Source organism: Pseudomonas sp. C9 (genome assembly GCF_002000165.1).
GTDB lineage: Bacteria > Pseudomonadota > Gammaproteobacteria > Pseudomonadales > Pseudomonadaceae > Aquipseudomonas.
The window spans coordinates 1785231-1899204 of the sequence record NZ_MPAK01000001.1; the positions used below are offsets into that span (position 1 = coordinate 1785231).

General features: G+C 58.4%; 107 protein-coding genes and 2 tRNA genes (2 of these 109 only partly in view). 48 read left to right on the plus strand and 61 right to left on the minus strand.

All coding sequences use genetic code 11. From position 1 onward, the window contains the following. Positions 1–167: the 3' portion of a hypothetical protein gene (locus BMS17_RS08465; protein ID WP_046029331.1), read on the plus strand. 70 nt of this gene lie to the left of the window's left edge; 167 of the gene's 237 nt are visible here — the last part of the coding sequence; its start codon lies off the left edge, out of view; it ends in the stop codon at positions 165–167. 6 nt (positions 168–173) lie between these two features. Here the strand turns inward: BMS17_RS08465 and pdxH are convergent, their stop codons facing one another. The 5 genes from pdxH to dinG form a co-directional block, all read right to left on the minus strand. Beyond that, entirely contained in the window at positions 174–821 is a 648-nt protein-coding gene (gene pdxH, locus BMS17_RS08470) for a pyridoxamine 5'-phosphate oxidase (RefSeq protein ID WP_046029329.1), read from the minus strand. A 24-nt stretch (positions 822–845) separates the two neighbouring features. Next, positions 846–1940, minus strand: a complete 1095-nt coding sequence (locus BMS17_RS08475) for an OmpA family protein (protein WP_046029326.1) — start codon at positions 1938–1940, stop codon at positions 846–848. Positions 1941–2054: 114 nt separating this feature from the next. Further along, on the minus strand, positions 2055–3200 hold the full coding sequence (locus tag BMS17_RS08480) for an EstA family serine hydrolase (protein ID WP_046029641.1): 1146 nt from the start codon (positions 3198–3200) through the stop codon (positions 2055–2057). Between the two features lie 119 nt (positions 3201–3319). Then, on the minus strand, positions 3320–5821 hold the full coding sequence (locus BMS17_RS08485) for a beta-galactosidase (protein ID WP_077430773.1): 2502 nt from the start codon (positions 5819–5821) through the stop codon (positions 3320–3322). 96 nt (positions 5822–5917) lie between these two features. Next, complete coding sequence (dinG, locus tag BMS17_RS08490; RefSeq protein WP_046029323.1) at positions 5918–8062, minus strand: ATP-dependent DNA helicase DinG; 2145 nt, start codon at positions 8060–8062, stop codon at positions 5918–5920. A gap of 99 nt (positions 8063–8161) precedes the next feature. On the opposite strand from dinG, the gene BMS17_RS08495 reads away from it, so the two are divergent. Continuing rightward, entirely contained in the window at positions 8162–8626 is a 465-nt protein-coding gene (locus BMS17_RS08495) for a CopD family protein (RefSeq protein WP_077430774.1), read from the plus strand. Positions 8627–8673: 47 nt separating this feature from the next. Here the strand turns inward: BMS17_RS08495 and BMS17_RS08500 are convergent, their stop codons facing one another. From BMS17_RS08500 to BMS17_RS08515, 4 genes are all read right to left on the minus strand, one after another. Then, on the minus strand, positions 8674–9432 hold the full coding sequence (locus BMS17_RS08500) for a hypothetical protein (RefSeq protein ID WP_046029320.1): 759 nt from the start codon (positions 9430–9432) through the stop codon (positions 8674–8676). Further along, positions 9425–9703, minus strand: a complete 279-nt coding sequence (locus BMS17_RS08505; RefSeq protein WP_046029318.1) for a DUF1145 domain-containing protein — start codon at positions 9701–9703, stop codon at positions 9425–9427. The genes BMS17_RS08500 and BMS17_RS08505 overlap by 8 nt, the downstream gene beginning before the upstream one ends. 147 nt (positions 9704–9850) lie before the next feature. Further along, positions 9851–10567, minus strand: coding sequence for an OmpA family protein (locus tag BMS17_RS08510; protein WP_046029316.1), 717 nt, complete (start codon positions 10565–10567; stop codon positions 9851–9853). 90 nt (positions 10568–10657) lie between these two features. Continuing rightward, positions 10658–11347: an OmpA family protein gene (locus BMS17_RS08515; RefSeq protein ID WP_046029314.1), complete on the minus strand. Its 690-nt coding sequence runs from the start codon at positions 11345–11347 to the stop codon at positions 10658–10660. A 189-nt stretch (positions 11348–11536) separates the two neighbouring features. Between BMS17_RS08515 and BMS17_RS08520 the strand changes: the two genes are divergently transcribed. Genes BMS17_RS08520 through BMS17_RS08535 form a run of 4 tightly spaced genes read left to right on the plus strand, consistent with a single transcriptional unit; the run spans position 11537 to position 13273 of the window. Then, positions 11537–12034: a DUF6231 family protein gene (locus tag BMS17_RS08520; protein ID WP_046029312.1), complete on the plus strand. Its 498-nt coding sequence runs from the start codon at positions 11537–11539 to the stop codon at positions 12032–12034. Positions 12035–12038: 4 nt separating this feature from the next. Continuing rightward, entirely contained in the window at positions 12039–12515 is a 477-nt protein-coding gene (locus BMS17_RS08525; protein WP_046029310.1) for a YchJ family protein, read from the plus strand. 57 nt (positions 12516–12572) lie between these two features. Continuing rightward, complete coding sequence (locus tag BMS17_RS08530) at positions 12573–13067, plus strand: LEA type 2 family protein (protein ID WP_077430775.1); 495 nt, start codon at positions 12573–12575, stop codon at positions 13065–13067. Then, positions 13064–13273 (plus strand): SEC-C metal-binding domain-containing protein, encoded by a 210-nt coding sequence (locus BMS17_RS08535; protein WP_007906737.1) that lies wholly within the window; start codon positions 13064–13066, stop codon positions 13271–13273. The genes BMS17_RS08530 and BMS17_RS08535 overlap by 4 nt, the downstream gene beginning before the upstream one ends. Before the next feature lie 81 nt (positions 13274–13354). Here BMS17_RS08535 and BMS17_RS08540 read toward each other — a convergent pair whose 3' ends face one another. Then, on the minus strand, positions 13355–13906 hold the full coding sequence (locus BMS17_RS08540; RefSeq protein WP_046029639.1) for a cysteine hydrolase family protein: 552 nt from the start codon (positions 13904–13906) through the stop codon (positions 13355–13357). 193 nt (positions 13907–14099) lie between these two features. Here BMS17_RS08540 and BMS17_RS08545 point away from each other — a divergent pair, with 193 nt between their 5' ends. The 8 genes from BMS17_RS08545 (at position 14100) to BMS17_RS08580 (ending at position 23875) form a co-directional block, all read left to right on the plus strand. Further along, positions 14100–16550 (plus strand): penicillin acylase family protein, encoded by a 2451-nt coding sequence (locus tag BMS17_RS08545; RefSeq protein WP_077430776.1) that lies wholly within the window; start codon positions 14100–14102, stop codon positions 16548–16550. 204 nt (positions 16551–16754) lie between these two features. After that, positions 16755–17789, plus strand: a complete 1035-nt coding sequence (locus BMS17_RS08550; RefSeq protein WP_046029307.1) for a ligase-associated DNA damage response exonuclease — start codon at positions 16755–16757, stop codon at positions 17787–17789. Then, positions 17786–19462 carry an ATP-dependent DNA ligase gene (locus tag BMS17_RS08555; protein ID WP_077430777.1) on the plus strand — a complete coding sequence of 559 codons (1677 nt, stop codon included), beginning with the start codon at positions 17786–17788 and terminating at the stop codon, positions 19460–19462. The genes BMS17_RS08550 and BMS17_RS08555 overlap by 4 nt, the downstream gene beginning before the upstream one ends. Before the next feature lie 217 nt (positions 19463–19679). Beyond that, entirely contained in the window at positions 19680–20462 is a 783-nt protein-coding gene (locus BMS17_RS08560) for a transporter substrate-binding domain-containing protein (RefSeq protein WP_046029303.1), read from the plus strand. A gap of 56 nt (positions 20463–20518) precedes the next feature. Then, positions 20519–21247, plus strand: a complete 729-nt coding sequence (locus tag BMS17_RS08565; RefSeq protein ID WP_046029301.1) for an ABC transporter permease — start codon at positions 20519–20521, stop codon at positions 21245–21247. Continuing rightward, positions 21244–21954 carry an ABC transporter permease gene (locus BMS17_RS08570; protein WP_046029299.1) on the plus strand — a complete coding sequence of 237 codons (711 nt, stop codon included), beginning with the start codon at positions 21244–21246 and terminating at the stop codon, positions 21952–21954. Before BMS17_RS08565 ends, BMS17_RS08570 begins: the two co-directional genes overlap by 4 nt. A 24-nt stretch (positions 21955–21978) precedes the next feature. Beyond that, a complete protein-coding gene (locus BMS17_RS08575; RefSeq protein WP_046029297.1) occupies positions 21979–23097 on the plus strand; it encodes a succinylglutamate desuccinylase/aspartoacylase family protein in 1119 nt (372 codons plus the stop codon). 13 nt (positions 23098–23110) lie between these two features. Then, positions 23111–23875, plus strand: a complete 765-nt coding sequence (locus BMS17_RS08580) for an ABC transporter ATP-binding protein (RefSeq protein WP_046029295.1) — start codon at positions 23111–23113, stop codon at positions 23873–23875. A gap of 90 nt (positions 23876–23965) precedes the next feature. On the opposite strand, the gene BMS17_RS08585 is transcribed toward BMS17_RS08580, so the two are convergent. Next, complete coding sequence (locus BMS17_RS08585) at positions 23966–24175, minus strand: hypothetical protein (protein WP_007947208.1); 210 nt, start codon at positions 24173–24175, stop codon at positions 23966–23968. Positions 24176–24282: 107 nt separating this feature from the next. Further along, positions 24283–24849 (minus strand): dCTP deaminase, encoded by a 567-nt coding sequence (gene dcd, locus BMS17_RS08590; RefSeq protein ID WP_046029293.1) that lies wholly within the window; start codon positions 24847–24849, stop codon positions 24283–24285. Positions 24850–25203: 354 nt separating this feature from the next. Between dcd and BMS17_RS08595 the strand changes: the two genes are divergently transcribed. Beyond that, positions 25204–25413, plus strand: coding sequence for a cold-shock protein (locus tag BMS17_RS08595; protein WP_002554837.1), 210 nt, complete (start codon positions 25204–25206; stop codon positions 25411–25413). A gap of 109 nt (positions 25414–25522) precedes the next feature. On the opposite strand, the gene BMS17_RS08600 is transcribed toward BMS17_RS08595, so the two are convergent. Then, entirely contained in the window at positions 25523–26530 is a 1008-nt protein-coding gene (locus BMS17_RS08600; RefSeq protein ID WP_046029292.1) for a DUF481 domain-containing protein, read from the minus strand. A gap of 163 nt (positions 26531–26693) precedes the next feature. Here BMS17_RS08600 and BMS17_RS08605 point away from each other — a divergent pair, with 163 nt between their 5' ends. From BMS17_RS08605 to BMS17_RS08620, 4 genes are all read left to right on the plus strand, one after another. Next, positions 26694–27047 carry an MGMT family protein gene (locus tag BMS17_RS08605; protein WP_046029291.1) on the plus strand — a complete coding sequence of 118 codons (354 nt, stop codon included), beginning with the start codon at positions 26694–26696 and terminating at the stop codon, positions 27045–27047. Between the two features lie 44 nt (positions 27048–27091). Further along, positions 27092–28651, plus strand: coding sequence for an AmpG family muropeptide MFS transporter (locus BMS17_RS08610; RefSeq protein ID WP_046029290.1), 1560 nt, complete (start codon positions 27092–27094; stop codon positions 28649–28651). Between the two features lie 130 nt (positions 28652–28781). Continuing rightward, entirely contained in the window at positions 28782–30497 is a 1716-nt protein-coding gene (locus BMS17_RS08615) for a proline--tRNA ligase (RefSeq protein WP_046029289.1), read from the plus strand. Between the two features lie 17 nt (positions 30498–30514). Continuing rightward, positions 30515–31468, plus strand: coding sequence for a hypothetical protein (locus tag BMS17_RS08620; RefSeq protein ID WP_046029288.1), 954 nt, complete (start codon positions 30515–30517; stop codon positions 31466–31468). 54 nt (positions 31469–31522) lie between these two features. Here the strand turns inward: BMS17_RS08620 and dinB are convergent, their stop codons facing one another. After that, a complete protein-coding gene (gene dinB, locus BMS17_RS08625; RefSeq protein ID WP_046029287.1) occupies positions 31523–32584 on the minus strand; it encodes a DNA polymerase IV in 1062 nt (353 codons plus the stop codon). Between the two features lie 300 nt (positions 32585–32884). On the opposite strand from dinB, the gene BMS17_RS08630 reads away from it, so the two are divergent. From BMS17_RS08630 to BMS17_RS08645, 4 genes are all read left to right on the plus strand, one after another. After that, positions 32885–32961: transfer RNA gene (locus BMS17_RS08630), tRNA-Met, on the plus strand. A 242-nt stretch (positions 32962–33203) separates the two neighbouring features. Then, a tRNA-Met gene (locus BMS17_RS08635) sits at positions 33204–33280 on the plus strand. 277 nt (positions 33281–33557) lie between these two features. Continuing rightward, positions 33558–36200: a bifunctional lysylphosphatidylglycerol flippase/synthetase MprF gene (gene mprF / locus BMS17_RS08640; protein WP_046029286.1), complete on the plus strand. Its 2643-nt coding sequence runs from the start codon at positions 33558–33560 to the stop codon at positions 36198–36200. Then, entirely contained in the window at positions 36200–37498 is a 1299-nt protein-coding gene (locus BMS17_RS08645) for a virulence factor family protein (protein WP_077430778.1), read from the plus strand. Before mprF ends, BMS17_RS08645 begins: the two co-directional genes overlap by 1 nt. 752 nt (positions 37499–38250) lie before the next feature. On the opposite strand, the gene BMS17_RS08655 is transcribed toward BMS17_RS08645, so the two are convergent. After that, on the minus strand, positions 38251–38949 hold the full coding sequence (locus BMS17_RS08655; protein ID WP_077430780.1) for a hypothetical protein: 699 nt from the start codon (positions 38947–38949) through the stop codon (positions 38251–38253). 1 nt (position 38950) lies between these two features. Beyond that, complete coding sequence (locus BMS17_RS08660) at positions 38951–39718, minus strand: MarR family transcriptional regulator (RefSeq protein ID WP_077430781.1); 768 nt, start codon at positions 39716–39718, stop codon at positions 38951–38953. 493 nt (positions 39719–40211) lie between these two features. Between BMS17_RS08660 and BMS17_RS08665 the strand changes: the two genes are divergently transcribed. Beyond that, positions 40212–40535 (plus strand): DUF3077 domain-containing protein, encoded by a 324-nt coding sequence (locus tag BMS17_RS08665; protein ID WP_046029277.1) that lies wholly within the window; start codon positions 40212–40214, stop codon positions 40533–40535. Positions 40536–40724: 189 nt separating this feature from the next. Here the strand turns inward: BMS17_RS08665 and BMS17_RS08670 are convergent, their stop codons facing one another. Next, positions 40725–42626, minus strand: a complete 1902-nt coding sequence (locus tag BMS17_RS08670) for a potassium transporter Kup (RefSeq protein ID WP_077430782.1) — start codon at positions 42624–42626, stop codon at positions 40725–40727. A gap of 288 nt (positions 42627–42914) precedes the next feature. Here BMS17_RS08670 and rimO point away from each other — a divergent pair, with 288 nt between their 5' ends. From rimO to tsaA, 6 genes are all read left to right on the plus strand, one after another. Next, the gene (gene rimO, locus BMS17_RS08680; RefSeq protein WP_046029273.1) at positions 42915–44252 is read left to right on the plus strand and encodes a 30S ribosomal protein S12 methylthiotransferase RimO; all 1338 of its coding nucleotides are present in this window, start codon (positions 42915–42917) and stop codon (positions 44250–44252) included. 112 nt (positions 44253–44364) lie between these two features. Continuing rightward, the gene (locus tag BMS17_RS08685) at positions 44365–44838 is read left to right on the plus strand and encodes a GNAT family N-acetyltransferase (protein ID WP_046029271.1); all 474 of its coding nucleotides are present in this window, start codon (positions 44365–44367) and stop codon (positions 44836–44838) included. Between the two features lie 187 nt (positions 44839–45025). Then, positions 45026–45736, plus strand: a complete 711-nt coding sequence (locus tag BMS17_RS08690; RefSeq protein WP_077430783.1) for an rRNA pseudouridine synthase — start codon at positions 45026–45028, stop codon at positions 45734–45736. Between the two features lie 76 nt (positions 45737–45812). Next, a complete protein-coding gene (locus tag BMS17_RS08695) occupies positions 45813–46283 on the plus strand; it encodes a DUF1456 family protein (protein WP_038979193.1) in 471 nt (156 codons plus the stop codon). A gap of 191 nt (positions 46284–46474) precedes the next feature. Beyond that, positions 46475–47245, plus strand: a complete 771-nt coding sequence (locus BMS17_RS08700; RefSeq protein ID WP_077430784.1) for an SDR family oxidoreductase — start codon at positions 46475–46477, stop codon at positions 47243–47245. 184 nt (positions 47246–47429) lie between these two features. After that, positions 47430–48131 carry a tRNA (N6-threonylcarbamoyladenosine(37)-N6)-methyltransferase TrmO gene (gene tsaA / locus BMS17_RS08705; protein WP_046029264.1) on the plus strand — a complete coding sequence of 234 codons (702 nt, stop codon included), beginning with the start codon at positions 47430–47432 and terminating at the stop codon, positions 48129–48131. A 133-nt stretch (positions 48132–48264) separates the two neighbouring features. On the opposite strand, the gene fpr is transcribed toward tsaA, so the two are convergent. Next, a complete protein-coding gene (gene fpr, locus BMS17_RS08710) occupies positions 48265–49044 on the minus strand; it encodes a ferredoxin-NADP reductase (RefSeq protein ID WP_003443014.1) in 780 nt (259 codons plus the stop codon). Between the two features lie 122 nt (positions 49045–49166). Here fpr and BMS17_RS08715 point away from each other — a divergent pair, with 122 nt between their 5' ends. Then, the gene (locus BMS17_RS08715; RefSeq protein ID WP_046029261.1) at positions 49167–50093 is read left to right on the plus strand and encodes a LysR family transcriptional regulator; all 927 of its coding nucleotides are present in this window, start codon (positions 49167–49169) and stop codon (positions 50091–50093) included. Here the strand turns inward: BMS17_RS08715 and BMS17_RS08720 are convergent. From BMS17_RS08720 to BMS17_RS08730, 3 genes are all read right to left on the minus strand, one after another. Beyond that, entirely contained in the window at positions 50090–50452 is a 363-nt protein-coding gene (locus tag BMS17_RS08720; protein ID WP_046029258.1) for a diacylglycerol kinase, read from the minus strand. The two genes, BMS17_RS08715 and BMS17_RS08720, sit on opposite strands and share 4 nt — an antisense overlap. Before the next feature lie 75 nt (positions 50453–50527). Next, the gene (gene erdR, locus BMS17_RS08725; protein WP_046029256.1) at positions 50528–51178 is read right to left on the minus strand and encodes a response regulator transcription factor ErdR; all 651 of its coding nucleotides are present in this window, start codon (positions 51176–51178) and stop codon (positions 50528–50530) included. 212 nt (positions 51179–51390) lie between these two features. Then, entirely contained in the window at positions 51391–52149 is a 759-nt protein-coding gene (locus tag BMS17_RS08730; RefSeq protein WP_077430785.1) for a tRNA-uridine aminocarboxypropyltransferase, read from the minus strand. A gap of 189 nt (positions 52150–52338) precedes the next feature. Here BMS17_RS08730 and BMS17_RS08735 point away from each other — a divergent pair, with 189 nt between their 5' ends. Further along, entirely contained in the window at positions 52339–52764 is a 426-nt protein-coding gene (locus BMS17_RS08735) for a PA3611 family quorum-sensing-regulated virulence factor (protein ID WP_077430786.1), read from the plus strand. Here the strand turns inward: BMS17_RS08735 and BMS17_RS08740 are convergent, their stop codons facing one another. Then, positions 52765–52959, minus strand: coding sequence for a hypothetical protein (locus tag BMS17_RS08740; protein WP_046029250.1), 195 nt, complete (start codon positions 52957–52959; stop codon positions 52765–52767). Between the two features lie 366 nt (positions 52960–53325). On the opposite strand from BMS17_RS08740, the gene BMS17_RS08745 reads away from it, so the two are divergent. Then, positions 53326–54444: a TIGR00730 family Rossman fold protein gene (locus tag BMS17_RS08745; protein ID WP_046029248.1), complete on the plus strand. Its 1119-nt coding sequence runs from the start codon at positions 53326–53328 to the stop codon at positions 54442–54444. Positions 54445–54488: 44 nt separating this feature from the next. On the opposite strand, the gene recX is transcribed toward BMS17_RS08745, so the two are convergent. The 7 genes from recX to BMS17_RS08780 form a co-directional block, all read right to left on the minus strand. Further along, positions 54489–54956, minus strand: coding sequence for a recombination regulator RecX (gene recX, locus BMS17_RS08750; RefSeq protein ID WP_046029246.1), 468 nt, complete (start codon positions 54954–54956; stop codon positions 54489–54491). Between the two features lie 8 nt (positions 54957–54964). After that, on the minus strand, positions 54965–56017 hold the full coding sequence (gene recA, locus BMS17_RS08755) for a recombinase RecA (protein ID WP_046029245.1): 1053 nt from the start codon (positions 56015–56017) through the stop codon (positions 54965–54967). An 83-nt stretch (positions 56018–56100) separates the two neighbouring features. After that, the gene (locus tag BMS17_RS08760) at positions 56101–56601 is read right to left on the minus strand and encodes a CinA family protein (RefSeq protein ID WP_077432172.1); all 501 of its coding nucleotides are present in this window, start codon (positions 56599–56601) and stop codon (positions 56101–56103) included. Between the two features lie 162 nt (positions 56602–56763). After that, on the minus strand, positions 56764–57327 hold the full coding sequence (locus BMS17_RS08765; protein WP_046029635.1) for a glycoside hydrolase family 19 protein: 564 nt from the start codon (positions 57325–57327) through the stop codon (positions 56764–56766). A 120-nt stretch (positions 57328–57447) separates the two neighbouring features. Then, positions 57448–57798 carry a phage holin family protein gene (locus BMS17_RS08770; RefSeq protein ID WP_046029242.1) on the minus strand — a complete coding sequence of 117 codons (351 nt, stop codon included), beginning with the start codon at positions 57796–57798 and terminating at the stop codon, positions 57448–57450. Between the two features lie 157 nt (positions 57799–57955). Then, the gene (locus tag BMS17_RS08775) at positions 57956–58363 is read right to left on the minus strand and encodes a tail fiber assembly protein (protein ID WP_046029240.1); all 408 of its coding nucleotides are present in this window, start codon (positions 58361–58363) and stop codon (positions 57956–57958) included. A 493-nt stretch (positions 58364–58856) separates the two neighbouring features. Then, a complete protein-coding gene (locus BMS17_RS08780; protein WP_046029632.1) occupies positions 58857–59591 on the minus strand; it encodes an XRE family transcriptional regulator in 735 nt (244 codons plus the stop codon). A gap of 152 nt (positions 59592–59743) precedes the next feature. On the opposite strand from BMS17_RS08780, the gene BMS17_RS08785 reads away from it, so the two are divergent. The 3 genes from BMS17_RS08785 (at position 59744) to fdxA (ending at position 64136) form a co-directional block, all read left to right on the plus strand. Continuing rightward, positions 59744–60940 carry an acyltransferase gene (locus BMS17_RS08785; RefSeq protein ID WP_077430787.1) on the plus strand — a complete coding sequence of 399 codons (1197 nt, stop codon included), beginning with the start codon at positions 59744–59746 and terminating at the stop codon, positions 60938–60940. 150 nt (positions 60941–61090) lie between these two features. Then, entirely contained in the window at positions 61091–63655 is a 2565-nt protein-coding gene (mutS, locus tag BMS17_RS08790) for a DNA mismatch repair protein MutS (protein WP_175649020.1), read from the plus strand. 142 nt (positions 63656–63797) lie between these two features. After that, positions 63798–64136, plus strand: coding sequence for a ferredoxin FdxA (gene fdxA / locus BMS17_RS08795; RefSeq protein WP_077430788.1), 339 nt, complete (start codon positions 63798–63800; stop codon positions 64134–64136). A gap of 463 nt (positions 64137–64599) precedes the next feature. Here fdxA and rpoS read toward each other — a convergent pair whose 3' ends face one another. The 8 genes from rpoS to BMS17_RS08835 all read right to left on the minus strand — a co-directional run bounded on the left by rpoS (position 64600) and on the right by BMS17_RS08835 (position 71745). Continuing rightward, positions 64600–65607, minus strand: coding sequence for an RNA polymerase sigma factor RpoS (rpoS, locus tag BMS17_RS08800; RefSeq protein WP_077430789.1), 1008 nt, complete (start codon positions 65605–65607; stop codon positions 64600–64602). Positions 65608–65713: 106 nt separating this feature from the next. Beyond that, a complete protein-coding gene (locus tag BMS17_RS08805; RefSeq protein WP_046029233.1) occupies positions 65714–66571 on the minus strand; it encodes a peptidoglycan DD-metalloendopeptidase family protein in 858 nt (285 codons plus the stop codon). Positions 66572–66782: 211 nt separating this feature from the next. After that, entirely contained in the window at positions 66783–67418 is a 636-nt protein-coding gene (locus tag BMS17_RS08810) for a protein-L-isoaspartate(D-aspartate) O-methyltransferase (protein ID WP_175649021.1), read from the minus strand. 41 nt (positions 67419–67459) lie between these two features. Beyond that, complete coding sequence (gene surE, locus BMS17_RS08815; RefSeq protein WP_046029231.1) at positions 67460–68209, minus strand: 5'/3'-nucleotidase SurE; 750 nt, start codon at positions 68207–68209, stop codon at positions 67460–67462. Continuing rightward, entirely contained in the window at positions 68197–69255 is a 1059-nt protein-coding gene (gene truD, locus BMS17_RS08820) for a tRNA pseudouridine(13) synthase TruD (protein ID WP_046029229.1), read from the minus strand. Before truD ends, surE begins: the two co-directional genes overlap by 13 nt. Beyond that, positions 69252–69725, minus strand: coding sequence for a 2-C-methyl-D-erythritol 2,4-cyclodiphosphate synthase (gene ispF / locus BMS17_RS08825; RefSeq protein WP_046029226.1), 474 nt, complete (start codon positions 69723–69725; stop codon positions 69252–69254). Before ispF ends, truD begins: the two co-directional genes overlap by 4 nt. Positions 69726–69778: 53 nt before the next feature. Then, on the minus strand, positions 69779–70624 hold the full coding sequence (fghA, locus tag BMS17_RS08830; RefSeq protein WP_077430790.1) for an S-formylglutathione hydrolase: 846 nt from the start codon (positions 70622–70624) through the stop codon (positions 69779–69781). 8 nt (positions 70625–70632) lie between these two features. Further along, the gene (locus BMS17_RS08835) at positions 70633–71745 is read right to left on the minus strand and encodes an S-(hydroxymethyl)glutathione dehydrogenase/class III alcohol dehydrogenase (RefSeq protein WP_046029222.1); all 1113 of its coding nucleotides are present in this window, start codon (positions 71743–71745) and stop codon (positions 70633–70635) included. Between the two features lie 107 nt (positions 71746–71852). Here BMS17_RS08835 and BMS17_RS08840 point away from each other — a divergent pair, with 107 nt between their 5' ends. Then, positions 71853–72749: a LysR substrate-binding domain-containing protein gene (locus BMS17_RS08840; protein WP_046029220.1), complete on the plus strand. Its 897-nt coding sequence runs from the start codon at positions 71853–71855 to the stop codon at positions 72747–72749. Here BMS17_RS08840 and ispD read toward each other — a convergent pair. From ispD to rpsB, 23 genes are all read right to left on the minus strand, one after another. Further along, on the minus strand, positions 72746–73453 hold the full coding sequence (gene ispD / locus BMS17_RS08845) for a 2-C-methyl-D-erythritol 4-phosphate cytidylyltransferase (protein WP_046029218.1): 708 nt from the start codon (positions 73451–73453) through the stop codon (positions 72746–72748). The genes BMS17_RS08840 and ispD overlap by 4 nt on opposite strands. Continuing rightward, complete coding sequence (gene ftsB / locus BMS17_RS08850) at positions 73450–73728, minus strand: cell division protein FtsB (RefSeq protein WP_046029215.1); 279 nt, start codon at positions 73726–73728, stop codon at positions 73450–73452. Before ftsB ends, ispD begins: the two co-directional genes overlap by 4 nt. Before the next feature lie 171 nt (positions 73729–73899). Next, positions 73900–75189, minus strand: a complete 1290-nt coding sequence (gene eno, locus BMS17_RS08855; RefSeq protein WP_046029212.1) for a phosphopyruvate hydratase — start codon at positions 75187–75189, stop codon at positions 73900–73902. Positions 75190–75352: 163 nt separating this feature from the next. Further along, a complete protein-coding gene (gene kdsA / locus BMS17_RS08860) occupies positions 75353–76198 on the minus strand; it encodes a 3-deoxy-8-phosphooctulonate synthase (protein WP_046029210.1) in 846 nt (281 codons plus the stop codon). 5 nt (positions 76199–76203) lie between these two features. Then, positions 76204–77835 (minus strand): CTP synthase, encoded by a 1632-nt coding sequence (locus BMS17_RS08865; protein ID WP_046029209.1) that lies wholly within the window; start codon positions 77833–77835, stop codon positions 76204–76206. A 274-nt stretch (positions 77836–78109) separates the two neighbouring features. Further along, a complete protein-coding gene (tilS, locus tag BMS17_RS08870) occupies positions 78110–79423 on the minus strand; it encodes a tRNA lysidine(34) synthetase TilS (RefSeq protein ID WP_046029208.1) in 1314 nt (437 codons plus the stop codon). Between the two features lie 123 nt (positions 79424–79546). Then, positions 79547–80494, minus strand: coding sequence for an acetyl-CoA carboxylase carboxyltransferase subunit alpha (locus BMS17_RS08875; RefSeq protein ID WP_077430791.1), 948 nt, complete (start codon positions 80492–80494; stop codon positions 79547–79549). Between the two features lie 152 nt (positions 80495–80646). Beyond that, entirely contained in the window at positions 80647–84168 is a 3522-nt protein-coding gene (gene dnaE, locus BMS17_RS08880) for a DNA polymerase III subunit alpha (RefSeq protein WP_046029206.1), read from the minus strand. Positions 84169–84244: 76 nt separating this feature from the next. Further along, the gene (rnhB, locus tag BMS17_RS08885) at positions 84245–84886 is read right to left on the minus strand and encodes a ribonuclease HII (protein ID WP_046029204.1); all 642 of its coding nucleotides are present in this window, start codon (positions 84884–84886) and stop codon (positions 84245–84247) included. Then, on the minus strand, positions 84883–86013 hold the full coding sequence (lpxB, locus tag BMS17_RS08890) for a lipid-A-disaccharide synthase (protein ID WP_046029202.1): 1131 nt from the start codon (positions 86011–86013) through the stop codon (positions 84883–84885). Before lpxB ends, rnhB begins: the two co-directional genes overlap by 4 nt. A gap of 2 nt (positions 86014–86015) precedes the next feature. After that, the gene (gene lpxA, locus BMS17_RS08895) at positions 86016–86792 is read right to left on the minus strand and encodes an acyl-ACP--UDP-N-acetylglucosamine O-acyltransferase (protein ID WP_046029200.1); all 777 of its coding nucleotides are present in this window, start codon (positions 86790–86792) and stop codon (positions 86016–86018) included. Next, positions 86789–87229 (minus strand): 3-hydroxyacyl-ACP dehydratase FabZ, encoded by a 441-nt coding sequence (gene fabZ / locus BMS17_RS08900; protein WP_007907157.1) that lies wholly within the window; start codon positions 87227–87229, stop codon positions 86789–86791. The genes lpxA and fabZ overlap by 4 nt, the downstream gene beginning before the upstream one ends. 108 nt (positions 87230–87337) lie before the next feature. Beyond that, positions 87338–88393, minus strand: a complete 1056-nt coding sequence (lpxD, locus tag BMS17_RS08905; protein WP_077430792.1) for a UDP-3-O-(3-hydroxymyristoyl)glucosamine N-acyltransferase — start codon at positions 88391–88393, stop codon at positions 87338–87340. A gap of 2 nt (positions 88394–88395) precedes the next feature. Next, positions 88396–88899: an OmpH family outer membrane protein gene (locus tag BMS17_RS08910; RefSeq protein WP_008028980.1), complete on the minus strand. Its 504-nt coding sequence runs from the start codon at positions 88897–88899 to the stop codon at positions 88396–88398. A 45-nt stretch (positions 88900–88944) separates the two neighbouring features. Beyond that, complete coding sequence (bamA, locus tag BMS17_RS08915) at positions 88945–91335, minus strand: outer membrane protein assembly factor BamA (RefSeq protein ID WP_046029195.1); 2391 nt, start codon at positions 91333–91335, stop codon at positions 88945–88947. Positions 91336–91409: 74 nt separating this feature from the next. Then, a complete protein-coding gene (gene rseP / locus BMS17_RS08920) occupies positions 91410–92762 on the minus strand; it encodes a sigma E protease regulator RseP (protein ID WP_046029193.1) in 1353 nt (450 codons plus the stop codon). A gap of 53 nt (positions 92763–92815) precedes the next feature. Then, positions 92816–94006 (minus strand): 1-deoxy-D-xylulose-5-phosphate reductoisomerase, encoded by a 1191-nt coding sequence (gene ispC / locus BMS17_RS08925; protein ID WP_046029191.1) that lies wholly within the window; start codon positions 94004–94006, stop codon positions 92816–92818. Further along, the gene (locus tag BMS17_RS08930) at positions 94003–94809 is read right to left on the minus strand and encodes a phosphatidate cytidylyltransferase (RefSeq protein WP_046029190.1); all 807 of its coding nucleotides are present in this window, start codon (positions 94807–94809) and stop codon (positions 94003–94005) included. Before BMS17_RS08930 ends, ispC begins: the two co-directional genes overlap by 4 nt. Next, positions 94809–95564 (minus strand): polyprenyl diphosphate synthase, encoded by a 756-nt coding sequence (uppS, locus tag BMS17_RS08935; RefSeq protein WP_046029189.1) that lies wholly within the window; start codon positions 95562–95564, stop codon positions 94809–94811. Before uppS ends, BMS17_RS08930 begins: the two co-directional genes overlap by 1 nt. A gap of 13 nt (positions 95565–95577) precedes the next feature. After that, complete coding sequence (gene frr / locus BMS17_RS08940) at positions 95578–96135, minus strand: ribosome recycling factor (RefSeq protein ID WP_046029188.1); 558 nt, start codon at positions 96133–96135, stop codon at positions 95578–95580. Further along, the gene (gene pyrH, locus BMS17_RS08945; protein WP_003172271.1) at positions 96132–96875 is read right to left on the minus strand and encodes a UMP kinase; all 744 of its coding nucleotides are present in this window, start codon (positions 96873–96875) and stop codon (positions 96132–96134) included. The genes frr and pyrH overlap by 4 nt, the downstream gene beginning before the upstream one ends. Positions 96876–97084: 209 nt before the next feature. After that, entirely contained in the window at positions 97085–97948 is an 864-nt protein-coding gene (gene tsf / locus BMS17_RS08950) for a translation elongation factor Ts (protein WP_027604480.1), read from the minus strand. Between the two features lie 191 nt (positions 97949–98139). Further along, entirely contained in the window at positions 98140–98877 is a 738-nt protein-coding gene (gene rpsB / locus BMS17_RS08955; RefSeq protein ID WP_003219330.1) for a 30S ribosomal protein S2, read from the minus strand. A 371-nt stretch (positions 98878–99248) separates the two neighbouring features. Here rpsB and map point away from each other — a divergent pair, with 371 nt between their 5' ends. From map to BMS17_RS09000, 9 genes are all read left to right on the plus strand, one after another. Next, positions 99249–100031, plus strand: a complete 783-nt coding sequence (gene map / locus BMS17_RS08960) for a type I methionyl aminopeptidase (RefSeq protein ID WP_046029187.1) — start codon at positions 99249–99251, stop codon at positions 100029–100031. A gap of 45 nt (positions 100032–100076) precedes the next feature. Beyond that, positions 100077–102779, plus strand: coding sequence for a [protein-PII] uridylyltransferase (locus BMS17_RS08965; RefSeq protein ID WP_046029186.1), 2703 nt, complete (start codon positions 100077–100079; stop codon positions 102777–102779). A 153-nt stretch (positions 102780–102932) separates the two neighbouring features. Further along, positions 102933–104132: a succinyldiaminopimelate transaminase gene (gene dapC / locus BMS17_RS08970; RefSeq protein WP_046029185.1), complete on the plus strand. Its 1200-nt coding sequence runs from the start codon at positions 102933–102935 to the stop codon at positions 104130–104132. Between the two features lie 168 nt (positions 104133–104300). Continuing rightward, positions 104301–105032, plus strand: coding sequence for a M12 family metallopeptidase (locus tag BMS17_RS08975; RefSeq protein WP_046029184.1), 732 nt, complete (start codon positions 104301–104303; stop codon positions 105030–105032). 328 nt (positions 105033–105360) lie between these two features. Beyond that, positions 105361–105942: a M12 family metallopeptidase gene (locus tag BMS17_RS08980; RefSeq protein WP_052961878.1), complete on the plus strand. Its 582-nt coding sequence runs from the start codon at positions 105361–105363 to the stop codon at positions 105940–105942. Positions 105943–106338: 396 nt separating this feature from the next. Further along, entirely contained in the window at positions 106339–106701 is a 363-nt protein-coding gene (locus BMS17_RS08985) for an ArsC family reductase (RefSeq protein WP_046029180.1), read from the plus strand. Between the two features lie 33 nt (positions 106702–106734). After that, positions 106735–107769, plus strand: a complete 1035-nt coding sequence (gene dapD, locus BMS17_RS08990; RefSeq protein WP_046029176.1) for a 2,3,4,5-tetrahydropyridine-2,6-dicarboxylate N-succinyltransferase — start codon at positions 106735–106737, stop codon at positions 107767–107769. Positions 107770–107906: 137 nt separating this feature from the next. After that, complete coding sequence (locus BMS17_RS08995; protein WP_046029174.1) at positions 107907–109112, plus strand: aminotransferase class V-fold PLP-dependent enzyme; 1206 nt, start codon at positions 107907–107909, stop codon at positions 109110–109112. Next, positions 109109–109513 carry a SufE family protein gene (locus BMS17_RS09000; protein WP_077430793.1) on the plus strand — a complete coding sequence of 135 codons (405 nt, stop codon included), beginning with the start codon at positions 109109–109111 and terminating at the stop codon, positions 109511–109513. The genes BMS17_RS08995 and BMS17_RS09000 overlap by 4 nt, the downstream gene beginning before the upstream one ends. 131 nt (positions 109514–109644) lie before the next feature. Here the strand turns inward: BMS17_RS09000 and tcdA are convergent, their stop codons facing one another. After that, positions 109645–110463 (minus strand): tRNA cyclic N6-threonylcarbamoyladenosine(37) synthase TcdA, encoded by an 819-nt coding sequence (gene tcdA, locus BMS17_RS09005; protein WP_046029170.1) that lies wholly within the window; start codon positions 110461–110463, stop codon positions 109645–109647. Positions 110464–110675: 212 nt separating this feature from the next. Between tcdA and BMS17_RS09010 the strand changes: the two genes are divergently transcribed. Continuing rightward, complete coding sequence (locus tag BMS17_RS09010; RefSeq protein WP_046029168.1) at positions 110676–113267, plus strand: glycosyltransferase; 2592 nt, start codon at positions 110676–110678, stop codon at positions 113265–113267. A 197-nt stretch (positions 113268–113464) separates the two neighbouring features. After that, positions 113465–113974, plus strand: the start of a protein-coding gene (dapE, locus tag BMS17_RS09015; protein ID WP_077430794.1) for a succinyl-diaminopimelate desuccinylase. Its footprint extends 642 nt past the window's final position; only the first 510 of its 1152 coding nucleotides appear in the window; its start codon is at positions 113465–113467; its stop codon lies off the right edge, out of view.

Genomic DNA, 113974 nt, shown 5'->3' on the forward strand with positions numbered 1-113974 from the left:
TAAAGCGCTGGATGGACCGCGACCTGGCGTTGGCCCTGGCGGGTAAAGACGAGCAGAAAAAAGCTTTCATGCTCCAGCAACTGGCGAACGCTCAGGCGCAGAAGATCAAGCGCCGGGACCTGCCGCAGTGGCTTGAGGCCGCTGCGGAAGGCTATCACGATCGGTAGACTGTTTCAGGGTGCCAGACGTTCAAGAATCCAGTCGGCGCCCTGTAAACGGTAGTTGAGGCGGTCATGCAGACGGCTTGCGCGGCCTTGCCAGAACTCGATGCGCTCCGGCAGCAAGCGATAACCACCCCAGTGATCCGGACAATGCGGTGCCGTGTCGCTGAAACGTTGCTCGGTGTTCTTGAGCAGCGCCTCCAGTTCCGCACGATCAGCAATCACCCGACTCTGCGGTGATGCCCAGGCACCGAGCCGACTGCCCAGCGGACGAACCTGGAAATACGCATCAGACTCTTCAGGCGAAACCTTCACCACCCGACCTTCGATACGCACCTGGCGCTCCAGGGCCGGCCAGAAAAAGGTCATGGCCGCGAACGGATTCGCCGCCAGATGCTGACCCTTGGCACTTTCGTAGTTGGTGAAGAACGTAAAACCCTGCTCGTCCAGGCCTTTGAGCAACAGAATGCGGCAATGTGGCCGACCGTCCTGATCGACGGTCGCCAAGGTCATGGCGTTCGCCTCCACCGGCACCTGCTCGGTTTTCACCGCATCGGCAAACCATTGGTGGAACAGCCCGAACGGCTCTGTCGGTGCTTGAGCCTCGGTCAGGCCATCACGGGTGTAGTCACGACGCATATCAGCCAGGCGCTGGGTCATGGCGCATTCCTTTTGGTTAACGAATCACTTTTTAGTGGCGTCTGCGGTGACGGCGACTTTCTTGGTGTCGGCAGCTGCTTTGGCCGGTGTCGTTTTCTTTGCCGGCGTTGCGGTTTTAGCGGGTGCTTTCTTCGCAGTGGCTTTCTGGGCCGGAGCCTTTTTAGTGGCAGGCACAGTCGCTTTTTTCGCGGCTGGCGCAGGAGTGACCGGTGTGGCCACAGGCTTGATGTCCTTGGCCGCGATCATGGTCACCGGCGCAGGGGCCGGCATGTTGTACTTGCTCAACAGCGCCACCATGGTGTTTTGCGGGGTCACCAGCAATTCCACGCGACGATTCAAGGCACGGCCTTCGACGCTGTCGTTGGCGGCACGCGGGGCTTCACCGCCCATGCCGCGCAGCATCAAGCGATCACGCTGCAAACCGCTGAGACGGAAAATCGCGGCTACCGCTTGTGCACGCTCCTGGCTCAGTTTCACGTTGGCCGGTGCAGCACCCGACGTATCACTGTGACCGAGTACCAGCACGGCAGTTTTTGGGTCGACCTCGAGGATTTTCGCAACACGCGTGAACGGGCCGAGGGTGACCGGCAGCAGCATGGCAGGACGGTCCGGGTTAAAGGAGCCTTCTACCGGCGCGATCACCACCAACACGTTTTCACGGCGTTCAAGTTTCAGGTTGCTGTCCTTGATCGCTTCACGCAGGCGCGGCTCGTAATCGTCGAGCCAGGCCTGGGTGACTTTAGGGTCTGGCATCGGTACGGCTTTGGCGCCGCTCTGCTCCTTACCACCGAACGGCCACCACCAACTGTTACCCGTCTCAGCCTTGGCCACCTGGGTCGGTTTGGCTTCAGGTTTCACTTCCGGCTTTACAGCAGCCTTGTCGACAGCGTCATCGGAACCGAACGGCCAGTACCAAGGGCTGGTGCTTTCGGCTTTGGCAACCGGGGCCGTGGCAGCAGGTTTGAGTGGGACCGGAGCCGGAGTCGGTTCTTTAGCGGCGACTTTGTCGGAGGAGCCGAACGACCACCAGCTACCGCCATCGGAATCACTTTTTGGTGTCTGTGCACAACCGGTGATAGCAAAGCACAGGGCCAGGGCGAGGGTTTGTTTGGATGACATTGGATATCCACAAATATGAAGTAATGAAAAGTCAGACCGAACCGGCCTGCACAAACTGACGCTTTGAAGCCGAAAACACTGTCGGGTTCCGGTTGCGGAACCCTCGAGCGGGTTTTACAGACAAGTGGCCAATACTCGCGCAAGCTTTTGCGCGCGTGGATCCATCAAGACGTACGGCCCCAGGGTATTTGTCACAAAGCCGAAGGCCACATCGTATTCCGGGTCGGCAAAGCCGATGGAGCCGCCAGCGCCCGGATGCCCGAACGCGCGCGGGCCGAGGCCGTAAGTCGCGTTAGGTACGTCCGGTTGATCGAGCATGCACCCCAGACCGAAGCGGGTCCGGGTCAATAAAGTCTTGTCTTCGCCAAGGCTGTGTTCGCGGGTCAGCTCCTCGAGCATTTCGCTTTCCAGCAGACTGCCGTCGAGCAGGCCGGCGTAGAAACCTGCCAGGCTACGAGCGTTGCCGTGACCGTTGGCGGCAGGTTGCTGCATGCGCCGCCACTCGGGCTTGTTGGTGCTGGTCATGATCGACGGCGGGTTGATGAAGGCACGCGTGGTCATGGCTGTCGGCTCGCGCAGGGTCACTTGCAGCAGGCGTTGGGCAGCGGCGTCGCCGACGTTCCCCTTGCCTCGGGCGATATGCGCCACGCGGTGGAATTCTTCATCGGCCAGGCCGACATGGAAATCCAGTCCCAAAGGCTTGGCCACACGCGCCACGATGGACTCGCCCGGCCCACGACCGTCGGCACGTCGCAGCAACTCGCCGACTAGCCAGCCGTAAGTGATCGCGGCGTATCCGTGGCCTTGGCCCGGCGTCCACCAGGGGGCTTCGGCCGCCAGGGCATCGACCATGGTTTGCCAGTCGTAAAGGGCTTCCGGGGGCAGCAATTCACGTAACGCTGGCAAGCCGGCTTGATGGCAGAGCAATTGACGCAGGGTTACGGATTCTTTGCCGGCTGCAGCAAATTCAGGCCAGTAACGCGCAACCGGGGCGTCCAGTTGCAGCTTGCCTTCGGCCACCAACTGCAGGGCCGTGACGGCGGTGAAGGTCTTGGTGCAGGAGAACAGGTTGGCGATGGTGTCGCTGTGCCAGGCTTCGCTGCCATCCTTGTCGGCGGTACCGGACCAGAGGTCGAGGACGGTTTCACCGCCAACCTGGATGCACAAGGCTGCGCCACGTTCCTGAGGATCGTCGAACAGCGCCGCGAACGCTTCGCGCACTGCTTCGAACTTGAGCTCGTAATGACCCTGAATCTGCACCCGCATTGCTCCCGGATATTCGCTATACAAAGTGGCCCGCATTGTTCCAGCCATTAGCCGTTTTGGGAACAGTGTTGGGCTGGGCGGTTACCTATTGAAATGACTCCCCACAGGAAGCCTCAGTGACCTTGGCCGGAATGCCCACCGGCACCCTTGCCCGGGCCTTTGCCGGCCTCGGCCTTTCTGCCGCCTTCAGCATCGTGACTGGCTTTGTCTGCCTCGGTCGCAGCCTTCTCGGCCGCTTTGCCCAATTGATCCACCGTCGCCAGGTTGCTCTTGCGCACCGATTCGACAAAACCCTGGAACGGCAGATCGGTGATACCCACCAGCCCGAAGTGACCATTTTCGCCATCCAGCAAACGCCCGGTCACCGGTTGATCGAGGAACTGGAACCAGTGCACGCCGACAATCGACGGTTCGCTCAACGCCTGTTTCAGGAAGTTCGCGTAGGCCGGCCCACGGTCTTCTTCCTTGGCCAATGGCGTCACGCCGCCCCAGAACGGGCCGCGATCCGCCGAGCCCACGTTGAACTCGGTGATCAACACCGGTTTGTCCAGACTGCGCAGTTTGGCGAAGTCATAACCGTCCTGCGGTTGCAGGGTGTACATGTTGAAGCTCAGCACATCGCAATACTGTGCGCAGGACTCCACGGCTTCCGGGGTGCTGACGGCGAAACGACCGCCCAGCAACAGCTGGTTCGGCGCGTGCCATTTGAGCGAGTCGGAGAGGGTCTTGAAGTAGGTATCCGCAAAAACTTTCTGGAAGTATTTGAAGTCGGCCTCGATTTCCGGGTGTTCGGCGCTCGGCAGCGGTGGCACGAAGCCTGGGTCTTCCATCAATTCCCAGGCCGGCAAGTCAATGCCCCAGGCTTTGGACAGACCGGCCTGATTGCGATACTTGTCGCGCAGTTGCTTGAGAAACGCGCGTTTGGCCGGCACGTCGGTGGTCATTTTCAAGGTGCCATAGGCCAAGGCGTAACGGGCTTTTGGATCGTCACCAGGACCAGCCCAGGCCAGTTCATTGTCGGCGTAGTAGCCGATCAGCCATGGATCGTCGCGATGGTCGCGGGCAGCAATGGCCACGGCGCGCTCGGTGGCCATGGCAAAACGCGGGTCGAACGGGTCGGGCATGCCGCCCCACCAGTCGGTGCCGGTGCTGATACTGGCGTAATCGCCGACGATCGACAGCGGCAAGGTGTACGCCACGCGGTCGGCGTTGGCCAGCGCCGGGGCGCTCCAGTTGCCAACGGTGTTGAAGCCCCAGGCTTGCAGGCGATCAAGCGTGTGACTGGCCCAGCGTTGTTCATCAACCAGCGCTTTGCAGGGTTCGGCAGGTTTTTGCTCAATCGCTTTTGCGGCGGACGCATCAACAGCGTCGGCCTTGACGGCTTCGGCGACACCGGACTCGGCCGTCGAAGGCACGACGGGTTGCTCGGCAGCTCTGTCGGACGTGGCTTCTACCGCGTCAGCCTTGGCCGCTTGCGCGACACCTGCCTTGGTGTCGCTGCCCTGTGCGCAAGGTGCGCCGTACAGACGTTGCAGGTTGGCACCATAAAAGTCGTACCACTGGCCGGCGTTGTAGCCACGACCCTGATCGGCGCCGTTGCCGCCACGGTTATCGCCTTCGCCAAAGTGGCTGACCAACGGCTCGTCGGATTTTGGCAGGGACTCGAACATCCACTCCCGGCCGGCGACGTAAGTCTGGTTGACGTCCGGGGCAACGGTATTGACCCCAAGTGAATAGAACGGGTGCCCTTGCGGGGTCACCAGGTACCAGCGACCGTCACGCTTTTCGGTTCGAAAAAAACCGCTGGCCTTAAACGTCGGGCCTTTGGTCCAGCCACCAAACGTATCCAGGGAAGATTTTTCGCGCTCGGCCAGCCAGGTTTTCAGTTGTTGCTGTTCCTTGGCGGCGGCGCTTTTCAGTTGCTCATCGCTGCTGACCTTTTCTGGCCATTTGGCCCGTGTCGACTGGCCGTAAGCATCCACCAGTCCGCCATAAACGGCCCGTGTCACAGCCTCTCCGTCTTGCACACCAAAACGTTCCAGCAAGATGTTCTGCGCCACTTTCGGTTGATCCATCGACAAGGTCACCGACACCACTTGGCTGCGATCCAGGTCACCGGCGCTGCTGGCCAACAAAATGCGCTGCCCGTCGACCGTCATCGGCATCGGCGGCCCGGCTTTCATGCCCTGACTCAAGGGGGAGCTTGCCACCAGCGGCACCAGCAAGGTCTGCGCAGGGCCCGCCGGCAAATCGACACGACTGAACAGTGTCTTGCCGTCATTGCTCTGGATTTTCACGTACAGGGTCACGGCCCAGTCCATCGCGCTCTGAATCCGCAGGCTCATGACGCCCGACTGGGACCAGTCCCAGGCCCCCGTTTGCGGGGTCAAGCGCAAACTCGGCTGAGCCACCGGGTTGAACGTGACCCGGCGCAACACTTCGCCTTCGGCTGTTTGCTCCGCATTGGATTGCGGCAGGCTGGCATCCTGAGTCGCCACCTGGACCACGTCGGCAGGGCGGACAAAGTTGAACAGCGTCTGCTGGCCAGCAGGGGCCGCCAGCAAAGGGGCTGCGAACATCAGGGCAAATACAGCGGGTAACGAACGGCGAATCATAGGAACGTGGTTCTCCCTAACGACCTTCAATGGGCCAATGGAAAAGCGATGGCAGAGAGATAGACAACGCGGCGGGCAAATGTGCCCACCGGTGTATCAGGAAATTTCGCGGCGGAAGGGCGGCAACGCATTGAGGATGGCTTTGCCATAACGCTGGGTGACCAGACGCCGGTCGAGCAAGGTGATGGTGCCCCGGTCTTCCTCGGTTCGCAGCAAACGACCACAAGCCTGGACCAGTTTCAGCGAGGCATCCGGCACGGAGATTTCCATGAATGGATTGCCGCCTCGCGCTTCGATCCATTCCGCCAACGCCGCTTCGACGGGATCGTCCGGCACCGAGAATGGAATCTTCGCGATCACCACGTGTTCGCAGTAAGCACCGGGCAAGTCGACGCCTTCTGCAAAACTCGCGAGGCCGAACAGCACACTGGAATCCCCGCCATCGACACGCGCCTTGTGCTTGTTCAACGTTTCCTGCTTCGACAGGTTGCCTTGAATGAACACTTGCTTGCGCCAGTCGCGGTCGAGGCCGTCGAACACGTCCTGCATCTGTTTGCGTGAGGAGAACAGCACCAGCGTGCCTCGCGAGCCTTCAACCAGGTCCGGCAAATCGCGAATGATCGCCGCCGTGTGAGCTGGCGCATCCCGTGGATCGGCTTTCAGATCCGGCACCCGCAGCACGCCGGCATCGGCATGGTGGAACGGGCTCGGGACCACGGCGGTCACGGATTTTTTAGGCAGGCCGGCGCGCATGCGGAAACGGTCGAACGTGCCGAGCGCAGTCAAGGTTGCCGAGGTCACCAATGCGCCGTAAGCCACGTTCCACAGGTTGCGCCGGAGCATTTCCGCCGCAAGGATCGGGCTGGCATTGACCTCGATGTCGAACAGCGAACCGCTTTCGGCCAGCGTCAGCCAACGCGCCATGGGCGGATTGTCTTCCGGGTCTTCGGCGGTGAACGCGACCCACAATTCCCAATTGCCCGAGGAGCGCGACAACAGGCTGCCGAACAGTGGATACCACTCTTCGGCCTGATTACTGGCGATGCCGATGTTGACCTCGCCGTCCATGCCTTCCTTGAGCAACTCGGTGAGCCGGGTGAACAGGTCGGTCAGGCGGGCAAAGCCCTTCTTCAACTCGATGCCCATCTCGCGCATGTGCTCGGGAACCACCCCGCCGACGAAGCGGTGACGCGGCCGTTCCCGGCCTTCGACGTCTTCGCCCGGCTTGAAATCGGCAACCTGTTCACACGCGCTGAACATGAACTGCTGTTGGGTCTTGATCTCGCGGGCCAGTTCCGGCACTTGTTCGATCAGCTTGCCCAAGTCGCCCGGCAGCGGGTGCTGGGCCAGCAGTTTGGTGAGGTTTTTGGCGGTGGTTTCCAGCCAGTCGGCCGTGGAGCGCAGGCGCGTGTAATGGGCGAAGTGGCCGATGGCCTTGTCCGGCAGGTGATGACCTTCGTCGAAGACGTAGAGGGTGTCTCGTGGGTCGGGAAGCACCGCACCACCGCCCAGGGCCAGGTCAGCCAGCACCATGTCGTGGTTGGTCACGATGACGTCAACCTTGCCCATGCCTTCGCGGGCCTTGTAGAAGGCGCACTGGCCGAAGTTCGGGCAATGACGGTTGGTGCACTGGCTATGATCGGTGGTCAAACGCGCCCAGTCGGCATCTTCCAGGGCGGTGGACCAACTGTCGCGGTCGCCATCCCATTTATTGCCGGCGAGTTTTTCGATCATGCTGGTGAACAGCTTCTGACTGGCCTCGTCGACCTCGATCTTGAAGCCTTCTTCTTCGAACAACTGCGCGGTAGCGGTTTGCGCGTGACCTTCTTGCAGCAACATGTCGAGCTTGGACAGGCACATATAGCGCCCACGTCCCTTGGCCAATGCGAAGCTGAAATTCAGCCCGCTATTGCGCATCAGGTCGGGTAGATCCTTGTAGACGATCTGCTCTTGCAGGGCCACGGTGGCCGTGGCGATCACCAGGCGTTTGCCGGCAGCCTTGGCGGTAGGGATCGCCGCCAGGCTGTAGGCCACGGTTTTGCCGGTACCGGTGCCGGCTTCCACCGCGACAATCGCGGGGTCGCCACTGCGCCGGCCTTCGTCATCGGTGTCGATGTCCCCGAGAACCTTGGCAATTTCGGCGATCATCAGGCGTTGACCGTAGCGCGGCTTGAGGCTCTTGGCTTCGAGAAAACGCGAGTAGGCGCCCTGGATCGTGGTTTTGAGTTCGGTGCTGATCATGGATTGTCGGGCGCAAAAAACGCTGGATAAATTTTCAGTAGTTCGGTTCGGCCGCTATCATACCCCGCTAATGAATCCCGCGCAGAACGGAGTACCTCAATGACACCTTTTGGCATCGTTTATACCCTGCATGTCCTGTCCGCCCTGGGGTGGGTGGGCGGCATGTTTTTCGCCTGGATGGTCTTGCGTCCCGCTGCCGTGAAGGCGCTGGAAGGCCCCGCGCGGTTGAAGCTGTGGGTGGAAGTGTTCCAGGGTTTTTTCCGCTGGGTCTGGGTCGCGGTGGTGCTGTTGCCGATCAGTGGTGTCGGCATGATTCATCTGCAATTCGCCGGTTTCGAGGCCGCACCGCGCTATGTGCAGGTGATGATGGGGCTGTACGTGGTGATGACGGCGCTGTTTATCCGGATTCAGGCGTTGATGCTGCCGGAGTTGCGCACAGCGGTGACGGCACAGGATTGGCCGGCGGGTGCTGCGGTACTCGGAAGGATTCGACGGTTGGTGGGGATCAATTTGATCGTGGGTCTGTTGTTGGTGGCCATTGCCGCGGCCCGGCCGATGTTCTGAGTCGATCGTTCCCACGCTCTGCGTGGGAACGAGCAACCGGTCGTTCTTTAGAGACGCTGAATCGTCACCGAACCCGCCGCGCCGGCAGGACCAGGCTGGCCGTCCGCACCCGAACGGCCACTTTTGCCGCCATCAGTCTTGTACACGAGACAGCCTTTGGCTTTGCCACCTGCTCCAGGCTTGCCGCCAGGACCTGCCAGGCCACCGGCACCGCCAGCGACCTGCACCTTGATTTTATCCGCCGGGTAATCGCGCGGCACTTCCAGCCTTACCAGCGCACCTGCGCCCCCCGGCTGACCATCACTGCCGTTGCTGCCATCGGCGCCGTGACCGGCCTGCCCCCAGGTGCAACCCGCTGCCTGGCCATTGGCGCCATCAAGACCAAAAAAACCTGGTGCACCGGCGCCGCCACGAGCATCGACCGACAATTGCGGGGCATTCAACGCCTTGATCTGCAAGTTCAGGTTGCGTCCCGAGCGTGCAGCCTTCTGGAAACTTCCCGGTGCGCCCCTCGCGGTAATCTGGCTGCCTTCAGACATTTCGGCGCGATGGACTTTCAGCTCCAGCGCTTGCTCACTCGGCACAATGGCAATTCGCGCTTCACGCCCCAGGTGCAATTCACCCACCGTCACTTCGGTCACGTTCGAAGGGATCAACAGCGTGGCGTAATCGGCGACTTCCAGACGCTCCAACTGCAGCGTGCTGGCCGTGTTGGGCAAGCGCATCAACGAGTTGGCTTCGACACTGACAACCTGAGCGCAGGCCAATGGACTGATAAAAGCGGCGAGCAGACAGAGATTACGCATGGGAAGCCTTCGATGCGGAGGGAGCCGGGATGGTTTGCAGGTGGAACACGCCGAACAGGGCAATCTTGAGGCGATCGCGCCAAGGGTGGGCACGGCCTTTGAGGCTGCGGTTGCAGAACACCAGTTCCAGCAGATGGAGCAGTGCCAGCAGACCACCCGCCAGATTGACCAACAGGTGCAGCGGATAAATGAATGGCATGAGCAGATTGACCAGCACCATGCACCAGAACAGCAGGGTCAATAGCTTCCCCAGCCCCCAAAAAACCTTCATACGCTCCCCCGCTGATCATTATTCTTTGCGCGCACAGTAACGGCTTGTGCGAGGGGTGCGCCAGAGGGCAACGGAAAAATCTTCATGAAGTCCGCCGAATGGCCATCGGCCCGCCGCATTGACCGACCGATGGCTCTAGCTAGCGGCTTAGCGGTTGATGTGCAATTCCACGCGACGATTTTTCGCGCGGCCTTCATCAGTATCGTTATCGGCCACAGGCTCACTTTTGCCCTTGCCTTCACTGGTGATTTTGTTCGGGTCCAGGCCTTGGTCCATCAGATAGGCCGCCACGCTGGTGGCACGACGTTCCGACAAATACTGGTTGTAGACATCCGAACCGACGCCGTCAGTATGTCCAACGACCTTGATACTCACCACATCGGCACTTTGCAGTTTGGGCATCAACGCGTCCAGCTCACTCTTGGCAGCGGGAGTCAGGTCGGATTGGTTGAATGCAAACAACACGTTGCCCGCATCGCTGAGGGTGACGACTTCCGATTGTGCAGGTTCGGCAGGCGCGCTGACCGGGGTTTGCGGCAACGGACAACCGTGATGTTCAACGGGCGTGTTGGCTGGTGTATCGGGGCAACGATCACGTCGATCGAAGACGCCATCGCCATCTTCGTCGCCATCCTGTGCATAACAGATCAAGCCACCGGTCAAGATTCCGAGCGCTGCGCCTCCGGCCGCCCAACTGCCACTTTCGATAGCGCCCAAACCACCTCCGACCAGTCCGCCAATGAGACTGCAGATCGGCCAGGTACGTTGATTGAGGGGGGCGGTGCCATCACTGTGAGTAGCGCAACCGGTCAGCAGGCTGCCAAGCAGCAGAACCGGCAAGACGGTCCTTGTGAGAACGCTCATATTGAAAGCTCCTGTGTTACCGGCTTATACCGGTTACACAGGAGTAAAGACCCGCATCCGCGACTATACAAGCCGCGGAGCGGACGAGATTTAACGGTTGATTTTGATTTCCGTGCGACGGTTCTGCGCGCGGCCGTCAGCGGTTTTGTTATCGGCAACCGGCTGGCTTTCACCGGCACCGACGACAGACACGAAGCTGCTGCGTGGTACGCCTTCCTGGATGAGGTATTCAACCACCGAGTGAGCGCGTTTATCCGACAGTTTCTGGTTGTAGGTATCGCTACCCACGCTGTCAGTATGACCAGTAACGGTCAGTTGAGCGGTAGGCGCTTCCGCTTTCAGGCGAGTCGCAATCTTGTTGAGTACCTCCTTGTCCGATTCGGTGAGTGTGGCTTTATCAAACTGGAAGTGAACATCGCGGATGACGATGGTTTCTTCCTTGACCACAACGGCTTCCTCGACCACGGGTGCCGGTGGAGGGCAACCGTTGGCATCGACGGTCACGCCATGAGGTGTGCCCGGGCACTTGTCGCGGCTGTCCGGTACACCATCACCATCTTCGTCGCCATCACCGTGCACCCAGCAATAGGCTGCTGCCGTGCCGCCGACAAGCAGCGCACCATAGCCTGCCCATGCCGAGCTCTCGGTCGCGCCGAGACCCGCACCCACGACACCTCCGACCAGTGCACAGGTCGGCCAGTCGGTTTTCTGCAAACCTGCGCAACCAGTCAACACACTGGTGAGCAGAACCAAGGGTAATGCTGTCCGAACTATGCTCATCTAGTTTTCTCCTGAGGGATCGGCTTAGAACCGATTCAGGTAGTAAAGACCCGAGTTTTAAACTCCGCCAGCAATAGGCCATGGCTGTTTCATCTCGCATTGACGCCAGATTGGCGTATTTGCTGCAAACCCGCTCTAGGCCCGCACGTTCGGGCAGGCTAGTCTTGGCGTTCTGAATGAGGATCTTTGATGATTGCAGGTATTTCTTCGCGCACGCCCCAGCAAGCATTGGCCGCTTTGCTGGATCGCTACGCCCCCGCGCAGCTGTTGCTGATCGGCGCCAGTGAGTTCCCCGCGCTGGAAGCTTTCAAGCTTGCCCATCCGGATACATGTGTAGCGCACGCAGCACCGGGCCCCTTGCCAGAGGAACTGGCGGCACGTCGCTTTGATCTGGCGCTGGCCGTCGACTGCCTCGAACATTTGCCCAAGCGCGATGGCCTGAACCTGCTCGGCGGGATTCGCAACCTCAACGCCAGTCGTATTGCCGTGCTGGCGGACTTGTCGGCCAGTGGTTGGCAGGAGACGGATTTTTTCTCTCTGGCCCTGCAAGCCAGCGAACGCTTCCAGCGCGACGAACAGGTTTTGACCCTGTTTACCTACGATCTGCTTGAATACAAACAAGTACCCGACTGGCTCAATTCACGCTTTTGGGCCAATCCGGAAAACTTCGGGAAATACTGGTGGTAATGCAATGAGTACATCCATTTGCCCTTGCGGCAGCGGCACCCTGCTTGATGCCTGCTGCGGTCATTACCACGCAGGGCAACCGGCGCCCTGTGCCGAAGCCTTGATGCGTTCGCGCTACAGCGCCTACGTGCTGGGGTTGATCGACTATCTGGTGGCAACCACCCTGCCCGCCCAACAGGCCGGCCTGAATCGTCAGTCCATCAGCGACTGGAGCGCCCAAAGCACCTGGCTGGGCCTGGAAGTGGAAAGCTCAGAGGTATTCGGCGGACAACCGGAACACGCCTTCGTGACCTTCACCGCGCGCTGGCACGATGGCGGTGGTGAACATAGCCACCGCGAGCGTTCGTCATTTGTGCAGAACGCCGGCCACTGGTACTTCATCGACCCCACCGTGACACTCAAGACCGGACGCAATGACGCCTGCCCCTGCGCCAGTGGGCAAAAATTCAAGAAGTGTTGCGCGGGGTATTTCAACAGTTGAGTGACACCCTGTAGCAGCTGCCGAAGACTGCTACAGGTTCAAGGGAGATACACGACCATGATCACCCGGCGACACACACTTTATCTGTTCAGCCTGCTCCTGTTTCTGGGGCTTACAGGGTGTGCGTCCTGGTTTGACGACGATGAACCGGACCCCGAGGTGCATCTGGTCAAGGTCGAACTCGTGCGGGCAAAACTGTTGGAGCAAAAATTTCTCCTGCACTTTCGTATCGACAACCCCAACGACAGCGACTTGACCGTGCGCGGCCTTGAATACCGGATTCACTTGGGCGACATCCTGCTGACCGAAGGCGAGCATGATCACCGGTTTACGGTGAGCCCCAAGCACAGCGCCTATTTCAAAGTGCCGATCCATACCAATCTGTGGCCCAAGGTGCGAGACCTGGTGAAAATGCTGAAAAAACCCGATCAACCCATCCCCTATCGTCTGGAAGGTGAACTGAAAACCGGTTTTTTCATCCCTCACGACGTGCACCTGGCGCGCAATGGCGTGATAATCCCCGCCGATTTAATTCCGGAGCGAACCCGATGACCCAGCAACCCCATGTCCATGGCCCTGACTGCAACCACGATCACGACCATCACGACCACCATGATCACGACCATGGCCATGTTCACGGCCCGAACTGTGGCCACGCCCACCAGGAACCGGTGCGCAATGCCCTGAAGGACGTCGGCCGCAACGACCCTTGCCCATGCGGCAACGGCAAGAAATTCAAGAAGTGCCACGGCGCTTGATGCTTCGGGCGAAAGTTTTTTTCGCCTGTTGAATCATCTTCGCGAGCGAGCCTGCTCGCGAAGAGGCCCCAAAGATCAATCTCAAGCCAGGATCTGCGCAGTACTCACCACCGTCGCATATTCGCCCTGCAAATTCCCCAGCGACATCGCATGCACGTCCTCGGCTGAACGCACGTTTCCAAAATAGTCCGCCTTGTCGAAGGTAAAGCACGCATCCTCCGCAACCCACGTTTCAAACCCCAGATTACCGGCGGTTCGCGTCGTGGACTCCACCGAGTTATGGGTCGCCACGCCAACAATCACCAGTTGAGAAATCCCCACGTCACGCAAACGACCCTCCAGCCCCGTGGCACAAAAGGCATCCGGCACCTGTTTCTGGATCAATTGTTCGCCGGCCTGTGGCTCAAACCGCTCCTGGAATTCCACGCCTGACTGTTGCGGCCAGAACACCGAATCCGGTGAACGAGACAGATGCTGCACATGAATCACCGGTCGCCCGGTTCGACGCCAATGGCTCAATAAATCCAGAATCCGCGCCTCGGCCTGAGGATTATTTCGGCGACCGAGCCCGGGATGCAAAATACCTTTTTGTTGATCGATGATGATCAGCGCTGCGTTGGTCTTGAGCTCCATGCCGGTTTTTCTCAAACAGTAGTGATTGAATTTCACACACTTCAGCATCACCTCTTCTTACAGGCAAGGCATACCCATGCAGAGCGTGGGAACGACCGTCATAAAGAAATAACCCCGTCGCCGCTTGCGCGCCCTCCTCCTGCTCACTAACGTAGCGCCTTTATTGCGCCTTTACCCCCGCAGGAGCTTTGCCATGGCCTCGCCAGCCCTCACACATTTTCTTCCCCGGTTCGGCGTTGCCGCAGCAGTGGCCGGTGTTTTGAGCCTGACCGGTTGTCAGACCTGGAACGCTCAGGACACCCTCCCGCCCACCACCGGCGTGCAGCCGCTCAAGGGGCTGGCGCAGAATGTTTCGGTGCGCCGCAATGCCATGGGCATGCCGCTGATCGAAAGCAACAGCTTCCACGATGCGTTGTTCGCCCTGGGTTACGTTCACGCCAGTGACCGCATCACGCAAATGGTCACCCTGCGCCTGCTGGCCGAAGGTCGCCTGGCAGAAATGTCCGGTGCCGACCTGTTGGACGCCGACCGCTACATGCGCGCGGTCAATCTGAAGAAAAACGCCGGTGAGTTGTACAAAGCCTCTTCGCCGCGTCTCAAGCGCTTCTTCGAAGTGTATGCGCGCGGCGTCAACGCCTACCTGTTCCGCTACCGCGACAAGCTGCCAGCCGATCTCGCGGCCACCGGTTACAAGCCTGAATACTGGAAACCGGAAGATTCGGCGCTGATTTTCTGCCTGTTGAATTTCAGCCAATCCGCCAACCTGCCGGAAGAAATTTCCTCGCTGATGCTGGCTCAGACTGTCACCACCGACAAACTTGCCTGGCTGACACCGTCCGCGCCCGATGAAAAACTGCCACTGGCCGAAGCCGAAAAACTTCAGGGCATCAAGCTCAACGGCGCCATCCCGGGGCTGGCTGAAATCAGCAAGGCCACCGGCCAACTGTCCGACCTGAATCTGTCGGGCACGACCTCGTCGAACAACTGGGCGATCGGCCCGCAACGCAGCCGCAGTGGCAAAAGCCTGCTGGCCAGCGACAGTCATGGCCCCTTGGGCGTGCCGTCGCTGTTCAGTTACGTGCAGATCCGCGCGCCGAAATATCAGGCTTCGGGCGTGACCATTGCCGGTTTACCGATGGTGCTCGGTGGTTTTAACGGCAAAGTAGCCTGGAGCATGACCACCGTCATGGGCGACAACCAGGACCTGTTCCTGGAAAAGATCAAACGCCAGGGCAACGGCCTCACCTATGAAGTGGCCGGCAAATGGCAACCAGCGATCGTGCGTAACGAAACCTACTTCGTCAAAGGCCAGCGTCCGATTCGCGAAGTGGTGTACGAAACCCGTCACGGTCCGCTGCTCAATAGCGCCCAAGGCACGACGCTGGCCAATGGTTTCGGCCTGGCCCTGCAAATGCCGAACTTCACCGACGATAAAACCCTGGATGCGTTTTTCGACCTGTCCCGCGCCCAGACCGTCGAGAAAGCGTCGGACGCCAGCCGCGAAATCCGCGCCATCGCCCTGAACCTGGTCTTCGCCGACGCCAGCAACATCGGCTGGCAAGTCACCGGTCGCTACCCGAACCGCCGTGAGGGCGAAGGCCTGTTGCCGTCGCCGGGCTGGGAAGGTCGCTACGACTGGGACGGCTACGCCGATCCGATGCTGCACCCTTACGACCAGGACCCGGCGCAAGGTTGGCTCGGCACCGCCAACCAGCGCGTCATTCCCCATGGCTACGGCATGCAATTGTCCAATTCGTGGGCGGCACCGGAACGTGGCGAGCGTATGGCCGAATTGGCCGGCGCGGGTAAACACGACACGCGCAGCGTGATCGCGATGCAATACGACCAGACCACCACGTTCGCCGCCAAACTGAAGAAAATGTTTGAAGCACCGGGCATGTCCCAGCCGCTCAAACAGGCGATCGAAGCGCTGCCGGATGCCGATCGCGGCAAGGCTCGCGAGGCCTATACCCGCCTGATGGCGTTCGACGGCAAGCTCAGCACGACCTCTGCCGATGCAGCGATTTATGAATTGTTTCTGCAAGAAAGCATGAAACAGATCTTCCTCGACGAACTTGGCCCGCAAAGCAGCCCGGCGTGGAAGGCCTTTGTGGCCAACGGCAAGTTGTCCTACGCCGCTCAAGCCGATCACCTGCTGGGGCGCGAAGACAGCCCGTTCTGGGATGACGCGCGCACACCGCAGAAAGAAGACAAGCCGGCGATCCTCGCCCGCAGCCTGGCAGCGGCGATCAACGCCGGTGACAGTCAGTTGGGTGGCAATCACAACGCCTGGCAGTGGGGCAAACTGCACCGCTATGAATGGAAAAACGCCAGTGGCCAGACCGTTCGCGGTCCCGTTGCGGCGGGCGGTGACCACACCACGCTCAACACGGCGGCCTTCGCCTGGGGTGAGGACTTCAACACCACGCAGGCGCCGGCCATGCGCTTTATCGTCGACTTCGGCCAAGCCGAACCGCTGATGGGCCAGAACGGCACCGGCCAGTCGGGCAACCCGGCAAGCCCGCACTACCTCGACAGCATTGATCCATGGCTCAAAGGGAATTACATGAGCCTGCCGATGCAACCGCAGAACTTTGACAAGGTGTACGGCAAGACTCAATTGACCCTGGCTCCGGGCAAATAACCTCCGATCACTGTAGGCGTAAAGATCGTTCCCACGCTCTGCGTGGGAATGCGGCTCGTGACGCTTTGCGTCACTGGACGCGGAGCGTCCCTTGAGGCGTTACCACGCGGAGCGTGGGAACAATCAACACCCTTGAAAAAACAATAGAACTTCTGGCTTCACGCCAACCTCATAGCTAACAAGTCCCTCCATTTTGGCAACAGCATGGAACTTGTTATCGCGCGTCCTGAAGGTTTGTACTGCCCGGCCGGGGATTTCTACATCGACCCGTGGCGCCCCGTCGAGCGCGCAATCATCACCCATGCTCACAGCGATCATGCCCGAAGCGGAAATCGTCACTACCTGACGGCGTCAGCCGGCGAAGGCATCCTGCGTGCTCGCCTGGGTGCAGACATCAATCTGCAAACCCTGCCTTACGGCCACGCCTTGAAACATCATGGCGTCACCGTCAGCTTTCACCCCGCCGGGCACGTGCTCGGCTCGGCCCAGGTGCGACTGGAATACGGCGGCGAGGTCTGGGTCGCCTCGGGGGATTACAAGACCGAAGCCGACGGCACGTGTGCGCCCTTCGAGCCGGTGCGGTGCCACACCTTCATCACCGAGTCGACCTTCGGCCTGCCGATTTATCGCTGGCAACCTCAGGCGCAGGTGTTTGCCGAGATCAATCTGTGGTGGCAGGCCAACGCCGCCGCCGACAGGGCCAGCGTGCTGCTCTGCTACTCATTAGGCAAAGCGCAGCGCATTCTCCATGGCATCGACGCCCTTCTCGGCCCGATTCTGGTGCATGGCGCCGTGGAGCCGATTAACCAGATGTATCGCCAGAGCGGCGTTTACCTACCGCCCACTCTCTATGCCGGCGAGGTAAAAAAGAGTGACCCGATGATGCGTAAAGCCCTGATCATCGCGCCGCCATCCGCGGGCGCCAGTACCTGGATGCGTCGTTTCGGTGAGTACAGCGACGGCTTCGCCAGCGGCTGGATGCGCTTGCGTGGCCCCCGTCGGCGGCGCGGTGTCGATCGGGGATTCGTGCTCTCCGACCATGCCGATTGGCCGGGCCTGCTCTGGGCGATTGAACAAACCGGGGCCGAGCGGGTGATGGTGACGCATGGCTCGGTCGAGGTTCTGGTGCGCCACCTGCGTGAACAAGGTCTCGATGCACAGGGTTTCAACACCGAGTACGGCGACGACGAGGAAGAAAACACCCTGATCGCCCCCCAGAAAGACAAGGTGTTGGCATGAAGGCGTTCGCCGAGTTGTATGCCGAACTCGACGCCACCACGTCGAGCAACGCCAAGCTGGCGGCCATGCAAATCTACTTTGCTCAGGCCTCGCCGCAAGATGCCGCGTGGGCCGTGTACTTTTTAGCCGGAGGACGCCCTCGGCAATTGGTGCCCGTGCGCATATTGCGAGAGTTGGCGGTGACCGTTTCCGGCCTTCAACCCTGGCTGTTCGAAGAGAGTTATCAGGCGGTGGGCGATCTGGCAGAAACCATCTCACTGGTGCTGCCCGTAGCCCACCACCGTTCCACTGAGGGACTGGCGACCTGGATCGAAGACAAGCTGCTGCCCTTGCGCGGCGAATCCCCCTCTGTACTCGCCCAGCAATTGCCCACGCTCTGGTCGCAACTGGATCGCGCCAGCCTGATGCTCTGCATCAAACTGATCACCGGCAGTTTCCGTGTCGGCGTTTACAGGCAACTGGTGACCCGAGCCCTGGCAGCCATGGCCGGGCTCGACAGTAAACGCGTGGCCCAGCGAATGGTCGGTTACACCGACTTATCTAATCGCCCGAGCGCTGCCAGCTACCTGAAATTGATCGCGGCTGAGTCCGGTGATGAACACGCGCAGCGCGGGGGGCAACCTTATCCGTTCTTCCTGGCCCATGCCTTGTCGCAACCGGCCGGGCAATTCGACGCATTGCTCGGCCCCGCCAGCCAATGGCTGGTGGAGTGGAAATGGGATGGCATTCGCGCGCAAGTGATCAAGCGCGACGGGCGTTTGTGGATCTGGTCGCGGGGCGAGGAATTGGTGACCGAACGCTTCCCTGAGTTTGATCACCTCGTGCACGGCTTGCCCGACGGCACGGTGATCGACGGTGAAATCGTGGCATGGAAATCCGCGCCTCACGGCACCGATGCCAGCCTGCCCGGCATTCCCGCCGTGCAACCTTTCGCCTTGTTGCAACAGCGCCTTGGACGCAAAACTCTCGGCAAGAAAATCCTCGAAGAGGTGCCCGTGGTGATCCTCGCCTACGACCTGCTGGAATGGCACGGCGCGGATTGGCGCAATCAATCGCTGGCCAAGCGTCGCACTCAGTTGGAAACGGTCGTAGCCACCTGTAACAGCCCGGTGTTACTCGCCTCACCAGTGCTCATCGGTGAGAACTGGCTGGGCCTCGCCCAACAAAGGGAGGCCTCCCGCAGTCTCGGCGTCGAAGGCATGATGCTCAAAGCACGGAATTCGCTGTACGGCGTCGGCCGGACCAAGGACATGGGCGTGTGGTGGAAATGGAAAGTCGACCCGTTCAGCGTCGACGCGGTGCTGATTTATGCCCAGCGTGGCAACGGACGACGGGCGAATCTTTACAGTGATTACACCTTCGCGGTCTGGGATGGCCCACCCGATGCCAGCGAACGCACGCTGGTCCCCTTCGCCAAGGCCTATTCAGGGCTGACCGACGAAGAATTGCGCCAGGTCGACAGCATCGTGCGCAAAACCACGGTGGAAAAATTCGGCCCGGTCAACAGCGTGAAACCCAGCTTGGTGTTCGAGTTGGGATTCGAAGGCATTGCCCTTTCAAAACGCCACAAGAGCGGAATTGCCGTGCGCTTCCCCAGGATGTTGCGCTGGCGTCAGGACAAGTCGGTTGAGGACGCTGACGACCTCGGCACATTGCAAAAATTACTGGGCTGACCCACTGGTTTTTGTGTCCGCTCGAACAAAGTTGGTGCACCCCACTCATCAAGCCCGTTTTCGTGCACAATTCCTGCGCCGTCACTTCTTGTATGACCTTTTAAAACGCTTGTTCGGGACTCTGGTTCGGAAATTGCTACTTTCATTAGGTCTTACGCTTTCCAGTAACAATAATTCTGCGCCACAAGCGCTCATATTGGTTCTTAGGGATTGAATAATGAAAAAAGCATTGCTGACCCTTTCTGCACTGGCTTTGTGCATGGCTGCCGGCTCCGCGCTGGCCAAGGAATACAAAGAGCTGCGTTTTGGTGTTGACCCTTCCTATGCACCTTTCGAGTCCAAAGCGGCCGACGGTAGCCTGGTAGGCTTCGACATCGATCTGGGGAACGCGATCTGCGCCGAGCTGAAGGTCAAATGCAAATGGGTCGAAAGTGACTTCGATGGCATGATTCCAGGCCTCAAAGCCAACAAATTCGACGGTGTGATCTCGTCGATGACCGTTACCGAAGCCCGTGAAAAAGTCATCGACTTCTCCAGCGAGCTGTTCTCCGGCCCAACGGCCTACGTGTTCAAGAAAGGTTCTGGCGTGACGGCGGACGTCGCTTCGCTCAAGGGCAAAACCGTCGGCTACGAACAAGGCACCATTCAGGAAGCCTATGCCAAAGCCGTTCTGGACAAGGCCGGCGTGAAAACCCAGGCCTACGCCAACCAGGATCAGGTCTACGCCGACTTGACGTCCGGTCGTCTCGATGCAGGGATTCAGGACATGCTGCAAGCCGAACTGGGCTTCCTGAAGTCGCCACAAGGCGCCGACTATGATGTCAGCAAGCCAGTCGACAACGCTTTGCTGCCAGCCAAAACTGCCGTCGGCATTAAGAAAGGTAACACCGAGCTGAAAGCACTTTTGGATAAAGGTATCAAAGCGTTACACGATGATGGCACCTACGCCACCATCCAGAAGAAACACTTTGGCGATCTGAATCTGTTCAGCGGCAAATAATGCCCGGCGCCCATCTCGCGATGGGCGCTTTTTTCATCCGATCAGGTTGCTGATTTATGTTCGAAAACCTATTACAAAATCTGGGGCTCTCTGCCTTCAGCCTCAAGGGCTTCGGTCCGTTGCTGATGCAAGGCACCTGGATGACGATCAAGTTGTCGGCGTTGTCGCTATTGGTAGCCGTGTTGCTCGGGCTACTCGGTGCCAGTGCCAAGCTGTCAAAAGTCAAACTGATGCGCGTGCCTGCCCAGCTTTACACCACACTTATTCGCGGCGTTCCGGACCTGGTCCTGATGCTACTGATTTTCTACAGCCTGCAAACCTGGCTGACGTCCCTGACCGATTACATGGAATGGGAATACATCGAGATCAACCCGTTCAGCGCCGGGGTCATCACCCTGGGCTTCATCTATGGCGCGTATTTCACCGAAACCTTCCGTGGCGCGATTCTCGCCGTCCCACGGGGTCAGGTCGAAGCGGCCACCGCCTATGGCCTCAAGCGCGGCCAGCGTTTCTGGATCGTGGTGTTCCCGCAGATGATGCGTTATGCCCTGCCGGGTATCGGTAACAACTGGATGGTGATGCTCAAGGCCACGGCCCTGGTCTCGATCATCGGCCTTGCCGATCTGGTCAAGGCTGCCCAGGACGCCGGCAAAAGCAGCTATCAGCTATTTTACTTCCTGGTACTTGCCGCGCTGATCTACCTGGTGATCACCAGCGCGTCCAATTTCATTCTGCGCTGGCTTGAACGTCGTTACTCCGCCGGTACCCGGGAGGCCGTACGATGATCGAACTTCTGCAGGAATACTGGAAACCTTTCCTCTATAGCGACGGCAACAACATCACCGGCCTGGCCATGACGATGTGGTTGCTCAGCGCTTCGATCTTCTTCGGTTTTATCGTGTCGATTCCGCTGTCCATCGCCCGGGTGTCACCGCACTTCTACATCCGTTGGCCAGTGCAGTTCTATACCTATCTGTTTCGTGGCACGCCGCTCTATATCCAGCTATTGATCTGTTACACGGGGATCTACAGCCTGGCCGCCATTCGGGCTCAGCCGGTACTGGACGCATTCTTTCGCGATGCGATGAATTGCACGATCCTGGCCTTCGCCCTGAACACCTGCGCCTACACCACGGAAATTTTCGCCGGTGCCATTCGCAGCATGAACCACGGTGAAGTCGAAGCCGCCAAGGCTTATGGCCTGACCGGCTGGAAGCTGTATGCCTACGTGATCATGCCGTCAGCCCTGCGTCGCTCGTTGCCGTACTACAGCAACGAAGTGATCCTGATGCTGCACTCGACCACCGTGGCGTTCACCGCAACCATTCCGGACATTTTGAAAGTCGCTCGGGACGCCAACTCGGCGACCTTCCTGACCTTCCAGTCGTTCGGCATCGCTGCGCTGATCTACCTGACCGTGACCTTTGCGCTGGTCGGCCTGTTCCGCCTCGCCGAACGCCGATGGCTGGCCTTCCTCGGGCCGACCCACTAGGACCCGCTTTAGGAATAAAGAAACATGCGCCACCAGACTCATGACTTGCTGGCCCCAGTACCGGGGACTGCACGACAGATCCACAGTTTCCATTACGGCCCTGCATCGGCCAAAGGCAAGATCTACATCCAGTCGTCACTGCATGCCGATGAACTGCCCGGCATGCTCGTGGCCTGGCACCTCAAGCAACGCCTGGCGGAACTGGAAGCCGCCGGCCGGCTGATCAGCGAAATCGTGTTGGTGCCCGTGGCCAATCCGGTCGGCCTGGAACAAGTGCTGATGGAAGTCCCTCTGGGCCGCTTCGAACTGGAAAGCGGTCAGAACTTCAACCGCTGGTTCATCGATCTGAGCGAAGCAGTCGGCAATGAAATCGAAGGCCAACTCAGTGACGACCCGCAGCGCAACCTCGAGTTGATCCGCGAAAGTTTGCGCAACGCCCTCGCCCGGCAGACCGCCAGCACTCAACTGCAATCCCAACGCCTGACGCTGCAACGCCTGGCCTGCGATGCAGACATGGTGCTGGACCTGCACTGCGACTTCGAAGCCGTCGCGCACCTCTACACCACACCGGAAGCCTGGCCGCAGGTCGAGCCGCTGGCGCGCTACATCGGTTCCGAGGCGAGTTTGCTAGCCACCGATTCCGGCGGCCAATCGTTCGACGAATGTTTCACCCTGCTCTGGTGGCAATTGAAGGAGCGCTTCAGCGAGCGCTTTGACATTCCGCCGGGCAGTTTCTCGGTGACCGTCGAATTGCGCGGCCAGGGTGACGTCAATCATCCGCTGGCCAGCCTCGATTGCCAGGCGCTGATCGAGTACCTGATTCACTTCGGCGCCATTGCCGGCGAGCCGGCTCCGCTGCCCGAACTGCCCTACCCCGCCACACCGTTGGCGGGCGTCGAACCGGTAGCCACACCGGTCGGCGGCTTGCTGGTGTTCACCGCACTGCCGGGGGAATACCTGGAAGCCGGGCAACTGATCGCCGAAATCATTGACCCGATCAACGATCGCGTCACCCCCGTTCATTGCACCGCCGCCGGGTTGATGTACGCCCGTTCGCTGCGGCGCATGGCCACTGCAGGCATGGTGATCGCGCACGTCGCGGGCGCCGAAGCCTATCGCAGCGGCTACCTACTTTCGCCTTGAGGATGCATGCCCCATGTACAAACTGACGATCGAAGGCCTGCATAAAAGCTATGGCGATCACGAAGTCCTCAAAGGTGTTTCGCTCAAGGCCAACACCGGCGACGTCATCAGCCTGATCGGCGCCAGCGGCTCGGGTAAAAGTACGTTCCTGCGTTGCATCAACTTTCTCGAACAGCCCAACGACGGCGCCATGAGCCTGGACGGCCAGAACATCCGCATGATCAAGGATCGTCACGGCATGCACGTGGCCGATGCCGATGAACTGCAACGGATCCGTACCCGCCTGGCCATGGTGTTCCAGCATTTCAACCTGTGGAGCCATATGACGGTGCTGGAAAACATCACCATGGCCCCGCGCCGGGTGTTGGGCTGCAGCAAAGAAGAGGCCGAAGACCGCGCCCGGCGTTACCTGGACAAGGTCGGCCTGGCCGCCCGCGTCGCCGACCAGTACCCGGCTTTCCTGTCTGGCGGTCAGCAGCAGCGGGTCGCCATTGCCCGGGCGCTGGCCATGGAACCGGAAGTCATGCTGTTCGACGAACCGACGTCGGCGCTCGACCCGGAACTGGTGGGTGAAGTATTGCGCGTGATCCAGGGCCTGGCCGAAGAAGGCCGGACCATGATCATGGTGACGCACGAAATGAGTTTCGCCCGCAAAGTCTCCAGCCAGGTACTGTTCCTGCACAAAGGGCTGGTGGAAGAAGAAGGCGCGCCGGAAGACGTGCTGGGCAATCCGAAGAGTGAGCGGCTCAAGCAATTCCTCAGCGGCAACCTGAAGTAACGCCGAGCCTCATCCCCACAACAAAAAATGGCCAGTCAGCTGACGTCTTTACGGACATCAACTGCACTGGCCATTTTTTTTGGCGGCAGATCAGGCGACAGGCGCCGGAGGTGGCTCATCCGGCAGGGTGGGTTCGCCAGGTTCCGTCGGTTGTTCGTTCGGGGTATCGGGGTCTGGTTGACCGGGGATGCCCCCCGCCATGCTGACGGGTGGATGTGCCAACAAGGACCAGGCCAAAACGCCAATCTGATTGGGCTCAAGCCTTGCCAGCTCGGCACTTATTCGCGGATCGATCTTCATAAAGCACTCCTGAGCAATGGCCCCGTCCGCTGTGCGCGAACCGGGCAGTACACCCCATAGAGTGTCTACCCGCTCAGGAATTCCCGCTGACTGGCCAGATGAACGGATCAGGTGCGCGGCAGGGTAACGCCGAGCTGGCCCTGGTACTTGCCACCACGGTCCTTGTAGGAGACTTCGCACTCTTCGTCGGATTCGAAGAACAGCATCTGTGCGACGCCTTCATTGGCGTAGATCTTCGCCGGCAGTGTCGTGGTGTTGGAGAACTCCAGCGTCACGTGTCCTTCCCACTCAGGCTCAAGCGGCGTCACGTTGACGATAATGCCGCAACGCGCGTAGGTGCTTTTACCCAGGCAGATGGTCAGCACGTTGCGCGGAATACGGAAGAACTCCACGGTGCGCGCCAATGCGAAGGAGTTTGGCGGAATGATGCAAACATCGCTTTTGACGTCGACGAAGCTCTTCTCGTCGAAATTCTTCGGATCAACGGTCGCCGAGTTAATGTTGGTGAACACCTTGAACTCATCGGCGCAGCGCACATCGTAGCCGTAGCTCGAAACGCCGTAGGAAATCACACGCTCGGCGCCTTCGCCACGCATCTGGCGCTCAACGAAGGGGTCGATCATGCCGTGCTCTTGCGCCATGCGGCGAATCCACTTGTCCGATTTGATGCTCATGGCGTGTGTCCTGAATAGCGAGGTGGAAAAATTCTGTCCGGCATCTTACCGGGCGCGCGCCCCGGGTTCAAAGTCCGGGGCATAATTCTCCCCGCTCCCCCGTGAATTCAGGACCTTTCGCCCAATCCAAAGGACCGTCAGTCCTGAAAAGAGAGAAACCTTCGCAAGAAGCATTGGCACGTCCCGGAAAAAGGGTTAAGGTGGCGCCACTGTGCTGCTTGTGTCACTGAGAATCTCTACACGATATGTTGAATTTCGATCCAACCATCTACAAGAATTTTTCCTGCTCTTTGCACTCAGTCTCGGCCAGGGTTCTTCCTGAGTCGCAGTTATCTTTGTTCAAGGAGTTACACCATGTCTAATCGCCAAACCGGTACCGTTAAGTGGTTCAACGATGAAAAAGGCTTCGGCTTCATCACTCCACAATCCGGTGACGACCTGTTCGTTCACTTCAAAGCTATCCAATCCGACGGCTTCAAAAGCCTGAAAGAAGGCCAACAGGTTTCTTTCATCGCTACCCGCGGTCAGAAAGGCATGCAAGCTGAAGAAGTTCAAGTTATCTAACTTGTACTTGCTTTAGTAAAAAGCCCCGCCCTTAAAAGCGGGGCTTTTTTGTGCCTGACGGTTTTTCAGGCAAAAAAAATCGCAGCCCCATGGCTGCGATTTTTGCGTCTTACCAGGCCACGCCAAACCCTGCGGTATAGCGCGTCTTGCTCAGGTCGCTGTCATCGGTACCGCTGATGATATCCCGCTCCGCCTTGAGATTGAGCGAAGCCCAGTCTGTCACCTTGTATCGCAATCCCATTTCAGCATCCAGCGCGTAATCCGCCACACCCGACAACGGCTTGGCCACCTCACCATGGGTAAAGAACTCCACCGTCTTGCCGACCAGGTAACGGTTGTAATCCCACTTCATCGCCAGGGCATAGAAGTTATCCTTGTTGCCGTCCGAGAACTCATAGTCCGTGCGGTTGACCAGCGACCCCAAGGAGAATGCACCCAGCTCGTCGTCCCAGAACTGGTAACCAGGGCCTGTACCGACAGTGCGTTGACGGGAAAGGTCTTCGACTTTGTCGCGCTTGTACACCAGTCGCCCCTCCCAGAACCATTTCTCGGTCAGGAAGCGGTCGAGCGAGTATTCAGCACGCCAGTTGTCCGCGGTCACATCTCCATCCTGGAATTCGCGGTTGTATTCACCTTCCGCGATATGCCGCCAGCGGCCATGACGCGCCGTGGTCCTGAAGTCGACGTCATAATCGTTGGTGTCGTTCTCAGCCCTCTGGTAGTCCAGCGCCAAGTCGACGTTACCCTTCCACACCAAATCCTCGACCACCGGCTTGGGCTTGAGAATTTGCTGGATACTGGCCAATTCCACCGTCTTCGGCGCGTCGCCATTGGCCAGCGTGACCTTACCGTCCTCTGCCGCACGCAACGACTTGGCCTTCTCGCCGGTATAGGCATTCTGTTTGACCAGCAATTCCTGATCACTCTCCAGGGTTTTGACCTGTTTCCAGTCGATCGGGATCGCACCGGCGTATTCGGTCTGGATCACCAGCTTGCCGCCATCGAACAGCGTGATCTTGCCGCTCAACTTGTCACCGTTTTTCAACCAGACAGTATCGGCGAGCACCGGCATGGAAGCGCTCAGGACAGCGAGACAGAGCAGTGTTCTGGACAACATAAGTAAATACACGCTCAAGATTGCGAAAAAAAATCGTCATTATCCTTACTGACAAGGCCCAGACAAGGACTGACTCGACTAATTCTATTGAGTTCATTTCTCAATCCCTGATCCCGGACTTACTCTACAAACGGTAACGCGAACCTCTTCAGGAACCCCGGACATGCCCAACCCCACCTCTGAAACGGAAAGCCAGGCGCAAATCCGACGCACGGCGCTCTACCTGACCCTGGCCCAAGTGCCTGAAGGCAAAGTGGTGAGCTATGGTCAACTGGCGGAGCTGGCCGGACTCGGTCGCGCCGCCCGCTGGGTCGGACGCACGTTGAGCCAATTGCCGGGTGACACCAAACTGCCCTGGCATCGGGTGCTCGGTGCCGGTGGTCGGATCAGCCTGCCTGTGGGCAGCCCTTCGGGGGATGAACAGCGCGCGCGTTTACGCGCCGAAGGCATCAGCATCCTGAACAATCGTGTTGATATTCAGCGCCATGGCTGGCGTCCGGTAGAGCACAGCGGTTAGAGTGCGCGCTTTGTTTCCGTAATTCTTGAGGCAGACTCCAGCCCATGCCCCGTAAAACCTGGCGCGCCGCGCTCGCCGCCTATGCCAGCCCTTCGACGCTCGTGTTGTTGCTGCTTGGTTTCGCCGCCGGCCTGCCCTACATGCTGGTGTTTTCGACGCTTTCCGTCTGGCTTCGCGAGGCCGGAGTTGCCCGCGAAACCATCGGCTATGCAAGCCTGATAGGCCTGGCCTACGCCTTTAAATGGGTCTGGTCCCCGCTGCTCGACCAATGGCGCCTGCCATTTCTCGGCAAGCTGGGTCGACGACGCTCGTGGCTGGTGTTGTCCCAGGCGCTGGTGATCCTTGGCCTGATCGGCATGGGCTTCTGTGACCCACAAAAGCATTTGTCCTGGTTGATCGCTATCGCAGTGGTCGTTGCCTTCGCCTCGGCGACACAAGACATTGCTGTAGATGCCTATCGCCTGGAAATTGCCGAAGACAGCCGTCAGGCAGCGCTTGCCGCCAGTTATATGTCAGGCTATCGGATCGCCGCGCTGCTAGCGACCGCCGGTGCACTGTTCTTCGCCGAGGGCTTCGGTTCCACCGGTTTCAATTATCAGCATTCAGCCTGGGCCGGCACCTACTTGCTGTTCGGCGCCCTGATGGTTCCGGCATTGATCACCTCGCTGTTCATGCGCGAACCACCTGTGCCGCTGCGCACTCAGCTTCAGGCCGGACGCTACAAATTCGTGCATCAACTGGCATCGGTGTTTGTACTGATCGTGTTGCTGGTGTCCGTTCCCGCGATGTTCACTCAGTTCTATTACACCGACTTCGCCAGTGTGCTGTTCGAAGGCGTGAGTCTGCTCGACCTGCTGCTCGATGACCGTGCATTCCTGCGGGCAATCCTCTACACCACGCTAACGCTGCTTTGCCTGTCGTCCATGGGCCGCCGCGGCCTGGCGCCCGTACTGACCCCCATCAACGACTTCATTTCGCGTTACCGCTGGCAAGCCCTCCTGCTATTGGGGCTGATCGCCACGTACCGGATGTCCGATACGGTCATGGGTGTGATGGCCAACGTGTTTTACATCGACATGGGGTTCACCAAGGACCAGATTGCCAGCGTCAGTAAAATCTTTGGCTTGATCATGACGCTGGTCGGTGCCGGCATGGGCGGCCTGCTGATCGTACGTTTCGGCATTTTGCCGATCCTGTTCATCGGCGGCGTTGCGTCCGCGGCGACAAACATCCTGTTCCTGATGCTCGCCGACATGGGCGCCAACCTGAACATGCTGATCCTCACCATTTCCCTGGACAACTTCAGTTCCGGCCTGGCGACTTCGGCGTTCGTCGCTTACCTGTCGAGCCTGACCAACCTCAAGTTTTCCGCCACACAATACGCCCTGCTCAGCTCGATCATGCTGCTGTTGCCACGCCTGATCGGCGGTTACTCAGGGGTCATGGTCGAGAAGTTCGGCTATCACAATTTCTTCTTGATTACCGCCTTGCTCGGCGTTCCGACCCTGCTGTTGATTGCCTTGCACTGGTTCCAGGAGAGCCGTCGTGCAGGTCCGACACCAACGCCGGAGCCGGTTCCGAGCCAGATCGTGGAAGAATCGTAGGAAGCGTCGCAAGGGGCGGTGTGATTCCCGCCCTCCTGCCACCCCACCGACCGCACGCCTGTACGCCAGCGGATCTCGCCCGTACAATGCTCCGTCATTTCTCGTCATCAGCAACCGACAACGGCCAACCATGCGCACCAGTCAATTTTTGCTCGCCACACAGAAAGAAACGCCTTCCGACGCGGTCGTGATCAGCCATCAGCTGATGCTGCGCGCCGGCATGATCCGCAAACTCGCCTCGGGCCTGTACACCTGGCTGCCGATGGGCTTGCGAGTGATGCGCAAGGTCGAAGCCGTCGTTCGTGAAGAAATGAACGCTGCGGGCTCTCTCGAAGTGTTGATGCCGAGCACACAACCGGCTGAGCTGTGGCAGGAATCCGGTCGCTGGGAAGAGTACGGCCCTGAATTGCTGCGCTTCAAGGATCGCCACGGTCGTGATTTCTGCGCGGGCCCGACCCACGAAGAAGTCATCACCGACCTGATGCGCAACGAATTGAGCAGCTACAAACAGCTGCCGATCAACCTGTATCAGATCCAGACCAAATTCCGTGATGAAATCCGTCCACGCTTCGGTTTGATGCGCGGTCGTGAGTTCATCATGAAGGACGCCTATTCGTTCCACGCTGACCAGGCTTCGCTGCAAGTTACCTACGACCGCATGCACCAGGCGTACTGCAACGTCTTCACCCGTCTGGGTCTGAGATTCCGCCCTGTAGAAGCCGACAACGGCTCCATCGGCGGCGCCGGCTCCCATGAGTTCCACGTACTGGCCGAATCAGGCGAGGACGACATCGTCTTCAGCAACGGTTCCGACTACGCAGCGAACATCGAGAAAGCCGAAGCGGTGCCACGGGAAACTTCCCGTCCAGCCCCCGCCGAAGAGCTGCGTCTGGTCGACACGCCAGACACCAAGACCATCGCCGCGCTGGTGGAAAAATTCAATCTGCCGATTGAAAAAACCATCAAGACCCTGATTGTGCGCGCCGAAGAAGAAGGCAAGCTGATCGCCCTGGTCATTCGCGGTGACCACGAGCTCAACGAGATCAAGGCTGCCCAGCAACCTGGCGTTGCCAGCCCGCTGGTCATGGCCACCGACGCAGAACTGCGCGACGCCATTGGCGCCGGCGCCGGCTCCCTCGGCCCGCTGAACCTGCCACTGCCGATCATCATCGACCGTTCGGTTGAGCTGATGAGCGACTTCGGCATCGGCGCGAACATCGACGACAAGCACTACTTCGGCGTGAACTGGGAGCGCGATCTGCCAGTTCCGACCGTTGCCGACCTGCGCAACGTAGTAGCTGGCGACCCAAGCCCGGATGGCAAGGGCACGTTGGAAATCAAGCGTGGCATCGAAGTCGGGCACATCTTCCAGCTGGGCAACAAGTACAGCAAGGCGATGAAGTGCGAAGTGCTGGGCGAGAACGGCAAGCCGGTCACCCTGGAAATGGGCTGCTACGGCATCGGCGTTTCCCGCGTGGTGGCTGCCGCCATCGAGCAGAACAACGACGCCAACGGCATCATCTGGAGCGACACGCTTGCGCCCTTCCAGGTTGCCCTGGTGCCATTGCGCTACGAAACCGAACAGGTTCGTGAAGCCACCGACAAGCTCTATGCAGAACTGACTGCAGCCGGTTTCGAAGTACTGCTGGACGACCGCGACAAGAAAACCAGCCCGGGCATCAAGTTCGCGGACATGGAGCTGATCGGCATCCCTCACCGGATCGTGGTCAGTGACCGCGGCCTTGCCGAAGGCAATCTGGAATACAAGAGCCGCACCGAACCTGAAGCGCAAGCGCTGCCGGTCGCTGACGTGTTGTCTTTCCTCCAGGCCCGTATCCGCCGCTGACACCAGATAGAGAAGTCATGTTCAAGCGAAACACCTTAGGCCTCGGTGGTGCCGCCCTGTGCGGTACCCTGCTGGTCAGCGGCTGCGCCAATCACATGTCGCAACGTAGCGAGAACGAGGAGCGTGTCGAGCGCAAATTGCTCGATCACAGCCTGCAGATCGATGTCGGCGAGCCGAAGGTGCTGGATCTGCCGCAACGTCGGGTGAAAATTCACGAGCAGAAGACGTTCGAAGTCACCGAGTTCGAAGTCACGCGCCACTATGATCGCTACACGCCTTATCAACCCTGGCGGGAGGCCTATGAGATCCCGCTGGGCGCGGTGGCCGTCGTAGCCGGTGTCGGGGCGAATGTCGTCAATGTGTTCGCCCTCGGTAACTTGCCGGACAGCGTGACCAAGGATTGGCTGAGCTATGGTTTCGCCGGGCTCAACCCGTTCATGAACGTGCAATCGCACGGTCGTGCGCAGCAAAACCTGGCCGGCATCGACGAAGTCCAGCGCGATAAGCGCACCGAGTACTCGAGCCTGCCATGGAGCGAGCGCCCGGTGCAGGTCAAGGCCGGCAAGGAAACGTTCGAACTGAGCACCGACAAAAACGGCGTTTTGCGCCTGAATCTACTGGACAGCCCATTCGCCGAGCATGACATCAACCATCTGACCCGATTGTTGATCAGTGTCGAAGATGGCCAGGGTGATGTGCGCACCAATTCGTCCTTGGCGGTCAGCAGTTCATTGCGCGGCAAATTGCTTGAGGCCCACGAGCTGATTTACGAGGACCTCGAAGACGACGAAGTGAGCCAGTGGGTGCACCGGGTCAAGCGTCTGTCGGACCTAGGCCTGGAAGAAGAAGCCAGCGAACTGGAACAAAGCCTGATCGAGCTGACCCGCAACGATCCTGAGTTGCAGGCCGAGTTCCTCAAGTCGTTGAACCGCAATGCCGGGCGCCTGGTTGCGAATCCGGGACTGAACTAAAAGCAGAAGCATCGCGGGCTTGCCCGCGATGAGCCCCTTGAGTTCACGGCAGAACTACCGCTCAAACAACTCCATCTGCTCAAACCCACCGCGCAAATCCTCCAGCCTGACCCCAACCCCCAACAACCGCACCGGTTTCCCGCCGCGATTGAACGCCTGGGTCAGCAACAACTGATAACTACCCAAGTCCCGCCCTGCCCCGGCCTGTTCCAGCGTGGTCTGGGTAAAGTCATGGAATTTCACTTTGACGAATGGCTTGCCCGGCCGATAACTGCTGTCGATCCGCGCCATACGCCCCCCCAGGGTTTCCAGCAACTCGGGCAATTTATCCAGGCAGCTCACCAAATCCGGCAGATCCACGTCATAGGTATTTTCGACACTGATCGACTGCCGACGACTGTCGTTATGGACCAGACGCTCATCGATCCCACGGGCCAGGCTCCAAAGTCGTTCACCAAAACTGCCGAATTCGCGCACAAGCGCCAATTTGTCCCACTCGCGCAACTGCGAGCAATCGACGATGCCCAGCCGGCCCAATTTATCGGCAGTGACCTTACCCACACCGTGCAGCTTGCTCACTGGCAAACCGCTGACAAAGTCTTCCACTTGATCTGGCGTAATGACGAACAAGCCGTTGGGCTTTTTCCAGTCACTGGCGATCTTGGCCAGAAACTTGTTCGGCGCCACGCCCGCCGACACGGTGATATGCAATTGATTGGACACCCTGCGACGGATGTCCTGAGCGATACGCGTGGCGCTGCCCCCGAAATGCGCGCTGTCCGATACGTCAAGGTAAGCCTCATCGAGGGACAGCGGCTCGATCATGTCGGTGTAATCGCGAAAGATCGTGTGAATTTCCTTCGACGCCTCTCTATAAGCGTCCATGCGTGGCTTGACGATGGTCAGGTCCGGACACAGCTTTAACGCATGCCCGGACGACATGGCCGAACGTACGCCATAGGCCCGCGCTTCATAGTTACAGGTCGCGATGACTCCCCGCCGATCCGCCGAACCACCCACTGCCAACGGTTTACCGGCCAGGCGCGGGTCGTCACGCATCTCGATGGCGGCATAGAAGCAGTCACAATCGACGTGGATGATTTTTCGCTGAGTCATATAAAAGCGGCGTTCATGACGAAGAAATGGGACGTTGGCCAGTCGGATAAGCAGTATCTCACTGACACCTGTATATAGCACCAGTAGTCTGAATGTTCTTTTCCATGCGTAGGAAAGTGCGCTTTGCATTTATTTTATCAATCGAACGCAACCCGCCAATAGAGCTGGAAGCCTTGCCACGCCTGCCTTACAGACGATCGCCCAACCCCATTTTCAAGCTAAGCGGTTGAACAGGAAGAGGTTTTTCCGGAATTGCAGGTTGACACCCCGGCGATCCTCTGTAGAATGCCGACACACAGACGCGGGATGGAGCAGTCTGGTAGCTCGTCGGGCTCATAACCCGAAGGTCGTCGGTTCAAATCCGGCTCCCGCAACCAAACATCAAAAAAGGCTACTCGAAAGAGTGGCCTTTTTTGTGCCTGCTCGTTTTGTACTCCTAGCGGTAGTCAGGGCGAATGTAGGGACATTTAGGCTGATGCCGCCCAAAATGAGAAATCGTTCTGATTCCGAAACTTAGCTCTCCCCTGCGACCGTTCGCCGCTCTTCTATACTTATTTAACCCTTCTTGGGATTAACGGTTGACACCTCGCCGTTCGCCTGTAGAATGCCGCCACACAGACGCGGGATGGAGCAGTCTGGTAGCTCGTCGGGCTCATAACCCGAAGGTCGTCGGTTCAAATCCGGCTCCCGCAACCAAACATCAAAAAAGGCTACTCGAAAGAGTGGCCTTTTTTGTATCCGCCGAAAAAGTCCTTTCGCAACAATGATCTGTCACAGTGTCGTGAAGCGTCGGGGATCATCAAACTGCCCAGTTCAGACTATGCTGGAACGCAGGCAGCCCCTCTACGACGCATGATGCGCCATCGCCGGAACCCGGTGAGAGGCGTTAATATTCGTGATTATTTTTTTCTACAGGGATTGGTAACTTGGCTCGATACCTCCATCCTGTCGCGCACAATCCAAGAGGTGATTGATGCGCGCCAACTCGTCTGATCCACAGGACACCGTCACAGCGACACAACCGATCAAGGCCGGGCGTTTGCACCTGCTTGATCTGGTCAGCAAGTATCGTCAGCCCATTGGCCTGGCGGTTACTCTGCTGCTGTTCGCGATCGCGCTGATTGCCTGCCGTCACCTGTTGAGCGAACTTGATCTGTACGCTTTGCACGACTCGATCCTGGAAGTACCGAAACCGGCGCTGCTGGGCGCATTGGGTGCGACCGTCGTTGGTTTCATCATATTGCTGGGTTACGAGTGGTCGGCCAGCCGCTATGCGGGTGTGACGCTGGCGCCGCGAATCCTGGCACTCGGCGGTTTCACTGCATTCGCCATCGGTAACGCCATTGGCCTGTCGATGCTTTCGGGGGGCTCGGTTCGTTACCGCTTATATGCACGTCATGGCCTGGGGGCTTCTGAAGTCGCCCACATGACACTGTTTGCCAGCCTGTCGCTCGGGTGCGCCCTGCCGCCACTGGCCGCGCTGGCAACCCTCAGCGACCTGCCTGCCGCCTCTGCAGCCCTGGGTCTATCCGAAACATTGCTCGGCGCGATCGCCGCGGCGGTTCTGCTGCTCTTCAGCGTGCTGGCCATCGGCATCTACCGCCGTCGCCTGCCGGATCAACCTTCGTCGGACAACCTGTTGGTCAAAGTCGGCCGCCGCACCTTGCGCCTGCCCGGGCGCCGCCTGACTTTCCTGCAACTGATCATTACCGCCCTGGACGTGGCTGCCGCCGCGACCGTGCTTTATCTGTTGCTGCCAGAGGCACCGCCCTTCGGCGCCTTCCTGCTGGTGTACTTGCTGGCATTGGCCGCAGGCGTGCTCAGCCACGTGCCGGGCGGCGTCGGTGTATTCGAAGCGATCCTGCTGGCCGCGTTCGCCGACACCCTCGGCGCCGCACCACTGGCGGCCGCCCTGCTGTTGTATCGGCTGATTTATGTGATTTTGCCCTTGCTGGTGGCCTGCGTATTCTTGCTTATCAACGAAGGCCAGCGCCTGTTTCAGACGCGCCAGTCCCTGCGCGCGGCGTCCGGCCTAGCGGCACCGATTCTGGCGGTACTGGTGTTTCTTTCCGGTGTGGTGTTGCTGTTTTCCGGCGTGACCCCGGAAATCGACACCCGCCTGGAACACATCGGCTTTCTGATCCCGCATCGCCTGGTCGATGCCTCGCACTTCGGTGCCAGCCTGATCGGCGTGCTGTGCCTGCTGCTGGCTCAAGGGCTGCGTCGGCGCCTGTCTGCGGCCTGGATGCTGACCACCATTTTGCTGCTGGTCGGCGCCCTGCTCTCCCTGCTCAAGGGGTTTGACTGGGAAGAAGCCTGCCTGATGACCCTCATTGCCAGCCTGCTGGGGGTATTCCGCCGCTCGTTCTATCGCCCGAGCCGCCTCACCGAACTGCCGTTTTCGCCGCTGTATCTGGTGTCTAGCCTGTGCGTTCTGGGTGCCTCGATCTGGTTGCTGCTGTTTGCGTATCAAGACGTTCCGTACAGCCATCAACTCTGGTGGCAGTTCACCCTTGATGCCGATGCGCCGCGTGGCTTGCGCTCGTTGCTGGGCGCCGCAGTGTTGCTGGTGGTGGTATCGCTGACATGGTTGCTGCGCACCGCCCGCCCGGTCATCCATTTGCCGGCGCCCGATGAACTGGAGCGCGCGCACAAGATCCTCATGGCGTCCGCCCAGCCGGATGGGGGCCTGGCCTTGACCGGTGACAAGGCGCTGCTGTTCCACCCTAACGACGAGGCGTTTCTGATGTACGCACGCCGTGGGCGCAGCCTGGTGGCGTTGTACGACCCAATCGGCCCGACGCAACAACGGGCGGAAATGATCTGGCAGTTCCGCGACCTCTGCGACGTCCATCACGCCCGTCCTGTGTTCTATCAAGTGCGTGCCGAGAACCTGCCGTACTACATGGACATAGGCTTGACTGCGATCAAGCTCGGCGAAGAAGCCCGGGTCGATCTGCATCGCTTTGATCTCGAAGCCAAGGGCAAAGAGATGAAAGACCTGCGCTACACCTGGAACCGTGGCACTCGTGATGGTCTGTCACTGGAAATCCATGAGCCGGGCCAGGCGCCGATGGATGAGCTCAAGGTGATTTCCGATGCCTGGCTGACCGGTAAGAATGTCCGCGAGAAAGGCTTCTCCCTGGGTCGCTTCAGTGATGATTACCTCAAGCACTTCCGCATTGCGGTGATCCGTTTTGAAGGTCGCCCGGTCGCGTTCGCCAACCTTCTCGAAACATACGGCCATGACCTGGCCAGTCTCGACCTGATGCGCGCGCACCCGGACGCCCCCAAGCTGACCATGGAGTTCATGATGGTCGGCCTGATTCAACATTATAAAAATCATGGATACGCGCGTTTCAGCCTGGGCATGGTGCCGTTGTCGGGGTTGCAACCCCGTCGTGGCGCACCGCTGACCCAGCGCCTGGGCTCGATGGTTTTCCGCCGTGGTGAGCAGCTCTACAACTTCCAAGGCTTGCGCCGCTTCAAAGACAAGTTCCAGCCTGACTGGGAACCCCGTTATATGGCCGTGCCCGCCGGACTCGATCCGCTGGTAGCCCTGGCCGATACTGCTGCCCTGATTGCGGGCGGCTTGACTGGATTGGTGAAACGCTGATGATTCAACGCTCCTTGCGGTACGTACTGGCCACACTGGTAGTGCTGGCCCTGATTCTCGGTGGCGGTTACTGGTACCTGAAACGCCCGGCACCGGCACCGACGCTCGAACTGTTGACGCCCGCCGATGGCGCCGCGATGACCCGTGTGATTCCCGGCACCACGCCGAAGGCTCAGGTGCTGGTAGCGGTCAATGAAGACCAGAAGCTCAGCGACCAACAACTGATGACCCTGAGCCGTTCCGGTTCGGCGCAGATTGTTCAAGTGATCCTGCCTAAAGACTGCCTGCTGCAAAGCCGCGCCCTGCAATCGGGCCTGCGCGAACTCAAAGGCCCGGCAACCCTGGTCAGCGGCATCGGCCCTGGCGCCGTGCTGGCGTGGCGCTGGTTGTCCGAGCAGAAGAGTGACAAGGCTCAGGCCATCTCGGTCGACCTGGCCCTGGAAAAAGGCGGCTGCACACACCTGCTGCCGAAAAGCGCCGCTCACGGCCACTGGCTAGTGGCGTGGAACGACAACCCGGACGACGCCAGCGCAGGGTTCGTGCGCGACCAACCCAACGCCGAAACCAGTATCAGCGACTACGACATCAACCTGCCGCAAGTGCTGAACAACGAACTGCGCAAGATCCTCGTCGGTGGCGATAAAGCCGCCGGTGGCCTGCAGATCCCTGTTGTTGAAGTACCGGCCGGCCAGGCCAAGGACACCGTCACCCTGTTCCTGTCCGGCGACGGCGGCTGGCGTGACCTTGACCGTGACGTAGCGGGCGAGATGGCCAAGATCGGCTATCCAGTAGTCGGCATCGACACCCTGCGCTACTACTGGCAGCACAAGAGCCCGGAGCAAAGCGCCCTGGACCTCGCCGAACTGATGCAGCACTACCGGCAGAAATGGGGCACCAAGCGCTTCATCCTGACCGGCTACTCGTTCGGCGCCGACGTACTGCCGGCGATCTACAACCGCCTGGCCGAATCGGAACAACAACGCGTCGACGCCATCATCCTTCTGGCCTTCGCCCGCACCGGCAGCTTCGAAATCGAAGTTGAAGGCTGGCTCGGCAACGCCGGCAAAGAAGCCGCCACCGGCCCGGAAATGGCCAAGCTGCCACCGGAAAAAGTGGTGTGCATCTACGGCGAAGAAGAAGTCGACGAAAGCGGCTGCACCGACAAGACCGCCGTGGGTGAAGCGATCAAACTGCCTGGCGGCCACCACTTCGACGAGAACTACCCGGCACTGGCCCAGCGCCTGGTGGACATCATCGTCAAGCGACAGGCCAAGGAAGAGGCGACGACGCAGGAGTGATCTGAGCGCCGCGCACGAAAAAGCCCCCGCAGCTGTTTGGTTGCGGGGGCTTTTTTTCATGTGCAGACATGAAGCGCTTCCAGGTTAAAGCTGGACATCTATCCAAGTTACGTCATCTTCAACAGCGATAAAGTCGCTATCCGGTGCTGCCAACAAGCTGCTTTGCTGCGACTCCGTTAACTCTGCCCAGAAGCCATCGGTTACGAACACCAGTCGCTCACCCACAGCCAATGGGTGAAAAACAAACTCAGGGTCCGGAGCACGACTAACCTTCAGGCATCGGGTTACCCGGTTTCGAGCAGGGTCTTGCGCCAACTCAAGGTGCGAACGGTCGCGCCTCCAATTGGCCTTGCAGTGGGGCGGCGTAATCCACTCGATTGTGCCTGCCGATGTCACTACTCCGCACGAACAGTCACCTTCATACGCAAGCGTGAGCTTCCCATGAGCAGCGAAACCGATCAGGTAACACGTGGTCCCTGTCTGATCCGCAAACAAAATGGGGTGAAGCTCCGCCAGCACTGAACCAAGTAACTGCCCAACTGCTCCGTGCTCGGTGATTTCGCCCCTCTGATCCATGTGTTTCGGGTAGGCCGCTAAAACACCTTTTACGAAGCATTCAGCCAGTTGGCCACTCCCGGGCTTCGACGTACCGTCCGTAATGACGAACAGCCCTCTGCCACCGTCGCAGAGTGCGCCAGCGGCGTCATGATTGGCTTGCCTGGTCCGTCCTGTCACCGATCTGGTGATGTATCTCATGCGTTGCTCAGGTTTTTCATGCGCATGTAAATTATTCGACCTCTATCCGGATTGGCCTGCACTGAGCCCGAACTTTCAATCACGTAGTCGATGCCACTGAGCCCCATGAGTTCTCGAATTCCAGACGTGATGAACTCCTTGAGCTCAGGTTCAGCCTGGCGAACCTCTTCCAAAAGCTCTGTACGACCATCAATCAAGATGAGGATGTCTTCGACATCTTTGTGGTAAGGGTCACCCCCACCCCGACCGCTAAATGCCTCTAGTTTCGTCGCTAGAAAGTAAGTCGGTTTAAATATCTGGATGACGGTACCGCTGGGTAACGCAAACTTATCGGCCCTCGCCAGCCCCTCTACGAACCAACGGTTGGCATACCCGAGAACAGCAGAGTCAGAAGGCATCACATCTACGACGACGTCGTTGAAGCGGAAACGACAGTTGACTTCATCTTCACCGGTGATTTTGAAGTCCTTCGCCGCCAACCGCTCTATGAGGTGTTGCCAGGCGCTAATGCCTGCCAGCTCGATCACCAAGTCAACATCATCGGTGAAACGAATGTCGTCGAGCACGGCAGTATCAGTGACCAGCATGGCAGTGGTGCAACCGCCGACAAAAGCAATCTCAGTGAGAAACGCCGCTCCCAAGCCGTCTGCAACAAATTCTATGAGCTCGTAGTTGTGATCAGCGTTTGAAGACATGTTATTTCAGGCCCATCCCTGCTTTTAAAATGTTAACCGCGACACCGCACTCTCGCGGACCACCAAGACGGATCGCATCAGCCAGCGCAAGATAGTGATAAAGGATCCTGTCCCTCTTCACCGCTTCCGGTACCGTCTTGTAGAGCGGTTCTATCGCCTGGCCACGCTCAGTTCCGAGAGCATCAGGCCAAACCGGAATCAACCCGCCAGCGCTCTTGATGCTTTTGGATAGCGCGGGGGCAGCGAAGCCTGTTGGAATCCCGCGAACCATCGCGCCCGGCTTCACGGGGAAAAAATATTTCAGAGCGTGCTCGGTAATTTTCAGCAGCTCTCGCCGATTAACTTTCGGGAGCCCGGTGTCGTAGTCATTGGTGAGCAATCCGGACTCGCGGCACCTGGCTATAGCGTTTGAAATCTCGCTTTTGCTTAGCCCAAGAGACGCAGACAACGCACGCAACGAGTAGCCTTCACTCCAGCTCGCCAGCGACGTAGAAGGTACAGACTCCGACCACCCTTCCCAGCCATCCTCATCACCCAAGGATGAGCCGAACTCCTGGAGGTGGAATACAGTTTCTTCACCGTCAGCGGGGTGGGTAACTAGCGGCTGCCCCACTCGCCCCGCTGCCGTCATTCGGTTTATCTGCTGGGGCTTCAACAATTCCTCAACCGTGTTCGAATTCGACTCTGACTCCATCTTACCGATGAGGTTTTCCTCCTGGGCGTGCAGGCTGACCATCTTGAACAAAAGCAAAATGTCTTGACTCTTCATGAAGCTAGAAACTCCAAGTGTCCACATTCCATAAAACGTGGACACTTGTCTCATTGGAAATATTGAGCCGTCAAGACCTTTCGATATTTGCAACAACGCGAAATCTCCCGCGACTTGTCAAATCCCTCACCGCGTTTAGTTTCGTTTACTTTGAGGTGTCGCAATATCGGATGACGCCCGCAGACCTTGTAGGCAAACTCCGAATCTCGCGTTTGGGCACTTTGATGCCTTGTTGCGCTTTTCTTCGACGGGGTAGTCTCCGGACGTCGCTGACCATTCAGCGATCGGGATTGGAAACCCGACGAGCGAATAGCAACAACGTGCCCAACATGACCGCAGACCTTCACGGCTGCAATCTTGTGTCATGGTGGCTGTGCGTGGGACGTCTTCGGACGTGCCGGTTTCCTAGGCTCCCGGTTTTCCAACCTGCGCACAGCTGCCACCCATTCGCTTGGAAACGAACGTGGCAGCTCCTCAAGCTTAGGGAATAGACATGACTAAAATTGATGTTTCCGCGATTTCAGAATTAAAGACTATCGGCTTCACCCCTCTCATCTACTGCCAGGATGAGGCGTTGTTCAACGTCCGCGCTGGCGTCCCCATCGTTGCTGCATTGTCACAAGCCTCAGACCTGCTGTTTCTCGCCAAATCATTCAGCGAAGACGCCGCGTACGCAAAAGACACCGACCGGCATGCCTGGGCCGCGCACTATCTGACGGCAATGGGTAAGGCAGTCATTGATGATGTGCTGAAGGTCCTGACCCCGCGGCCAGCCCGGACAAAAACCGAATCCGAAGAAGAGCGTCCCGTAAGCTAGTAACACCGCAATTCCCTTGTGGGAGCGGGCTTGCCCGCGATGACGGCGGCAGATCCAGCATTGATTTGACAGACATACCGCTATCGCGGGCAAGCCCGCTCCCACAGGGATTTTCATTGGGTCGGGATCAAATGCCAGACACAAAAAACCCCCGCCACCTTCACGGCAACGGGGGCTTTTTGATGGGGCTTACATTTCTACCTGAGTACCCAGTTCAATCACCCGGTTCAGCGGCAGATTAAAGAACCGCAAATTGCCATTGGCATTCTTCAACATGAACGCAAACAACCCCTCTCGCCAACGGGCCATGCCTTCCAGCTTGGAGGCAATCACCGTCTCGCGGCTGAGGAAGTAGGTGGTGCGCATCGGGCTGAAGTCCAGGTCATCGAGGTGACACAGTTTCAGCGCTTGCGGCACATCCGGTTCGTCGACGAAGCCAAAATGCAGGATCACCCGGAAGAACCCTTCACCATAGGAATCGACTTCGAAGCGTCGGGTCGGCGGTACGCGCGGGATGTCTTCGTACACCACGGTCAGCAGCACCACTTGCTCGTGCAGCACCTGGTTATGCAGCAGGTTGTGCAACAGCGCGTGGGGCACCGCATCCGGCCGCGCAGTCAGGAACACGGCAGTGCCCTGTACGCGATGCGGTGGTTGCACGGCGATACTGCTGATGAAAATCGGCAGGGGTAGCCCGCCTTCGTCCATACGCTCCACCAGCAATTGCTTGCCGCGTTTCCAGGTGGTCATCAGCACGAACAGTGCGATACCGGCGATCACCGGGAAGGCCCCGCCCTGAATGATTTTCGGCACGTTGGCGGCGAAGTAAACGCCGTCCACCAGCACAAAGCCGAGCAGCACAGGCACCGCGAGGACCGGAGGCCATTTCCACAACAGCAGTATCACCGCCGACACCAGAATGCTGGTCATCAACATCGTCCCGGTCACCGCCACGCCGTAGGCCGAGGCCAGGGCACCGGAAGATTCGAAACCCAGCACCAGCAGCACCACACCGACCATCAGCGCCCAGTTCACCGCGCCGATGTAGATCTGGCCTTGTTCGGCGCTGGAGGTGTGGCGGATGTGCATGCGCGGAATGTAGCCGAGCTGGATCGCCTGACGGGTCAGGGAGAACGCGCCGGAAATCACCGCTTGCGAGGCAATCACCGTGGCCAGAGTCGACAAGCCCACCAACGGGATCAACGCCCAACTCGGTGCCAACAGATAGAACGGGTTACGCGCGGCTTCCGGGTCACCGAGCAGCAGTGCGCCCTGACCGAAATAGTTCAGCACCAGCGCCGGCAGCACGAGGATGAACCAGGCACGGGCAATCGGCTTGCGACCGAAGTGGCCCATGTCGGCGTAAAGGGCTTCGGCACCCGTCAGTGCCAGCACGACCGCGCCGAGGATCGCCACGCCCATGCCCGGATGCACGATGAAGAAGCGCACACCCCAGATCGGGTTCATCGCTTGCAACACTTCCGGGTGTTGCAGGATGCCGTAGACGCCCAGCGCCCCCAGCACCACAAACCAGGTGACCATGATCGGCCCGAACAGAATGCCGATTCGCGCCGTACCGTGGCTCTGGATCAGGAACAGCGCCACCAGCACGACCAACGACAGCGGAACGACCCAATGGTCAATGCCATCGAACGCCAAGCCGAGACCTTCAATGGCCGAGAGGACGGAAATCGCCGGGGTGATCATGCTGTCGCCGTAGAACAGCGCCGCACCGATCAACCCGCAGACCACCAGCAAGGTGCGCAACTTCGGGTGCCCCGCCGCCGCCCGTCGGGCCAGTGCGGTCAAGGCCATGATCCCGCCTTCGCCCTGGTTGTCGGCACGCAGGACAAACATCATGTACTTGATCGAAACGACCCAGATCAGCGACCAGAAGATCAGCGCCAGAATCCCCAACACGCCGTCATGGTTGACCGGCACGCCATAGCCACCGGAAAACACTTCTTTGAGGGTGTACAGCGGGCTTGTGCCGATATCGCCGTAAACCACTCCGACCGCCGCGACCAGCATGCCGATCGGCTTCGCCGCCGAATGCTCGGCGCCCGCCACCTGACTACTTGCCTGACCCATCCACCACTCCTGATTCCCAGACCCGGCTTCTTTGAAAGAAGCACTATGCTTTGTCGTGCAGCATGCGCTGTTTTACTTCACGTTACAGACGTTTTGTTGACTGTAAAAATTCGGTAAAGCCTAACGGCGCGAAGCATAGCGCAGCACTCGTCGTATTTCCCTGCATAAAGCTGGTCAAGTGAGCGACTCATCGCTAGAATTGCGCACTTTTTGACCAGAGGCGTACCAAGCGCCCGTCTGTCGCCTTGCCGTCTTCGGCTGGAGGCGTCCCAAATACCGAGGTTAGACATGTCCACCACTCCTGCGCCGGCCAATCCAAAGGTTGGCTTCGTATCCCTGGGTTGCCCCAAAGCACTGGTCGACTCCGAGCGCATCCTTACCCAGCTGCGCATGGAAGGCTATGACGTTGTGTCCACCTATCAGGACGCTGACGTCGTGGTGGTCAACACCTGCGGTTTCATCGACTCGGCCAAGGCAGAATCGCTGGAAGTGATCGGCGAAGCCATCAAGGAAAACGGCAAGGTCATCGTGACCGGCTGCATGGGCGTCGAAGAAGGCAACATTCGTAACGTGCACCCGAGCGTGCTGGCCGTGACCGGTCCGCAGCAGTACGAGCAAGTGGTCAACGCCGTGCACGACGTCGTGCCGCCGCGCCAGGACCACAACCCGTTGATCGACCTGGTGCCGCCACAAGGGATCAAACTGACCCCGCGCCACTACGCCTACCTGAAGATTTCCGAAGGCTGCAACCACAGCTGCAGCTTCTGCATCATCCCCTCGATGCGCGGCAAACTGGTCAGCCGTCCGGTCGGTGACGTGCTCGACGAAGCCCAGCGCCTGGTCAAGGCCGGCGTCAAAGAGCTGTTGGTGATCTCGCAAGACACCAGTGCCTACGGCGTCGACGTCAAGTACCGCACCGGTTTCTGGAACGGTGCACCGGTGAAAACCCGCATGACTGAACTCTGCGAAGCCCTCAGCACCCTCGGCGTCTGGGTTCGCCTGCACTACGTTTACCCGTACCCGCACGTCGACGAGCTGATTCCATTGATGGCCGCCGGCAAAATCCTGCCGTACCTGGACATCCCGTTCCAGCACGCCAGCCCGAAAGTGTTGAAGTCGATGAAACGCCCGGCGTTCGAAGACAAGACCTTGGCGCGCATCAAGAACTGGCGCGAGATCTGCCCGGACTTGATCATCCGTTCGACCTTCATCGTCGGCTTCCCTGGCGAAACCGAAGAAGACTTCCAGTACCTGTTGAACTGGCTGACCGAAGCTCAGCTCGACCGCGTCGGCTGCTTCCAGTACTCGCCGGTTGAAGGTGCGCCCGCCAATGACCTGGACCTGGACATCGTTCCGGACGACGTCAAGCAGGACCGTTGGGACCGCTTCATGGCGCACCAACAAGCGATCAGCTCGGCGCGCCTGCAAATGCGCATCGGCCGCGAAATCGAAGTGCTGGTCGACGAAGTCGACGAGCAAGGCGCGGTTGGCCGCTGCTTCTTCGATGCCCCGGAAATCGACGGCAACGTGTTCATCGACAACGGCAGCAACCTCAAGCCAGGCGATAAAGTCTGGTGCAAAGTGACCGACGCCGACGAATACGACCTGTGGGCTGAACAGATCTAAACGCAAAAAATACGCAAAGCCCTGCTCTCTTGACGAGATGCGGGGCTTTTTTACGTCTATCGTTTTGTGGGAGAAAGGACTCGCACCCTCCACGCACATAAGGCATCCGGCCATGCGCCATCATTCGGTCATCCTCACACCGAAACAGAGTGACTACAAAGAACTCACCCGGGTCTGGGAGGCCTCGGTACGCGCCACCCATGACTTTCTGCCAGACAGTTACATCCTGTTGTTGAAAGATCTGGTGCTGACCCGCTACCTCGATGCGGTGATGCTGATTTGTACCAAAGACTCACGCCAGCGCATCACCGGGTTCGCCGGCGTTGCGGCCGGCAAGATCGAAATGCTCTTTATCGATCCGGCGCATCGCGGCCAGGGCCTGGGCAAACAGTTGCTACGCTATGCCATGGAACACCTGAATGCCGATGAACTGGACGTCAACGAACAGAACCCGCAAGCGCTGGGGTTTTACCTCAAACAAGGCTTCGAGGTGATCGGTCGCTCCGAGTTTGACGGCATGAAGCAGCCTTATCCGCTGTTGCATATGCGCCTGCGCCAGGCGCAACAATTGACGCGTAATGGCTGACACAACTTAGATCAAATGTGGGAGCTGGCTTGCCTGCGATGCAGGCGACGCGGCAGGTCAGTTAGACCCGGCTGATGCCATCGCAGGCAAGCCAGCTCCCACAAAAAGCACCAGCACTGAAATGGAGCCGGGATTAACCGGCGCCAGGCAGGTACAATGCCCACCCCTTTTTTGTTACGGCCCTGTCATGACTGACCCGATTCGTCTCTCCAAACGCCTCATCGAACTCGTCGGCTGTTCCCGTCGGGAGGCTGAGCTGTTCATCGAGGGCGGCTGGGTGACCGTGGACGGTGAAGTCATCGACGAGCCGCAGTTCAAGGTCGACACGCAAAAAGTCGAACTCGATCCTGAGGCCAAGGCCACCGCACCGGAACCGGTGACTATCCTGTTGAACGTACCCGTGGGCATGGACGCGGACACCGCCATGGCCACCCTGAGCGCCGAGACCCTGAGCGAAGAGCACCGCTTCAGCAAACGTGCGCTCAAGGGCCACTTCCTGCGCCTGACCGCCAGCACCGACTTGCAGGCCAACGCCAGCGGGCTGCTGGTGTTCACCCAGGACTGGAAGATCCTGCGCAAACTCACCGCCGATGCCAGCAAGATCGAGCAAGAGTATGTGGTCGAGGTTGAAGGCGACATGGTGGCTCACGGCCTCAACCGCCTGAACCACGGTCTGACTTACAAAGGCAAGGAGCTGCCGCCGGTCAAAGCCAGCTGGCAGAACGAAAATCGCCTGCGCTTTGCCATGAAGAACCCGCAACCGGGCGTGATCGCCCTGTTCTGCCAGGCCGTAGGCTTGAAGGTCGTTGCCATCCGCCGCATCCGCATAGGTGGCGTGTCCATCGGCAAAGTGCCGTTGGGGCAATGGCGCTACCTGTCCGGCAAAGAGAAGTTCTAAGACTTCTCGCGCCGCCACACATTTCGGTGCCGCTGTTTGAAGCGGTACCCACTGCCGAATATCAGGATTGCACACCATGATTCATAACGACGTACTGCGCAGCGTTCGCTACATGCTGGACATCAGCGACAAGAAAGTCATCGAGATCATCAAACTCGGCGGCATGGACGTGTCGCTGGAAGACCTGTTGACTTACCTCGACAAAAAAGAGGAAGACGAGGAAGGCTTCGTGCGTTGCCCGGATGAAGTCATGGCGCACTTCCTTGATGGCCTGGTGATCTTCAAGCGCGGCAAGGACGAAAGCCGTCCACCGCAGCCAATCGAAGTGCCGGTGACCAACAACATCATCCTCAAGAAACTGCGCGTGGCGTTCGAACTGAAAGAAGACGACATGCACGCGATCCTGAAGGCCGCCGAGTTTCCGGTGTCCAAGCCGGAGTTGAGCGCGTTGTTCCGCAAGTTCGGCCACACCAACTACCGCACCTGTGGCGACCAGTTGCTGCGCAACTTCCTCAAGGGCCTGACCCTGCGCGTTCGCCCGCAGTAAGCGCCCATCCCTGTAGGAGCACAGCTCGCTGGCGATGGCGATCTTCAAAACGCCATCGTCAGCAAGCTGTGCTCCTACAGAGGCCGTTGCAGGCCACGCTGTATAGATCCTCATTCCCTGCAAAAATAGTGGCTCCGCTTAACGCGGCTGACGACTAGGGTGTAGTCACCCTTAAGCGCTCAGGATTTGCCATGCACCCGTACTTTTCCCTTCAAGGTCGCACCGCCCTTGTAACCGGCGGCACCCGTGGTATCGGCAAAATGATCGCCAAGGCTTACGTCGAGGCTGGGGCGAAGGTATATGTCTGCGCCCGGGACGCCGAAGCCTGCCAGCAAACGGCGGATGAATTGAGTGTGCTCGGTCGTTGCCACGCGATTGCGGCCAACCTGGCCACCGAAGAAGGCGTGCTTCAGTTGGCCACGCGACTGGGTGAACAGATCACCCATCTGGACATCCTGGTGAACAACGCTGGGACGACTTGGGGCGCACCACTGGAAAGCTACCCGGTCAAAGGCTGGGAAAAGGTCATGCAGCTCAACGTGACGTCGGTGTTCAACTGCATTCAGCAGTTTTTGCCACTGTTACGCAAGGCAGGCTCCGCCGCCAATCCGGCGCGGATTATTAACATCGGCTCGGTGGCCGGGATTTCTTCCTTTGGTGAACAAGCTTATGCCTACGGCCCGAGTAAAGCGGCCCTGCACCAACTGTCGCGGATTCTCGCGAGGGAACTGGTGAGCCAGCACATCAACGTCAACGTGATTGCGCCGGGGCGTTTCCCGAGCAAGATGACGCAGCATATTGGCAGCGATGAACAGGCGCTGGCACAGGATACCGCGATGATTCCGATGAAGCGTTGGGGCCGGGAGGAAGAAATGGCGGCGCTGGCGATCAGCCTGGCGAGTACGGCGGGGGCGTATATGACCGGGAATATTATTCCTTTGGATGGTGGGTTCAGTCTTTAGATCGGCGGCGCGGCTTTCGCGGGCAAGCCACGCTCCCACAGGTTTTATGCCGTACACAAAATGTGTATACACCCGAGAACCCTGTGGGAGCGTGGCTTGCCCGCGATTGCGGACTGACAGGCACCAACGATCCCGTGGCCGCTCGGGTTATCATGCCCACCCTCACCCCGCCTCGACCCAGATCATGACCTACAGCGTTTCCCCCATCGGCTTCGTGCGCTCCTGCTTCAAGGAGAAGTTCGCTATCCCGCGCCAACCGCAACTTGCCCCAGCCGCTCGCGGTATTCTGGAGCTGGTCGCGCCGTTTGATCAGGGGGATGCGGTGCAGGGCCTGGAACAGGTCAGTCACGTTTGGCTGCTGTTTGTGTTCCATCAGGCGCTGGAAGAAAAGCCACGCCTGAAAGTCCGCCCGCCGCGTCTGGGCGGTAACAAATCCATGGGTGTGTTCGCCACCCGCGCCACGCATCGGCCCAATGGCATTGGTCAATCCGTGGTGAAGCTGGACAAGGTCGAAGCCAATCGCCTGTGGATATCCGGTATCGATCTATTGGACGGCACGCCGATTCTCGACATCAAACCCTACGTGCCTTACGCCGACATCATCGACACCGCCTCCAACAGCATCGCCAGCGCCGCGCCGCAATTGATCCCCGTGCAGTGGACGGATGCCGCGCTGCAACAGGCTCATGGCCATGCTCAGCGCCTTGAAGAGCCCTTGGTAGCGTTGATCGAGCAATGTTTGGCACAAGACCCACGCCCGGCGTACCAAATTCCTACACCCGAGCGGGAATATGGCGCGCAGTTCTGGGACCTGGATGTGCGCTGGCATTACCCCGAAGCAGGGGTTATCCGCGTTCTCGAAGTCATCCCTGTACCTGACTTGTAGGAGCAAAGCTTGCTCGCGATGGCAAACTCAAGGACGCCATCGCCGGCAAGCCGTGCTCCTACAGGGATTGCGTCGGGCATAAAAAAGCCCCACTGCCTGCAAGGGCAATGGGGCTTTTTAGTGATGCGTTTGCTTACTTCTCGACGAACGCTCGCTCGATCAGGTAGTCACCCGGCTCGCGCATCCGCGGCGAAACTTTCAGGCCGAAGCTGTTCAACACTTCGCTGGTCTCGTCGAGCATGCTCGGGCTGCCGCACAGCATGGCGCGGTCGTCCTGCGGGTTGATCGGTGGCAGGCCGATGTCGCTGAACAGCTTGCCGCTGCGCATCAGGTCGGTCAGGCGGCCTTCGTTCTCGAACGGCTCGCGGGTCACGGTCGGGTAGTAGATCAACTTGTCACGCAGCGCCTCACCGAAGAACTCGTTCTGCGGCAGGTGCTCGGTGATGAACTCGCGATAAGCGACTTCGTTGACGTAACGCACGCCGTGGCACAGGATCACTTTTTCGAAACGCTCGTAGGTTTCCGGGTCCTGGATGACGCTCATGAATGGCGCCAGACCGGTACCGGTGCTGAGCAGGTACAAATGTTTGCCAGGCTTCAAGTCATCCAGCACCAGTGTGCCGGTAGGCTTCTTGCTGATGATGATCTCGTCGCCTTCCTTCAGATGCTGCAACTGGGAAGTCAGCGGGCCATCAGGCACCTTGATGCTGAAGAACTCGAGATGCTCTTCCCAGTTCGGGCTGGCAATCGAGTAAGCGCGCATAAGCGGGCGGCCGTTGGGCTGTTGCAGGCCGATCATCACGAACTGACCGTTCTCGAAGCGCAGGCCCGGATCGCGGGTGCACTTGAAGCTGAACAGAGTGTCGTTCCAGTGATGAACACTGAGGACACGCTCGTGGTTCATGTTGCTCATGTACGTGGGACTCCTGGAGATTTTGCCTGCGCCAGTGATATGCGCAATTGCATCGCATTCTAAAGGCAGAGACAATATCTGTTAAATGGATTATTAAGATAAGGGTTATCGGTTATATCGATATGCGATTTACTCTCCGTCAACTTCAAGTTTTCGTCGCCGTCGCCCAGCAGGAAAGCGTATCCCGTGCTGCGGGCTTGCTCAACCTCTCACAATCGGCGGCGAGCACCTCGATCACCGAACTGGAGCGCCAGTCCAGCTGCCAGTTGTTTGACCGCGCTGGCAAACGCTTGAGCCTCAACGCCCTCGGCAAACAGTTGCTGCCACAGGCCGTGGCATTGCTCGATCAATCCAAGGAAATTGAAGACCTGCTCAACGGCAAGTCCGGGTTCGGCTCGCTGGCGGTCGGCGCGACCCTGACCATCGGCAATTACCTGGCCACCCTGCTGATCGGCAGCTTCATGCAGCGCCACCCGGAAAGCCAGGTGAAGCTGCACGTGCAAAACACTGCCAATATCGTGCAACAAGTTGCCCACTATGAAATTGATCTGGGTCTAATCGAAGGCGATTGCAGTCATCCCGACATCGAAGTGCAGAGTTGGGTCGAGGATGAACTGGTGGTGTTTTGCGCGCCTCAGCATCCACTGGCCAAACGCGGCACCGCGACCATGGAAGAACTGACCCACGAGGCCTGGATTCTGCGAGAACAAGGCTCTGGCACACGGCTGACCTTTGACCAGGCCATGCGTCACCATCGCAGTGCGCTGAATATCCGGCTCGAACTGGAACACACCGAAGCGATCAAGCGCGCCGTGGAGTCGGGATTGGGGATCGGTTGCATTTCGCGCCTGGCACTGCGCGATGCGTTCCGTCGTGGCAGCCTGGTGCCCGTGGAGACACCGGACCTGGACCTGGCGCGGCAGTTTTATTTCATCTGGCACAAACAGAAATATCAGACGTCGGCGATGCGTGAATTCCTCGAGCTGTGCCGCGCGTTCACCGAGGGGGTTCAGCGCAGCGACGAGATCGTTCTGCCAAACATCGCTTAAAGCAGGATGACTGCCCAGACCAGCGCGATCATGCTCAACGCCACGAATTGAGCTGCGCTGCCCATGTCCTTGGCGTTTTTGGACAGCGGGTGCAGTTCGAGGGAAATGCGATCGATGGCTGCTTCCACCGCCGAGTTCAGCAGTTCGACGATCAGCGCCAACAGGCAGACGGCGATCAGCAGCGCCTGTTCGACGCGGCTGACGTTCAAGAAGAACGAAATCGGTATCAGGATAACGTTGAGCAACACCAGTTGCCGAAAGGCCGCTTCACCGGTGAAGGCGGCGCGCAGGCCATCCAGCGAGTAACCGGAGGCATTGAGGATGCGTTTGAGGCCGGTTTGGCCTTTGAAAGGTGACATAGAATGGGCAACTGACCAGGTAGGAATGGGAACGCTAGATCAAGCAAAGTCAAAAAAGCGTGAACATGTAATAGTTTAGTGGCTGGAAATTGACTCAAGTTGTTGCAAGAGCAACGCCGCCTGAGTGCGGGTCCGCACATTCAGCTTGCGGAAAATCGCCGTGACATGGGCTTTGATCGTCGCCTCGGAGACGCTCAGCTCGTACGCAATCTGTTTATTCAGCAAGCCTTCGCAAACCATGGTCAACACCCGGAATTGCTGGGGCGTCAGGCTCGCAAGGCCTTCGCTGGCCGCTTTGGCCTCATCGGAAACACTGACCGCTTCAAAGGCTTGAGGTGGCCAGAATACGTCGCCGTCCAGCACCGCACGGACAGCCTTCTGGATGACACTCAGGTCGCTGGATTTTGGAATGAACCCACTGGCGCCGAACTCACGGGACTTGACCATGATTGACGCTTCTTCCTGCGCGGAAACCATCACCACCGGAATTTGCGGGTACTGACCGCGCAACAGCACGAGCCCGGAAAAACCGTAGGCGCCGGGCATGTTCAGGTCCAGCAGCACCAGATCCCAGTCGGACTTTTCATCCAGGCGGGCTTCCAGCTCGGCAATGCTCGCCACTTCCACCAGCCGAACATCCGGGCCCAGGCCCAGCGTCACGGCCTGATGCAGCGCACTGCGAAACAGTGGGTGATCATCGGCAATCAGGATTTCGTATGTGGCCATTTTTCAAATGATCCTGTTTTTCAAACAACTCAAGGCACAGCCACGAAGCTGCACTAACAGGGCACGTTCAACGCCAATCACGTAGCTATTAACTAACGCAAGAATTCGGCGTATCAAACCTGGCCGCGCCCTAATCGGCGCCAAGCATGCCCAGCGAAGCCGGGGTGGTCAAGGTGCTTGGCCGGTACAGTTCTTTGCAGTATGGGTGACAATCAGCAGATGACCGGGGCCGTGTTTTGCACGAACGGCATCAGGTCGGCGTGAGCCGGCGTTGCCACATTCATGTCCAACTGATGCTTTGCGTCCAGGTAATGCTGGCTGAACACGTCGAAATAAGCGTCCAGCGCCGATGCCGCGTCAGTGTCACCGGCCAGATCCAGACACAGTGCCGCCACTTCGGCTGTGCACAAATGCTCGCTGCGGGTCGACCTGCGCAACCGATACCGTGACAGTTTCTCGGGCAGCAGGCTCAAGATCGGAAGCCGGTCAAAATAGGGGCTTTTGCGGAAAATCTTCCGGGCCTCTGTCCAGGTGGCATCCAGCAAAATGAACAGCGGACGTTTCGAGCTATCCGTGTCGACGCTGTTGGTGACACGCTCGGGCTCGACGTACTCACCCGGAAACACCAGATACGGCTGCCATTGCGGGTCGGCCAGCAACGCCAACAGTTGTTCATCGACCTCCGTGCGCGACCAGATAAACGCATGGTTGTCGCGCACTACATCGGCAATCAGCCAACCCGTGTTGCTCGGTTTGAACACTTCCTTGTTGGTCATGATCAGGCACACACCAGAACGCGCCTCGACCTGCGGGCGCCAGGCGCACAGGCAGTGGCTCTCGATCACGCGGCAGGCACGGCAACGCGCTGCCCGCCAGCCTCGGGCCTGAATCGGCTTGATACCCTCTTCCTCTCGCATATCGCGCAAGCGGGCCACAGCGTTGGCAGCAAAGTGAGAAATTGCGGGGTTCATCGCAGGCAACGCCGGCAAGGGAAGTAAATCGACACGAAAAACACTCGGCAGGGCAAAAAGTGGCGCCAGTTTACCAGAGCAGTCGGTGCAAGCCTGTACCGTCTGGAGCTCGTCCCCTATAATTCGCCGCCACTGAACGCACAGTCATGTGGCGGGTCGAAGCACCAGTCACTGAACCAGGAGAGTTTCATGCTGCGCCTTATCGTTCCCACCGTTGCCATTTTGCTGGCGTCGTCCTTCAGTGCTCAGGCGGCGTCCTTGAAAGAGCAGAACCTCAACAAAGAGCTGCAAAATGTCGCGGCACAAAGCAGCGTCGGCACGCCACGGGCGATCAACGAGGACATTCTCGATCAGGGCTACACTGTCGAAGGCAATGTACTGATCAACCACCTGAGTGTGCAGAGCAGCCACGCCGAAAAGATGCGGTCTGACCCGAAAGCGGTTTACTTCCAGCTTGGCGCGTCCGTCTGCAGAAACCCGGGGTTCCGCAAGCTGATGGCAAAGGGCGCGATCATGCGTTATGACTTTGCCGAGGTGAAGTCCAATCGCCCGATCGGCTCCGCAAGCTTCCAGGAATCGGATTGCCCGAAAGCCACACCGGTGAAGAAAAAGTAATCAACGAGCATTTGCGCGCCGCTGTTCATCCTCGGCGCGCAGTTCAGCCAATAATGCCTGCAAGTAACGTGAGCGCCGTTCGGCTCCCTCTAAACGCCGACAGCACTCCTCTTCGAGACTCACATGATGGGTCTCGGCCGATGATTTCAGTAATCGATACAGTTGCGCATCGATTTCCAGAATGACTCTGGCCATAACATCCCGCCTCCCTGCTCCTCGCCCTGCTTGAGCGAAACAAATCCTTCAATCTCTTGAACCGCGCGCCCTGCCTTTGACGCAAAGTTGTCGTGTTACGCCTGTAACTTAGTAAATCAGAGCGCCAGAGACTCGGCTCGTGTTCAGACGAGCGGTGAAATCACCTTGCAAACCGTCAATAAGCGATTGCCAGGAAAGACTTTGCGGCGCAATGATCAAGGCAGCGTAAATCTCTGCAAGGGTCTAGATTCATAGTGTTCCCATTCACTTTTCCGGGCTGGAAAGGGGCCGCCCGCGACGCGTCTTGATGTGCGAATGTTTCCTTCATCCAAGGGAAAAACAGAGCCTGTATGGAAGGAGAAATTGATGCCTTACCAACCGAATGATCTGCTAAGCCGTCATTTTGAAGAAAGCGGCCACGACCTCACCAGCAAGGTCGAAGAACAGCTCAACCTGGTTTCACCCAACAGTCCCAACCTCCCCATTTACCGCGACATGATCCTGACCGTGCTGCGCATGGCCCAGGAAGATCACAACCGCTGGAATGCCAAGATCACCCTTCAAGCCCTGCGCGAACTGGAGCACGCCTTTCGTGTTCTCGAGCAGTTCCGGGGTCGGCGTAAAGTCACCGTGTTTGGCTCCGCCCGAACACCGATCGAACACCCGCTGTATGGTTTGGCCCGAGAACTGGGGGCGGCGCTGGCGCGCTCCGACCTGATGGTGATCACGGGTGCTGGCGGCGGCATCATGGCGGCCGCTCACGAAGGGGCCGGCAGGGAGCACAGCCTGGGATTCAACATCACCCTGCCCTTCGAACAGCATGCCAATCCCACCGTGCAAGGCACTGCCAATCTGCTGCCCTTCCACTTCTTTTTTACCCGCAAGCTGTTCTTCGTCAAAGAAGCCGATGCGCTAGTCCTGTGCCCAGGTGGTTTCGGCACCCTGGATGAGGCGCTGGAAGTACTGACATTGATTCAAACCGGTAAAAGCCCTTTGGTGCCGGTGGTACTGCTGGATGCGCCGGGCGGCAAGTTCTGGCAAGGCGCGCTGGACTTCATTCACCATCAATTGGAGGAAAACCGCTACATCCTGCCGACCGACATGAAGCTCGTGAGCCTGGTCTACAGCGCCGAAGAGGCGGTGGAACAGATCAACCAGTTCTACAGCAACTTCCATTCCAGTCGCTGGCTGAAGCGTCAGTTCGTGATTCGCATGAATCACAGGCTCAGCGAGCAAGCGCTCGAACACATGCAGAAGGCCTTTGCCGACTTGTGCCTGAGCGATCGTTTTCATCAGCATGCCTACAACGAAGAGGAACACGACGAAGCACAGTTCAGCCACCTGGCGCGACTGGCCTTCAATTTCAACGCGCGTGATCATGGCCGTCTGCGCGAACTGGTGGATTACATCAACCTGCCGGAAAACCGGGCTCAGCCCAAACCCCAGACACAACAACTCACGCGCAAACCTTCCAAGGTGACGTAAGGCAAAAAAAATGGCCCGCTATCGAAATAGCGGGCCATTTTTTATCAATCATCCATTCCCCGGCCACTGAACAAGCGACCGATCATCTCCATGGAGTATCCCCGATAACTCAGGAAGCGCCCCTGCTTGGCACGCTCCCGAGCGTCTATAGGAAGATGCCCGGAAAATTTACGCCGCCAGGTATCCTCCAGTTGCTCCTGCCAGTTGATACCACTCTCGCGCAACGCCAGTTCGATATCGACTCGTTGCAGACCGCGCTGGCTCAGCTCCTCGCGAATACGTAAAGGGCCATAGCCCGAACGGGCACGGTAGGAAACAAAGCTTTCGAGGTAACGGGATTCAGACAGCAGGCCCTCTTCCGTCAAGCGGTCGAGTGCTGTGTCGATCATTTCAGGGAGGGCGCCGCGCTGACGCAGTTTACGCGTCAGCTCGACTCGACCGTGCTCGCGTCGTGCGAGCAGGTCCATTGCGGTTCGCCGCACCGCGACGAGTGTATCGAGTACGGCGGTCATCGGATCAATCAGATATCAGCATCAGCCAGGTCATCAGCAGTCTCTTTGACTGGCGATGCTTTGACGTCCGGCGCCGGGGTCAGCAGTTTGTCACGCAGCTGCTTCTCGAGCTTCGCGGCGATTTCCGGATTGTCTGCCAGGAACTTGGCCGAGTTGGCCTTGCCCTGACCGATCTTGGTGCCTTCATAGGCATACCAGGCACCGGACTTCTCGACGAAACCGTGCAGCACGCCCAGGTCGATCATCTCGCCATTGAGGTAGATGCCTTTGCCGTAAAGAATCTGGAACTCGGCCTGACGGAACGGCGAAGCCACTTTGTTCTTCACGACCTTGACGCGGGTTTCGCTACCGACGACTTCATCACCTTCTTTCACCGCGCCAGTACGACGGATGTCCAGACGAACCGAAGCGTAGAACTTCAGCGCGTTACCACCAGTGGTGGTTTCCGGGCTACCGAACATCACGCCGATCTTCATACGGATCTGGTTGATGAAGATCACCAGGCAGTTGGCGTTCTTGATGTTACCGGTGATTTTACGCAGCGCCTGGGACATCAGACGGGCTTGCAGGCCGACGTGCATGTCGCCCATTTCGCCTTCGATTTCTGCCTTTGGCACCAGTGCCGCCACGGAGTCGACGATGATCACGTCAACCGCGTTGGAACGCACCAGCATGTCGGTGATTTCCAGGGCCTGTTCGCCGGTGTCCGGCTGGGAAACCAGCAGGTCGTCGACGTTGACGCCCAGTTTGCCGGCGTACTCAGGATCGAGCGCGTGTTCGGCATCGACGAATGCGCAGGTCGCGCCAGCTTTTTGAGCCTGGGCGATCACGGACAGTGTCAGTGTGGTTTTACCGGAGGATTCAGGACCGTAGATTTCAACGATACGACCTTTTGGCAGACCGCCAATACCGAGCGCGATGTCCAGACCCAGAGAGCCAGTGGAGATGGATGGGATCGCCTGACGGTCCTGATCGCCCATACGCATTACGGCACCCTTGCCGAATTGACGTTCGATCTGACCCAGGGCCGCAGCCAAGGCTTTCTTCTTGTTGTCGTCCATTAAAGTCCTCACGTAATCAATAAGGCCTGACGGCCAACACCTGTATAAGTAGCCAGTATTATTCCACAGCGATTCAGGATCGCCTACCCCTGATTTGAGATTTCTGCGGCGGCATGGCGCAGCAGCCCCTCTAGCGCGGCCTTCACCGTTTGTCGGCGGACCTCATCGCGGTTTCCAGGGAAGTGCTGCACCTCGCTGAACACCTGCTCACCGACGCCCCAGGCCAGCCAGACCGTGCCCACCGGCTTGCTTGCAGAACCGCCATCCGGTCCGGCCACGCCGCTGACCGCCACGGCAAAATGCGCCCGGCTTTTTTCCTGGGCGCCGCGAACCATCGCCTCGACCACCTCCCGACTGACCGCCCCCACCGTCAAAAACAACTCCACCGGCACATTCAATTGCTGGGTTTTCTGCCGATTGGAGTAGGTGACATAACCGGCCTCGAACCAGGCCGAACTCCCCGGAATACGAGTGATTGCCTCCGAGATGCCGCCACCGGTACAGGACTCGGCAGCCGTGACGTGAGCATTGAGCACCTGCAAGCGTCTGCCCAGTTCTGCGGCCAGTTGGGTAATTTCTTTCACGGTCATCTCCTGAGCGAGCGCAAGCGGAATGAGCACTACCGTACACGAGCATATCGCGCTTGCAAGGCGCAGGATCAATCAAAATGTGAGGGGACCAAGGCTCTGATACAGGCCTGACAAGCCTGCAAGGCAATCAGTGCGCGACCGCCGGTGTTGATTGATTCAAACCGAGGGTTTGCAAAACACCGCCCTCGCCCGCGCCCACAGTTGCAGGCGATCCTGCAGGCCGTTCAACCCGCCATTGATGCGCCGGGTGATGCTGTTGAATTGGTCGTGATCAGCCAGTTCGTTAAGGCCGTTTTGCTCCCAGAACCAGGCGGCCGACCCGGCTGCCCATTGGGGCTTTTCCAGCAGCTCAGGGATGAACAGCAAACGATCATCGCCGAACAGTCCGAGACTGCATTGGCGGTAGTTGTCGCGGCCGGTGATCTGGATCAGGCCTCGACCCCGGTATTTTTGACCGTCGCCGTCAAGCGCGGGGGTGTTGCCCAAACGAGCGGCCAACGTGCCGGTGTCGTATTTGCTCAGGTACTGCTCACTGCCGAACTCACGTACATATTGCAGTTGCCCGGACTCATGCCCGACTTGGGCGAGAAAGGCAGCGATGCGTTTCGGGGTATTGATGTTGAAGCGGGACATGGCGGTGTTGAGGGCCGAAATGAAAACGCCCGCTTGGGTGCGGGCGTTGGGCATGATCTCTTGAAGGAGGTGTTGCGTAACATTCATGGTGGCACCCAATGACAGGATAAAAATCGAGGTTGTTCATTCGTCACCGGCACGAATCGGGAACGGCGCGTTATGACCGGACATCCAGACACGTCGCCTCGTTCGAACAGCGATGCAGGATCACTGTTTATCCGAGTGAGAGTCGCGCGGTGGCACTTCGCAAACCCCGATCCGCTTGGCGGCCCAGCGCTCATAAAGCCCGATGGCGACATCCGCCCCGGCCATCGCGGTGAGGCATCCAAAAGCTCCCGCCGCCCAGATTGACACGCCCGCGGCGTACAGCAGCATGAATGCCGAGACCCCGCAAATCATGCAGGCCCCGGAGCGCAAGGCCAGGCGCCGCAGCAGTGACCAGCCGCGAGCGCCGTCCTTGTCGGCGCGCCACATTTCGCCAGACACCCCGCCCACCAGGGCGAGGACGATGACGAGCCAGATCGGCATGTCCAGCAACGCTTGCTGCTCGATTGTCATGTCACGCCTCCTGGTGTGATTGATGAGTAAGAAGTGGGGCTTTGAAACGGTGTCTCTTGAGGTGCCTGACGGTAGGTAGGCATTCCAAAAAAGCCCGGTGATTAACGGGCTTTTCAGTAATGCGGTCCTGCGTATTTGAATGGGCCGAGGAGGCGAGTTAGAAGGGCGCTACGGGCCAGTTGATGGTGTATGGATAGTCGGGTTGATTGATGACTTCACTCACAGCCACAAAGTACTGCTTGTATGCCAACAGCAGCGCCTGATCAGTTGGGGTGGCAGAACCGATGTCAACTTTGTAGTGCAATGGGTTACTTAGCAGCCAAGTAACCGCTTCGTTGAGCATCTTCATCTTTTGGGCGTCTGCATCGTTGCGCAGTTCTTGCTCCGTTGGCTTGGTAAAAGTCCAGACGCCGTTCATATACAAAACGCGATAAGACAACCCGATATCAGTGACACCTGTCACGTCGACCCATTGAAACCATGGAAAAGAGTCAGCAGGCTGACCTTGATCGGTTTCCAGCAACTGAGAGACCATTCCAAATTCGATTTTTGCGTAGAGGGACATATTCAAACTCCTTGATTTTCATATTCAGCAAATGCTGATCGCTTCTGCATCCCTGCTTGCGTGAATACAGCCGCTTCACGCACTCGCCCGGTGTGGCGATGTCAGTAATGCGGTCCTGCGTTGATCTTTCGGCGCTACTGGCGCGGTACGGATCCATTCCTATAGTTTTTCCGACCGCGGTCCCTGCCCGCCGGATCACTGCTTGTGGTGCTTTACGCTGCACACCCGGGCCAGTTGCCAACCCTCTGAACCGTTGAGGCCGGTTCATCGCTGCCTTTGTGGTGGAACTAAAGAGCTTCGTTTCGAGCTGCTTTGTTGAGCGGCTTGAGACAAAGAATATGCATGGATGCATATACAGTCAATGCACAAATGCATTTATTTATGCGTTTTAAATGCACTGCCGCATGAGAACCCCACAAACGAAGGCTCAGGCGGTTTTTGACAGGCGAAAAAAAACCCGCTCGATGGCGGGTTTTATTTGAAGGTGGCGAGGTTAGCGGGCGTACATGCCCCACCAGAAAACGTGGCCGAGGATGACGATCTGTTCTTCCTGGATTTCCTGAAAGGTGTAGTCCTCGTCCGGATGCTCATCGCGATTGAAGCTGCGCAGGCGAATGCCGGTCGGCAGGCGATATAGCTGTTTCACCCGCAGCTGACCATTATGGTTGATCGCATAAAGGTCGCCATCCACGATGTCGCCGATCCCGCACTTGCCCGCGTTCACCCCAACGGTTGCGCCATCGCGCAGCACCGGCAACATGCTGTTGCCACGCACCGTTACGCATTTTGCCTGGTCGAATTGCACGCCGTTGTGGCGCAAGCTGCGCTTTCCGAAGCGCAGGCTAGAGCGCTCACTCTCTTCGATGACGAATCTTCCTGATCCAGCAGCCAATTCAACCTCGCGAAGAAAGGGAACCGACACCTCGTCATCATCGACGGGCGTATCGTCGTCCCACAGACTTATGTCCTTGAGTTCGGAATGCGATTGATCGCGCCCGGTATTGACGGTCGCCGACACGTCCGTACGCCCGCGCAACTGATCGGTGCTCACAACGAAGTACTCGGCGATCTTCGAGATGTGTTTATCCGAGGGATCGACGATCTTCCCGCTGAGGATCCGCGAGAGAGTGGATTGAGGCACGCCGGTACGACGGTGAAGCTCCGTGGGGGAGATCCCGTGCTGATCGAGCAGCGCTCTTAGAACGGTAGAAACATTGCGTTTTTGCATAACGCGCATAGTGCTTGTTCTTTTCACTGAAGACAAATGCTGTTTTGCATAAAACGTGCATATCCTTCGAAAATGCGCCGCCGGCGCCTTCCAGCCTGCGTCGGGCGGACCGCTCATGGTAATCTTGCGCCCGTTGCGATTTTTGTAGATGGATGCTGCATAACGCGCCCCAAATTACCCGCTCCGCTACCACGCCGCTTGGCTTTGAAAAGAAATCAAAAGACATGAAGAAAAATTTAGACATTGAAGTCATGCGCGCGTACGCGATAACAATAACAATCATCGCTCATCTAGGTCTTCTTAATCCAACATGGGATAGCTGGACTGGTTACTTCTGGCTTGGTGGTGGCGTTGATTTGTTTTTTTGCATTTCAGGTTTTTTGATCACTTCATCCCTGCTCCTGTCACTGAGCAGTAAACAATCATTTATTTCATACGCCGGAGAGTTCTGGATCAGGCGCTTGTTCAGGCTATGGCCTGCGGCTCTTCTTTGGGCAACGGTCACGCTGATAATTTCAGAAGTGTTCGATGTTTCTAAAACCTTCGGGCCACAAGAAGATGTAAGGCTTTCCTGGATTTATGGAGTCTTGAACGTAGAGAATATTTACATCTGGGCTTCCCACCTTACAACTAAACCAACCCCTATCTGGCACTACTGGAGCCTTTCGCTTGAAGAGCAGTTTTACCTGGTGCTGCCAATATTGCTTTTTTTCTCTTCCATAAGAAAATATGTCATTGCACTGATGCTGTCCTTCGCCGTCTACCAGTCCACCCATGTTCGACCATGGGGGGAACTTCTGTGGTTCATCAGGAGTGACGCGCTGATATACGGATCACTGATCGCTTTTGCCTGGCATTACAGAAGTGCAGCAATAAACAATATCTTTAGCTACGGAAAAAAACTCCATTGGCAGATCGCCTTTGCGGTTGCTTTGCCAATGCCTGTACTGCTATCGAAAATCAGCCTCAGCCCCTACTACATGGGACTCGTCGCTGCGAGTGCCGGCCTGGTAATTTTTATGTGCTCAGCCAACAGAAACTTTACTGGTGATTCCGGGCGAATCAAAAACACGCTGGTTTATATAGGTTCAAGATCATACTCTATTTACCTTATTCATTTTCCGATGTTCGCCATCACACGAGAGCTGTGTTTGAACTTCGGAGTTTCCGAACTAACAACCGAGCCAGCTAAAGTCATCGCAACCGCCATTGCCATGACGGCTACTTTGTTGCTGTCGGAAGTATCATTCAAGTTTGTAGAAACGCCGTTGCGCAATTTCGGCCGACGCCGCTCGCAACTCTGGCTTGAAAGGAAACATGAAAGCTCAATCGCCTCAAGCGCCATCTAGACAAGACAATGCCTACGCCACGATGACGGCGCGCTACCCGCGCCCGAGGGAAACCGTCATCGATGAGCCTCCGACAATGGCGAATAAATCCCTGTACTATTAGATGTTTGACCATTGTCATATCGACAAACAGAGCAAAGCCCTTTGAATATGGACCTCTCCAGCCACACCCCGATGATGCAGCAATACTGGCGTCTGAAGAACCAGCACCCTGATCAGTTGATGTTCTACCGCATGGGCGACTTCTACGAGATCTTCTATGAAGACGCGAAGAAAGCCGCCAAGTTGCTGGACATCACCCTGACCGCTCGCGGGCAGTCTGCCGGCCAGGCGATTCCGATGTGTGGGATTCCTTACCATGCAGCGGAAGGTTACCTCGCGAAACTGGTCAAGCTTGGCGAGTCGGTGGTGATTTGTGAGCAGGTGGGTGACCCGGCCACCAGCAAAGGGCCGGTGGATCGTCAGGTAGTGCGGATCATCACGCCGGGCACGGTCAGTGATGAAGCGCTGCTGGATGAGCGTCGGGACAATCTGATCGCCGCGGTGCTGGGTGACGAGCGCCTGTTCGGCCTGGCCGTGCTGGACATCACCAGCGGCAATTTCACGGTGTTGGAAATCAAGGGTTGGGAAAACCTGCTGGCGGAGCTGGAGCGGGTCAATCCGGTAGAGCTGATGATCCCGGATGATTGGCCAAAAGACCTGCCGGCGGAAAAACGTCGAGGGGTTCGTCGCCGTGCGCCGTGGGATTTCGAGCGCGACTCGGCGCTGAAAAGTTTGTGCCAGCAGTTTTCGACCCAGGACCTTAAAGGCTTTGGCTGCGAGAACCTGACCCTGGCCATCGGTGCCGCCGGTTGCCTGCTCAGCTACGCCAAGGAAACCCAGCGCACCGCCCTGCCGCATTTGCGCAGCCTGCGCCATGAGCGCCTGGATGACACCGTGGTGCTGGACGGCGCAAGCCGTCGCAACCTGGAACTGGACACCAACCTGGCCGGTGGCCGCGACAACACCCTGCAATCGGTGGTCGATCGCTGCCAGACCGCCATGGGCAGCCGTTTGCTGACCCGCTGGCTGAATCGTCCGCTGCGGGATCTGACCGTATTGCTGGCGCGCCAGACCTCGATCACGTGCCTGCTCGACGGCTACCGCTTTGAAAAGCTGCAACCGCAGCTCAAGGAAATCGGCGACATCGAGCGGATTCTGGCGCGGATCGGCTTGCGCAACGCCCGCCCTCGCGACCTCGCTCGTCTGCGCGATGCACTGGGCGCTTTGCCTGAGTTGCAAGTGGCGATGACCGAGCTGGAAGCACCGCACATCATTCAACTGGCCAAGACCACCAGCACTTACCCGGAACTGGCGGCGCTGCTGGAAAAAGCCATCATCGACAACCCGCCTGCGGTGATCCGTGACGGCGGCGTGTTGAAGACCGGTTACGACAGCGAACTCGACGATCTGCAATCGCTCAGCGAAAACGCCGGGCAGTTCCTGATTGATCTGGAAGCACGCGAGAAAGCCCGCACGGGCCTGTCGCACCTGAAGGTCGGTTACAACCGCATTCATGGCTACTTCATTGAACTGCCAAGCAAGCAAGCCGAATCCGCGCCGGCCGACTACATCCGTCGCCAGACGCTCAAAGGTGCCGAGCGTTTCATTACCCCGGAACTCAAGGCGTTCGAGGACAAGGCGCTGTCGGCCAAGAGCCGTGCCCTGGCCCGCGAGAAAATGCTTTACGAAGCGCTGCTCGAAGACCTGATCGCCCAATTGCCACCGCTGCAGGACACCGCCGCTGCGCTGGCCGAACTGGACGTACTGAGCAACCTGGCCGAACGAGCGCTGAACCTCGACCTGAACTGCCCGCGTTTCGTCGACGAGCCCTGCATGCGTATCACCCAGGGTCGTCACCCGGTGGTCGAGCAAGTGCTGAGCACGCCGTTCGTGGCCAACGACCTGAGCCTCGACGACAACACGCGGATGCTGGTGATCACCGGTCCGAACATGGGCGGTAAATCCACCTACATGCGTCAGACCGCGCTGATCGTGTTGCTGGCGCACATCGGCAGCTTCGTGCCGGCGGCCAGTTGTGAACTGTCGCTGGTGGACCGGATCTTCACCCGGATCGGCTCCAGTGATGACCTGGCGGGCGGCCGTTCGACCTTCATGGTCGAAATGAGCGAAACCGCGAACATTCTGCACAACGCCACAGAGCGCAGCCTGGTGCTGATGGACGAAGTCGGTCGCGGCACCAGCACCTTTGACGGTCTGTCCCTGGCGTGGGCTGCGGCCGAACACCTGGCGCATCTGCGGGCTTATACGCTGTTCGCCACCCACTACTTCGAGCTGACGGTGCTACCGGAGGCGCAACCGCTGGTGGCCAACGTGCACCTTAATGCCACCGAGCACAACGAACGCATCGTGTTCCTGCACCACGTGCTGCCAGGGCCTGCCAGCCAGAGCTACGGCCTTGCGGTTGCGCAGTTGGCCGGTGTGCCGAGCGAAGTGATCGTGCGCGCTCGCGAACACCTGGGCCGGCTGGAAGCGACCGCCTTGCCTCATGAAGTTCCCAAGACTGCCAAAGGCAAACCGGCCGCGCCGCAACAGAGTGACATGTTCGCCAGCCTGCCGCATCCGGTGCTGGATGATCTGGCCAAACTTGATTTGGACGACATGACACCGCGTCGCGCGCTCGAAATGCTCTATACACTAAAGACACGGATCTAACGCACTTGCCTGCAAGCTGTTAGAATCTCGCGCGGTTTGGGATGCTGCTGGCTTATAGCCTGACCAGCAGACTATCGCTCCCAAACCTGGCGACCCCAACGTGAAGGGGCTCCGCTGCCGCCGCCTGAGGAGAAAATTAGAAATGACCTTCGTCGTCACCGACAACTGCATCAAGTGCAAGTACACCGACTGCGTAGAAGTCTGTCCGGTGGACTGCTTTTACGAAGGCCCGAACTTCCTGGTGATTCACCCGGATGAGTGCATCGACTGCGCATTGTGCGAACCCGAATGCCCTGCCGTGGCCATCTTCTCCGAAGATGAAGTGCCTGCCGGCATGGAGGAGTTCATTCAGCTGAACGTGGAACTGGCCGAAATCTGGCCGAACATCACCGAGAAGAAAGAATCGTTGCCTGATGCAGACGAGTTTGATCGCATCATCAACAAATCTGTAGGCAGTAAGCTCAAAGACCTCGAACGCTGATTACCCCCGCGTTCCGATAAAAGGCCCCACGAGGGCCTTTTTGCTTTTTTGCAGGCAAAAAAAGGGGCGGTTCGACCCGCCCACATTTTTTCCCTATTCCCTGTATTCCTTTTCATCGTCCTGATGAATCACTTCCTGTGATGTCCTTTCCCTTCATCCTTGAAAGGCGTGTCTGTCCGTCGACACAGTTCAGATAGTAGAGACTTCCTTACCAGGAGCAATCGACCCGGATCAGGAAAACCTGTTGTCACATGCTCTTAACTTTAAAAAATAGGCATACACATCAAATAGATAGATTTGATGCTGTAGGAAAATGGACGACTAGCGCCCTGTAAAAATAACGAACGCTTACGAAAGAGTAAGCAAAGACTTACAACGCAAGACTACAAACTTGCGGCAAACCCCCAGGCAATAAAAAACCCCGAACCAGTCGGGGTCTTTTACTACCGGTCAAGCCTGGCGCCTATTGAAACAGCGACTCGCTCGACAGGCCGTTCTTCTCGAGAATCTCCCTAAGACGCTTCAGGCCTTCCACCTGAATCTGTCTGACCCGTTCCCGGGTCAGGCCGATCTCCAGGCCTACGTCTTCAAGCGTGCTGCTCTCGTGCCCCCGCAAGCCGAAGCGACGCACCACCACTTCGCGTTGCTTGTCGGTCAGCTCCGACAGCCATTGATCGATGCTTTGGGACAAATCGTCATCCTGCAGCAGCTCACAAGGGTCGGTTGGACGGTCATCAGTCAGGGTGTCCAGCAGGGTTTTATCCGAATCCGGACCCAGCGAGACGTCGACCGAAGAAACCCGCTCGTTGAGGCCAAGCATGCGCTTGACTTCGCCCACCGGTTTTTCCAGCAGGTTGGCGATTTCTTCGGGTGAGGGTTCGTGATCGAGCTTTTGAGTCAGCTCCCGTGCAGCCCGCAGGTACACGTTAAGCTCCTTGACCACATGGATCGGCAACCGGATGGTCCGGGTCTGATTCATGATCGCGCGCTCGATGGTCTGACGAATCCACCAGGTTGCGTAGGTCGAAAAGCGGAAGCCGCGTTCAGGGTCGAACTTCTCCACTGCCCGAATCAAGCCGAGGTTACCCTCTTCGATCAGGTCCAGCAGCGACAGCCCACGATTGACGTAACGCCGGGCGATTTTAACCACCAGCCGCAGGTTGCTTTCAATCATGCGCTTGCGCCCGGCCGGATTGCCACTTTGCGACAGGCGCGCAAAATGAACTTCTTCTTCCGGGGAGAGCAATGGGGAAAAGCCGATTTCATTGAGGTACAACTGCGTGGCATCCAGTGCCCGCGTGTAATCGATGTACTTGTGCTGCTTTAGCGAAGCGGAGTGTTTGGATTTGGCACGAACGGAAGGTGGAGCTGCCCCTTCATCATTCGACATCGAATCCGTCCCGATGCCGGTCTCCATCAGGAGAACCTCATCGTCGATGTCAAACTCCGGCACTTCTTTACTGAGAGCCATTGTTATAGTCCTTTGGTGAGTTCGACCTCAAGCTCAAGCGGCGCCTTTATCCTTGGCAACGCTGGAGCCTGTTCCCTCTACGTGACGGAACAGGCTGGCTAACAAATCAACGACGTGGCAGGAATTGCAGCGGATCTACAGGTTTACCTTGCCGGCGAATCTCAAAATGCAGTTTCACCCGGTCTGTACCCGTTGACCCCATTTCGGCAATTGTCTGTCCGACCTTGACCTGCTGCCCCTCCCGAACCAACAGCCTGCGGTTATGTCCGTAGGCACTAACGTAGGTATCGCTGTGTTTGATGATGACTAATTCGCCGTAGCCCCTTAAGCCACTCCCGGCGTATACCACCGTCCCATCAGACGCAGCTAAAACAGGCTGTCCCAAATCTCCGGCGATATCAATTCCTTTATTCAAACTACCGTTTGAAGAGAATTTTCCAATCAGAATGCCATTAGATGGCCATCCCCAGCCGGTCGGGGCCGGTCCCGCAGGCGGCAATGGAGCGGGTGCCGGCTTGCTGGCGACGGACGGTGCAACCACCGTTGTCGTCGTAGTTGCGCCATTCGCCTGGCGTCGGATTATCGTGGTTTTACTCGACGACGAAGGCGCCGAATCGGATGCGTTGGTCACCGCTGTCGGCGTTGATCCGGTGCGACCATCGAAGCGAATTATCTGACCCGGATGGATCGTGTAGGGCGTAGGAATGTTGTTCCGTGCGGCGAGGGCTTTGTAGTCCCAGCCGTAGCGAAAAGCGATCGAGAACAGGGTGTCTTTTGGCCGAACGACATACTGACCCGTGGTCACTGCCGGACGTTGGGGCGTAGCGTTATTGCGATCGACGACACCGACGCTACTCGATTTGGTGCTGGAGCAACCGACCAGCAAGGTGCTCAAGACAAGGCCAGTCACCAGGCGCTGAAAGCTCGTTGTACTCATACGCTGCGCAATGACTGTGAGACTCACCCGCCGCTCCCTATGTGGTGGCTGAAATTGTGGTTTGCCGTGTCCCGGCTCGAGATGTCGCAAGTATAACGGGCCGAACAGGCTTTACCTTTAATGAAGCGAAATCGCGACGCGCACACGTTTGCTGACTGACGATAAATACCGTTTAACCAATCGATGCCGCTGTAAGACACGGCCAATCGAAGAGAATTCAGCGCGCCAAAACAAATGCTCAGGCCAGTGGCCCGTTGAGCAATGGCACGAAACGCACCGCCCCCAAAACCCGCCGGGAAAAGCCTTGTTCTTCGCGAATGATCAGCATCAGCTGTTGCACCTCGCCGGAGCCGACCGGGATCACCAGCCGCCCACCCGGTGCCAACTGATCGAGCAACGCCTGAGGCACATCGGTGGCCACTGCCGTGACGATGATGCCGTTGTAAGGCGCCAGCGCTGGCCAGCCCTCCCAGCCATCGCCCCACCGAAACACCACGTTGCGCAGGTTCAGCTCCACCAGGCGCTCCTTGGCCCGGTCCTGCAAAATCTTGATGCGCTCAACGGAAAACACCCGCTCGACCAACTGCGACAGCACCGCTGTCTGGTAGCCCGAGCCCGTGCCGATTTCCATCACCTTGTCCAAGGGACCTGCCTCCAGCAGCAACTCACTCATGCGAGCCACCATGTAGGGCTGGGAAATGGTCTGGTTGTGCCCGATAGGCAATGCCGTGTCTTCGTAAGCACGATGGGCCAGCGCTTCGTCGACAAACAGGTGACGCGGTGTACGACGGATGACTTCCAGCACCTTGGCATTGGAAACACCTTCTTCATACAGACGCTGAATCAGGCGCTCGCGGGTCCGTTGAGAGGTCATCCCGATGCCGCGACGCAGCATATCGTCTTGTTCACGAGACATTAGCGCAGCCCCTCCAACCAGCCATCGAGACTACTGAAGGCATCATTGAAGGTGCGATCCAGTTGCAGCGGGGTGATAGAAACATAACCCTGCATGACGGCATGGAAATCGGTGCCCGGGCCGCCATCCTCAGCATCCCCGGCGGCGGCGATCCAGTAACCGGACTTGCCGCGGGGGTCGACCACTTTCATGGGTGCCGCGGCCCGTGCGCGATGCCCGAGGCGGGTCAGCTGAATACCGCGAATATGGTCCAGCGGCAAATTGGGAATGTTCACATTCAGTACCGTGCGCGGCGGCAGGTCGAGATCGCCATGGGCTTCGACCAGCTTGCGTGCAAAGTAGGCGGCTGTGGGAAGGTTCTCTACTTGTCGTGAGACCAACGAGAAGGCAAACGAAGGGCGCTCAAGGAAACGCCCCTCAAGGGCTGCCGCCACGGTGCCGGAATACAACACATCATCGCCCAGGTTGGCGCCCAGGTTGATCCCCGAAACAACCATATCCGGTTCGCGCTCCAGCAAGCCGTTCAGGCCCAGGTGCACACAATCGGTGGGAGTGCCGTTCACGCTGATAAAGCCGTTGGCCAGAGTTTGCGGGTGCAACGGACGGTCGAGCGTCAGCGAGCTGCTGGCGCCGCTTTTGTCCTGGTCCGGGGCGATAACCACGCATTCGGTGTAATCCGCCAGCGCAGCATAAAGCGCGGCGAGACCGGGTGCGGTTACCCCATCGTCGTTAGAAATCAGAATACGCATGGGCTGTCCGTCTGCCCCACCGGCACCAGATCAACAAGCTCGCGCACCAATACGGTGGCAAAGCATCCGGCCGGGAGGACGAATTCCAGTTGCAGAATGTCAGGCTCGGGATAATGCCACGTCAACCCACCAATGGGCAGCCGCAGAATGCGACGTTCGTGGCTCATACCGGCGTTAATCAACCAATCACGCAAGTCCGCTTCGCGAGCGGCGATTTCCTGCTCCAGTACATGGACAACGCCGGTCGCCGGCGAGTCACCTTCACCCCACTGCGGGCCTGTCGGGTGCAGATCGAGTATCGCCAGTCGCGGGTCGTTGCATTCGGCCTCACCGGCTGGAAAGAAGCTGCGACTGTCGGTGAAGGCCAGCAGATCGCCGACCTGGGCCTGCTGCCAGGTACCATCGGCGACGCGTGCCGCCAACACCTGATTAAACAAAAAACTGCGCGCCGTAGAGAGCAGACGCGAGCGCACGTTGCGCTGCTCAGGCAACGCTTTGCGCGCGGCCCAGGCACGGGCATCGACCACATTGCCGCCGTCGAAGCCGAAACGCTGGGCACCGAAATAATTGGGAATACCCTGCTTGGCGATCAGTTGCAGTCGCTGTTCAATCGCCGTTTTGTCGCCAGCAAATTGAGTCAGGCGCAAGGTGAAACCATTGGCCGAATGAGCGCCGCGTTGCAGCTTGCGCTTATGCCGACCGGTCTTGAGAATTTTCAGCGTGTCGTTTTCGGCGGCCGCCAAATCAGGATCAGCCTTGCCCGGCAGTTGCACGCTGAACCATTGGCGCGTCAGCGCCTGACGGTCCTTGAGCCCGGCATAACTGACGGTGCGCAATGGCACGCCCGCAGCCTTGGCGATACGCCGCGCCGCTTCCTCGGTATTCAGTCCGCGCTTTTCCACCCAGATCCACAAATGCTCGCCATCACCGCTGAGGGGGATATCGAGCACTTCATCGACCTGAAAATCTTCTGCCGTGGCTTTCAGAACCGCGGTACCAAGCGCCTCACCATAGGCCCGCGGGCCAAGCAATTGCGATTCGTTCATGCGCGCAGCAACAAGGCAACGGAGTGCACGGCAATGCCTTCTTCGCGCCCGACAAAGCCAAGCTTTTCGGTGGTGGTAGCTTTCACGTTCACTTGATCCAGTTCAATTTGAAGATCCGCGGCAATCAGCGCGCGCATCGATTCGATATGCGGGGCCATTTTTGGCGCCTGGGCGACGATGGTGTTATCAACATTGCCGACTTTCCAGCCTTTGGCATGAATCAATGCGACGACATGACGCAACAGCACACGGCTGTCGGCGCCCTTGAAGGTCGGGTCGGTGTCCGGGAAATGCTTGCCGATATCACCCAGCGCGGCCGCGCCGAGCAAGGCATCGCTCAAGGCGTGCAGCAGGACGTCACCGTCGGAGTGAGCGAGCAGCCCGAAGCCGTGTGCAATGCGCACGCCGCCCAGAGTAATGAAATCGCCTTCAGCGAAACGGTGCACATCATAGCCGTGGCCAATACGCATAAAAAAACGCCCCGATTTTTGTCAGGGCGTGATTCTACCTGCTTTGTCGATCATTAGGCGCCTAGTGCACGCCCATGATGTTGCAAGTGATCGCCGATAAAACTGGCGATGAAGAAATAGCTGTGGTCATAGCCCGGTTGCAGGCGCAACGTCAGCGGATGACCGGCCAGTTTGGCCGCCTGTTGCAAGGCTTCAGGCTTGAGCTGGGTGGCAAGAAAATCATCGCGATCGCCTTGATCCACCAGCAGCGGCAACTGCTCGTCAGCCTCGGTAATCAATGCACAGGCATCCCATTCACGCCACTTCGAACGGTCTTCACCCAAATAACGACTGAAGGCTTTCTGACCCCATGGGCAATCCATGGGATTGTTGATCGGCGAGAACGCCGACACCGATTGATAACGCCCCGGGTTGCGCAGCGCGCAGACCAGCGCGCCATGCCCCCCCATGGAGTGCCCGCTGATGCCACGCTTGTCCGATGCAGGGAAATGGGCTTCAACCAATGCCGGCAATTCCTGCACGACGTAGTCATGCATCCGATAGTGCCGCGACCATGGCTCCTGCGTGGCATTCAGATAAAACCCGGCACCCAGTCCGAAGTCCCAGGCCCCCTCCGGATCACCCGGCACATCCGTACCGCGCGGGCTGGTGTCCGGCGCCACAATAATCAGCCCCAACTCGGCGGCCATGCGCATGGCGCCGGCCTTTTGCATGAAGTTCTCGTCGGTGCAGGTCAGGCCGGACAACCAGTACAGCACCGGCAATTTGCCGCCCTGCTCCGCTTGCGGCGGCAGATACACGGCAAACACCATGTCGCAGCCGAGCACTTCTGAACGGTGCCGATAGCGCTTGTGCCAGCCGCCGAAGCTTTTCTGGCAGGAGATATTTTCCAGGCTCATGACCGACCTCAGAAATGGATGACGGAACGGATGCTCTTGCCTTCATGCATCAGGTCGAACGCCTTGTTGATATCTTCCAGGCCCATGGTGTGGGTGATGAACGTGTCCAGCGGGATTTCGCCGGTCTCGGCCATTTCGACGTAGCTTGGCAACTCGGTACGACCACGCACGCCGCCGAACGCCGAACCGCGCCAGACGCGACCGGTGACCAGCTGGAATGGACGGGTGGCAATTTCCTGACCGGCACCGGCAACGCCGATGATGACCGACTCACCCCAGCCCTTGTGGCAGCACTCAAGTGCCGCGCGCATCAATTGCACATTGCCGATGCATTCGAAGGAAAAGTCGACGCCGCCATCGGTCATGTCGACGATCACTTCCTGGATCGGACGGTCGAAGTCTTTCGGGTTCACACAATCGGTTGCACCCAGCTGCTTGGCGATCTCGAATTTGGCCGGGTTGATGTCGATGGCGATGATCCGCGCAGCCTTGGCTTTTACGGCACCGATTACCGCCGACAAACCAATGCCGCCCAAGCCAAAAATGGCCACGGTATCACCCGGTTTCACCTTGGCCGTATTGAGTACTGCGCCGATGCCGGTGGTGACACCGCAGCCCAGCAGGCAGACCTTTTCCAGTGGCGCTTCTTTAGCAATTTTGGCGACGGAGATTTCCGGCAGCACGGTGTACTCGGAGAACGTCGAAGTTCCCATGTAGTGGAAAATCGGCTGGCCCTTGTAGGAAAAACGAGAAGTGCCGTCGGGCATCAGACCTTTGCCTTGAGTCGCGCGAATCGCCTGACACAAGTTGGTTTTGCCCGACAGGCAGAATTTGCATTGACGGCATTCGGGGGTGTACAGCGGGATCACATGATCGCCCACCGCCACCGAGGTCACGCCTTCGCCAATGGCTTCAACCACCGCTCCGCCTTCATGGCCGAGAATCGACGGGAAGATGCCTTCCGGGTCGGCGCCGGACAGCGTGTAGGCATCGGTATGGCAGACACCGGAAGCCACCACCCGCACCAATACTTCACCGGCCTTGGGCATGGCGACATCGACTTCAACGATCTCGAGGGGTTTCTTGGCCTCGAAGGCAACGGCAGCGCGCGACTTGATCATGTGGGTTCTCCAGTGAATAAAAACGAGACAATGAGTGTAATACACCGTCGTTCGGTGAATAATCCGGACAAAAGCAAAACATTATTGCTACACAGGGATAATTCTAGGTGTCCGAGAATCGCTGGGAAGGTATCGACGAGTTCGTCGCCGTCGCCGAGTGCAGCCAGTTCACGGCTGCCGCCGAACGACTTGGGGTTTCTTCCTCCCATGTCAGTCGACAAATCGTACGCCTGGAAGAGCGCCTTCAGACACGACTGCTGTATCGCAGCACCCGCCGGGTCACGCTGACCGAAGCCGGGCAAACGTTTCTGCAGCATTGCCAGCGTTTGCAGGATGGTCGCGAAGAGGCGTTGCGCGCGGTGGGCGACCTGACCAGCGAGCCCAAGGGCATGTTGCGCATGACCTGCGCCGTGGCGTACGGCGAACGTTTTATCGTGCCGCTGGTGACGCGGTTCATGGGGCTTTATCCACAACTGCGTGTCGACATCGAACTGAGCAATCGCCCGCTCGATCTGGTGCATGAGGGCCTCGACCTGGCGATCCGCCTTGGCCGCTTGCAAGACTCCCGGCTGGTCGCCACTCGCCTGGCACCACGACGCATGTACCTGTGCGCATCGCCGTCCTATCTGGAGCGTTATGGTCGGCCACACAGCTTGTCGGAACTGAGCCGCCACAACTGCCTCATCGGCAGCTCGGACCTGTGGCAACTGGAACAGAACGGGCGGGAATTTTCGCAGCGGGTCCAGGGAAACTGGCGCTGCAACAGTGGGCAAGCGGTGCTGGATGCAGCGCTGCAAGGCGTAGGGTTGTGTCAGCTACCGGACTATTACGTGCTGGAGCACTTGAAAAGCGGCGCATTGATTTCGTTGCTGGACGCGCATCAACCACCGAATACCGCCGTATGGGCGCTTTATCCACAGCAACGGCATCTGTCGCCCAAAGTGCGCAAATTGGTGGATTACTTGAAGGAAGGGTTGGCCGAACGGCCGGAGTACGCGGCTTAGCGGCGATTGGCCCAACGCTGGCGCAGCCATTCAAGGTCTTCGGGACGAGTGACCTTGAGATTGTCGGATCGACCTTCTATCAACCGTGGCGCCATGCCCGCCCATTCCATGGCCGACGCTTCATCGGTGATGACCGCATCAGCGACGAGACTGTCCGCCAATGCCCGATGCAATGCGCCCAGACGAAACATCTGCGGCGTATAGGCTTGCCAGATCACACTGCGATCCACGGTTTCGACGACACGACCGTGCTTGTCGACCCGCTTGAGGGTGTCGCGTGCCGGCACCGCCAGCAGCCCGCCTACCGGATCATCGGCTAATTCACTCAGCAACTTGTCCAGATCATCACGATTCAGATTCGGCCGAGCAGCGTCGTGAACCAGCACCCAGTCTTCATCATCAGCACCCAGCGCATGCAAATGCAGCAAGGCATTAAGTACCGAACCGGAACGCTCGGAGCCACCCTCAACCCGCTGAATACGCGGATCGCAAGCACTTGCAAGGTTCGGCCAATACGGATCATCAACAGCAAGACTGACCACCACCCCCTTCAGGCAGGGATGATCAAGGAAACAGCCGAGGCTGTGTTCGAGAATAGTGCGCCCGCCCAGTTGCAAGTATTGCTTGGGACGGTCTGCGGCCATACGGGCACCGACACCCGCGGCAGGGATCACGGCCCAGAAGGCCGGTAACGAGGTGTTCATTGAGCCAACTGGTAAAGGGTTTCACCGTCCTTGACCATGCCCAACTCATGGCGAGCCCGCTCTTCAACCGTCTCCATGCCTTTTTTCAGCTCGCTGACCTCGGCGTCCATGACCCGATTGCGTTCCAGCAACCCTTCGTTCTCAGCCTGTTGATCCGCGATCTGCTGAGTCAGCTCAGCCACTTGCGCCAGACTGCCATTACCTACCCACAGGCGGTATTGCAGGCCAGCCAGCAACAGGAGCAAGACGAGGAACAACCAATTGGGACTGCGCATCGAATATCAGGTTTCCAGTGAAAAAAGACAGCCATGCAAAAACTTTGAAGCTTCTGATAGCACGAAGCCTGGAAAATCCAGGCTTGTGCTTATAAGGCATCAGATTAGTGGCAAAAACGTCGCTGTAGCGATTTTTCCGACACAATCCGGTGTCTTTTTACCATTTAGCAATTAACCGCGGAACTCGCTGCGGCCATTGTATTTGGCTTTGCCATTCAACTGCTCTTCGATACGCAGCAGTTGGTTGTACTTGGAAACGCGGTCCGAACGGCACAGGGAACCGGTTTTGATCTGGCCAGCCGAAGTGCCCACAGCCAGGTCGGCAATGGTCGAGTCTTCGGTTTCGCCGGAACGGTGCGAGATCACAGCCGTGTAACCTGCAGCCTTGGCCATCTGGATGGCTTCCAGGGTTTCGGTCAGGGTGCCGATCTGGTTGAACTTGATCAGGATCGAGTTGGCGATCTTTTTATCGATGCCTTCTTTCAGGATCTTGGTGTTGGTCACGAACAGGTCGTCGCCCACCAGTTGAGTCTTCTCGCCGATCTTGTCGGTGAGGATCTTCCAGCCAGCCCAGTCGGACTCGTCCAGGCCGTCTTCGATCGAGATGATCGGGTAACGCTCGGTCAGGCCTTTCAGGTAGTCAGCGAAACCTTCAGCGGTGAACACCTGGCCTTCGCCGGACAGGTTGTACTTGCCGTCTTCGTAGAACTCGCTCGCAGCGCAGTCCAGGGCCAGGGTCACGTCGGTGCCCAGCTTGTAACCTGCGTTGGCCACGGCTTCGGAGATCACTTTCAAAGCGTCTTCGTTGGAAGCCAGGTTCGGTGCGAAACCACCTTCGTCACCGACAGCAGTGCTCAGGCCACGGGCCTTCAGAACAGCCTTGAGGTGATGGAAAATCTCGGTACCCATGCGCAGACCTTCCGAGAAAGACTTGGCGCCAACCGGCTGAACCATGAATTCCTGGATGTCGACGTTGTTATCGGCGTGCTCGCCACCGTTGATGATGTTCATCATCGGAACCGGCATCGAGTAAACACCCGGGGTACCGTTCAGGTTAGCGATGTGAGCGTACAGCGGCAGGTCCTGGTCCTGTGCTGCTGCCTTGGCCGCGGCCAGGGAAACGGCGAGGATCGCGTTAGCGCCCAGGGAGCCTTTGTTTTCGGTACCGTCGAGCTTGATCATCGCGTGATCCAGCGCTTTCTGGTCGCTTGGGTCCATGCCTTTCAACAGGTCGCGGATCGGACCGTTGATGTTGGCCACGGCCTTCAGAACGCCTTTGCCCAGGTAACGGCTCTTGTCGCCATCACGTAGCTCGAGTGCTTCACGCGAGCCAGTGGAAGCACCGGACGGCGCGCAGGCGCTGCCGATGATGCCGTTATCGAGAAGCACGTCCGCTTCCACGGTGGGATTGCCACGGGAGTCGAGAACTTCACGACCTTTGATGTCGACGATTTTTGCCATTGTTGTAAACACTCCAAAGTTGACGAAAACGCTGTAGGAGCACGGCTTGCCGGCGATGGAGCCCTCAAGGACGCCATCGCTGGCAAGCCATGCTCCTACAAGAGCAGTGCGGCCAGCGGGCCAGAGCATAAATTCGTGCGGTACTTTACCGGAGAATTGAGGTTTACGCGGTTTCTACCGTCGGAAAACTCTTCACCAGTTCGTCCAACGCTTTGAGCTGGGCCAGGAATGGCTCCAGTTTGTCCAGACGCAAGGCGCAAGGGCCGTCGCATTTGGCGTTGTCCGGGTCCGGGTGGGCTTCGAGGAACAGGCCGGCCAGCGACTGGCTCATGCCAGCCTTGGCCAGATCCGTCACCTGGGCACGACGACCACCGGCGGAATCGGAACGACCACCGGGCATTTGCAGCGCGTGAGTCACGTCGAAGAACACCGGGTATTCGAACTGCTTCATGATACCGAAGCCGAGCATGTCGACGACCAGGTTGTTGTAGCCGAAGCTCGAACCGCGCTCGCAAAGGATCAACTGATCGTTGCCCGCTTCCACGCACTTGCTGAGGATGTGTTTCATCTCATGCGGTGCGAGGAACTGGGCTTTCTTGATGTTGATCACCGCACCAGTCTTGGCCATCGCGACCACGAGGTCGGTCTGGCGCGACAGGAAGGCCGGCAGCTGGATGATGTCGCAGACTTCAGCGACGATCGCGGCCTGATCAGGCTCGTGGACATCGGTGATGATCGGCACACCGAAGGCTTGCTTGATGTCCTGGAAAATCCGCATGCCCTCTTCCAGGCCGGGGCCACGGTAAGAGGTCACGGAGGAACGGTTGGCCTTGTCAAAGCTGGCCTTGAACACGTAAGGGATGCCGAGTTTTTCGGTGACCTTTACGTACTCTTCGCAGACCTGCATCGCCATGTCGCGGCTTTCCAGCACGTTCATGCCACCGAAAAGCACCATTGGCTTGTCGTTGGCAATCTCGATATCGCCTACGCGGATGATCTTCTGCGCCATCGGATTTACGCCTTCTTCTGGTGTTGAATCAACGCTGCTTTAACGAAACCGCTGAACAACGGGTGACCGTCACGCGGTGTCGAGGTGAACTCAGGGTGGAACTGGCAAGCGACGAACCATGGATGATCCGGAGCCTCAACCACTTCAACCAGCGCACCATCACCGGAACGACCGGAGATTTTCAGGCCGGCTTCCATGATTTGCGGCAGCAGGTTGTTGTTCACTTCATAGCGGTGACGGTGACGCTCGACGATGACGTCTTTGGCGTAGCAGTCGTGTACCAGCGAACCCGGCTCCAGCAGGCAATCCTGAGCGCCGAGGCGCATGGTGCCGCCCAGATCGGACGATTCGGTACGGGTTTCGACCGCGCCGGTAGCATCTTCCCACTCGGTGATCAGGCCCACGACCGGATGGCCGCTGGCGCGATCGAATTCGGTGGAGTTGGCGTCTTTCCAGCCCAGCACGTTACGAGCGAACTCGATCACGGCCACTTGCATGCCCAGGCAGATGCCCAGGTACGGAACCTTGTTTTCGCGAGCGTATTGAACGGCGGTGATCTTGCCTTCCACGCCACGCAGACCGAAGCCGCCCGGTACGAGGATCGCGTCAACACCTTCGAGCAACGCAGTGCCCTGGTTTTCGATGTCTTCGGAATCGATGTAGCGCAGGTTGACCTTGGTGCGGTTGCTGATGCCGGCGTGACTCATCGCTTCGATCAGCGACTTGTAGGCGTCCAGCAGTTCCATGTACTTGCCGACCATCGCGATGGTGACTTCGTGTTCCGGGTTCAGCTTGGCGTCAACCACCGCTTCCCACTCGGACAGGTCAGCGCTGCCGCATTGCAGGCCGAAACGCTCGACCACGAAATCATCCAGGCCCTGGGAGTGCAGGATGCCCGGGATCTTGTAGATGGTGTCGGCGTCTTCCAGCGCGATCACCGCACGTTCTTCAACGTTGGTGAATTGCGCGATCTTGCGGCGCGAAGAGATGTCGATCGGGTGATCGGAGCGGCAAACCAGTACGTCTGGCTGCAGGCCAATGGAACGCAATTCCTTGACCGAGTGCTGGGTCGGCTTGGTTTTGGTTTCGCCGGCAGTAGCAATGTACGGCACCAGCGTCAGGTGCATCAGCATCGCGCGCTTGGCGCCGACTTCGAAACGCAATTGGCGGATCGCTTCCAGGAACGGTTGCGATTCGATGTCACCCACGGTGCCACCGATCTCGACCATCGCCACGTCGGCATCGCCGGCGCCCTTGATGATCCGGCGCTTGATTTCGTCGGTGATGTGCGGAATCACCTGGATGGTTGCACCCAGGTAGTCACCACGGCGCTCTTTGCGCAGCACGTGCTCGTAGACACGACCAGTGGTGAAGTTGTTGTTCTGGGTCATGGTCGTGCGGATGAACCGCTCGTAGTGGCCCAGGTCCAGGTCGGTCTCGGCGCCGTCGTGGGTGACGAACACTTCACCGTGCTGGAACGGGCTCATCGTGCCCGGGTCAACGTTGATGTACGGGTCCAGCTTCAGCATGGTGACCTTAAGTCCCCGCGCCTCCAGGATGGCCGCCAATGAAGCCGATGCAATGCCTTTCCCCAATGAAGAAACAACACCGCCCGTGACGAATATGTAGCGCGTCATGAAAAACCCTAGAAGTCTGCGTTAAAGCGGTCCGAGCCGCCGGGGAAAGCGAAGGAAGGCCGAAGCCCCCGATCACCTGCATTAATCACAGTGCACCTTTCAAAAAAACCGCCGCGTTGGGACAGACCGGCAGATGAAACACCGGTACGTTGCTCGCTACACATTTTTTGGAATCGCCCAGCAAAGACTGCTTGGTAATCGGCAACTCCTGCAATTCAGGCGAATCCACAGAAGTTGTATCAAGAAGGGAGCGTAGTCTACCGGAAAGCCCCTTTCAGCTCAAACCTTGATCTTCGCTCGGCGGTTGCCAATGCAAATGCCAGCCATCTTGCCCACTGCCATTCAAGCCCCGTACGTTGGCCACTGCCAGCAATTGCCCCTCGCGGTAGACCAGCGGCAATCTGCCACGGATGAAGCCCGGAACCCCGCGTTCATTGAACAAACGCTTGAGATCGCGATGACCGCGATCGGGCAAATTCATGACCTCGCCTCCCTGACGATAGCGGATTTGCAGCGAGCCATCGGGGATTTGCCCGGTGAGTGTGAGCACGCCGTTATCCGGCAATTCCAGCGGTGTCGAAGGAACCGGCCAATCCACGGCAGGCGGCGAATTGCGGAGCCAACAGCCCGAGAGCCACCAGATACGTCCAGCCGAACGATGCACTTCGCCATCGGCCAGCCGCCAGACCGGACGGGCATCACCGGTGGCATCACGCAAATTCTCCCAACCCGACCAATGGTCACTGTCCGGCAACCGCGTCAGTGCTGTGAGCCAGTGGCTCAGCGCGTTACGCTGGCGAGCGGCAGAGTGCCTTGAAAGGCAAGCCAGCTCCAGAGATTGCACGCCCAACCAGTCGAACTCATGGGTTGTTGCCGCTTCGACCAGATCAATTTCTGCCAACTCATCCAGCAAAGCCTGCGCTTCACTCAAGTGAGCAGCGCTACGTGCCATCGTCACCGCCGCTTGCGGCCAGCGCTCGGTCAATACCGGAAACACCTGATGCCGCAGGTAATTGCGGGAGAACTGGCGATCCTGGTTCGAAGGGTCTTCGATCCAGCTCAGCCGGTGTTCGGTTGCGTAGGCTTCAAGTTCGGCGCGTGAGACATCCAGCAGCGGGCGCAGAAGATGTCCACGGCCCAAGACCCGCTCACGCGGCATTCCCGACAAACCTCTCACCCCGGCTCCGCGCAACAGTCGGAACAACAGGGTTTCAGCCTGATCGTCACGGTGCTGAGCGGTCAGCAGAATGTCCTCGGCATGAATCACCGCGCTGAACGCCCCATAACGAGCCTCACGGGCGGCGCGCTCGATACTGGCGCCAGGTTGAACCTGAACGCGAACCACCTGTAGCGACACACCGAGCGCATCACAGACCGACTGACAATGCTCCGGCCAGGCATCCGCCGCCGCTTGCAGGTCGTGATGAACATGAATGGCGCTGAGCGCCGGCAGGGATTCGGTTTTTGCCAGGTCGGCGAGAAGGTGCAGCAGGACGGTGGAGTCGAGACCACCGGAGAACGCGATGTGCCAGGTTGTGGCGTTGCGCCATGGAGCGAGTTGTTTGAGAAGCGTTGCACAAAGTGTCATTGACGCACCAAAACCTGTAGGAGCCGAGCTTGCTCGCGATGAATGTTAACGCGGTCGGTCTGTTAAACCGAGGCGTCCCAATCGCGGGCAATCCTTGCTCCTACATGATGGAGGAGCGATCGATCAGAGACCGTAGCTCATCAGTCGCTCGTAACGACGGGCCAGCAGCGCATCATTGTCGAACTTCTTCAGCATCGCCAGTTGCGAGCTCAGCTCGGCACGGATCGACGCAGCCGCAGCAGCCGGGTCACGGTGTGCGCCACCCAATGGCTCGCCGATCACCTTATCCACAATGCCCAGGCCTTTCAGGCGCTCGGCAGTGATACCCATCGCTTCAGCGGCGTCCGGGGCTTTCTCGGCGGTTTTCCAAAGAATCGATGCACAACCTTCCGGCGAAATCACCGCGTAGGTCGAGTACTGCAGCATGTTCAACTGATCGCAAACGCCAATCGCCAGCGCACCGCCGGAACCACCTTCACCGATCACGGTGGCGATGATCGGGGTTTTCAGGCGGGCCATGACACGCAGGTTCCAGGCAATCGCTTCGCTCTGGTTACGCTCTTCAGCGTCGATACCCGGGTAAGCGCCCGGGGTGTCAATGAAGGTCAGGATCGGCATTTTGAAACGCTCGGCCATTTCCATCAGGCGGCACGCCTTGCGGTAGCCTTCAGGACGCGGCATGCCGAAGTTGCGGCGAACCTTCTCGCGCACTTCGCGGCCTTTCTGGTGACCGATGATCATGACCGGCTGGTCGTCCAGACGGGCGATACCGCCAACGATGGCAGCGTCATCGGAGAAATGACGGTCACCGTGCAATTCATCGAACTCGGTGAAAATGTGTTCGATGTAGTCCAGGGTATACGGACGTTTCGGGTGACGCGCCAGGCGTGCGATCTGCCAGCTGGTCAGCTTGCCGAAGATGTCTTCGGTCAGCGTGCTGCTTTTGTCCTGCAGGCGGGAGATCTCATCGCCGATATTCAGCGAATTGTCGTTACCGACCAAGCGCAACTCTTCGATCTTGGCTTGCAGGTCGGCGATCGGCTGTTCGAAATCTAGAAAATTCGGGTTCATAGGCGTCCGTCTTGGGTCGACGTCCAAGAGAGCTTGGGCCGGCCGGTTGTCTATTCGCGCCCTACCTTAAGGGACAGGCGCGTTCAGGTCGAGATTAAAAATTCGGGTCGAGATCAGGGCACGTTCCAAGGGGGACGAATGGCACCTGACCGTCAACGGTATTGGAGGAAGACGTTGTCTCGCCCGAACTGGTCACGCAAGGCTTGAATCAACGCATCCGCCGGATCGATTCGCCAGGTCTCGCCAAACTGCAGCAAGGCCTTAGCATCGGGGCTCGTGTACTCCATGGTGATCGGGCATGCGCCGCGGTGACGCTTGAACAGTTCACCCAGCCAGCGTAGCTGATCACCCTTCAAATCCTTGGTTTGCAGCTTCAGGCGCAGGCTCTCGGCGAGGTTGGTGCGCGCATCTTCCATGCTCATCACCCGCTTGACCCGCAGCTTCAGGCCACCGGAGAAGTCGTCATTACTGACCTCTCCCTCGACCACCACCATCGCGTCCGTCTGCAACAGCGACTGCGCCGTATGGAACGCCTCGGCAAACAACGACGCCTCGATCCGACCGGAGCGGTCATCGAGGGTGATGAAGCCCATCTTGTCGCCTTTTTTGTTCTTCATAACCCGCAGGGCGATGATCATGCCGGCGACCGTTTGGGTATCGCGCGCAGGCTTCAAATCGATGATGCGCTGACGGGCAAAGCGACGGATTTCACCTTCGTATTCGTCAATCGGGTGGCCGGTCAGGTACAGGCCCAGGGTGTCTTTCTCCCCCTTCAACCGCTCCTTGAGGGTCAGTTCCTTGGCCTTGCGATGACTGGCGTAGACGTCCGCGTCTTCTTCGACAAACAGACCGCCAAACAGGTCGGCATGGCCGCTGTCCTGGGTGCGTGCGGTTTGTTCGGCGGCTTTGATCGCCCCTTCCATCGCGGCCAGCAAGATCGCACGATTCTGGTCGATACTCGCCTGATAAGCCTTCGGTTCGTCATGGAAACAAGGCCCCAGACGATCCAGCGCGCCACTGCGGATCAAACCGTCCAGGGTGCGCTTGTTGATACGCTTGAGATCGACACGGGCACAGAAGTCGAACAGATCCTTGAACGGACCGTCCTGGCGCGCCTCGGTGATCGCTTCCACCGGACCTTCGCCCACGCCCTTGATCGCCCCGAGGCCGTAAATAATCCGGCCTTCGTCATTCACCGTGAACTTGAACTCGGAGGCATTCACATCCGGCGCGTCGAGACGCAGCTTCATGGTGCGAATTTCTTCGATCAAGGTCACAACCTTGTCGGTGTTGTGCATGTCCGCCGACAGCACCGCCGCCATGAATGGCGCCGGGTAATGCGTTTTCAGCCACGCCGTCTGGTACGACACCAGGCCATACGCCGCGGAGTGGGATTTGTTGAAGCCGTAGCCGGCGAATTTTTCTACCAGGTCGAAAATGTTACCGGCAAGGTCAGCGTCGATGTTGTTGGTCGCGCAACCTTCAATGAAACCGCCGCGCTGCTTGGCCATTTCTTCCGGTTTTTTCTTACCCATGGCACGACGCAGCATGTCCGCACCGCCAAGGGTGTAACCGGCCATGACCTGGGCAATCTGCATCACCTGTTCCTGATACAGGATGATGCCGTAAGTCGGCGCCAGTACGGGCTTGAGGCCTTCGTACTGGTAATCCGAGTGCGGGTACGCGAGTTCGGCGCGACCGTGCTTACGGTTGATAAAGTCGTCCACCATGCCCGATTGCAGCGGGCCCGGACGGAACAGGGCCACCAGTGCGATCAAGTCTTCCAGGCAGTCGGGCTTGAGCTTTTTGATCAGCTCCTTCATGCCGCGGGATTCGAGCTGGAACACCGCCGTGGTTTCGGCTTTTTGCAGCAGTGTGTAGGTCGGCTTGTCGTCCAGCGGAATGAACGCAATGTCCAGCGGCGGTTCGTCGACCTTCGCGCGGTCGCGATTGATGGTCTTCAACGCCCAATCGATAACGGTCAGAGTCCGCAGGCCGAGGAAGTCGAACTTCACCAGGCCGGCCGCTTCAACGTCATCCTTGTCGAACTGGGTCACCAGACCGTCACCGGCCTCATCGCAATAAATCGGCGAGAAGTCCGTCAGTTTGGTCGGCGCGATCACCACACCACCGGCGTGTTTACCGACGTTTCGCACGACGCCTTCGAGCTTGCGGGCCATCTCCCAGATTTCGGCGGCCTCTTCATCGACCTTGATGAAGTCACGCAGGATCTCTTCCTGCTCATACGCCTTTTCCAGGGTCATGCCGACTTCGAACGGGATCATCTTCGACAGACGATCCGCCAGTCCGTAGGACTTGCCCTGCACCCGCGCCACGTCCCGGACCACGGCTTTTGCAGCCATGGAACCGAAGGTGATGATCTGGCTTACGGCGTTGCGACCGTACTTGTCGGCCACGTATTCAATTACCCGATCACGACCGTCCATGCAGAAGTCGACGTCGAAGTCGGGCATCGATACCCGTTCCGGGTTAAGGAAACGTTCGAACAGCAGGTCATATTCGAGCGGATCCAGGTCCGTAATCTTTTGTACATAGGCCACCAGCGACCCGGCGCCCGAACCCCGGCCGGGACCTACCGGGACGCCGTTGCTCTTGGCCCACTGGATGAAGTCCATAACGATCAGGAAGTAACCGGGGAACCCCATCTGGATGATGATATCCAGCTCGAAATTCAACCGGTCGACGTAGACCTGACGCTTGGCCTCGTAGTCTTCGGTGGTGTCCTTGGGCAGCAGAACGGTCAGCCGTTCTTCCAGGCCATCAAAGGACACCTTGCGGAAATACTCGTCGATGGTCATGCCATCGGGAATCGGGAAGTTGGGCAGAAAGTGTTTGCCCAATTTCACTTCGATGTTGCAGCGCTTGGCGATCTCGACTGTGTTTACCAGTGCCTCGGGCAGGTCACTGAACAACTCGGCCATTTCCTCGGCGCTTTTGAGGTATTGCTGATCGCTGTAATTCTTCGAACGGCGCGGATCGTCGAGGGCGCGGCCCTCACCGATGCACACGCGGGTTTCGTGAGCGGCGAAGTCTTCCTGCTTGATGAAGCGCACATCGTTGGTCGCGACCAGTGGCGCACCGATTTTGTCGGCCAGGGCCACGGCACCGTGCAACTGCTCTTCATCGTTGGGGCGATTGGTGCGCTGGATTTCCAGATAAAAACGGTCCGGAAACACCGCCATCCATTCGCGTGCCAGGTTTTCCGCTTCAGCCGGGTTGCCACTGAGCATTGCCAGGCCAATTTCGCCCTCTTTCGCCGCTGAGAGCATGATCAAGCCTTCGCTGGCTTCGGCGACCCATTCGCGCTCGATGATCACCGAGCCATTGCGCTGGCCGTCGATGAAACCACGGGAAATCAGTTCAGTCAGGTTGCGATAGCCGACAGCGTTCATGGCCAGCAGGCTGATCCGGCTAAGGGCGTTGTCCGGATCCTTGTTCGACAGCCACAAGTCGGCGCCACAGATCGGCTTGATCCCGGCCCCCATGGAGGCTTTGTAGAATTTGACCAGGGAACACATGTTGTTCTGGTCGGTGACCGCTACGGCAGGCATGTTCATGCCGACCAGGGTCTTGACCAGCGGTTTGATCCGCACCAGACCGTCGACCAGGGAATATTCAGTGTGCAGGCGTAGGTGAACGAATGAAGCCGGCATAGTGATCCTGTCTAGAAACGTGAAGACAACAAGGCCCGGATTGTACCGGGCCTTGAGTAAAACATCAGCCTTGCGACTAACTCTCGATCAGACTTTCCCGCGCCTCGTACGCCAGGCGCACCGGGGCGAACGAGCGGCGGTGAATCGGCGTTGGCCCCAAGCGGGCCAGCGCTTCCAGATGAACGGGAGTCGGATAGCCTTTGTGCCCGCCGATGCCGTAACCCGGGTAAATCAGTTCGAACGCGGCCATTTCGCGGTCGCGGCTGACCTTGGCCAGAATCGATGCCGCGGCAATGGCTGGCACCTTGCCGTCGCCCTGCACCACCGCTTCAGCGCGCATCGACAGTTTCGGGCAACGATTGCCGTCGATCATGGCCAGTTTCGGCTGGATGTGCAGACCTTCGACCGCGCGCTGCATCGCCAGCATGGTGGCGTGCAGGATGTTCAGCTCGTCGATTTCCTCGACTTCGGCCCGGGCGATGCACCAGCTCAGGGCTTTTTCGCAGATTTCGTCGAAGAGCTTTTCGCGACGGGCTTCGGTGAGTTTTTTCGAATCATTCAGACCGAGGATTGGACGGTTCGGATCGAGGATCACCGCAGCCGTGACCACTGCACCGCAGAGCGGGCCGCGACCGACTTCGTCGACACCGGCCACGAGGTCTTCGACTTCGGCGACCAGGGTGAAGTCCAGGCCCATCTGTGTGCTGGTTTTGCTCATTGTGTTTTGCCGATCAAGTTCAGTACTGCATCCGCCGCCTGATTGGAGGCGTCCAGACGCAAGGTGCGGTGAATTTCGTCGAAGCCGCGAGTCTGTTCCTCGCCGCCTTCGATCAGAGGGAACAGCGTTTGCGCCAGCGCTTCGACTGTCGCGTCGTCTTGCAGCAACTCAGGCACCAACAGGCGCTGGGCCAAGAGGTTCGGCAAGGACACGTAAGGGCTTTTCACCATCCGCTTGAGGATCCAGAACGTCAGCGGCGCCAGACGATAAGCCACCACCATCGGTCGCTTGTAGAGCAACGCTTCCAGCGTAGCGGTCCCGGAGGCAATCAGCACCGCATCACAAGCGGCCAGGGCCAGATGGGACTTGCCGTCAAGCAAGGTCAGCGGCAGATCGCGACCGGCCAACAGCTCTTCAAGCTGCGCGCGCCGTTCAGGGTTGGCGCATGGCATGACAAAGCGCACACCTGGGCGCATGGCCCGCAAACGCTGGGCAGTATCAAGGAACAAGGCGCCGAGACGGCCCACTTCACCGCCACGACTGCCGGGCATCAACGCGACCAGAGGTCCCTCTGGCAATCCGAGCTCAGCCCGCGCGGCAGCCCTATCGGCCTCCAGCGGGATCGCATCGGCCAGGGAGTGCCCGACAAAACGCACCGGCACGCCCTTCTCTTCATAGAATTTCGCTTCGAACGGAAACAGCGTCAGCATCAGGTCGCAGCCTTCGCGGATCTTCAGCACGCGCTTCTGACGCCATGCCCACACCGACGGGCTGACGTAATGCACGGTCTTGATCCCGGCCTGACGCAGCTTGAGTTCGATATTGAGGTTGAAGTCCGGAGCATCGATACCGATGAACACGTCCGGCTTCTCAGCGATCAGGTCGGCGATCAGCTTCTTGCGACGCGCCAGCAGCTCACGCAACCGTCCCAGCACTTCCACCAGGCCCATGACCGAAAGCCGTTCCATGGGGAAGTATGAGGTCAGCCCCTCGGCCTGCATCAACGGACCACCGACACCGATGAATTCCACTGCCGGATGCCGAGCCTTGAGTGCGCGCATGAGACCCGCGCCCAGAATGTCGCCGGAAGCCTCACCCGCTACCAGCGCAATACGCAGATTAGCCATGATTAACGAGTAATGCCGCGGGTCGAAGACTGGATGGAATCACGGAACACCGCGACTTCCGGGAACTGATCCGAAGGTTCCGCCAGTTCGGCAAGCGCTTGCTCGACGGTCAGGCCCTGGCGATAAACCACCTTATAGGCGCGGCGCAGCGCGTGGATCGCGTCTTCACTGAAACCGCGGCGACGCATGCCTTCGAAGTTCATGCTGCGGGCTTCAGCGGGGTTGCCAAACACCGTGACGTACGCTGGAACGTCCTTGCCGATGGCCGTACCCATACCGGAAAAGCTGTGGGCACCAATGTGGCAATACTGGTGAACCAGGGTAAAACCGGAGAGGATCGCCCAGTCTTCAACGTGTACATGGCCAGCCAACGCGGTGTTGTTGACCAGGATGCAGTGGTTGCCGATGACGCTGTCGTGGCCGATGTGGGCATAGGCCATGATCAGGTTGTGATCACCCAGGGTCGTTTCCGAACGGTCTTGAACGGTCCCGCGGTGAATCGTCACGCCTTCACGGATGACGTTGTGGTCACCGATGACCAGACGGGTTTCTTCGCCTTTGTATTTCAGATCGGGCGTGTCCTCACCTACCGAAGAAAACTGGTAGATGCGGTTGTGCTTACCGATACGGGTCGGGCCTTTGAGAATCACGTGCGGCCCGATCACTGTCCCCTCGCCGATTTCCACACCTGCGCCGACGATCGACCATGGGCCGACCTCAACGTCGTCGGCCAGTACAGCCGTCGGATCGATGATTGCGCGAGGGTCAATCAAACTCATAGTTTGCGTTCCGCACAGATGATTTCAGCAGAGCAGACTGGCTTGCCGTCGACCGAAGCCTGGCATTCGAACTTCCAGATCTGACGCTTGCAGCTCAGGAACTTGGCTTCAAGGATCAACTGATCGCCCGGCAGCACAGGCTGGCGGAAGCGCAGCTTGTCGGAGCCGACGAAGTAGTAAAGGGTGCCGTCCGCCGGTTTCACGTCGAGCATTTTGAAACCAAGGATCCCGGCAGCCTGAGCCATCGCTTCGATGATCAATACGCCCGGCATGATTGGATGCGCAGGGAAGTGACCATTGAAGAACGGTTCGTTGATGCTGACATTCTTGTAGGCGCGAATGCGCTTGCCTTCCACATCCAGATCCACAACCCGGTCCACCAGCAGGAACGGGTAACGGTGAGGCAGGTATTCGCGAATCTCGTTGATGTCCATCATTTCGGGGGGAAGCCTATGTAAAGATTGGGAACGCACGAGTGACGCGCGCTCCTCTAGCAAATCAAGGAGGCAGTCTAACGGCTGTGCACACTTGATATGGAAATGGTATCAGCCATCTGAAGAAGCATTACCGTCAGGGGTCACTTCCCCTACGTGCTTTTCCAGTTGTCGCAGTCGCCGCGCGATGTCATCGAGCTGACGGATGCGTGCCGCGCTTTTGCGCCACTCGGCAGCCGGTTGCATGGCTGTACCGGAAGAATAGGCGCCCTTTTCGGTAATCGAGTGGGTCACCATGGTCATCCCGGTGATGAAAACGTTGTCGCAAATTTCGATGTGCCCCACCAGCCCCACACCACCTGCGAGCATGCAATGCTTGCCGATCTTGGTGCTGCCGGAGATCCCCACACAAGCGGCCATGGCGGTGTGATCACCGATCTGCACGTTGTGGGCAATCTGGATCTGGTTGTCGAGCTTCACACCATTACCGAGAACGGTATCGGCCAACGCACCGCGGTCGATGGCGGTATTCACGCCAATCTCCACATCGTCACCGACCAACACGCCACCGATCTGGGCGATTTTCTGCCAGACACCTTTTTCGTTGGCAAAACCGAAACCTTCGCCACCGAGCACGGCACCCGACTGAATGACCACTCGCTTGCCGATGCGCACGTCGTGATACAGCGTGACGCGCGGGGCCAGCCAGCCGCCTTCGCCGATTTCGCAACGCGCACCGATGAAGCAATGAGCGCCGATGGTCACGCCCGCCGCAATACGCGCACCGCTTTCGATCACCGCAAAGGCACCAATACTCGCCGCTGGATCAACCACTGCATCCGCGGCCACTACCGCTGTCGGGTGAACACCTGCGGGCGCCTTGGGCTTGGGATCGAACAAATGGGAAATACGCGCGTAGGCCAGGTACGGATCCGGCACTACCAGCGCATCACCGGAAAACCCTTCGGCATCAGCGGCCTTCAGCAACAGCGCTGCGGCCCGGCAGTCGGCCAGGTATTTACGGTATTGAGGATTTGCGAGAAAGCTCAACTGAGCTGGGCCAGCCTCTTGCAAAGTGGCTAGCCCAGTAATTTCTTTCTCCGGGTCGCCACGTAGCGTGGCGCCGAGGAACTCGGCCAACTGGCCGAGCTTAATAGTCGCTGTCATGGTTACTTCAGCTGATTCATGCGCTCGATAACCTGGCGAGTGATGTCGTACTGAGGCTTGACATCAATCACTGCACCACGCTCGAAGACCAGGTCAAAAGCACCTTTCTTGATGACTTCTTCCACAGCGCTGTCCAGTTTCGGCTTGAGCTGCTTCAGCATTTCACGGTCGGCAACGGCTTTGGCTTCGTTCAGTTCCTTGGACTGGAACTGGAAGTCACGGGCCTTTTGCTTGAACTCGAGTTCAAGGCGCTCACGCTCACCTTGTTGCATCTTGTCGCCACCGGCCATCAGACGATCCTGAATACCTTTGGCGCTGCTTTCCAGCGTCTTGAGCTTGGTCAGTTGCGGGCCAAATTTCTTCTCGGCATCCACGGCATATTTCTTGGCCGCGTCGGATTCCAGCAGAGCCATCTGATAGTTCAGAACGGCGATTTTCATGTCGGCAAAAGCCGGACCTGCTACCAGTACGGTCGCCAGGAGAACCAATTGAGTCAACTTACGCACGATGCACTCCTACAAAATCCATTGTCGTTATTTTGGGACAGTCGCTTAGAACGTCTGGCCAAGAGAGAATTGGAACACCTGGGTTTCAGCGTTATCCGGTTCTTTTACTGGCATGGCCAATGCAAAGCTCAGAGGACCCAGCGCGGTGACCCATGTCACACCCACGCCGACTGAACTGGCCAGGTTGCTCAGACTGATATCGTTGCACTGCGTGTTGGACTTCGAGTTCGGGTCGGTGTTGGAAAACTGAGTGCACTTGGAGTCAAACACGTTACCCACGTCCCAGAATACCGAAGTCCGCAACGAGCGCTGATCTTTGACGAATGGCAGCGGGAACAGAATCTCCGCACCACCTTGAATCAGGACGTTACCACCAAATGGCAGTGGATCCTGATCCGGGTCAGCGAGTGTGCCCGGGTTGCCTGTGACGCCTTGACCGCGGCTCGGAGTACTACGCGGCCCCAATGTGCTGTCCTTGAAGCCACGAACCGAGTTGAAACCACCAGCATAGTAGTTTTCATAGAATGGCAAGCCATCGGTCGAACCGTAACCATCGCCATAACCCAACTCGGTGTGCAGGCGCATGGTGTAGTTTTCAGACAAAGGCTGGAACAACTGGCCACGGTAATCGAGCTTGAAGAACGATAGGTCGCTACCCGGTACAGTCACTTCCGCGGTCAAGCTTTGAGAATGACCACGGGTCGCCAATACGCCTTTGTTCAGGGTGGACTCCGACCAGCCGGCCGATGCCTTGAAGTTCAGGTACTGATCGCCTTCACGGTTAACGAAGTCGAAGATTTCGTCGACGGTGTACTGACCGGTCTTGATCTTGTCTTGCTGTGCAGTCAGGCCAAAAGTCAGACGCGAGGTCTCGCTGATCGGGTAGCCGACACTGATACCTGCACCCAGGCTATCTACGGCATAGCTGGCTACGTCGACATCGAGATCTTTGTAGTCAGTAGTGCGATAGAAAGCGTTGTAACCCAGGCTCACGCCATCGGCTGTCCAGTACGGGTCGACATAACCGAAGTTATAGCGGCTCTGGTATTCGCTTTTGGTCAAGCCGATGCTGACCTTGTTACCGGTACCCAGGAAGTTGTTCTGAGTGATGGAACCACCGAGGATCAGGCCGGCACTTTGAGCGAAACCAACGCTGGCAGTGATCGAACCGGAAGCCTGTTCTTCAACGCTGTAGTTCACATCAACCTGGTCATCGACACCTGGCACAGCAGGTGTTTCGACGTTCACTTCCTTAAAGAAGCCCAGACGCTCAAGACGAGTCTTGGATTGGTCGATCAGGTAGGTCGAAGCCCAGCCGCCTTCCATCTGACGCATTTCACGGCGCAGCACTTCGTCTTCAGACTTGGTGTTGCCACGGAAGTTGATACGGTTCACGTAAGCACGCTTGCCTGGATCGACCGCGAAAGTAATGTCGACGGTGTGGTCGTCTTCATGCGGCTGAGGCACACCGCTTACGTTGGCGAAGGTATAGCCCTCGTTACCCAGACGGCGAGTAATCAGCTCCGACGTGGTGGTCATCAGCTTGCGCGAGAAAACCTGGCCTTTCTGCACCAGCAGCAGGGATTTGATCTGGTCTTCAGGGACTTTCAGGTCACCGCTCAACTTGACGTCACGAACGGTGTACTTATCGCCTTCGTTGACGTTGACGGTGATGTAGACGTGTTTCTTGTCCGGAGTAATCGATACCTGAGTCGAAGCGATATCCATATTGATATAGCCGCGGTCCAGGTAGTAGGAACGCAGGCGCTCCAAGTCACCGGAAAGTTTTTCCCGCGCGTACTTGTCGTCGTTCTTGAAGAAGGACAGCCAGTTGGTGGTCTTCAGTTCGAACAGGTCGATCAGGTCTGCTTCAGGGAAGACGGTGTTACCCACCACGTTGATGTGCTGGATGGCAGCGACGGTGCCTTCGTTGATGTTGACCTTCAATCCGACACGGTTACGCGGCTGCGGGACCACCTCGGTGTCGACGGTGGCCGAGTAGCGGCCCTGAGCGACGTATTGGCGCTGCAGCTCGTTACGCACACCTTCAAGGGTGGCGCGCTGGAAGATTTCACCTTCGGCCAGACCGGACTGCTTGAGGCCCTTCATCAGGTCTTCAGTAGAGATCGCCTTGTTACCTTCGATCTCGATACTGGCGACCGATGGACGCTCGACTACCGTGATGACCAGGACGTTGCCATCGCGGCCCAGCTGGATATCTTGAAAGAAACCGGTTTTGAACAACGCACGAGTGGATTCCACCAGGCGACGATCGTCCGCCTGTTCGCCGACGTTCAACGGCAAAGCACCAAAGACGCTACCCGCGGAGACCCGCTGGAGGCCATTGACGCGAATATCAGAGATAGTGAAGGACTCGGCGTGAACTTCGGCGATCATCAATACGGTGAGAACCGCAGTTAGCAGCAGACGTTTCATGAAGTCCTTTCTTATTCCAACTGGCAATAAACAAACTGCCGCAAAATGCGGCAGATTCGCAATTCAGCGAAGTGTTACAGACGGCCCAAATCATTGACCAGAGCAAGCAACATCACCCCGACCACCAAACTGATACCGATCTGTATCCCCCAACCCTGCACCCGATCTGACAAGGGGCGACCACGCGCCCACTCGATCAGATAAAACAACAAATGCCCCCCATCCAGTACAGGAATGGGCAACAAATTCAGAACTCCCAGGCTAATACTCAGATATGCAAGGAAATTCAGGAAATCAGCTACGCCCGACTGGGCAGAAGCGCCCGCCACTTTAGCAATGGTTATCGGTCCACTCAAGTTTTTTACCGAGAGCTCACCGAACAACATTTTCTTGAGTGAATCGAGGGTCAGCACGCTCATGGTCCAGGTGCGTCGCGCGCCCTCTCCAATCGCAGCCAATGGACCGTAACTGACTTCTCGAACCATCTCTGGCGGCCAATCGACCGCTTTCACTCCGGCCCCCATGTAACCGGTAGGTGCCTTGCTCTCGCCGCGAGAGGCCAACGTCACAGGGACGTCGATTTGAGCACCATCGCGCTCGATGCGCAGCATGATTTTGGTATCCGGATGCATACGCACGGTGTCGACCACTTGCTGCCAGTCATCCAGCGCCTTGCCGTCAAGGGCAAGCAAGCGATCACCGGTTTTCAGGCCCGCAGCCTGTGCCGGCCCCTTCGGATCGAGTTCGGCGAGCACTGGCGGTAACGCCGGGCGCCAAGGACGAATGCCCAGCGAACGAATCGGATCTGGCTCGTCGGCGCCTTTAAGCCACTTATCCAGTACCAGCTCACGTGGGGAATCCGTCGTGGAACCCTGCTCACGCACCAATAATTGAAGGGTTCCGCTCTCACCAAGACGACGAACCAATTGCAGATTCACCGCAGCCCAACCGGTCGTTGGTTCGCCATCAATGGCAATGATTTCCTGACCGACGCTCAAGCCAGACCGGGCGGCAAGACTGCCAGACTCGACCGCACCAATGACGGGCCGCACCTGCTCGCTGCCGAGCATGGCCAACACCCAGAAAAACACCATTGCCAACAAGAAGTTGGCGATCGGGCCAGCCGCCACGATCGCAATACGCTGACGGACAGATTTGCGATTGAAAGAATGTTCGAGCTGATCGACCGGCACTTCGCCTTCACGCTCATCGAGCATCTTCACGTAGCCGCCCAATGGAATGGCAGCCACTACAAACTCAGTACCTTTCTTGTCGTGCCAGCGCAGCAGCGGCATACCGAAGCCTACGGAGAAACGCAGCACTTTGACCCCACAGCGACGTGCGACCCAGAAATGGCCGAATTCGTGGAAGGTAACCAGCACACCCAAAGCCACCAGGGTGCCGACAATCATATAGAGCGCGCTCATCTACTTTCTCCGCAATTCTATCCGGTGCTGCATGGGCCAACATATGGCAGCACTTACCGCCCGTGACGACTCAACCATTGCCCGGCCAGCACTCGCGCTTTCTCGTCAGCCGTAAACACGGCCTCGAGATCTCCCACTGCGACGACAGGCTCGAGGTTCAACACTTCTTCGATAATACTCGCGATTTCCAGGTAGCGGACCCGCCCGTCGAGAAAGGCTGCAACAGCCACTTCATTCGCTGCATTCAGCATCGCCGGCGCGCTGTTGCCAGCCTCGGCTGCCTGGCGCGCAAGGCGCAGGCAAGGGAAACGCTCTTCATCGGGCGCCTGGAAATCCAGACGCGCAATAGCGAACAGATCCAGCGGTGCCACGCCGGAGTCAATACGTTCTGGCCAGGCCAGAGCATTGGCGATAGGGGTGCGCATGTCCGGATTGCCCAACTGAGCCAGCACCGAACCATCGATATAGTCGACCAGGGAATGGATCACGCTCTGAGGGTGAATAACCACTTCAACCTGGGACGGCTTGGCGTCGAACAGCCAGCAGGCTTCGATCAACTCGAGCCCTTTGTTCATCATGCTCGCCGAATCGACCGAAATCTTGCGTCCCATGGACCAGTTCGGGTGCGCACAGGCTTGCTCAGGGGAAACATGTGCCAATTCGGCCATCGGCGTCTGTCGGAACGGACCACCAGAGGCTGTCAGCAAAATCCGGCGTACGCCGACCACGCCAAGCCCACGGGCGAAATCCTGCGGCATGCACTGGAAAATCGCGTTGTGCTCGCTGTCGATCGGCAGCAATACCGAACCGCTTTTGCGCACGGCTTGCATGAACAGCGCCCCGGACATCACCAGCGCTTCTTTGTTAGCCAGCAGGATTTTCTTGCCGGCCTCAACTGCTGCCAGGGTCGGGCGCAAACCCGCCGCACCCACGATGGCCGCCATGACGGCATCGACTTCAGGATCGGAGGCCACCTGACACAACCCCTCCTCCCCCACCAATACCCGGGTCGACAGGCCGGCAGCACGCAAGTCGTCCTGCAAGCCACGGGCAGGGCCCGCCTCAGGCACGACGGCGAATCGCGGAGTGTGGCGCACACACAGCGCCAGCAGTTCACTCAAACGAGTAAAACCGCTCAAGGCAAAGACTTGATAACGCTCGGGATGGCGAGCAATGACATCCAGAGTGCTCAGACCAATCGAACCGGTCGCCCCCAGAACAGTAATCTGCTGAGGGCGACTCACGGTGCAGCCATCCACAACAATACGGCAAATACCGGGATCGCTGCCGTCAGGCTATCGATTCGGTCAAGGACACCGCCATGCCCTGGCAGCAGGTTACTGCTGTCCTTGATGCCTGATTGACGTTTGAACATGCTCTCGGTGAGGTCACCCACCACCGAAATGAAGACGATGACTGCAGCACCGACCAACCCCATGAGCATCTGGGCGAAACTCCAGTCGCGCACCAGGCCGACGATCGCTGTGATCACCAGGCTCAGCACCAGGCCACCGTAAACGCCTTCCCAGCTCTTGCCGGGACTGACCTGTGGCGCCAGCTTGCGCTTGCCAAAGGCACGGCCGGAAAAATACGCACCAATATCCGCGCCCCATACCAGCACCATCACGGCCATGATCAACCAGTTACCCAAGGGTTCCTGCTTGATCTGGACCAGACCTTGCCAGGCCGGCAACAGGATCAGCAAACCGATCACCAGCTTGCAGGCGGCACTGGCCCAGTGTTCGCTGGAACGCGGGTAGGTCAGCACCAGATACGTCGCCACGCCCCACCAGAGCACTGAAGCGCCCAGAACCCAAGGCGCAAGCCCCGGCAGGATGTGCATGACAAACAGCATCAATGCGACCACGACGGCATAGGCAACGCGAACCGGCTGAGCGTTGAAACCGGCCAGCCTGGCCCACTCCCAGGCACCGAGCGTCACTACTAGCCCGATAAACAGCGCAAAGCCGGAACCTTCGAGCAGGAAAAAACCGCACAAAGCGATCGGCAGCAGGATCAGCGCAGTAATGATTCGTTGTTTAAGCATTAAAACCGGGCTCCAGCCTCGACCTGCTCGCTCGTTTTACCGAAGCGGCGCTGGCGAGAAGCGAAATCGGCCAGCGCGTTTCGCATGGCGTCGTGTTTGAAGTCCGGCCAGAACAGGTCGGAGAAGTACAACTCGGCGTAGGCTAACTGCCACAGCAGGAAGTTACTGATGCGGTGCTCGCCACCGGTACGGATGCACAAGTCCGGCAACGGCAGATCACCGGTGGCCAGACAGGTCTGCAGCAATTCAGGGGTGATGTCTTCCGGGCGCAGATGCCCGGCCTGAACTTCCCGCGCCAGACGCTGGGCAGCTTGCGCGATGTCCCACTGACCGCCGTAGTTGGCGGCGATTTGCAAGACAAAGCGGTTGGCCCCGACGGTCATCGCTTCCGCTTCACGCATGGCAGCTTGAAGTTCGGGGTGAAAACGCGAGCGATCGCCGATGATGCGCAGACTGATATTGTTGTCGTTGAGGCGCTTGGCCTCACGACGCAACGCTTTGAAGAACAAATCCATCAAGGCACTGACCTCATCGGCCGGGCGCTGCCAGTTTTCACTGGAGAAGGCGAACAGGGTCAACACCTCGACCTTGGCCTCAGCGCACACCTCGATTACCGCACGCACCGCATCCACACCCGCTTTATGCCCGGCAACACCCGGCATAAAGCGCTTCTTCGCCCAGCGATTATTACCATCCATGATGATCGCGACATGGCGCGGCACCGCGGACGGTACAGTCTGCTTGGTCTTATCCATGAAAACTCGACCCTTATACGGCCATCAGGTCTTTTTCTTTCTCTGCCAGCTTCGCGTCGATTTCAGCCACGAATTTCTTGGTCAGATCATCAATCTCGCCGGTGGCACGACGCTCTTCGTCTTCACTGATTTCTTTTTCCTTGACCAGGTCCTTGAGCTGACTGTTCGCATCACGACGGATGTTGCGCACTGCAACACGGGCGTCTTCAGCGACATCGCGAGCCTGCTTGGTGAAACCGCGGCGGGTTTCTTCAGTCAAGGCCGGCATGCTGATCAGCAGCAACTCACCCAGGTTGGTCGGGTTCAGGTTCAGACCGGCACTGCCAATGGCTTTGTCGACAGCACCCAGCATGTTGCGCTCAAAGGCAACGACTTGCAGGGTACGGGCGTCTTTGACAGTAATGTTCGCCACTTGCTTGATCGGCGTGTCGGAACCGTAGTAAGGAACCATCACACCCTCCAGAATGCTTGGGTGCGCCTGGCCCGTACGGATACGGCCAAAGTTGTGCGCCAGCGATTCCACGGATTTTTGCATACGCTCTTTAGCGTCTTTCTTGATTTCGTTGATCATTGTTGGCCTTCCTCGATCAGGGTCCCTTCAGCGCCGCCATGCACGATGTTCAGCAAGGCGCCGGGCTTGTTCATGTTAAAGACGCGCAACGGCATCTTGTGGTCGCGACACAGGCAAATAGCCGTCAGATCCATCACGCCCAGCTTGCGATCCAGCACTTCATCGTAAGTCAGATGATCGAACTTCTCGGCATGCGGGTCTTTGAACGGGTCAGCGGTGTAGACGCCATCGACCTTGGTCGCCTTGAGCACGACATCGGCGTCGATTTCGATCGCTCGCAAGCAAGCTGCCGAATCCGTGGTGAAAAACGGATTACCGGTACCGGCCGCGAAAATCACGACCTCTTTGGCGTTCAGATGGCGCATGGCTTTGCGGCGATCATAGTGATCGGTCACGCCTACCATGGAAATGGCCGACATCACGATGGCCGAGATATTGGCACGCTCCAGCGCATCGCGCATGGCCAAGGCGTTCATCACAGTGGCCAGCATGCCCATGTGGTCGCCAGTTACCCGATCCATGCCGGCCGCGCTCAGCGCCGCACCGCGGAACAGGTTACCACCACCGATCACCAGACCAACCTGAACACCGATACCGACCAATTGGCCGACTTCCAGCGCCATGCGATCCAGAACTTTCGGATCGATCCCGAACTCTTCCGAGCCCATCAGGGCCTCGCCGCTAAGCTTGAGTAGAATGCGTTTATAGCGAGCCTGATAACCACTGCCCTGCTGAGCCATTGCGAATCTCTCCTGCGGCGTATTTTAAAAATTCTTTGCGAGCTGTTTACAGCTGCGCTCACTCTAGCTTGGCGCTGCTTCAGCGCCATCGGAACATGGCTTTGTAAGCCAGTTCCAAAGGGAAACCAATTAAAAATTGGTGCCCCATCTGAAAAGAGGCTGCGCGCGTAAGCGGGCAGCCTCTTCAGGGCGACAGTTAAAAAACCGTCTTACTGCTTGGCAGCAGCCAGTTGAGCGGCAACTTCTTCAGCGAAGTTGTCGACTGGCTTCTCGATGCCTTCGCCTACTTTGAAGTAGGTGAAAGAAACGATTTCAGCACCGGCTTTCTTGGCCAGCTCGCCGACCTTGATTTCAGGGTTCTTGACGAACGCCTGCTCAACCAGGCTGGCTTCGGCCAGGAACTTGCTGATACGGCCTTTGACCATGTTTTCAACGATGTTTTCTGGCTTGCCTTTGATTTTTTCTTCGTTCAGCTGCAGGAACACAGCTTTTTCACGCTCGATCGCTTCGGCAGAAACTTCCGAAGGCAGCAGGAACTCTGGGTTGCTGGCCGCTACGTGCATAGCGATGTCTTTGGCCAGTTCAACGTTGCCGCCTTTCAGGACAACTGCAACACCGATCTTGTTGCCGTGCAGGTAACCACCAACAACATCACCTTCAACGCGTACCAGGCGACGGATGTTGACGTTTTCGCCAACCTTGCCAACCAATACCAGGCGATCAGCTTCTTGAGCGGCGATCAACGGAGCGACGTCAGTCAGTTTGTCGGCGAACGCTTTTTCAACGCTAGCAGCAACAAATGCCTTGAAGTCGTCCTGCAGGGCCAGGAAGTCAGTCTGCGAGTTTACTTCCAGCAGAACAGCAGATTTGCCGTCTTCTTTCAGAGCGATAGCGCCTTCTGCAGCCACGTTGCCTGCTTTCTTGGCAGCCTTGATTGCGCCGGAAGCACGCATATCATCAATGGCTTTTTCGATGTCGCCGTCAGCCTTTTCCAGGGCTTTCTTGCAATCCATCATGCCTTCGCCGGTACGCTCACGCAGTTCTTTAACCAACGCTGCAGTAATTGCTGCCATTTTCAAAATCCTCTTGGATAGGTTTTCAACCATTCCACCCGATCGAACGGGCGATCAATTCTTCCCGAACCACCGTTGTAAGCCGCTGCACGTTACAGCTCTGCAAGTGCGGGGCCGACAAACGGTTTTCGAGGTGGCAAAAAGGGGGCCAAGCCCCCTTTTTGCTTACTGAGTCAACGCCAAGGCGTCAATTACTCAGCTGCTGCTACCGGAGCTTCTTCAACGAACTGCTCGGTGCCGCCAGCAACGTGGTTGCGACCGCGGATTACAGCGTCAGCCATCGAACCCATGTACAGCTGGATAGCGCGGATTGCGTCATCGTTGCCTGGGATGATGTAGTCAACGCCTTCCGGGCTGCTGTTGGTATCGACTACGCCGATAACCGGGATGCCCAGCTTGTTGGCTTCGGTGATCGCGATGCGCTCGTGATCAACGTCGATAACGAACAGAGCGTCTGGCAGACCGCCCATGTCCTTGATACCACCCAGGGAACGATCGAGCTTCTCAAGATCGCGAGTGCGCATCAGCGCTTCTTTCTTGGTCAGCTTGGCGAAAGTACCGTCTTCGGCTTGTACTTCAAGGTCACGCAGACGCTTGATGGAAGCACGGATGGTTTTGAAGTTGGTCAGCATGCCGCCCAACCAGCGGTGATCGACGTACGGCGAACCGCAACGTGCTGCTTCTTCAGCAACGATCTTGCCAGCGGAACGCTTGGTGCCGACGAACAGAATCTTGTTTTTGCCCTGGGCCAGACGCTCTACGAAAGTCAGAGCTTCGTTGAACATTGGCAGGGTTTTTTCAAGGTTGATGATGTGGATCTTGTTACGCGCGCCGAAAATGTATTTACCCATTTTCGGGTTCCAGTAACGGGTTTGGTGACCGAAGTGCACACCGGCCTTCAGCATATCGCGCATGTTGACTTGGGACATGATAGTTCCTTAATAAGTCGGGTTTGGCCTCCACGTATCCCAATGACCAACCAGCAGCATCAGCTGAAGGCACCCAGGTCATCGTGTCGACACGTGTGTGGATTTAAGCCTTTCGGGGTATCCCCGGAAAGCGGCGCATTTTATACCACAAGGCTCGCAAAAACGGAACCCGGATTCTCAAATCCGGACGCGCGTCTTAAATCGCCCCTTGGAATCATCAAGAATGCGCCTATCTATAGAGAGATGCTAAGCACTGAGGCTCAGATTTGCGCTGATCGTCTGATAGAATCAGGTTTTTCAGGGCTGCGCAGATCAATCGCACACCGCCCATTTCGTTTTGACAAGCGCCATTGAGCGCAGAGAGAGCCTGTATGACCGTCACCCTCAAAACCCCAGAGGACATCGCAAAAATGCGCATCGCCGGCAAACTGGCCGCCGATGTGCTGGAAATGATTGCCGAACATGTCAAACCGGGCATTACCACCGAAGAGCTGGATCGCATCTGCCACGACTACATCGTCAACGAACAGAAAGCCATTCCTGCGCCGCTCAACTACAAGGGTTACCCGAAGTCGATCTGCACTTCGATCAACCACGTTGTCTGCCACGGCATTCCGAACGAGAAGCCGCTGAAGGATGGCGACACGCTGAACATCGACGTCACCGTCATCAAGGACGGTTATCACGGTGATACCAGCCGCATGTTCCACGTCGGCACCGTGCCGGTCTGGGCCGAGCGCCTGTCGCAAGTGACCCAGGAATGCATGTACAAGGCGATTGAAATCGTCAAACCCGGCTGCCGCCTTGGCGACATCGGCGAAATCATCCAGAAGCACGCGGAAAAGAACGGCTTCTCGGTGGTTCGCGAGTTCTGCGGTCACGGTATCGGCAAAGTGTTCCACGAAGAGCCGCAGATCCTGCATTACGGCCGCGCCGGCACCGGCATGGAACTCAAGGCGGGCATGACCTTCACCATCGAACCGATGATCAACCAGGGCAAGGCCGACACCAAAGTGCTGGGCGATGGCTGGACCGCGATCACCAAGGACCGCAAGCTGTCGGCCCAGTGGGAGCACACCCTGCTGGTTACCGAAACCGGTTACGAGATCTTCACCCTGCGCGCCGACGACACCATCGCGCGCGTTTCGGCCTGATCCGTTCCGCAAAGCTCTCAGCCTTATAGACAGGAAAGCCAATCGATGCCGCAGGTGGATCCCGAACTCTTCGACCGCGGCCAGTTCCAGGCTGAACTGGCCCTGAAGGCAAGCCCGATTTCAGCCTTCAAGAAGGCGATCCGCCAGGCCCGCGAGGTGCTCGACGGGCGCTTTCGCAGCGGCCGCGACATTCGCCGGCTGATCGAGGACCGCGCCTGGTTCGTCGATAACATCCTGCAAAAGGCCTGGGAGCAGTTTAACTGGAGTGAAGACGCCGACATCGCGCTGGTCGCGGTCGGTGGCTATGGTCGCGGTGAACTGCACCCTTATTCCGACATCGATTTGCTGATCCTTCTGGACAGCGCCGATCACGAAGTTTTCCGCGATTCCATCGAACGTTTTCTGACCTTGCTCTGGGACATCGGCCTGGAAGTCGGTCAGAGCGTGCGCTCGGTGGACGAATGCGCCGTTGAGGCCCGCGCCGACCTGACGGTGGTCACCAACCTGATGGAAAGCCGCACCATCTGCGGCCCTGAGCGCCTGCGCCAGCGCATGCTGGATGTCACCAGCACCGCGCACATGTGGCCGAGCAAGGACTTCTTCCTGGCCAAGCGCGCCGAGCAGAAGGCCCGCCACCACAAATACAACGACACCGAATACAACCTGGAACCCAACGTCAAAGGCTCGCCGGGCGGATTACGGGACATCCAGACGATTCTCTGGGTAGCCCGTCGTGAATACGGCACCCTGAACCTGCGTGCACTGGCTGGCGAAGGTTTTCTGGTAGAGAGTGAAAACGCCCTGCTCGCCTCGTCCCAGGAATTCCTGTGGAAGGTCCGTTACGCGCTGCACATGCTCGCCGGTCGCTCCGAGGATCGCTTGCTGTTCGATCACCAGCGTTCGATTGCCGGGCTGCTGGGCTTCGTTGGCGATGACGCCAAGCAAGCCATCGAAAACTTCATGCAGCAATATTACCGGGTGGTCATGAGCATTGCGCAGCTCAGCGACCTGATCATTCAGCACTTCGAAGAAGTCATCCTCGCCCCGGACGATGAAGCGCCGCCGCAGCCCATCAACTCGCGGTTCCAGCTGCACGACGGTTATATCGAGGCACGCAACGACAACGTGTTCCGTCGTACGCCGTTCGCCATGCTGGAAATCTTTGTGTTGATGGCCCAGCAACCGGAAATCAAAGGCGTGCGCGCCGATACCATCCGTCTGCTGCGCGAGAACCGTCACCTGATCGACGACGAATTCCGTAACGACATTCGTAACACCAGCCTGTTTATCGAGCTGTTCAAGTGCAAGATCGGCATCCACCGCAACCTGCGCCGGATGAACCGTTACGGCATTCTCGGGCGCTATCTGCCGGAGTTCGGCTTGATCGTCGGGCAGATGCAGCACGACCTGTTCCATATCTATACGGTCGACGCGCACACCCTGAACCTGATCAAACACCTGCGTAAGTTGCAGTACAGCCAGGTATCGGAAAAATTCCCGCTGGCCGCCAAGCTCATGGCCAAGCTGCCCAAGCCCGAGCTGATCTACATGGCCGGGCTCTACCACGACATCGGCAAGGGCCGCCATGGCGACCACTCGGAAATCGGCGCGGTGGATGCAGAGGCTTTCTGCCAACGCCATCAGTTGCCGGTGTGGGACAGCCGCCTGATCGTCTGGCTGGTGCAAAACCACCTGGCGATGTCGACCACCGCCCAGCGCAAGGACTTGTCCGACCCGCAGGTGATCCACGATTTCGCACAGGCCGTCGGTGACGAAACCCGCCTCGATTATCTGTACGTGCTGACCGTAGCCGACATCAACGCGACCAATCCGACCCTGTGGAACTCGTGGCGCGCCAGCCTGTTGCGCCAACTGTATACCGAGACCAAGCGCGCCCTGCGCCGCGGCCTGGAAAATCCGGTGGATCGTGAAATGCAGATCCGTCAGACCCAGAGCGCCGCCCTGGACATCCTTGTGCGCGGCGGAAACGATCCGGACGATGTCGAACAGCTGTGGTCACAACTAGGCGATGACTATTTCCTGCGCCACACCGCTGGCGACGTCGCCTGGCACACCGACGCGATCTTGCAACAACCTGCCGACGGCGGGCCGCTGGTGCTGATCAAGGAAACCACGCAGCGCGAGTTCGAGGGCGGCACTCAGATCTTTATTTATGCGCCGGACCAACACGATTTCTTCGCCGTGACCGTGGCGGCGATGGACCAGCTCAACTTGAACATTCACGACGCCCGGGTCATCACCTCCAGCAGCCAGTTCACCCTCGACACCTATATTGTGCTCGACACCGACGGCGACTCGATTGGTGATAACCCGGCGCGGGTCAAGCAGATCCGCGATGGCCTGACCGAAGCCCTGCGCAACCCGGACGACTACCCGACCATCATTCAGCGCCGGGTGCCGCGCCAGCTCAAGCATTTTGCCTTTGCGCCCCAGGTCACGATTCACAACGACGCTCAACGTCCGGTGACCGTGCTGGAACTCACCGCCCCCGACCGTCCGGGCCTGTTGGCGCGGATCGGCACGATCTTCCTGGAGTTCGACCTATCGCTGCAAAACGCCAAGATTGCCACGCTGGGTGAGCGGGTGGAGGACGTGTTCTTCATTACCGACGCCAATAACCAGCAGTTGTCTGACCCGCTGCTGTGCAGCCGCTTGCAGGATGCAATCGTTGAACAACTGAGCGTCAGCCACGAACCCGATATCAAACTGTCACGACTCAGTATCTGAATTAACCAACTTTCCCTGTGGGAAAACGCTTATGTAGGAGCCGGGCTGGCCCGCGATAGCATCACCTCGGTGCACCTGACAAACCGAGGCGCCTGCATCGCGGGCAAGCCCGGCTCCAACAAAAGCCAGCCCCCACACCGAACGAGATTTACGATGAACAACGCTCTGACCCAGTTGCAGCCCTACCCGTTCGAGAAGCTCCGCGCCCTGCTCGGCAGCGTCACGCCAAACCCGGACAAGCGCCCTATCGCGTTGTCCATCGGCGAGCCGAAACACCGCTCGCCAAGCTTTGTCGCCGAAGCCCTGGCCAGCAATCTGGATCAGATGGCCGTGTACCCGACCACCCTCGGCATCCCGGCCCTGCGTGAAGCCATCGCCGCATGGTGCGAACGGCGTTTCAGCGTTCCGGGCGGCTGGCTCGACCCGGCGCGCAACGTGCTGCCGGTCAACGGCACCCGTGAAGCGTTGTTCGCCTTCACCCAAACCGTGGTCAACCGTGGCGAAGACGCGTTGGTGGTCAGCCCGAACCCGTTCTATCAGATCTACGAAGGTGCTGCGTTCCTCGCCGGCGCCAAGCCGCATTACCTGCCATGCCTTGACGAAAACGGCTTCAACCCGGACTTCGACGCCGTTTCGCCCGACATCTGGAAGCGCTGCCAGATCCTGTTCCTGTGCTCCCCGGGCAACCCGACCGGCGCACTGATTCCGGTCGAGACGCTGAAAAAGCTGATCGCACTGGCCGACGAATACGACTTCGTAATCGCCGCTGACGAGTGCTACAGCGAACTGTACTTTGACGAGCAAACGCCGCCGGCCGGCCTGCTCAGCGTTTGCGTGGAACTGGGTCGCAAGGATTTCAAGCGCTGCGTGGTGTTCCATAGCCTGTCCAAACGCTCCAACCTGCCGGGCCTGCGCTCGGGTTTCGTGGCGGGCGATGCCGACATCCTCAAGGGCTTTTTGCTGTATCGCACCTACCACGGTTGCGCGATGCCGGTTCAAACCCAACTGGCCAGCGTGGCCGCGTGGAATGACGAAGTGCACGTGCGCGCCAACCGCGTGTTGTATCGCGAGAAATATGATGCCGTGCTGGAAATCCTCAGCCCGGTGATGGACGTACAGCGCCCGGACGGCGGCTTCTACTTGTGGCCGAATGTTGAAGGCGATGACGAAGCGTTCTGCCGTGACCTGTTTGTCGAAGAACATGTAACGGTGGTGCCAGGTTCTTATCTATCCCGTAACGTCGATGGGGCCAATCCGGGCGCTGGTCGTGTGCGGTTGGCACTGGTTGCGCCACTGGCCGAATGTGTTGAAGCGGCCGAGCGAATTCGCGATTTCATCAAACGCCGCAAGTAAGTATCCCGGCCCGCATTACGCAAGGTAGTGCGGGCTTTCTTTTATAGTCAGTTACATATCACCTGAAAATAAACCTTACCGAACTGCAGAGCGCCCATTACTCTCATGCAGCACATTACTGTGCGCAAAAACATCACAATCACTCTCACTTCATGGAAGAAGTAGCCAATGAACAGCATTGAAAACTGCACACTTATCCAATGGTACGACGACCAACAAGCCTATGACACGGCCATTAACGAAAACCCGCAGAATGCCGGCACCGCCAGCGGCACTCGACGCAAACGCTCGCTGGTTGACTACTCAAAGCTCTGGGCAAATGGGCGCACACTTAAAATCGCCTTTATCGACGCACCCAACGATGAACACAAACAGAAAATCATCAAGGCGGCCAATCAATGGTTGCCGTACATCAACCTGACCTTTGAGTTCGTTGAAGGGCTCAAAGGTGACATCCGAATAGCCACAAAGAATAACGACAACAGTTCAATGCTGGGTACCGACGCACTATTGATTCATCCGGACTGGCCGACCATGAACCTGGGGGTCCCTCCCGAACATGAAGATTTCGACGTGATCGTCACTCACGAGTTCGGGCATGCATTAGGTGCGATGCACGAACATCAGCATCCCGACGCCAGGATCCCCTGGGACAAACCAAAGGTGTATGAGTTCTATCAGAACCGAGCGATGAACCCATTAAGCAAAGAAGAAGTCGATAGAAACATTTTCACTCCATTCAACTCCCTGTCAGCGCTTTATACGCCGTATGACAGAAAGTCCATCATGCACTACCCCGTCGCCAATACATTAACGACAGGCAACTGGAAAATCCTCACCAACCGCACAATCAGTAAAAAAGACAAGCGCCTTATGAAGTTGCTTTACCCGAAGCACTGACAAATACAATCGCACTGACAACACCTATTTCCACTCCGCATTACTTAATGCGATGCGGAGCTTTCCAAATCAAACACACACCGAAACACCCTCGCTCTTTCTATCCGCGCAGATACCACTTAAAAATAGCCCAACGCACACTTCATCAACTTCGTATCGCGTACAACCTGCAAAACACACTTCAACTACTCAACATCAAAGACCAGGCAAATAAATAACCATGACGTTTCCAACACCTTGCACTCCTCCCGACACCACTGACACGAGCTCAACTCGATCAACACGAAGCATCGGGATAAGTAATAAATTCTGGACTAACGGGCAAACTTTGCGTATCGCCATCACTCGCTATGACGAAGCGATGTTTCAAGCCGTCGTCAATGCAATCAACCAGTGGGCACCCCACGTCAATCTGAAATTTGAATTCATTGAACTTGACGATAATGATGAACTGTATGAAGGGGATATCCGGATACTACTCTCCCACCTGAAAAATGGCGCGGGCTCCTCGGAACTCGGCACAGATGCGCTAAAAACGCCGAAGCACAGTCCCACGATGGTAGTGGGGATCGATTATGAATCTCCGTTATTCGCCACTATTGTCATGCATGAGTTCGGTCATGCCCTCGGAGTCGAGCATGAACACCAACACCCTGACGCGACGCTGGACTGGAATACACCGGCCATTTACAGAGAATTCAAAAAGGCTGGCTGGACCGAGGAACAGATTTACCTGAACGTTCTGAAAAAATTCCATCGAAGCCAGGGTCATCAATTGACCTATGACCCAACATCAATCATGCATTACTCCTTTCCCGCCAGTGTCATGTGGGACAAAAAAGCCATCCCCCGCAACATTGGGCTTTCCGAACAGGACATCCAATTCATCAGCTCGATTTACCCGCGTTAGAACACTGTCGAATCGGCCGCTGATTACTTTGAACACTGCCAGCAGATGCCGATTTCCAGACTTGATCCACGCCTTGAGCTCAGCCGCCAACGCGGCTTGAGTCGCGCTCACCGCCCTCCGATCAAGCGCGAAACGCCGACCCCACATCAGGATGTAGTCGGCGCTTGCATAAACCGTCGCCCCCCAGGCAATCGACAGCATTGAAGTGCCACATTAGCCGCTTAGACTGCATCCTGGCCGCGGCACCCATGCCGCACTCCAGCGCAGACCACCTTTCAACACCGAAATCCCTGCGGAAGGGAGCCTGCTCGCTTCCACAGGTTTTGGGTTTTAACCGAGAGGCCATGGCATAATCCCAGACCTTTCATTTCCAGCACCTGCAAAGGGGGCAATTCCTTGACCGTTTCAAGTAAAACGTTGCACCTTTTCGGCATCAAAGCCTGCGACACCATGAAAAAGGCGCGCACCTGGCTCGATGAACACGCTGCCAGCTATGACTTCCATGATTACAAAGCGGTCGGCATCGACCGTGAACACCTGACCCAATGGTGCGATGAGCACGGTTGGGAAGTGGTGTTGAACCGTGCAGGCACGACCTTTCGCAAGCTCGACGACGAACGCAAAGCCGATCTCGACCAGTCGAAAGCCATCGAACTGATGCTCGCACAACCCTCGATGATCAAGCGCCCGGTGCTTGATCTCGGTGACCGAACCCTGATTGGCTTCAAGCCAGATATCTACGCGGCAGCGCTCAAGTAAGCCAGCCCGTTCAATTTTGTTAGAGGTATTCACATGTCCAATTCCCTGTTCAGCGTGGCCTTCGGTGTCGGCACCCAAAACCGTCAAGGCGCATGGCTGGAAGTGTTCTACGCCGCCCCTGTCCTGAATCCATCGGCTGAAGTCATCGCCGCCATCGCGCCTGTTCTTGGCTACACCGAAGGCAATCAGGCCATCGCGTTCAGCACCGCCCAGGCTTCGCAACTGGCCGAGGCACTCAAAGGCGTCGACGCTGCCCAGGCTGCACTGCTGACCCGTCTGGCCGAGAGCCACAAGCCGCTGGTCGCGACGATTCTGGCCGAAGACGTTCAACTGACTTCCACGCCTGAGGCTTACCTCAAGCTGCACTTGCTGTCCCACCGCCTGGTCAAGCCACATGGCCTGAACCTGGCCGGTGTGTTCCCGTTGCTGCCGAACGTGGCATGGACCAGCCAGGGCGCGATCGACCTGGCCGAGCTGGCCGAGCATCAACTGGAAGCCCGTCTGCGCGGCGAGCTGCTGGAAGTGTTCTCGGTGGACAAGTTCCCGAAAATGACCGACTACGTGGTACCGGCCGGCGTACGTATCGCTGACGCGGCACGTATCCGCCTGGGCGCCTACGTGGGCGAAGGCACCACCGTGATGCACGAAGGTTTCGTCAACTTCAACGCCGGCACCGAAGGACCGGGCATGATCGAAGGTCGTGTTTCGGCAGGCGTATTCGTCGGCAAGGGTTCGGACCTGGGCGGCGGTTGCTCGACCATGGGCACCCTGTCGGGTGGCGGCAACATCGTGATCAAGGTCGGCGAAGGCTGCCTGATCGGCGCGAACGCCGGTATCGGTATCCCGTTGGGCGACCGCAACACCGTGGAGTCTGGCCTGTACGTGACCGCCGGCACCAAAGTGGCGCTGCTGGACGAAAACAACAAGCTGGTCAAAGTCGTCAAGGCGCGTGAACTGGCCGGTCAACCTGACCTGTTGTTCCGTCGCAATTCGGAGACCGGCGCCGTGGAATGCAAAACCCACAAATCGGCCATCGAACTGAACGAAGCGCTGCACGCTCACAACTAAGCAGCGTCACGATCACCTGTGTAGGAGCAGAGCTTGCTCGCGATGGGGCCCTTAAGGCCGCCAAAAAGCTTCGCGAGCAAGCTCTGCTCCTACATGGTCAGGCGTCTACCCGCCCATGTTTACCAGGGCCGAATAACATGATGATCCCCTCTCCCTGGCGCGCCGATTTTCCGGCCATCGCCGCTTTGCAACGGCAAGACCAGACCTATCTGGACAACGCCGCCACCACGCAAAAACCTCAAGCCCTGCTGGATGCCCTGACGCATTACTACGCCAACGGCGCGGCCAACGTGCATCGGGCGCAACACTTGCCCGGCGCCCATGCCACCCAGGCGTTCGAGGCCAGCCGCAGCAAAGTCGCGCAATGGCTGAATGCCGGCGATTGCGGGCAGATTATTTTTACCCATGGCGCGACGTCAGCGCTGAACCTCCTGGCGTACGGCCTGGAACATCTTTTCCAACCGGGCGATGAGCTGGTCATCAGCGCTCTGGAGCATCACGCCAACCTGCTGCCATGGCAGCAACTGGCACACCGCCGCGAGCTGAAACTGGTGATCCTGCCGCTGGATGCCGACGGTTTGATCGACCTTGAGGCCGCCGCACGCCTGATCGGTCCGCAAACCCGTTTGCTAGCCGTCAGTCAGTTGTCTAACGTGCTCGGCGCCTGGCAGCCGTTGCCCGCCCTATTGGCGATGGCGAAGGCACACGACGCGTTGACCGTGGTCGATGGCGCTCAAGGCGTGGTGCATGGTCGGCATGACGTGCAAGCACTGGGTTGCGACTTCTATGTGTTTTCCAGCCACAAGCTCTATGGCCCCGATGGCCTGGGCGTGCTGTTCGGGCACAACGAGGCGCTCAAGCATCTGCGTCATTGGCAGTTCGGCGGCGAAATGGTGCTGGACGCGGATTACCATGGCGCACGCTTTCGCCCTGCCCCATTGGGTTTCGAGGCAGGAACGCCGCCGATTGCCAGTGTGATTGGTCTGGGCGCGACGCTGGACTACCTCGCCGGGCTCGATCAGGACGCCGTTAACGCCCACGAAGCGGCGTTGCATGACTATTTGCTGAAAGGACTTGAAGCCCGAAACGGCATTCGCCTGCTGGGCAAACCGCAATTGGCGCTGGCCAGTTTTGTCGTCGAGGGTGTGCATAACTCTGATCTGGCGCATCTGCTGACCGAACAGGGGATTGCCGTGCGTGCGGGTCATCACTGCGCCATGCCGCTGCTCAAGAGCTTCGAGCTGGCCGGGGCGATCCGGGTGTCGTTGGCGCTTTACAACGATTCCGAAGACCTGGAGCGGTTCTTTGAAGCGCTGGATCAGGCGCTGGAGTTGCTGCGATGAACTTGCCTGCCGAGGCTGTGACGGCGCTGGACACGTTCCAGAACGCTGCCGGCTGGGAACAACGGGCGCGCCTGTTGATGCAATGGGGCGACCGCCTGCCGGCGCTGAGCGATGTGGATAAGGTGGATACCAACCGGGTGCATGGCTGTGAAAGCCAGGTGTGGCTGGTGGGTTCACTGAATGACGGTCACTGGCAGTTCGCGGCGAGCAGCGATGCCCGGTTGATTCGCGGGTTGGTGGCGTTGCTGCTGGCGCGGGTCAACGGATTGTCGCCAGGTGAGTTGCGGCAGGTGGATTTGCCAGAGTGGTTCAATCAGCTCGGCCTTTCGCGGCAGCTGTCACCGTCGCGCAGCAATGGCCTGAATGCCGTACTCCAGCGGATGAATGAGTTGGCTCAGTAAAAGGGGCTGCTTCGCAGCCCATCGCGGGCAAGCCCGCTCCCACAGTGGGTTGAGGTGAACTCAAATCTCGCATTCAATCCGGATTCATGTGGGAGCGGGCTTGCCCGCGATGGGGCCATCAGCCCCACCCATCAAACCTCAGGCTTGACCCGATCCGAAGGCCGCCGAACCCCGGCAACAATCTTATCCACAGCCTTGGTCGCCGCGACCATGCCGAACGTCGCCGTCACCATCATCACCGCACCAAACCCGCCGGCACAGTCCAGCTTCACGCCATCACCGACAAAACTCTTCTGCAGACAAATGCTGCCATCCGGTTTCGGGTAGCGCAGTTGCTCGGTGGAGAACACACACGGCACGCTGTAATGACGGGTCACGGTGCGGGAGAAGCCATAATCGCGGCGCAAGGTGGAACGCACTTTCGACGCCAGCGGATCGTTGAACGTACGGTTCAAATCGCACACCTGAATCAACGTCGGATCAATCTGCCCACCTGCCCCGCCAGTGGTGATGATCTGGATCTTGCGGCGCTTGCACCAGGCAATCAGCGCTGCCTTGGCGTTAACGCTGTCGATGCAATCGATCACGCAGTCGATGTTCGGCGTGATGTACTCGGCCATGGTCTCGCGGGTGACGAAATCCGCCACGGCGTGCACCGTGCAGTCCGGGTTGATCCCGCGCAGACGCTCGGCCATCACCTCAACCTTGGGTTTGCCGACCGTGCTGTCCAGCGCGTGCAACTGGCGATTGACGTTGCTGACGCAGACGTCGTCCAGGTCGAACAGCGAAATCTCGCCCACCCCACACCGGGCGACAGCTTCCGCCGCCCAGGAACCGACGCCACCGACGCCGACAATCGCCACATGCGCCGCGCGCAGGCGCGCCAGGCCTTCGATGCCATACAAACGGGCGATGCCGGCAAACCGCGGATCTTCTGTACTCATGACCATTACCCCAAAAACCGGCGCGCATTATAGGGCTTCGCTGCGCCAAGTTCTGAATTTCAATCTACAAGTGTAAGAACTTATGTGAAAGCAAATTGCCCAATGTCCGGTAATTCCCTGTCCGCTATACGAAAAGAGAATGCCCGGTGTAGGATGCGCGCCCCTTGGCGACCGCCAACCGTTCCTTCGTTCCACAGTCTTTGGAACCTGAAATAGCTATGTCATCCCGCAAATTTGGACTCAACCTGGTCGTGGTGCTCGCCATCGCAGCCTTGTTTACCGGCTTCTGGGCGCTAATCAACCGCCCGGTTACCGCCCCCAACTGGCCTGAACAGATCTCCGGCTTCTCGTACTCGCCGTTCCAGCAAGGCCAGTACCCACAGAAAGAGCAGTACCCGAACGACGATCAAATGCGTCGTGACCTGGAGATCATGAGCAAGCTGACGGACAACATCCGTACTTACTCGGTCGACGGCACGCTGGGCGACATTCCCAAACTGGCTGAAGAATTCGGCCTGCGGGTCACTTTGGGGATCTGGATCAGCCCGGACCAGGAACGCAACGAACGCGAGATCACCCGCGCCATCGAAATCGCCAACACCTCGCGCAGCGTGGTTCGCGTGGTTGTAGGCAACGAGGCGATCTTCCGTAAGGAAATTACCGCTGCGGAACTGAGCGTGATCCTCGATCGCGTGCGCGCCGCCGTGAAAGTGCCGGTGACCACGTCCGAGCAATGGCACGTCTGGGAAGAACACCCGGAACTGGCCAAGCACGTCGACCTGATCGCCGCCCACGTTCTGCCTTATTGGGAATTCATCCCGGTGGACAAGGCCGGTCAGTTCGTCCTCGACCGCGCCCGCGACCTGAAAAAGATGTTCCCGAAAAAACCGCTGCTGCTCTCGGAGGTTGGCTGGCCGAGCAACGGCCGCATGCGTGGCGGCACCGATGCGAGCCCGGCGGATCAGGCGATCTACCTGCGCACCCTGGTCAACAAACTCAATCGCCAGGGTTTCAACTATTTCGTGATCGAAGCCTTTGACCAGCCGTGGAAGGCCAGCGACGAAGGTTCGGTGGGCGCGTATTGGGGTGTGTTCAACGCCGCGCGCCAGCAGAAGTTCAACTTCGAAGGCCCCGTGGTCGCGATCCCGCAATGGCGCGTGCTGGCAATCGGCTCGGCCGTGCTGGCCTTGCTGTCCTTGACCTTGCTGATGATCGACGGCTCGGCCCTGCGCCAACGTGGCCGCACGTTCCTGACCTTTATCGCGTTCCTGTGCGGTTCGGTTCTGGTCTGGATCGGTTACGACTACAGTCAGCAATACAGCACCTGGTTCAGCCTGACGGTGGGCTTCTTGCTCGCCCTCGGAGCGCTCGGGGTCTTTATTGTGCTGCTGACCGAGGCACATGAACTGGCCGAAGCGGTCTGGACCCACAAGCGCCGACGTGAATTCCTGCCGGTGGTGGGCGATTCGGACTACAGACCAAAAGTCTCGATCCACGTCCCTTGCTACAACGAGCCGCCGGAGATGGTCAAACAGACCCTCAATGCCCTGGCCAACCTCGACTATCCGGACTTCGAAGTCCTGATCATCGACAACAACACCAAGGACCCGGCGGTCTGGGAACCGGTGCGCGATTATTGCGAAACCCTCGGCCCGCGCTTCAAGTTCTTCCACGTTGCACCGCTGGCCGGCTTCAAGGGTGGTGCACTGAATTACCTGATCCCGCACACCGCCAAGGATGCCGAAGTGATTGCGGTGATCGACTCGGACTACTGCGTCGACCCGAACTGGCTCAAGCACATGGTGCCGCACTTCGCCGATCCGAAAATCGCCGTGGTGCAGTCGCCGCAGGATTACCGCGACCAGAACGAAAGCACCTTCAAGAAGCTTTGCTACGCGGAATACAAAGGCTTCTTCCACATCGGCATGGTCACCCGTAACGACCGTGACGCGATCATCCAGCACGGCACCATGACCATGACCCGGCGCTCGGTGCTCGAAGAGCTCGGCTGGGCCGATTGGTGCATCTGTGAAGACGCCGAGTTGGGTCTGCGTGTCTTCGAAAAAGGCCTGTCGGCGGCGTATTACCACACCAGCTACGGCAAAGGCCTGATGCCCGATACCTTTATCGACTTCAAGAAACAGCGTTTCCGCTGGGCCTACGGGGCGATTCAGATCATCAAGCGTCACACCGCCAGCCTGCTGCGCGGCAAGGACACCGAACTGACCCGTGGCCAGCGTTATCACTTCCTCGCGGGCTGGTTGCCGTGGGTCGCGGACGGCATGAACATCTTCTTCACCGTGGGCGCCCTGTTGTGGTCGGCGGCGATGATCATCGTGCCGCAACGGGTCGATCCACCGCTGCTGATTTTCGCGATCCCGCCGTTGGCGTTGTTCGTGTTCAAGGTCGGCAAGATCATTTTCCTCTACCGCCGGGCGGTCGGGGTCAATCTGAAGGATGCGTTCTGCGCGGCGCTCGCGGGCCTGGCGCTGTCGCACACGATTGCCAAAGCGGTGTTGTACGGCTTCTTCACCAGCAGCATTCCGTTCTTCCGCACCCCGAAAAACGCCGACAACCACGGCTTCTGGGTGGCGATTTCGGAGGCGCGTGAAGAGGTATTCATCATGCTGCTGTTGTGGGGCGCGGCACTGGGGATTTTCCTGGTGAACGGCTTGCCGAGCAACGACATGCGCTTCTGGGTGACCATGTTGCTGGTGCAGTCGCTGCCGTACCTGGCTGCGCTGATCATGGCGTTCTTGTCTTCGCTGCCCAAACCGGCCGCCGAGCCTGAGCCGGCGCCAGCCGTCTAAAACTGTACAGATGCACTAAACGGCGGCCAATGGTCGCCGTTTTGCTTTAAGATAACCGCCATTTTGCGCGCCCAGCACCAATTCCTGTAGGAGCAAAGCTTGCTCGCGATTGATGCGACTCGGTGTAACAGAAAGACCTCATCATCGTTCATCGCGAGCAAGCTTTGCTCCTACACAATTAGCTTCCGGAGTTTTCCATGACGGCCCACGCCGACCTTTCGCCGACCCTTCAACTCGCCATCGACCTGATCCGCCGCCCGTCCGTGACGCCGGTCGACGCCGATTGCCAGAAGCAGATGATGCAGCGCCTGGGCGATGCCGGTTTCATGCTGGAACCGATGCGCATCGAAGATGTGGATAACTTCTGGGCGACCCACGGCAAACACGACGGCCCGGTGCTGTGCTTCGCCGGTCACACCGACGTGGTGCCGACCGGCCCGGTGACCGCCTGGCAGATCGACCCGTTCAACGCGCTGATCGACGAACACGGCATGCTCTGTGGCCGTGGCGCAGCTGACATGAAAGGCAGCCTGGCCTCGATGACCGTGGCCGCCGAGCGTTTTGTCGCCGACTACCCGGATCACAAGGGCAAGGTCGCATTCCTGATCACCAGTGACGAAGAAGGCCCGGCGCACCACGGCACCAAGGCAGTGATTGAACGCCTCGCGGCGCGCAAGGAACGTCTGGACTGGTGCATCGTTGGCGAG

Excerpts from the sequence above, each read along its gene's own strand:
- rimO (WP_046029273.1), top strand. The coding sequence starts at position 42,915 with ATGTCCACCACTCCTGCGCCGGCCAATCCAAAGGTTGGCTTCGTATCC.
- rpsB (WP_003219330.1), bottom strand. The coding sequence starts at position 98,877 with ATGTCCCAAGTCAACATGCGCGATATGCTGAAGGCCGGTGTGCACTTC.
- uppS (WP_046029189.1), bottom strand. The coding sequence starts at position 95,564 with ATGGATAAGACCAAGCAGACTGTACCGTCCGCGGTGCCGCGCCATGTC.
- BMS17_RS08610 (WP_046029290.1), top strand. The coding sequence starts at position 27,092 with ATGCCCCGTAAAACCTGGCGCGCCGCGCTCGCCGCCTATGCCAGCCCT.
- BMS17_RS08770 (WP_046029242.1), bottom strand. The coding sequence starts at position 57,798 with ATGACAATCGAGCAGCAAGCGTTGCTGGACATGCCGATCTGGCTCGTC.
- BMS17_RS08745 (WP_046029248.1), top strand. The coding sequence starts at position 53,326 with ATGCCTTACCAACCGAATGATCTGCTAAGCCGTCATTTTGAAGAAAGC.
- eno (WP_046029212.1), bottom strand. The coding sequence starts at position 75,189 with ATGGCAAAAATCGTCGACATCAAAGGTCGTGAAGTTCTCGACTCCCGT.
- pdxH (WP_046029329.1), bottom strand. The coding sequence starts at position 821 with ATGACCCAGCGCCTGGCTGATATGCGTCGTGACTACACCCGTGATGGC.
- BMS17_RS08655 (WP_077430780.1), bottom strand. The coding sequence starts at position 38,949 with ATGTCTTCAAACGCTGATCACAACTACGAGCTCATAGAATTTGTTGCA.
- dinG (WP_046029323.1), bottom strand. The coding sequence starts at position 8,062 with ATGATCAGCACCGAACTCAAAACCACGATCCAGGGCGCCTACTCGCGT.
- BMS17_RS08715 (WP_046029261.1), top strand. The coding sequence starts at position 49,167 with ATGCGATTTACTCTCCGTCAACTTCAAGTTTTCGTCGCCGTCGCCCAG.
- surE (WP_046029231.1), bottom strand. The coding sequence starts at position 68,209 with ATGCGTATTCTGATTTCTAACGACGATGGGGTAACCGCACCCGGTCTC.
- BMS17_RS08735 (WP_077430786.1), top strand. The coding sequence starts at position 52,339 with ATGCTGCGCCTTATCGTTCCCACCGTTGCCATTTTGCTGGCGTCGTCC.
- BMS17_RS08615 (WP_046029289.1), top strand. The coding sequence starts at position 28,782 with ATGCGCACCAGTCAATTTTTGCTCGCCACACAGAAAGAAACGCCTTCC.
- fpr (WP_003443014.1), bottom strand. The coding sequence starts at position 49,044 with ATGAGCAACATGAACCACGAGCGTGTCCTCAGTGTTCATCACTGGAAC.
- BMS17_RS08565 (WP_046029301.1), top strand. The coding sequence starts at position 20,519 with ATGTTCGAAAACCTATTACAAAATCTGGGGCTCTCTGCCTTCAGCCTC.
- BMS17_RS08780 (WP_046029632.1), bottom strand. The coding sequence starts at position 59,591 with ATGCAAAAACGCAATGTTTCTACCGTTCTAAGAGCGCTGCTCGATCAG.
- BMS17_RS08600 (WP_046029292.1), bottom strand. The coding sequence starts at position 26,530 with ATGTTGTCCAGAACACTGCTCTGTCTCGCTGTCCTGAGCGCTTCCATG.
- recA (WP_046029245.1), bottom strand. The coding sequence starts at position 56,017 with ATGGACGACAACAAGAAGAAAGCCTTGGCTGCGGCCCTGGGTCAGATC.
- BMS17_RS08930 (WP_046029190.1), bottom strand. The coding sequence starts at position 94,809 with ATGCTTAAACAACGAATCATTACTGCGCTGATCCTGCTGCCGATCGCT.
- BMS17_RS08720 (WP_046029258.1), bottom strand. The coding sequence starts at position 50,452 with ATGTCACCTTTCAAAGGCCAAACCGGCCTCAAACGCATCCTCAATGCC.
- fabZ (WP_007907157.1), bottom strand. The coding sequence starts at position 87,229 with ATGATGGACATCAACGAGATTCGCGAATACCTGCCTCACCGTTACCCG.
- BMS17_RS08545 (WP_077430776.1), top strand. The coding sequence starts at position 14,100 with ATGGCCTCGCCAGCCCTCACACATTTTCTTCCCCGGTTCGGCGTTGCC.
- BMS17_RS08975 (WP_046029184.1), top strand. The coding sequence starts at position 104,301 with ATGAACAGCATTGAAAACTGCACACTTATCCAATGGTACGACGACCAA.
- BMS17_RS08500 (WP_046029320.1), bottom strand. The coding sequence starts at position 9,432 with ATGCGTAATCTCTGTCTGCTCGCCGCTTTTATCAGTCCATTGGCCTGC.
- BMS17_RS09000 (WP_077430793.1), top strand. The coding sequence starts at position 109,109 with ATGAACTTGCCTGCCGAGGCTGTGACGGCGCTGGACACGTTCCAGAAC.
- lpxA (WP_046029200.1), bottom strand. The coding sequence starts at position 86,792 with ATGAGTTTGATTGACCCTCGCGCAATCATCGATCCGACGGCTGTACTG.
- pyrH (WP_003172271.1), bottom strand. The coding sequence starts at position 96,875 with ATGGCTCAGCAGGGCAGTGGTTATCAGGCTCGCTATAAACGCATTCTA.
- lpxB (WP_046029202.1), bottom strand. The coding sequence starts at position 86,013 with ATGGCTAATCTGCGTATTGCGCTGGTAGCGGGTGAGGCTTCCGGCGAC.
- dinB (WP_046029287.1), bottom strand. The coding sequence starts at position 32,584 with ATGACTCAGCGAAAAATCATCCACGTCGATTGTGACTGCTTCTATGCC.
- BMS17_RS08605 (WP_046029291.1), top strand. The coding sequence starts at position 26,694 with ATGCCCAACCCCACCTCTGAAACGGAAAGCCAGGCGCAAATCCGACGC.
- truD (WP_046029229.1), bottom strand. The coding sequence starts at position 69,255 with ATGAACGAATCGCAATTGCTTGGCCCGCGGGCCTATGGTGAGGCGCTT.
- ftsB (WP_046029215.1), bottom strand. The coding sequence starts at position 73,728 with ATGCGCAGTCCCAATTGGTTGTTCCTCGTCTTGCTCCTGTTGCTGGCT.
- BMS17_RS08660 (WP_077430781.1), bottom strand. The coding sequence starts at position 39,718 with ATGAAGAGTCAAGACATTTTGCTTTTGTTCAAGATGGTCAGCCTGCAC.
- BMS17_RS08495 (WP_077430774.1), top strand. The coding sequence starts at position 8,162 with ATGACACCTTTTGGCATCGTTTATACCCTGCATGTCCTGTCCGCCCTG.
- BMS17_RS08685 (WP_046029271.1), top strand. The coding sequence starts at position 44,365 with ATGCGCCATCATTCGGTCATCCTCACACCGAAACAGAGTGACTACAAA.
- BMS17_RS08555 (WP_077430777.1), top strand. The coding sequence starts at position 17,786 with ATGAAGGCGTTCGCCGAGTTGTATGCCGAACTCGACGCCACCACGTCG.
- erdR (WP_046029256.1), bottom strand. The coding sequence starts at position 51,178 with ATGGCCACATACGAAATCCTGATTGCCGATGATCACCCACTGTTTCGC.
- BMS17_RS08575 (WP_046029297.1), top strand. The coding sequence starts at position 21,979 with ATGCGCCACCAGACTCATGACTTGCTGGCCCCAGTACCGGGGACTGCA.
- BMS17_RS08530 (WP_077430775.1), top strand. The coding sequence starts at position 12,573 with ATGATCACCCGGCGACACACACTTTATCTGTTCAGCCTGCTCCTGTTT.
- dapD (WP_046029176.1), top strand. The coding sequence starts at position 106,735 with ATGTCCAATTCCCTGTTCAGCGTGGCCTTCGGTGTCGGCACCCAAAAC.
- BMS17_RS08535 (WP_007906737.1), top strand. The coding sequence starts at position 13,064 with ATGACCCAGCAACCCCATGTCCATGGCCCTGACTGCAACCACGATCAC.
- tsaA (WP_046029264.1), top strand. The coding sequence starts at position 47,430 with ATGACCTACAGCGTTTCCCCCATCGGCTTCGTGCGCTCCTGCTTCAAG.
- frr (WP_046029188.1), bottom strand. The coding sequence starts at position 96,135 with ATGATCAACGAAATCAAGAAAGACGCTAAAGAGCGTATGCAAAAATCC.
- BMS17_RS08520 (WP_046029312.1), top strand. The coding sequence starts at position 11,537 with ATGATTGCAGGTATTTCTTCGCGCACGCCCCAGCAAGCATTGGCCGCT.
- BMS17_RS08475 (WP_046029326.1), bottom strand. The coding sequence starts at position 1,940 with ATGTCATCCAAACAAACCCTCGCCCTGGCCCTGTGCTTTGCTATCACC.
- ispD (WP_046029218.1), bottom strand. The coding sequence starts at position 73,453 with ATGAACACCTCGTTACCGGCCTTCTGGGCCGTGATCCCTGCCGCGGGT.
- dcd (WP_046029293.1), bottom strand. The coding sequence starts at position 24,849 with ATGAGCATCAAATCGGACAAGTGGATTCGCCGCATGGCGCAAGAGCAC.
- BMS17_RS08700 (WP_077430784.1), top strand. The coding sequence starts at position 46,475 with ATGCACCCGTACTTTTCCCTTCAAGGTCGCACCGCCCTTGTAACCGGC.
- fdxA (WP_077430788.1), top strand. The coding sequence starts at position 63,798 with ATGACCTTCGTCGTCACCGACAACTGCATCAAGTGCAAGTACACCGAC.
- BMS17_RS08510 (WP_046029316.1), bottom strand. The coding sequence starts at position 10,567 with ATGAGCGTTCTCACAAGGACCGTCTTGCCGGTTCTGCTGCTTGGCAGC.
- dapC (WP_046029185.1), top strand. The coding sequence starts at position 102,933 with ATGAACAACGCTCTGACCCAGTTGCAGCCCTACCCGTTCGAGAAGCTC.
- rpoS (WP_077430789.1), bottom strand. The coding sequence starts at position 65,607 with ATGGCTCTCAGTAAAGAAGTGCCGGAGTTTGACATCGACGATGAGGTT.
- BMS17_RS08810 (WP_175649021.1), bottom strand. The coding sequence starts at position 67,418 with ATGACCTCTCAACGGACCCGCGAGCGCCTGATTCAGCGTCTGTATGAA.
- BMS17_RS08775 (WP_046029240.1), bottom strand. The coding sequence starts at position 58,363 with ATGTCCCTCTACGCAAAAATCGAATTTGGAATGGTCTCTCAGTTGCTG.
- BMS17_RS08965 (WP_046029186.1), top strand. The coding sequence starts at position 100,077 with ATGCCGCAGGTGGATCCCGAACTCTTCGACCGCGGCCAGTTCCAGGCT.
- rnhB (WP_046029204.1), bottom strand. The coding sequence starts at position 84,886 with ATGAGCAAAACCAGCACACAGATGGGCCTGGACTTCACCCTGGTCGCC.
- BMS17_RS08645 (WP_077430778.1), top strand. The coding sequence starts at position 36,200 with ATGATTCAACGCTCCTTGCGGTACGTACTGGCCACACTGGTAGTGCTG.
- recX (WP_046029246.1), bottom strand. The coding sequence starts at position 54,956 with ATGACCGCCGTACTCGATACACTCGTCGCGGTGCGGCGAACCGCAATG.
- ispF (WP_046029226.1), bottom strand. The coding sequence starts at position 69,725 with ATGCGTATTGGCCACGGCTATGATGTGCACCGTTTCGCTGAAGGCGAT.
- BMS17_RS08875 (WP_077430791.1), bottom strand. The coding sequence starts at position 80,494 with ATGAACCCGAATTTTCTAGATTTCGAACAGCCGATCGCCGACCTGCAA.
- tsf (WP_027604480.1), bottom strand. The coding sequence starts at position 97,948 with ATGGCAGCAATTACTGCAGCGTTGGTTAAAGAACTGCGTGAGCGTACC.
- mutS (WP_175649020.1), top strand. The coding sequence starts at position 61,091 with ATGGACCTCTCCAGCCACACCCCGATGATGCAGCAATACTGGCGTCTG.
- map (WP_046029187.1), top strand. The coding sequence starts at position 99,249 with ATGACCGTCACCCTCAAAACCCCAGAGGACATCGCAAAAATGCGCATC.
- BMS17_RS08665 (WP_046029277.1), top strand. The coding sequence starts at position 40,212 with ATGACTAAAATTGATGTTTCCGCGATTTCAGAATTAAAGACTATCGGC.
- tilS (WP_046029208.1), bottom strand. The coding sequence starts at position 79,423 with ATGACACTTTGTGCAACGCTTCTCAAACAACTCGCTCCATGGCGCAAC.
- BMS17_RS08560 (WP_046029303.1), top strand. The coding sequence starts at position 19,680 with ATGAAAAAAGCATTGCTGACCCTTTCTGCACTGGCTTTGTGCATGGCT.
- BMS17_RS08515 (WP_046029314.1), bottom strand. The coding sequence starts at position 11,347 with ATGAGCATAGTTCGGACAGCATTACCCTTGGTTCTGCTCACCAGTGTG.
- BMS17_RS08505 (WP_046029318.1), bottom strand. The coding sequence starts at position 9,703 with ATGAAGGTTTTTTGGGGGCTGGGGAAGCTATTGACCCTGCTGTTCTGG.
- BMS17_RS08690 (WP_077430783.1), top strand. The coding sequence starts at position 45,026 with ATGACTGACCCGATTCGTCTCTCCAAACGCCTCATCGAACTCGTCGGC.
- kdsA (WP_046029210.1), bottom strand. The coding sequence starts at position 76,198 with ATGGCGCAGAAGATCATCCGCGTAGGCGATATCGAGATTGCCAACGAC.
- tcdA (WP_046029170.1), bottom strand. The coding sequence starts at position 110,463 with ATGGTCATGAGTACAGAAGATCCGCGGTTTGCCGGCATCGCCCGTTTG.
- BMS17_RS08865 (WP_046029209.1), bottom strand. The coding sequence starts at position 77,835 with ATGACGCGCTACATATTCGTCACGGGCGGTGTTGTTTCTTCATTGGGG.
- BMS17_RS08995 (WP_046029174.1), top strand. The coding sequence starts at position 107,907 with ATGATGATCCCCTCTCCCTGGCGCGCCGATTTTCCGGCCATCGCCGCT.
- bamA (WP_046029195.1), bottom strand. The coding sequence starts at position 91,335 with ATGAAACGTCTGCTGCTAACTGCGGTTCTCACCGTATTGATGATCGCC.
- BMS17_RS08595 (WP_002554837.1), top strand. The coding sequence starts at position 25,204 with ATGTCTAATCGCCAAACCGGTACCGTTAAGTGGTTCAACGATGAAAAA.
- lpxD (WP_077430792.1), bottom strand. The coding sequence starts at position 88,393 with ATGACAGCGACTATTAAGCTCGGCCAGTTGGCCGAGTTCCTCGGCGCC.
- BMS17_RS08570 (WP_046029299.1), top strand. The coding sequence starts at position 21,244 with ATGATCGAACTTCTGCAGGAATACTGGAAACCTTTCCTCTATAGCGAC.
- BMS17_RS08740 (WP_046029250.1), bottom strand. The coding sequence starts at position 52,959 with ATGGCCAGAGTCATTCTGGAAATCGATGCGCAACTGTATCGATTACTG.
- BMS17_RS08835 (WP_046029222.1), bottom strand. The coding sequence starts at position 71,745 with ATGATCAAGTCGCGCGCTGCCGTTGCCTTCGAGGCCAAGAAACCCCTC.
- BMS17_RS08670 (WP_077430782.1), bottom strand. The coding sequence starts at position 42,626 with ATGGGTCAGGCAAGTAGTCAGGTGGCGGGCGCCGAGCATTCGGCGGCG.
- BMS17_RS09010 (WP_046029168.1), top strand. The coding sequence starts at position 110,676 with ATGTCATCCCGCAAATTTGGACTCAACCTGGTCGTGGTGCTCGCCATC.
- mprF (WP_046029286.1), top strand. The coding sequence starts at position 33,558 with ATGCGCGCCAACTCGTCTGATCCACAGGACACCGTCACAGCGACACAA.
- BMS17_RS08580 (WP_046029295.1), top strand. The coding sequence starts at position 23,111 with ATGTACAAACTGACGATCGAAGGCCTGCATAAAAGCTATGGCGATCAC.
- BMS17_RS08485 (WP_077430773.1), bottom strand. The coding sequence starts at position 5,821 with ATGATTCGCCGTTCGTTACCCGCTGTATTTGCCCTGATGTTCGCAGCC.
- BMS17_RS08550 (WP_046029307.1), top strand. The coding sequence starts at position 16,755 with ATGGAACTTGTTATCGCGCGTCCTGAAGGTTTGTACTGCCCGGCCGGG.
- BMS17_RS08540 (WP_046029639.1), bottom strand. The coding sequence starts at position 13,906 with ATGGAGCTCAAGACCAACGCAGCGCTGATCATCATCGATCAACAAAAA.
- BMS17_RS08695 (WP_038979193.1), top strand. The coding sequence starts at position 45,813 with ATGATTCATAACGACGTACTGCGCAGCGTTCGCTACATGCTGGACATC.
- BMS17_RS08620 (WP_046029288.1), top strand. The coding sequence starts at position 30,515 with ATGTTCAAGCGAAACACCTTAGGCCTCGGTGGTGCCGCCCTGTGCGGT.
- BMS17_RS08765 (WP_046029635.1), bottom strand. The coding sequence starts at position 57,327 with ATGAATGTTACGCAACACCTCCTTCAAGAGATCATGCCCAACGCCCGC.
- BMS17_RS08585 (WP_007947208.1), bottom strand. The coding sequence starts at position 24,175 with ATGAAGATCGATCCGCGAATAAGTGCCGAGCTGGCAAGGCTTGAGCCC.
- rseP (WP_046029193.1), bottom strand. The coding sequence starts at position 92,762 with ATGAGCGCGCTCTATATGATTGTCGGCACCCTGGTGGCTTTGGGTGTG.
- BMS17_RS08525 (WP_046029310.1), top strand. The coding sequence starts at position 12,039 with ATGAGTACATCCATTTGCCCTTGCGGCAGCGGCACCCTGCTTGATGCC.
- dnaE (WP_046029206.1), bottom strand. The coding sequence starts at position 84,168 with ATGCCGGCTTCATTCGTTCACCTACGCCTGCACACTGAATATTCCCTG.
- fghA (WP_077430790.1), bottom strand. The coding sequence starts at position 70,624 with ATGAGCCTGGAAAATATCTCCTGCCAGAAAAGCTTCGGCGGCTGGCAC.
- BMS17_RS08785 (WP_077430787.1), top strand. The coding sequence starts at position 59,744 with ATGCTGCATAACGCGCCCCAAATTACCCGCTCCGCTACCACGCCGCTT.
- BMS17_RS08730 (WP_077430785.1), bottom strand. The coding sequence starts at position 52,149 with ATGAACCCCGCAATTTCTCACTTTGCTGCCAACGCTGTGGCCCGCTTG.